This is a genomic window from Streptomyces sp. NBC_00996, from assembly GCF_045162675.1.
In the GTDB taxonomy this organism is placed as follows: domain Bacteria; phylum Actinomycetota; class Actinomycetes; order Streptomycetales; family Streptomycetaceae; genus Streptomyces.
In genome coordinates this window covers 6,641,341-6,756,683 of record NZ_CP108723.1, presented here as the reverse complement: position 1 = coordinate 6,756,683, position 115,343 = coordinate 6,641,341, and the positions used below count along the sequence as shown (strand labels likewise).

General features: G+C 69.3%; 89 protein-coding genes and 1 pseudogene (2 of these 90 only partly in view). 32 read left to right on the top strand and 58 right to left on the bottom strand.

The window, feature by feature from the left end; genetic code table 11:
• From OG390_RS31800 to OG390_RS31765, 8 genes are all read left to right on the top strand, one after another.
• Nucleotides 1–90, top strand: partial view of a hypothetical protein gene (locus OG390_RS31800; RefSeq protein WP_406172835.1) — the 3' end only. Its footprint begins 1,998 nt before the window's first position; only the last 90 of its 2,088 coding nucleotides appear in the window; its start codon lies beyond the left edge, outside the window; its stop codon occupies nucleotides 88–90.
• Nucleotides 87–503, top strand: a complete 417-nt coding sequence (locus OG390_RS31795) for a hypothetical protein (RefSeq protein WP_406172834.1) — start codon at nucleotides 87–89, stop codon at nucleotides 501–503. The genes OG390_RS31800 and OG390_RS31795 overlap by 4 nt, the downstream gene beginning before the upstream one ends.
• A 126-nt stretch (nucleotides 504–629) precedes the next feature.
• Nucleotides 630–1,787, top strand: coding sequence for a Mu transposase C-terminal domain-containing protein (locus tag OG390_RS31790; protein ID WP_406172833.1), 1,158 nt, complete (start codon nucleotides 630–632; stop codon nucleotides 1,785–1,787).
• The gene (locus tag OG390_RS31785; RefSeq protein ID WP_406172832.1) at nucleotides 1,784–2,872 is read left to right on the top strand and encodes an AAA family ATPase; all 1,089 of its coding nucleotides are present in this window, start codon (nucleotides 1,784–1,786) and stop codon (nucleotides 2,870–2,872) included. Before OG390_RS31790 ends, OG390_RS31785 begins: the two co-directional genes overlap by 4 nt.
• Nucleotides 2,869–5,823: a TniQ family protein gene (locus OG390_RS31780; RefSeq protein WP_406172831.1), complete on the top strand. Its 2,955-nt coding sequence runs from the start codon at nucleotides 2,869–2,871 to the stop codon at nucleotides 5,821–5,823. The genes OG390_RS31785 and OG390_RS31780 overlap by 4 nt, the downstream gene beginning before the upstream one ends.
• 17 nt (nucleotides 5,824–5,840) lie before the next feature.
• The gene (locus OG390_RS31775) at nucleotides 5,841–7,397 is read left to right on the top strand and encodes an ATP-dependent nuclease (RefSeq protein WP_406172830.1); all 1,557 of its coding nucleotides are present in this window, start codon (nucleotides 5,841–5,843) and stop codon (nucleotides 7,395–7,397) included.
• A gap of 726 nt (nucleotides 7,398–8,123) precedes the next feature.
• A complete protein-coding gene (locus tag OG390_RS31770) occupies nucleotides 8,124–8,342 on the top strand; it encodes a hypothetical protein (RefSeq protein WP_406172829.1) in 219 nt (72 codons plus the stop codon).
• A 5-nt stretch (nucleotides 8,343–8,347) separates the two neighbouring features.
• Nucleotides 8,348–10,777 carry a tetratricopeptide repeat protein gene (locus tag OG390_RS31765; protein ID WP_406172828.1) on the top strand — a complete coding sequence of 810 codons (2,430 nt, stop codon included), beginning with the start codon at nucleotides 8,348–8,350 and terminating at the stop codon, nucleotides 10,775–10,777.
• Between the two features lie 59 nt (nucleotides 10,778–10,836).
• On the opposite strand, the gene OG390_RS31760 is transcribed toward OG390_RS31765, so the two are convergent.
• On the bottom strand, nucleotides 10,837–12,252 hold the full coding sequence (locus OG390_RS31760; protein WP_406172827.1) for a restriction endonuclease: 1,416 nt from the start codon (nucleotides 12,250–12,252) through the stop codon (nucleotides 10,837–10,839).
• 245 nt (nucleotides 12,253–12,497) lie between these two features.
• Nucleotides 12,498–13,325, bottom strand: a complete 828-nt coding sequence (locus OG390_RS31755; RefSeq protein WP_406172826.1) for a hypothetical protein — start codon at nucleotides 13,323–13,325, stop codon at nucleotides 12,498–12,500.
• Between the two features lie 557 nt (nucleotides 13,326–13,882).
• Between OG390_RS31755 and OG390_RS31750 the strand changes: the two genes are divergently transcribed.
• Nucleotides 13,883–14,899: a tellurite resistance/C4-dicarboxylate transporter family protein gene (locus tag OG390_RS31750; RefSeq protein ID WP_406172825.1), complete on the top strand. Its 1,017-nt coding sequence runs from the start codon at nucleotides 13,883–13,885 to the stop codon at nucleotides 14,897–14,899.
• On the opposite strand, the gene OG390_RS31745 is transcribed toward OG390_RS31750, so the two are convergent.
• A complete protein-coding gene (locus OG390_RS31745) occupies nucleotides 14,877–15,230 on the bottom strand; it encodes a hypothetical protein (RefSeq protein ID WP_399077025.1) in 354 nt (117 codons plus the stop codon). The genes OG390_RS31750 and OG390_RS31745 overlap by 23 nt on opposite strands.
• A gap of 397 nt (nucleotides 15,231–15,627) precedes the next feature.
• Between OG390_RS31745 and OG390_RS31740 the strand changes: the two genes are divergently transcribed.
• Nucleotides 15,628–16,692: an NlpC/P60 family protein gene (locus OG390_RS31740; RefSeq protein WP_406172824.1), complete on the top strand. Its 1,065-nt coding sequence runs from the start codon at nucleotides 15,628–15,630 to the stop codon at nucleotides 16,690–16,692.
• 104 nt (nucleotides 16,693–16,796) lie between these two features.
• On the top strand, nucleotides 16,797–17,036 hold the full coding sequence (locus tag OG390_RS31735) for a hypothetical protein (protein ID WP_406172823.1): 240 nt from the start codon (nucleotides 16,797–16,799) through the stop codon (nucleotides 17,034–17,036).
• On the opposite strand, the gene OG390_RS31730 is transcribed toward OG390_RS31735, so the two are convergent.
• The 5 genes from OG390_RS31730 to OG390_RS31710 form a co-directional block, all read right to left on the bottom strand.
• Nucleotides 17,037–17,825 carry a M48 family metallopeptidase gene (locus tag OG390_RS31730; RefSeq protein ID WP_406172822.1) on the bottom strand — a complete coding sequence of 263 codons (789 nt, stop codon included), beginning with the start codon at nucleotides 17,823–17,825 and terminating at the stop codon, nucleotides 17,037–17,039.
• Between the two features lie 4 nt (nucleotides 17,826–17,829).
• A complete protein-coding gene (locus OG390_RS31725; protein WP_406172821.1) occupies nucleotides 17,830–21,498 on the bottom strand; it encodes a type I restriction endonuclease subunit R in 3,669 nt (1,222 codons plus the stop codon).
• Between the two features lie 145 nt (nucleotides 21,499–21,643).
• Nucleotides 21,644–22,645, bottom strand: coding sequence for a hypothetical protein (locus tag OG390_RS31720; RefSeq protein WP_406172820.1), 1,002 nt, complete (start codon nucleotides 22,643–22,645; stop codon nucleotides 21,644–21,646).
• Between the two features lie 244 nt (nucleotides 22,646–22,889).
• Nucleotides 22,890–23,135, bottom strand: coding sequence for a DUF397 domain-containing protein (locus OG390_RS31715; protein ID WP_406172819.1), 246 nt, complete (start codon nucleotides 23,133–23,135; stop codon nucleotides 22,890–22,892).
• Nucleotides 23,132–23,950, bottom strand: coding sequence for a helix-turn-helix domain-containing protein (locus OG390_RS31710; protein ID WP_406172818.1), 819 nt, complete (start codon nucleotides 23,948–23,950; stop codon nucleotides 23,132–23,134). The genes OG390_RS31715 and OG390_RS31710 overlap by 4 nt, the downstream gene beginning before the upstream one ends.
• Before the next feature lie 134 nt (nucleotides 23,951–24,084).
• On the opposite strand from OG390_RS31710, the gene OG390_RS31705 reads away from it, so the two are divergent.
• Entirely contained in the window at nucleotides 24,085–24,921 is an 837-nt protein-coding gene (locus tag OG390_RS31705; protein ID WP_406172817.1) for an ATP-binding protein, read from the top strand.
• A gap of 48 nt (nucleotides 24,922–24,969) precedes the next feature.
• On the opposite strand, the gene OG390_RS31700 is transcribed toward OG390_RS31705, so the two are convergent.
• The 6 genes from OG390_RS31700 to OG390_RS31675 all read right to left on the bottom strand — a co-directional run bounded on the left by OG390_RS31700 (nucleotide 24,970) and on the right by OG390_RS31675 (nucleotide 33,226).
• A complete protein-coding gene (locus tag OG390_RS31700) occupies nucleotides 24,970–26,169 on the bottom strand; it encodes a restriction endonuclease subunit S (RefSeq protein WP_406172816.1) in 1,200 nt (399 codons plus the stop codon).
• On the bottom strand, nucleotides 26,159–28,909 hold the full coding sequence (locus OG390_RS31695) for an N-6 DNA methylase (RefSeq protein WP_406172815.1): 2,751 nt from the start codon (nucleotides 28,907–28,909) through the stop codon (nucleotides 26,159–26,161). Before OG390_RS31695 ends, OG390_RS31700 begins: the two co-directional genes overlap by 11 nt.
• Before the next feature lie 142 nt (nucleotides 28,910–29,051).
• The gene (locus OG390_RS31690; protein WP_406172814.1) at nucleotides 29,052–29,771 is read right to left on the bottom strand and encodes an RloB family protein; all 720 of its coding nucleotides are present in this window, start codon (nucleotides 29,769–29,771) and stop codon (nucleotides 29,052–29,054) included.
• Nucleotides 29,771–31,024 carry an ATP/GTP-binding protein gene (locus OG390_RS31685; RefSeq protein ID WP_406172813.1) on the bottom strand — a complete coding sequence of 418 codons (1,254 nt, stop codon included), beginning with the start codon at nucleotides 31,022–31,024 and terminating at the stop codon, nucleotides 29,771–29,773. The genes OG390_RS31690 and OG390_RS31685 overlap by 1 nt, the downstream gene beginning before the upstream one ends.
• A gap of 88 nt (nucleotides 31,025–31,112) precedes the next feature.
• Nucleotides 31,113–31,904 (bottom strand): LuxR C-terminal-related transcriptional regulator, encoded by a 792-nt coding sequence (locus tag OG390_RS31680; RefSeq protein WP_406172812.1) that lies wholly within the window; start codon nucleotides 31,902–31,904, stop codon nucleotides 31,113–31,115.
• Nucleotides 31,901–33,226 carry a PspC domain-containing protein gene (locus OG390_RS31675; RefSeq protein ID WP_406172811.1) on the bottom strand — a complete coding sequence of 442 codons (1,326 nt, stop codon included), beginning with the start codon at nucleotides 33,224–33,226 and terminating at the stop codon, nucleotides 31,901–31,903. The genes OG390_RS31680 and OG390_RS31675 overlap by 4 nt, the downstream gene beginning before the upstream one ends.
• 250 nt (nucleotides 33,227–33,476) lie before the next feature.
• Here OG390_RS31675 and OG390_RS31670 point away from each other — a divergent pair, with 250 nt between their 5' ends.
• The gene (locus OG390_RS31670; RefSeq protein ID WP_406172810.1) at nucleotides 33,477–34,898 is read left to right on the top strand and encodes a PspC domain-containing protein; all 1,422 of its coding nucleotides are present in this window, start codon (nucleotides 33,477–33,479) and stop codon (nucleotides 34,896–34,898) included.
• Nucleotides 34,885–35,109, top strand: a complete 225-nt coding sequence (locus OG390_RS31665; RefSeq protein WP_406172809.1) for a hypothetical protein — start codon at nucleotides 34,885–34,887, stop codon at nucleotides 35,107–35,109. Before OG390_RS31670 ends, OG390_RS31665 begins: the two co-directional genes overlap by 14 nt.
• Here OG390_RS31665 and OG390_RS31660 read toward each other — a convergent pair.
• Both OG390_RS31660 and OG390_RS31655 read right to left on the bottom strand, forming a co-directional pair.
• Complete coding sequence (locus OG390_RS31660; protein ID WP_406172808.1) at nucleotides 35,106–35,636, bottom strand: DoxX family protein; 531 nt, start codon at nucleotides 35,634–35,636, stop codon at nucleotides 35,106–35,108. The genes OG390_RS31665 and OG390_RS31660 overlap by 4 nt on opposite strands.
• Before the next feature lie 768 nt (nucleotides 35,637–36,404).
• Nucleotides 36,405–37,730: a hypothetical protein gene (locus OG390_RS31655; protein WP_406172807.1), complete on the bottom strand. Its 1,326-nt coding sequence runs from the start codon at nucleotides 37,728–37,730 to the stop codon at nucleotides 36,405–36,407.
• A 214-nt stretch (nucleotides 37,731–37,944) separates the two neighbouring features.
• Here OG390_RS31655 and OG390_RS31650 point away from each other — a divergent pair, with 214 nt between their 5' ends.
• Nucleotides 37,945–38,826 (top strand): DUF4429 domain-containing protein, encoded by an 882-nt coding sequence (locus tag OG390_RS31650; RefSeq protein ID WP_406172806.1) that lies wholly within the window; start codon nucleotides 37,945–37,947, stop codon nucleotides 38,824–38,826.
• 236 nt (nucleotides 38,827–39,062) lie between these two features.
• Here the strand turns inward: OG390_RS31650 and OG390_RS31645 are convergent, their stop codons facing one another.
• Nucleotides 39,063–39,857, bottom strand: a complete 795-nt coding sequence (locus OG390_RS31645; RefSeq protein WP_399077049.1) for a class II aldolase/adducin family protein — start codon at nucleotides 39,855–39,857, stop codon at nucleotides 39,063–39,065.
• A 164-nt stretch (nucleotides 39,858–40,021) separates the two neighbouring features.
• On the opposite strand from OG390_RS31645, the gene OG390_RS31640 reads away from it, so the two are divergent.
• Complete coding sequence (locus OG390_RS31640; protein ID WP_406172805.1) at nucleotides 40,022–40,576, top strand: hypothetical protein; 555 nt, start codon at nucleotides 40,022–40,024, stop codon at nucleotides 40,574–40,576.
• A gap of 62 nt (nucleotides 40,577–40,638) precedes the next feature.
• Complete coding sequence (locus OG390_RS31635) at nucleotides 40,639–41,112, top strand: pyridoxamine 5'-phosphate oxidase family protein (protein WP_406172804.1); 474 nt, start codon at nucleotides 40,639–40,641, stop codon at nucleotides 41,110–41,112.
• Between the two features lie 9 nt (nucleotides 41,113–41,121).
• Here OG390_RS31635 and guaA read toward each other — a convergent pair whose 3' ends face one another.
• Nucleotides 41,122–42,702 carry a glutamine-hydrolyzing GMP synthase gene (guaA, locus tag OG390_RS31630; protein ID WP_406172803.1) on the bottom strand — a complete coding sequence of 527 codons (1,581 nt, stop codon included), beginning with the start codon at nucleotides 42,700–42,702 and terminating at the stop codon, nucleotides 41,122–41,124.
• A 476-nt stretch (nucleotides 42,703–43,178) separates the two neighbouring features.
• On the opposite strand from guaA, the gene OG390_RS31625 reads away from it, so the two are divergent.
• Nucleotides 43,179–43,463: a chorismate mutase gene (locus OG390_RS31625; RefSeq protein WP_399077056.1), complete on the top strand. Its 285-nt coding sequence runs from the start codon at nucleotides 43,179–43,181 to the stop codon at nucleotides 43,461–43,463.
• Nucleotides 43,464–44,060: 597 nt separating this feature from the next.
• On the opposite strand, the gene OG390_RS31620 is transcribed toward OG390_RS31625, so the two are convergent.
• The gene (locus OG390_RS31620) at nucleotides 44,061–44,666 is read right to left on the bottom strand and encodes an SMI1/KNR4 family protein (protein WP_406172802.1); all 606 of its coding nucleotides are present in this window, start codon (nucleotides 44,664–44,666) and stop codon (nucleotides 44,061–44,063) included.
• Nucleotides 44,667–44,671: 5 nt separating this feature from the next.
• Nucleotides 44,672–55,282, bottom strand: a complete 10,611-nt coding sequence (locus OG390_RS31615) for a LamG-like jellyroll fold domain-containing protein (protein ID WP_406177949.1) — start codon at nucleotides 55,280–55,282, stop codon at nucleotides 44,672–44,674.
• A 343-nt stretch (nucleotides 55,283–55,625) separates the two neighbouring features.
• Here OG390_RS31615 and OG390_RS31610 point away from each other — a divergent pair, with 343 nt between their 5' ends.
• Complete coding sequence (locus OG390_RS31610) at nucleotides 55,626–56,705, top strand: LAETG motif-containing sortase-dependent surface protein (protein ID WP_406172801.1); 1,080 nt, start codon at nucleotides 55,626–55,628, stop codon at nucleotides 56,703–56,705.
• Between the two features lie 105 nt (nucleotides 56,706–56,810).
• Here OG390_RS31610 and OG390_RS31605 read toward each other — a convergent pair whose 3' ends face one another.
• Nucleotides 56,811–58,616, bottom strand: coding sequence for a GMC oxidoreductase (locus OG390_RS31605; protein ID WP_406172800.1), 1,806 nt, complete (start codon nucleotides 58,614–58,616; stop codon nucleotides 56,811–56,813).
• A 36-nt stretch (nucleotides 58,617–58,652) separates the two neighbouring features.
• Nucleotides 58,653–60,344 carry a succinic semialdehyde dehydrogenase gene (locus tag OG390_RS31600; RefSeq protein WP_406172799.1) on the bottom strand — a complete coding sequence of 564 codons (1,692 nt, stop codon included), beginning with the start codon at nucleotides 60,342–60,344 and terminating at the stop codon, nucleotides 58,653–58,655.
• Nucleotides 60,345–60,597: 253 nt separating this feature from the next.
• Here OG390_RS31600 and OG390_RS31595 point away from each other — a divergent pair, with 253 nt between their 5' ends.
• Both OG390_RS31595 and OG390_RS31590 read left to right on the top strand, forming a co-directional pair.
• Nucleotides 60,598–60,750: a Scr1 family TA system antitoxin-like transcriptional regulator gene (locus tag OG390_RS31595; RefSeq protein ID WP_406177947.1), complete on the top strand. Its 153-nt coding sequence runs from the start codon at nucleotides 60,598–60,600 to the stop codon at nucleotides 60,748–60,750.
• Nucleotides 60,751–60,785: 35 nt separating this feature from the next.
• The gene (locus OG390_RS31590) at nucleotides 60,786–61,421 is read left to right on the top strand and encodes a hypothetical protein (protein ID WP_406172798.1); all 636 of its coding nucleotides are present in this window, start codon (nucleotides 60,786–60,788) and stop codon (nucleotides 61,419–61,421) included.
• 53 nt (nucleotides 61,422–61,474) lie between these two features.
• Here OG390_RS31590 and OG390_RS31585 read toward each other — a convergent pair whose 3' ends face one another.
• Nucleotides 61,475–62,434 carry an RHS repeat-associated core domain-containing protein gene (locus OG390_RS31585; protein ID WP_406172797.1) on the bottom strand — a complete coding sequence of 320 codons (960 nt, stop codon included), beginning with the start codon at nucleotides 62,432–62,434 and terminating at the stop codon, nucleotides 61,475–61,477.
• Here OG390_RS31585 and OG390_RS31580 point away from each other — a divergent pair.
• Entirely contained in the window at nucleotides 62,411–62,710 is a 300-nt protein-coding gene (locus OG390_RS31580; protein ID WP_406172796.1) for a hypothetical protein, read from the top strand. The genes OG390_RS31585 and OG390_RS31580 overlap by 24 nt on opposite strands.
• Nucleotides 62,711–62,782: 72 nt before the next feature.
• On the opposite strand, the gene OG390_RS31575 is transcribed toward OG390_RS31580, so the two are convergent.
• The 5 genes from OG390_RS31575 to OG390_RS31555 form a co-directional block, all read right to left on the bottom strand.
• On the bottom strand, nucleotides 62,783–64,501 hold the full coding sequence (locus tag OG390_RS31575) for a serine/threonine-protein kinase (RefSeq protein WP_406172795.1): 1,719 nt from the start codon (nucleotides 64,499–64,501) through the stop codon (nucleotides 62,783–62,785).
• Nucleotides 64,502–64,707: 206 nt separating this feature from the next.
• Complete coding sequence (locus OG390_RS31570) at nucleotides 64,708–66,333, bottom strand: serine/threonine-protein kinase (RefSeq protein WP_406172794.1); 1,626 nt, start codon at nucleotides 66,331–66,333, stop codon at nucleotides 64,708–64,710.
• Nucleotides 66,334–66,401: 68 nt separating this feature from the next.
• Complete coding sequence (locus tag OG390_RS31565; protein ID WP_406177945.1) at nucleotides 66,402–68,051, bottom strand: protein kinase domain-containing protein; 1,650 nt, start codon at nucleotides 68,049–68,051, stop codon at nucleotides 66,402–66,404.
• A 164-nt stretch (nucleotides 68,052–68,215) separates the two neighbouring features.
• Nucleotides 68,216–71,509: a protein kinase gene (locus tag OG390_RS31560; protein WP_406172793.1), complete on the bottom strand. Its 3,294-nt coding sequence runs from the start codon at nucleotides 71,507–71,509 to the stop codon at nucleotides 68,216–68,218.
• Nucleotides 71,510–71,679: 170 nt separating this feature from the next.
• A complete protein-coding gene (locus OG390_RS31555) occupies nucleotides 71,680–73,860 on the bottom strand; it encodes a serine/threonine-protein kinase (RefSeq protein ID WP_406177943.1) in 2,181 nt (726 codons plus the stop codon).
• Nucleotides 73,861–74,044: 184 nt separating this feature from the next.
• Between OG390_RS31555 and OG390_RS31550 the strand changes: the two genes are divergently transcribed.
• A complete protein-coding gene (locus tag OG390_RS31550; protein WP_406172792.1) occupies nucleotides 74,045–75,121 on the top strand; it encodes a serine hydrolase domain-containing protein in 1,077 nt (358 codons plus the stop codon).
• A gap of 72 nt (nucleotides 75,122–75,193) precedes the next feature.
• Here the strand turns inward: OG390_RS31550 and OG390_RS31545 are convergent, their stop codons facing one another.
• Nucleotides 75,194–76,900: a glycerol-3-phosphate dehydrogenase/oxidase gene (locus OG390_RS31545; protein WP_406172791.1), complete on the bottom strand. Its 1,707-nt coding sequence runs from the start codon at nucleotides 76,898–76,900 to the stop codon at nucleotides 75,194–75,196.
• 269 nt (nucleotides 76,901–77,169) lie between these two features.
• On the opposite strand from OG390_RS31545, the gene OG390_RS31540 reads away from it, so the two are divergent.
• Together OG390_RS31540 and OG390_RS31535 are read left to right on the top strand one after the other, a co-directional pair.
• The gene (locus tag OG390_RS31540; protein ID WP_406172790.1) at nucleotides 77,170–78,378 is read left to right on the top strand and encodes a nucleotide sugar dehydrogenase; all 1,209 of its coding nucleotides are present in this window, start codon (nucleotides 77,170–77,172) and stop codon (nucleotides 78,376–78,378) included.
• A gap of 159 nt (nucleotides 78,379–78,537) precedes the next feature.
• On the top strand, nucleotides 78,538–79,122 hold the full coding sequence (locus tag OG390_RS31535) for a hypothetical protein (RefSeq protein ID WP_406172789.1): 585 nt from the start codon (nucleotides 78,538–78,540) through the stop codon (nucleotides 79,120–79,122).
• A 73-nt stretch (nucleotides 79,123–79,195) separates the two neighbouring features.
• On the opposite strand, the gene OG390_RS31530 is transcribed toward OG390_RS31535, so the two are convergent.
• The 4 genes from OG390_RS31530 to OG390_RS31515 form a co-directional block, all read right to left on the bottom strand.
• Nucleotides 79,196–80,320 carry a GuaB3 family IMP dehydrogenase-related protein gene (locus OG390_RS31530; protein ID WP_399077084.1) on the bottom strand — a complete coding sequence of 375 codons (1,125 nt, stop codon included), beginning with the start codon at nucleotides 80,318–80,320 and terminating at the stop codon, nucleotides 79,196–79,198.
• A 126-nt stretch (nucleotides 80,321–80,446) separates the two neighbouring features.
• Entirely contained in the window at nucleotides 80,447–81,955 is a 1,509-nt protein-coding gene (gene guaB, locus OG390_RS31525; protein WP_406172788.1) for an IMP dehydrogenase, read from the bottom strand.
• 346 nt (nucleotides 81,956–82,301) lie between these two features.
• Nucleotides 82,302–82,877, bottom strand: a complete 576-nt coding sequence (locus tag OG390_RS31520; protein WP_060901477.1) for a sigma-70 family RNA polymerase sigma factor — start codon at nucleotides 82,875–82,877, stop codon at nucleotides 82,302–82,304.
• A 268-nt stretch (nucleotides 82,878–83,145) separates the two neighbouring features.
• Nucleotides 83,146–83,757: a response regulator transcription factor gene (locus OG390_RS31515; protein ID WP_003948568.1), complete on the bottom strand. Its 612-nt coding sequence runs from the start codon at nucleotides 83,755–83,757 to the stop codon at nucleotides 83,146–83,148.
• A 389-nt stretch (nucleotides 83,758–84,146) separates the two neighbouring features.
• On the opposite strand from OG390_RS31515, the gene OG390_RS31510 reads away from it, so the two are divergent.
• Nucleotides 84,147–84,476 carry a WhiB family transcriptional regulator gene (locus OG390_RS31510; protein ID WP_189190278.1) on the top strand — a complete coding sequence of 110 codons (330 nt, stop codon included), beginning with the start codon at nucleotides 84,147–84,149 and terminating at the stop codon, nucleotides 84,474–84,476.
• A gap of 139 nt (nucleotides 84,477–84,615) precedes the next feature.
• On the opposite strand, the gene OG390_RS31505 is transcribed toward OG390_RS31510, so the two are convergent.
• A complete protein-coding gene (locus OG390_RS31505; protein WP_406172787.1) occupies nucleotides 84,616–85,512 on the bottom strand; it encodes a LysR family transcriptional regulator in 897 nt (298 codons plus the stop codon).
• A gap of 79 nt (nucleotides 85,513–85,591) precedes the next feature.
• On the opposite strand from OG390_RS31505, the gene OG390_RS31500 reads away from it, so the two are divergent.
• The 3 genes from OG390_RS31500 (at nucleotide 85,592) to OG390_RS31490 (ending at nucleotide 87,976) form a co-directional block, all read left to right on the top strand.
• A complete protein-coding gene (locus tag OG390_RS31500; RefSeq protein ID WP_406172786.1) occupies nucleotides 85,592–86,260 on the top strand; it encodes an MOSC domain-containing protein in 669 nt (222 codons plus the stop codon).
• 103 nt (nucleotides 86,261–86,363) lie between these two features.
• Nucleotides 86,364–87,137: an SDR family NAD(P)-dependent oxidoreductase gene (locus OG390_RS31495; RefSeq protein WP_406172785.1), complete on the top strand. Its 774-nt coding sequence runs from the start codon at nucleotides 86,364–86,366 to the stop codon at nucleotides 87,135–87,137.
• Nucleotides 87,138–87,268: 131 nt separating this feature from the next.
• Nucleotides 87,269–87,976, top strand: coding sequence for an ester cyclase (locus tag OG390_RS31490; RefSeq protein ID WP_406172784.1), 708 nt, complete (start codon nucleotides 87,269–87,271; stop codon nucleotides 87,974–87,976).
• Nucleotides 87,977–88,271: 295 nt separating this feature from the next.
• On the opposite strand, the gene groL is transcribed toward OG390_RS31490, so the two are convergent.
• The 4 genes from groL to OG390_RS31470 all read right to left on the bottom strand — a co-directional run bounded on the left by groL (nucleotide 88,272) and on the right by OG390_RS31470 (nucleotide 92,326).
• A complete protein-coding gene (gene groL / locus OG390_RS31485) occupies nucleotides 88,272–89,900 on the bottom strand; it encodes a chaperonin GroEL (RefSeq protein ID WP_406172783.1) in 1,629 nt (542 codons plus the stop codon).
• Nucleotides 89,901–90,011: 111 nt separating this feature from the next.
• Complete coding sequence (groES, locus tag OG390_RS31480) at nucleotides 90,012–90,320, bottom strand: co-chaperone GroES (protein WP_077796719.1); 309 nt, start codon at nucleotides 90,318–90,320, stop codon at nucleotides 90,012–90,014.
• 225 nt (nucleotides 90,321–90,545) lie between these two features.
• Nucleotides 90,546–91,337: a polysaccharide deacetylase family protein gene (locus OG390_RS31475; RefSeq protein ID WP_406172782.1), complete on the bottom strand. Its 792-nt coding sequence runs from the start codon at nucleotides 91,335–91,337 to the stop codon at nucleotides 90,546–90,548.
• Nucleotides 91,334–92,326 (bottom strand): polysaccharide deacetylase family protein, encoded by a 993-nt coding sequence (locus OG390_RS31470; protein ID WP_406172781.1) that lies wholly within the window; start codon nucleotides 92,324–92,326, stop codon nucleotides 91,334–91,336. The genes OG390_RS31475 and OG390_RS31470 overlap by 4 nt, the downstream gene beginning before the upstream one ends.
• Before the next feature lie 91 nt (nucleotides 92,327–92,417).
• Between OG390_RS31470 and OG390_RS31465 the strand changes: the two genes are divergently transcribed.
• Nucleotides 92,418–93,617, top strand: a complete 1,200-nt coding sequence (locus OG390_RS31465; RefSeq protein WP_406172780.1) for a THUMP-like domain-containing protein — start codon at nucleotides 92,418–92,420, stop codon at nucleotides 93,615–93,617.
• Here OG390_RS31465 and OG390_RS31460 read toward each other — a convergent pair.
• Nucleotides 93,595–93,936, bottom strand: coding sequence for a hypothetical protein (locus tag OG390_RS31460; RefSeq protein ID WP_406172779.1), 342 nt, complete (start codon nucleotides 93,934–93,936; stop codon nucleotides 93,595–93,597). The two genes, OG390_RS31465 and OG390_RS31460, sit on opposite strands and share 23 nt — an antisense overlap.
• A 225-nt stretch (nucleotides 93,937–94,161) precedes the next feature.
• Nucleotides 94,162–94,638: pseudogene (locus tag OG390_RS31455) on the bottom strand (RNA polymerase subunit sigma-24); the annotation flags it as partial.
• Nucleotides 94,639–94,927: 289 nt separating this feature from the next.
• Between OG390_RS31455 and OG390_RS31450 the strand changes: the two are divergent.
• Nucleotides 94,928–96,310, top strand: coding sequence for a hypothetical protein (locus OG390_RS31450; protein WP_406172778.1), 1,383 nt, complete (start codon nucleotides 94,928–94,930; stop codon nucleotides 96,308–96,310).
• Nucleotides 96,311–96,380: 70 nt separating this feature from the next.
• On the opposite strand, the gene OG390_RS31445 is transcribed toward OG390_RS31450, so the two are convergent.
• From OG390_RS31445 to tsaB, 12 genes are all read right to left on the bottom strand, one after another.
• Nucleotides 96,381–97,448 (bottom strand): LCP family protein, encoded by a 1,068-nt coding sequence (locus OG390_RS31445; protein WP_406172777.1) that lies wholly within the window; start codon nucleotides 97,446–97,448, stop codon nucleotides 96,381–96,383.
• An 85-nt stretch (nucleotides 97,449–97,533) separates the two neighbouring features.
• Nucleotides 97,534–98,895: an endo-1,4-beta-xylanase gene (locus tag OG390_RS31440; RefSeq protein ID WP_406172776.1), complete on the bottom strand. Its 1,362-nt coding sequence runs from the start codon at nucleotides 98,893–98,895 to the stop codon at nucleotides 97,534–97,536.
• A gap of 111 nt (nucleotides 98,896–99,006) precedes the next feature.
• Nucleotides 99,007–100,056, bottom strand: a complete 1,050-nt coding sequence (locus OG390_RS31435) for a LacI family DNA-binding transcriptional regulator (RefSeq protein WP_406172775.1) — start codon at nucleotides 100,054–100,056, stop codon at nucleotides 99,007–99,009.
• A 339-nt stretch (nucleotides 100,057–100,395) separates the two neighbouring features.
• Nucleotides 100,396–102,624: a glycoside hydrolase family 3 N-terminal domain-containing protein gene (locus tag OG390_RS31430; RefSeq protein WP_406172774.1), complete on the bottom strand. Its 2,229-nt coding sequence runs from the start codon at nucleotides 102,622–102,624 to the stop codon at nucleotides 100,396–100,398.
• Nucleotides 102,625–102,656: 32 nt separating this feature from the next.
• Complete coding sequence (locus OG390_RS31425) at nucleotides 102,657–103,517, bottom strand: carbohydrate ABC transporter permease (RefSeq protein WP_406172773.1); 861 nt, start codon at nucleotides 103,515–103,517, stop codon at nucleotides 102,657–102,659.
• Nucleotides 103,514–104,491, bottom strand: a complete 978-nt coding sequence (locus OG390_RS31420) for a carbohydrate ABC transporter permease (RefSeq protein ID WP_406172772.1) — start codon at nucleotides 104,489–104,491, stop codon at nucleotides 103,514–103,516. Before OG390_RS31420 ends, OG390_RS31425 begins: the two co-directional genes overlap by 4 nt.
• Before the next feature lie 62 nt (nucleotides 104,492–104,553).
• Nucleotides 104,554–105,861 (bottom strand): extracellular solute-binding protein, encoded by a 1,308-nt coding sequence (locus tag OG390_RS31415; protein WP_406172771.1) that lies wholly within the window; start codon nucleotides 105,859–105,861, stop codon nucleotides 104,554–104,556.
• Between the two features lie 153 nt (nucleotides 105,862–106,014).
• Nucleotides 106,015–107,058 carry a LacI family DNA-binding transcriptional regulator gene (locus OG390_RS31410; protein WP_406172770.1) on the bottom strand — a complete coding sequence of 348 codons (1,044 nt, stop codon included), beginning with the start codon at nucleotides 107,056–107,058 and terminating at the stop codon, nucleotides 106,015–106,017.
• Between the two features lie 94 nt (nucleotides 107,059–107,152).
• On the bottom strand, nucleotides 107,153–107,410 hold the full coding sequence (locus OG390_RS31405) for a hypothetical protein (RefSeq protein ID WP_406172769.1): 258 nt from the start codon (nucleotides 107,408–107,410) through the stop codon (nucleotides 107,153–107,155).
• Nucleotides 107,407–108,516 carry a tRNA (adenosine(37)-N6)-threonylcarbamoyltransferase complex transferase subunit TsaD gene (tsaD, locus tag OG390_RS31400; RefSeq protein ID WP_406172768.1) on the bottom strand — a complete coding sequence of 370 codons (1,110 nt, stop codon included), beginning with the start codon at nucleotides 108,514–108,516 and terminating at the stop codon, nucleotides 107,407–107,409. The genes OG390_RS31405 and tsaD overlap by 4 nt, the downstream gene beginning before the upstream one ends.
• Entirely contained in the window at nucleotides 108,509–109,006 is a 498-nt protein-coding gene (rimI, locus tag OG390_RS31395; RefSeq protein WP_406177941.1) for a ribosomal protein S18-alanine N-acetyltransferase, read from the bottom strand. Before rimI ends, tsaD begins: the two co-directional genes overlap by 8 nt.
• A gap of 17 nt (nucleotides 109,007–109,023) precedes the next feature.
• Entirely contained in the window at nucleotides 109,024–109,671 is a 648-nt protein-coding gene (gene tsaB / locus OG390_RS31390) for a tRNA (adenosine(37)-N6)-threonylcarbamoyltransferase complex dimerization subunit type 1 TsaB (protein ID WP_406172767.1), read from the bottom strand.
• Nucleotides 109,672–109,781: 110 nt separating this feature from the next.
• Between tsaB and OG390_RS31385 the strand changes: the two genes are divergently transcribed.
• Nucleotides 109,782–110,336, top strand: a complete 555-nt coding sequence (locus OG390_RS31385) for a hypothetical protein (RefSeq protein ID WP_406172766.1) — start codon at nucleotides 109,782–109,784, stop codon at nucleotides 110,334–110,336.
• 5 nt (nucleotides 110,337–110,341) lie between these two features.
• Here OG390_RS31385 and OG390_RS31380 read toward each other — a convergent pair whose 3' ends face one another.
• The 6 genes from OG390_RS31380 to OG390_RS31355 all read right to left on the bottom strand — a co-directional run.
• A complete protein-coding gene (locus tag OG390_RS31380; RefSeq protein WP_406172765.1) occupies nucleotides 110,342–110,521 on the bottom strand; it encodes a hypothetical protein in 180 nt (59 codons plus the stop codon).
• 197 nt (nucleotides 110,522–110,718) lie between these two features.
• Nucleotides 110,719–111,252 (bottom strand): tRNA (adenosine(37)-N6)-threonylcarbamoyltransferase complex ATPase subunit type 1 TsaE, encoded by a 534-nt coding sequence (gene tsaE, locus OG390_RS31375; RefSeq protein ID WP_406172764.1) that lies wholly within the window; start codon nucleotides 111,250–111,252, stop codon nucleotides 110,719–110,721.
• Nucleotides 111,218–112,453, bottom strand: coding sequence for an alpha/beta fold hydrolase (locus OG390_RS31370; RefSeq protein WP_406172763.1), 1,236 nt, complete (start codon nucleotides 112,451–112,453; stop codon nucleotides 111,218–111,220). The genes tsaE and OG390_RS31370 overlap by 35 nt, the downstream gene beginning before the upstream one ends.
• Before the next feature lie 57 nt (nucleotides 112,454–112,510).
• Nucleotides 112,511–113,668: an alanine racemase gene (alr, locus tag OG390_RS31365; RefSeq protein WP_406172762.1), complete on the bottom strand. Its 1,158-nt coding sequence runs from the start codon at nucleotides 113,666–113,668 to the stop codon at nucleotides 112,511–112,513.
• 77 nt (nucleotides 113,669–113,745) lie between these two features.
• Complete coding sequence (locus OG390_RS31360) at nucleotides 113,746–114,624, bottom strand: L,D-transpeptidase family protein (protein ID WP_406177939.1); 879 nt, start codon at nucleotides 114,622–114,624, stop codon at nucleotides 113,746–113,748.
• 240 nt (nucleotides 114,625–114,864) lie between these two features.
• Nucleotides 114,865–115,343, bottom strand: the 3' end of a protein-coding gene (locus OG390_RS31355; protein WP_406172761.1) for an NAD(P)H-hydrate dehydratase. The gene runs 952 nt beyond the window's last position; the window shows 479 of its 1,431 coding nt (coding positions 953–1,431); its start codon lies off the right edge, out of view — the gene reads right to left on this strand; it ends in the stop codon at nucleotides 114,865–114,867.

The window sequence follows — 115,343 nt, the reverse complement described above, 5'->3', positions numbered from 1 at the left end:
CCGCCACTCCTGCGGCACCGGATGGAAGCCCGCAGAGCGGAGATCACCGCGTTCCTCCAGCGGAACACCGCCGCTCTGGAGACCCCGTGACCCGGCCCGCAGACATCCCCGCCGAAGCCCGTGTCCGCCGGATCATGGACCAGTACGTGAACGAGTGCCGGGACAACGGCAAACGCCCCAGCGTCCTCGCCTTCGCGGCCCAACTCGGCCTGAGTAACACCACCTTCCGTCGGCACTTCCCCGAGCTGGCCAAGGAAATCTCGGCCCTCCGCAGCAGCCCAACCTCCCCGGCGGGCGACGGTGCACGGCCGAGTCCCTACGATGTCCTCGTCGCCAGGAACGCGAAGCTCCGGCGAGCCAACCGGTCGCTGACCGAGAACCTCCGCTTCGCAGCGGCCCAGATCCAGCGGCTGGCTCTGGACAACGCCCGCCTCCGCGAGGCCCTGGAGTCCACCAGCAACATCACCCGCATCGACCAGCCTGGCAGAGGCCGACGGCACTGACCTTCCTCGCTGACACCGCCGTGGTCCCTCCAGTCTCACAGCGGTCAACGGTCAGTCCACAACTACCGCCACAACGTCGCTCAGGACTTGTTCAGCCGCTGCATTGTCGGTCTGCGTGTGACGGCGGTGTCCACGAAAGCGGTGGATGTCGCCGGGGTGCTGTTCGAGGCGATCGCTCCGCCGGAGGACGACAGCGATGGCCAGGCTGCCGGGCCCTATCACGGAGTGCCGGAGAATGTGGTGTTCAGAGAGGAGGCTCTGGTCCCTGGCCGGGGGCTGTGTCCGCCGGAGACGTTGGTCATCGACCATGGCCGGGCATTCATGTCGGCCCACGTGATCAGTGTCTGCACCAGGCTGGGGATGTCGATCCAGCCGGCCCAGCCGAAGAAGCCCACCGACAAGCCGACGGTCGAGCGCTTCTTCCGCACTCTGCGCGAGGGACTGATCCAGCACCTTCCTGCTTACAAGGGCCCGGACTTGCACAGCCGCGGGGAGAAGGTGGAGGACCAGGCGTTCTTATACATCCACGAGCTGGAGGACGTGATCCGCGAGTGGATCACGGGGGTGTATCACTGTTCCCAGCACGATGGGCTGGTCATCCCTCAGTGGCCGGGCGTGGAGCTTTCGCCCCTGGAAATGCTGCAGGCCGGTCTGGCCCGGGCGGGACGGCTGCGCATTCTGCCGTCGCCCGACCTCGTCTTCGACTTCCTGCAGGTCAAGCCACGGACGATCCAGCACTACGGCGTCGAGGTCGACGGGCTGCGCTACAACGGCCCGGCCCTGGACGGCTACCGCAACGAGAAGAGCCCGTACGGCGGACTGCTGGCCGACCGCTGGCCGATCCGTGTCCACCCCGATGACGTGCGGTTCGTCTACTTCCAGGATCCGGCCGACGACTCCTGGCACCGGCTGGAATGGGAACACGCTCCCGGATTGAATACGGCGTTCTCCGCCGAGGCGGCGGCTCACGCCCGGCGCCTGTCGCTCCGGCGCGGGCGGCATCTCGACGCCTCCGAGGCTCTGGCCGAGCTCCTGGCCCGCTGGGACCAGGGCATGGTCACCGACCGGCGCGAACGTCGCATGGCCTTGCGGTTGTCCGCCGAACGCGCCGCGGTCCCGCTGCCCCGGCTGCCAAAGGAAGAGCCCCACACACCGGTGAGCACGGCCCGCCTGCATCTGGTGCCCGAGCAGTCCGTCACCAGCGACCTGGACGAGGAGGACGAGATCTTCGACGCCCCGGACGGAGACGACTTCTACGCGGACGCCTTCGAGGTACTGGAATGAGCACACCAGGACTGTTCAGCCTGTCCCGCAAGGAGGGCTGGAACCAGTACGTCAACACTCCGCCGCGACAGCGTCCGGAGATGCTCACCCGAGCGCATCTGGACGCGCTGGGCGAGGACGCCCGTGAGGACTACAACGACCAGCGTCACGACTGGCATGCGAACTTCGGCATCATCCAGACCCCTCAGCTGGCCTCCCTCCACGAGGAACTGGACCAGATCGTGGCCAGCAACCGGCAGGACGGCGACCGCATCCGCTCGGCGGCGGTCATCGACGCCCTGCCCGGCCTGGGCAAGACCACCATCGCCAACCTCTACGGCCGCACCTACGACCGCCAACAGCGCCGCCGACTCGGAGCGGTCACAGCCGAGGGCAACGAACGTGTCCCGGTCTTCCGGGTCGGGCTGACCTCGAACACCACCCTGCGCACGCTGAACCGGATGATCTGCGAGTTCTACGGGCACCCTGCCACCGACCGGGGCAGCGCCGCAGCCCTGGCCAGTCATGCCCTGGACTGCGTGCTCAACTGCGACACCCGTCTGGGGATCATCGACGACATCCACTTCATCGACCTCGACCGCAAGGAAGGGCTCGCGGTGAGCAACCATCTGAAGTGGCTCGCCAACGAACTTCCCGTCACCTTTGTCTACGTCGGCGTCGGACTCGCCGAACGCCGCTTCTTCGCCGACGGGCTGACCGGGAAGAACACCGTCCTCGCCCAGACCGCCCGGCGCTGGACCCGGCTCGGCGTCGAACCGTTCCACCTCAACTCCGACGAGGGACGCCGGCACTGGTGGAGCCTGCTCAAGGCATCCGAGCGCCAACTCGTGCTGGCCGAACACCGTCCCGGCATGCTCGTCGACCTGGCCGGATACCTCTTCGAACGCACCAGCGGCCACATTGGGTCGTACTTCACTCTGCTGATGCGCGGTTGCTACCGGGCTATCCGTGGCAAGACCGAGGCCCTGAACCGCGACCTGCTCGACCAAGTCCGTCTCGACGAAGCCTCCGAACTGGCCCGCAAGCAACTCGCGGCCGCTCTCGCCCACGGCACCCTGTCCTCCAAGTCCAAGGCGGCGTCGTGATCCTCGGCAGCAATCGCGTCCTGCCGCTGCGGGTCCCCATCGCCCCTGGCGAGGGGATCGACAGCTGGCTCGAAGCACTCGCCCGCCGCAACGGGCTCTCCCTTCGGGCACTTCTGACCGACTTCGCCCTGCCGACCCCTTCCTTGACCTCCACTCTCTTCACAAGCATCACGTCCTCCCAGCTTCGTGAGCTGGAACGCCGCTGCCAGCTGCCCGATCACCAGCTGGACCGGACCCTGCCGGATCCCGTCCTGCCGCTGCGGACACGGCAGGCCCGCGGCTCGCGCTACTGCCCGGACTGTCTGGCCGAGCGCGAGGGGCGATGGAAACTCGCCTGGTGGCTGCCCTGCGTGTTCGCCTGCACCACCCACCGCGCGCTGCTGCACGACACGTGTCCCGGCTGCGGCTGCCAGCCACGCCGCCTGCTCCCGGGCCGCACCCGCTCCCACCCGGCAGGAATCTGCATCACCCGCCGCGGTGACGACCCGCCCTGCGGCACGGATCTTCGCATCGCGCCAACGAACCGACTCCCCGACACCAGCCCTCTGTTATCCGCTCAGCGCTGGATCGACGAACTCCTTGCCGATCCCGACATCCCTGCTACAGCCGCGAGCCTGAGCGACCTGGTCCACCTGTCGCGCTGGTTCCTACACGCCCTGCCTGAGCACGAGATCACCCATCTGGGGACCGACGCCGCGACAGCATGGGCCGAGCGCCCAACCAAGGCCACGCCCGACAGGCTGGCACCGATGAACGCCCCGCTAACCGCAGTGATCACGCACCATGCCCGTCCACTGCTGGACCCTTGCCACGACATCGCCGTCCACCGCATCCAGCAGCTCCACACGTATCAGGGGGCCGCGACAGCTCCCCACCCCGCCGACATGACCATGGAGAACTGGAAGAAGCTCTCACCCCACATGCGTGGCAGGTTCGTCCACGCGGCTGATGCCCACCTCAGCCAGCTGGACCGAGTGCGCCTGCACTCGGGCAGTCCTGCGGCCCGCATCCCCGTCCCCGGCGATGCCCCGCACACCTCCCGCTCCCAGCACATCCCACAACTGCTCTGGCCCCACTGGACCTTGCGGTTCCTTCCACCCCAGGGACTCCGGGTCGACCTGTTCCGCGGCACCGCCGCCGCCCTGCTCTTCCTCCCCGGCGCCGGCAGCAGGGACAAGAAGGCCCTTCTCAAGCCGCTGCACGGCCACCTGCCCAACTACGTCGCACGCACACTGCAAGTGATCAACCAAAGCGGCTATGAACAGGTCTTTCCCGCCCTCTGCCGCATCGCCGACTACATCGACGAACACGGCAGCGAGATCAACTACCAACGGCGGCGGACCCTCATCCCTGCCGACACGATCAGCAATGCCGCATGGCAGGAACTGTGCTTCCGCACCAACACTCACCCCGGCGAAACGAGTACGCCCGCCGCCCCTGGCCGCTTGCTCCAGGCCAGGAGATATCTCCTACAGCTGCTGACCGGCGCCGATCTCACCGACACCCAGCACACCCTGGCCTGGAAGAGCCCAGACGACCGCAACCGCTACGTCGGCTTCAACCTCTCGCTCTCCCTTCAACAGAGACAAGCCCTGCTCCAACACGCCCAGGGGCTGCTCGAAGATCTCGGGATCGACGAACCCGTGACATGGGAGCCGCCCGAAGACTGCTGCCACGGGCTGGTCCTTCCCGGTCCCCGGCTGGACGACATCGATCTCGACACCCTCAAACGACTGGTGATCACCGAAGGACGCAAGCCATCCGACGCAGCCCGCCAGCTGAACACCACCGTCACACACGTCCGACTCGCTCTCGAACACATCGACCATGGCGAACGGCAATGGGCACGCACTACCCCCACCTCAGCCTGGAAACTGCGAGAGCGCGCCCGCACGGTGCTCACGGCCGCCTTCCTGGAGCGCGAGTACACCAAGAACGGCAAGACACTCACCCGCATCGCCCGGGAAACCGGTATCTCCCGCCACATCGTCGTCGAGCAGGCGAAGGCGATAGGCCTCACCATCTACTACTCGCAACGCCCCGTCCCCATGGACGCGACCTGGCTGCGCGAGCAGTACCTGACACGCATGCGCTCAACAGCCGACATCGCCGCCCAACTCGGGACCGAAGACGAAACAGTCCGCCGACGGTTCCTGCAACTCGGCATCCCCCTACGTCCGCCGGGCGTTCACAGCCACACCGTCATGACCACCAAGGTCGACAAGAGCATCCCGCGCAACATCCGAGCAACCGTCGAGGGCACGCTGCACGGCTGGCTCCGCCTTCACCGCTTCCAGATCTCCATGGCGCTGCCTAATCTCGAAACCACAGCCGACTACCTCGGCACCTGCCGGGGCGCCCTGGTCCACCAATTCCAACGCCTGGAACGCGATCTCGGACACACGCTGTTCCACCGCGCCGCCTTCAAGAAACCCCAACGGCCGACCAGGCACGGCAATGCCCTCCTGCGCTCCCTCGCCACCGATCACATCCAGGCGCTGATGCACTCCGCACTCGGCCCCGACCAGATCACTCCCATGCCGGACCCGACCACGCTGGCCAAAGCCGCAGTCCGCCTCACCATCCGGCAAAGCCCCGGACCGCTCAGACCTTTCGGCGACGGCATCACCGCCGAGCGAATCCGAATCACCGGTTCCACCCTCATACTTCTGCGCGACCTGCTCGACCACCAGAACGACGAGTTCTACGGCGCCCAGATCCATGCGAGAACCGGCATCGACAACGGCACCCTCTATCCCCAGCTCAAGAGGATGGAACGGGCTGGCTGGCTCACCAGCCGGCCCGAAGCCGAAGACTGCTGGCTCGCGCGAGCCCCGGTCGGCTGCGGTCCCGGTCGCCGACGTACCTACTACGCGCTCACACCCGATGGGCTCCGCGCAGCCATGCACGAAGTCCAGCACCACAAATCGCGCCGCCGCACAGCTCGATGAGTCTTTCCTCTTACTCGATGAGTCTTTTTGTCGGATCTGCGACGATGACCAATAACAGTCAAGAGACAGACGGGGCAGTGGTGACTGACTACAGGAGCGAAGTCCGACCGAGTGTGATCACCGACTTGGAGACGAAGGTCGCCAAGGAGAACTACGGCAAGTACCTCAAGCGACTGACCTTGCGGAAGCTTCGGGGCTTCACGGACCGAGAGGTCACTTTCGACTTCCCCGTCACCGCCCTGGTCGGGCCAAACGGCGGAGGCAAGACAACCGTTCTGGGGGCGGCGGCACTGGCCTACAAGAGCGTCTCGCCAGGACGGTTCTTCGCCAAGAGCGGCAAGTACGACTCCAGCATGCAGAATTGGTCAATCGAGTACGAAATCATCGACAAAGAGCACACACCGCGTCTTTCGGTCTCGCGCACAGCCAGCTTCAAGCAACTGAAGTGGAACCGCACCGCTCTTGAACGCGAGGTTCTGGTGTTCGGAGTCGAGCGGACCCTGCCCGCCACAGAGCGCGCCAAGCTCAAGGCCGCCATTGGTGGATCCTTCGCCGCTGTCCGCGAGGTGACCCTTGCCCCCGAGGTCACGCAGCATGCCGCAAAGATCCTGGCCAAGCCCATCGAGGGGTTCCAGCAGCTCTATGTGGACGCCGCGGAAAGAGTGTCACTCTTCTCCGGCCTCACCCCTCGGGGGGACGGGTACTCCGAGTTCCACTTCGGTGCCGGCGAGGCGAGCGTCATCCGAATCGTCGCCGAGGTCGAAGCGGCCTCGCCCGGGGCGATGATCCTCATCGAGGAAATCGAGAACGGCCTGCACCCGGTGGCCACTCAGCGCATGGTCGAGTATTTGATCGGTGTCGCCCATCGCAAGTCCTGCCAGGTCATCTTCACCACGCACTCCAACGACGCGCTCGCTCCGTTGCCTTCCAAGGCCGTCTGGGCGGCTCTGCAAGGCAATGTGATCCAGGGGAAGCTGGACGTCAAAGCCCTGCGGACCATCACCGGACAGATCCAGGCCAAGCTCGCGATCTTCGTCGAAGACGACTTCGCCGAGCTCATGGTTCTCACGGCCCTGCGCAGCCATGGTGGCATCGAACTGGACGAGGTCAAGGTGCATGCGATGGGTGGCCACGACCCTGCAATCAAGGTCAACACCCATCACAACATCGACCCCACCGCGGTCTATCCATCGATCTGCATACTCGACGGCGACCAGGCCGAACGTGTCGATCGGGACAAGGGCATCTTCACGCTTCCTGGATCCAGCTATCCCGAAGCCCATGTGCTGGAACGGGTGTTGGACTGTCTCGACGAGGAAGCAGGTCGGCTCGCCGTGGCCCTCCACCTGGGCCTACATGCGCAGGAACGGGTGAAGAAGGTGGTGACAGAGCGATCGCTGACCAACTGGGACCGGCACACGATCTGGGAGCAGATCGGCGGCGACCTGGACCTCACCTCAGGCCACATCGTCAAGAGCGCGTTCCTGACGACCTGGGCCCAGAAGTTCCCTGAAGAGGTCAAGGCTCTGGTCGAGGCGATCGGCGACAAGCTCCCTCGCCGGGACGGCAACTAGCCGCAATGAGCAGCCAGTGGACGAGAAGAACTCTTGCGTGATCAGAAGCAGTTACCTCACGTGACTGAAAGGCACCAGTCGTGGCGATGGTACGCCTCTGAGTAAGATGTGCTTCCCGATTCGAGTACATCCGGGATCATGAAACATGCTCCCGGATGACTGGCAACTCACCAACGGCATCGTCGACTTCTTTGCCCGAGGGAAGCACGGACCAGATCTACCCCAACCGCGCTCTCCGAAAGCGCCCACGTGCTGCCCAACAACACGAACGCGCCCTCATCGTGATCGGCTGCACCAACTGACGGGACACCATCCCCAGCGACATCAATCCGTGTTCGGCCTGGCTGCGGATTGCCGATCTCGAAGCCCACGCCCGGCCTTCTGCGGACGTTGTCAGGCCGATGACAGAATTGCCGGATCGGCACCCATTGCAACCGCGGCCTCTCGTAGCGTGTCCACTCCTGGTGAAGCAAGAGATACCGAGGGTGGTACAGCATGGATCCGATTTCGGTGGCGTTGCTCGCGGCACTAGCAGGAGGCGCCGGCGGTGAGCTCGGACGGCAAGCTTGGGCGGGGCTGACCACGCTAGTGCGCCGCCCCTTCACGCGTGGCCAGGACGAATCCGCACAGGCTCCCGCCGTCAGCTCCGGGGAGACGGAGCTGGTCAGGCTTCAGGAGGATCCTGGAGATTCAGCGCGTGCTCAGGCACTGAGTACCGCTCTGTCAGTGCGGGCCGCAGTGGACGCGGAGTTCACTGCCGACCTGCGGCAGTGGCATGAGCAGGCGAAGCTCGTACGTACCGGCGACGGTGACGTCCACAACACGATCAGCGGCGGCACCCAGCACGGGCCGGTATTGCAGGGCCGGGACTTCTCCGGCTTGTCCTTCAACACAGCCCCTCCTCCGACCGCCCCCGAAGGCGAGACGCGGTCATCGCAAGGCTGAGCCGCATGGCCGACGAGAGCGGGAACGTGTCCAACACAATCAGCGGCGGCGTGTTCTTCCATCAGGTGATCCAGGGCCGCAACATCACCGTGGCGCTGCCCCCAAAGATCACGCCAGCACTCTCCGGACTTCCCGCTCCCTCCCCCACGTTCACCGGCCGCGACGCACACGTGGAGGAGCTACTCGACGCGCTGGCCCCCCGTGAGGAACAGCAGGCAGTTCTGGTGGCGCCTCAGCTGTCACGGGTAGCGGTGGCGGGGCTGGCCGGTGTCGGCAAGACCGAGCTGGTCGTCCAGGTCGCCGCCCGCGCCCTACGCGAACCGGACTGGTTCCCGGGGGGAGTGCTGTTCGTCGACCTGTTCGGTTACGACCCCGAACGCCGGCTCTCCCCCGAGCAGGCACTGGACGGTTTCCTGCGCGCTCTGGGCATTCCCGGCGAACACATCCCCAGCGGGCTGCAAGACCTGCAGCGGCTATACCGCAGTGCGCTGGCTGCTTTCATCGAACAGGGCCGACGGATCCTAGTCGTCATCGACAACGCCTCCAGTGCCGACCAGGCAGCTCCGTTGCTGCCCACCGACGGCATCACCGCCGTCCTGATCACCTCCCGCCACACCCTCGATATTGACGCCCGTCTCCACGACCTGAACGTCCTGGACACCGACGCGTCCATCGCCTTGCTGCACCAAGCCCTGCTGCAAGCCCGCGGACCCGCCGACATGCGCGTCCACGACACTCCCGAGGCAGCCGCTGTCATTGCCGACCTGTGCGCGGGCCTGCCCCTGGCCTTGCGTATCGCTGCCGCCCTGCTCTCCGACGCTCCCACCCGCCCACTGACCTCGCTTGCCCAAGCGCTACGGGCAGAGCACTCCCGACTTGACCGGCTACGCCGCGAGGACCGTGCGGTGCGTGCCGCCTTCGACCTGTCTCACCAGCACCTCAGCACAGCGTCGGCGCGGCTGTTCAGGCTCTACACCCTCAATGTTGGCCCCGATCTGTCGACAGAAAGCGCCGCTGCTCTCGCCGACGTGGATGCCTTCACCGCCGAGGAGATCCTTCAGGACCTGAATCGCGCCCACCTCATCGAGACATCCGGACCCGCCTGGGGACGCTGGCGCATGCACGACCTGGTCCGTCTCTACGCCACCAGCCATCTGAAGCAAGAGAGGCGCGAAAACCTGATCGCGGCCCGCTCCCGGCTTCTTGAGCGCTACCGGACCCTGGCATCCGCTGCCAGCACGCACCTCGCCTCTGGTTCCGACTGTCCGCCCTCCTTGCTCTTCACCGACCGCGAGAAGGCGCTGGAGTGGCTGGAGCGCGAGCGGGCAAACCTGGTCGCCACCGTCACCACCGCTCACGAGACCGGGGCTGCCGCCACGGCGGCCAGCCTCGCCTTCAGCCTGGCCGGGTTCTTCGAGCAGCACCGCTACTTCGCCGACTGGACCGCCGTCACCGGCACCGCGCTGGCCATCCTCCAGCAAGCCGACGATCACCAGAGCGCAGGCCGGGCCATGGTCAATCTCGGCATCGCCCAGCGGGAGCTACGGCAGTTCGATGCAGCGGTTCTACTTCTACAGACGGCTGCCGATGCCTTCGCCGAGGCCGGCGACGGGCACGGCCGGGCCATGGCGCTGGACGCGCTCGGCGTCGCCCGGCGGGAGACACGGGAGTACGGCGAAAGCATCGACGCCCACACCGCAGCCGCGGCCATCTACAACGAAACCCAGGATCTCCGGGGCCAGGCTCGGGCCCTGACCAATCTCGGCTCGGCCTGGCGGGAAATGCACCAACCTGACAAAGCCATCCCCGTCCTGAGCCAGGCCCTCAGCATCATGCGGGCGACCGGCGACCACCGCGGTGAGGCCATGACCCTGGTCAACCTCGGTGCCGCTCTACGGGAAACCGGGAAGTTCGAGCAAGCCATCACCCTGTACGGGGAAGCCATCCCCCGCCTCCGCGAGATGCACGACCGGCATGGCGAGGCCCTTGCCCTGCACAACCGCGGCGACGCCCTGCAGCACATGGAGAGATTCTCCGAAGCCATCGACGACCACCGCCAGGCAGCAGACTTCTTCCGAAACGCCCAGGATCACCACCACCTGGCCAAGGCACTGGCCAGCCTGGCCGGAGCCCATTCAGGAGATGAGCAGCACACGACCGCCGCAGAGATCTCCGCTGCGGCAGTGGAAATCCAGCGGCAGCTTGTGCATGCCGACCCTGCGGTCAATGCACCGGAACTCGCCCGTACTCTCAGCCTGGCCGCCTGGGTCCGGCGAAACGGGCAACATGACCTCGCCACGGCGCTGGCCATGGCGGAAGAGAGCGTTGCGATTTACTGCGATCTGGGGGCCGAAACCTCACCTATCCTCAGCGCCCACCTCCGCATGGCACGGGAACTCCAGGAAGACATCAGGGCCTTGTGTAACACGCTTTAGTCGTGCGCAGCGATTATCACTCATCGAAACTGCAACACCGATCCACTTACCCTCCGGTCCTACCAGTCAGCTACGGGTTTGAAGGCCGCAGCGTTGGAGGTGTAGGCATACTCCCAAGAGTGCAGAAAGTACGCTCCCTTGAGATCCGTGAGCTGGTGGTGAGACCGTAGGTCGCAGACGAGGAATTCGCCGTCATCGGTCTGCTGAGGCCAGTCCTCTGGTGCCGCCGCACCGTTTCCGGCCCGGTGAGGATTCTTAACCACGATGCCGGTGACCCAATCGGTGGGTAGACGAGCCTGCTCGCCAGGCAGCGGGGGAAACGGGTCGTTCTGGGAAACGATGTAGCCGACGACCTCCAGCGGCACACTCACCTCAAGGCGGCGCCGAGTGACGGACCGACGAGCGAGCGGACGGAAGTAACTGACAGCCGTGGTGTCAAACTCCTCAGCTAGGTGCTGGATCGGGCGAAGGTCCACGGGGATTCCAGGGAGCAGGAAGGACACATCGCAGTGGTGCGTCGTCCGAGAAGCATCACTCGATATGAACACGGTGATCGTGTAGAAGCCTCCACCAGGGCAGGTGTCGAAGTAGGTGGCTTGCTCTGTGTGGTGCACATGCTCCAAGCCCTCGAAGCGTTCCTTCCACGAGCTGAGGGTGTCGACGAACTCTCGTGCGCCGATGCCCTGCCAGGTTGTCCGGATTTGCTGAATGTTCCATCGCGGCTCGGAGCCGCTCCAGCCCATGGAATGGAACTCGTACAAGAGGTCAGCGATTCCCTGCTCGTCCAGCAGTTTGACCGGCAAGTCGAGCGCCACACCGCTTCCGTGCCCGGCGTCCCAGTCCACATCCGGTAGCTCCTGCGCGAAGACGAATCCAGCTTGTCCGCCTCCGGACCTGATGTGCGGGAGCGGCTTGAGATCGATATCGAGTAGTCGGAGTTCGGAGGAGGGTAGGTCTGTGAATGGCCGAGAGCGGCGTGAAAGTGTAGGGCTCGCGGCCAAGTGAACGCGGCCATGGGTGGTGAGTTCTTCCTGCTTGAGCCGCAAAAGGGGAGCCAGCGACGTGGGTGTTTTCAGAGCTTGTGTGAGCTCTTCCTCACCGAGCAGGAGAACGGGGCCCAAGTCCCGCCGCTGGCGCACATCATCCACAACTGTCTCGGTGAAGCCGCTGACGCTGACGATGACACCGATGACGGTGGACGACGCTGCCCGGCCCATCCGGCTCCGGACCGTGTCGAGGACGTTGATGTCAGCGGGGCTCTTCTCCCACTTGGCCTCGATGAGGTACCGCGTATCCCCATAGCGGGCAACCAGGTCCGTCTGTCGCGGACTAGCGATTCCGGCGTTCCGGATGACACGGAAGTGCGCCTGCCGAAACGCCTGCTCAAGCAGATCTTCCAACTTGTAGCCCCGGCGCTGCGCGGGGAGGGACCGGAACCGCTCGAAGTCCGCCAGCAAATGCGATATCCGCGGCATAGCTACCTTCCCCTCAACTCACTTCAGGTTGCTGGAGATACCCAGGCTCGACGCCACTCACCGTAGCGAGATCGGGCCCTGCCAGCGCTCCGATCCGCTGAACACTCACCGCAAGGAGAGACATCCGTGCCTGTCGCACGGACCTCAGACTCCAGCGTCCGACGCGAGCAGCTCGCCCCGATGGAAGCCGTGCAGCCAAGAGCTAACGGCCCCATCATCCTCGCACCGGTGCGACGACGTCCCTGTCAGCCGCGGCGCTCCTCCGCGGCCATCTCGCTGAGCGCGCCCAGCATGCCGTCGATGGCCTGGAGAACCTGCCGCCGCTCTGCCGCGAGCAGCACCGGCTCCGACACGACACCTGCTTGCCACACTCGGTGCATCAACGGCGCACACGCCTCCTCAACGGCCAGCACGACCGCGTGACCGCTGAAGACGTCGTAATGCGGACTGCGCGACCTCATCGACTCGCGCAGCTCCCCCAGCTTCGTCAGCAGCGCCGGCACCCCGCCCTGGTCGAACCGGTCCCATACCACCGAGGCCACCTCCTCGATCGCTACGCAGCAGCCGACCGGGACGGGCTCACGCTCGGCCTCCTCGTACTGCTCGACAAGGTTCAGGTACGTCCGGTCATTCCGCAGGTGCTCAGGCACGTGGTAGCAGACGTCACAGCAGGCTTTCACCCACGGCATTACCCAGCCGTAGTTGCTGTCCCAGTCCCACACCACACGCTTCCGGCCGGGCGAAGGGCAGGTCTGGCACGTGCCCGAGGCTTCCTTGACAGCCACACGGACGACCCGCCACACGTCCAGAGGCGCATCGGCCGGAACGTACTTCCAGCAAAGGTCGCCGAACTTCTCTTCCCAGTGAGGCCTCGGGCAGTCGGCCCAGACCTCGCTGAGCTGGCCCTCGGCCCGCTCGATGATGGGCGCCCACCCCGCACCCCTGGCGCTGAACGGCCGGTGCCGGACCAGTCCAGACGTCTGGGCTCGCAGGGCGATGGTGTACTTCTCGCCGGTGGCCGCCTGCCGCTGACGGGCTTTCTGCGCGGCGGTCGACTGCTTCCTCGGCATCATGCGCTCGTTCCTGGCGGTCCCCCACGCTCCCGCCGGGCTCAGGCATACCGGAGGACGCGGGCCCCGAAGGACCTTGGCCGGTCGATCACCTGCGGCGTGGGCGCCAGTGAACGGCTTGAGGCGTGCGCGACTTGCCCGACGCAGATCGTACAGCCGCGAGCGGGCTGGTCATGTCGGCCGCCGACCGGTGCACTCCGCTTGTGTGCGTCGGGTCGCTGTCGCGCCGCCGCCCTATCGCGACCTGCCACGTGTCGGTCGAGCCTGAGGAATCCGACAGTTCGGTGAGAAGAAGCCGCCGACAAGTCGCCGAGAACCAGCGCCAAAAGCCCAGGTCGGACGACTCCCGACCGACAGGTCAAATGAGAACCTACAGCAGTTCCGCGAGCAACGCATTGTGCGGGGCACGCGCGCGTGGGGTATCTCGTACTCCACGCGCGCGTGCCCGGCGCGCGCGTGCCCCGCGTTGCCGTGCCCCACGCGCGCGTGCCCGACGTTTTCACGCTCCACGCGCGCGTGCCCCGCGGGCAACTCGTCCGAAGATCCCTAGCATCAGGCGCATGCCAGCCATCTCCCAGCTCCGCGCCTGGTGGGCGCATCGGCCGCCCGCCGCCGGTGCCGCCGTCATGGCCACCGGCATCGTCTCGATCGGGCTGCATCTGACCGGCTACGAGTTCCTGTCCCGTATCTCGCTGGTCCTGGCGTGCGCCGCCTGGCTCGCGCTCGCCGCGGACTTCGTCGTACGCCTCCTGTGGGACCGCGCGCGGTGGCTGGAGGAGGCTTGCACGCCTCCCGGGCTCACCGCCGTCGCGGCGACCACCGTGCTGGGGACCCGGCTGTCCGCGCTGGGGTGGCAGCAGCCGGCCGAGGCCCTGCTCGCGCTGTCGGCCGTGCTGTGGCCGGTGCTGCTCCTCGTCGTCCTACGGCACTGGAAGCGCCGTATGCCGGGAGGGGTGTTCCTGGTGTGTGTGGCCACGCAGGGACTCTCGGTGCTGTGCGCCGCGCTCGCCGCGGCCGTCGGCCCGGAGTGGCTCGCGCACACCGGGCTGGTGCTGTTCTGGCTGGGGATCGTGCTCTACGGAGTGGCGTTCACGCACTTCGACGTCCGGGAGGTGGTCCGGGGCGCCGGAGACCAGTGGGTCGCGGGCGGCGCGCTCGCCATCTCGGCACTGGCGGGGGCCAAGCTCATCGCCGCTCACCACGTGAACCCGTACCTGTGGAACGAAGACGACAGCGGCGTCCTGCGCGCCGCGACCGTCGCGCTCCTCGTGCTCGCCTTCGCCTCCTACTGCGTCCTCGCCGTCGCGGAGCTGGGGTGGCCGAAGCTCCGCTACGACGTGCGCCGCTGGGCGACCGTCTTCCCGATGGGGATGACGGCGGTGGCGTCTCTGTCGGCCGCGACCGCCCTCGGCGTCTCCTGGCTCAAGGGGCCCGGGCAGGTGCTGCTGTGGATCTCGGTGGCGGCGTGGCTGGCCGTCGCGGCGGGAGCGGTCCACGTGATGATCACGGCCGGAACACACCGTCCGACCGGGTCGGACAGGCCGACCGGCCCGCTCAGGTCCAGAGCACCGCGATGAAGATGTTCGCGGTGGTCAGCAGGCCGACGAGCCCGAAGAGGCCCTTGTCCACCTTCTCGTCGTCCCGCTTCACATAGACGAGCCCCAGGATCACGATCAGCAGGGCCAGCTTCACGCCGATCTTGATGTTGTTGACCGGATGGTCGTCGGCCTGGTTGAGGCCGACCAGGACGACGCCCGTGACCAGCATGGTCAGCGCGCCGTGCAGCATCGCCGGGACGAAGCGGGCGGTGCCCCGGCCCATCGCCTTCATCTGGGTGAGGAAGCCGCCGAGGAGCGAGGCGATGCCGATGATGTGCAGGCCGACGAAGAGATGGATGAGTACGTCCATGAGGCCGGAGCCTAATCGGACGCCCGAGTCGCTCTTGGCACCGGGCCACCCCTTGTAACCCATAGCACCGGGGCAACCCCGGTTGCCCCGGATTCGCCGCATCGGTCATCGCGCTGCGTGAAGTCGGCGGCGCAGGGCGGGGATCACGGTCACATACGGTCACTGGACGATCCAGTGCCGCCAGTTCCGTACATGGCGTTACCGGCCCCTCACTCCCAGGTTTAGCGTCCTCCACCAGGTGACCGGCTCCCCACCACCGCCCGGGCCAGGGGCGGCCGTCGGCCACCACCGCCGAGAAGGTCCGGCGGCGGCCCGCTCCCCCTGTGTGGGCCGCCGCCGGACGTGTCGCCGCTTGACCGCGCTCCCCTCGCGGTCGTACGGAAGGATGTGGGCCCTCGTGGCAGCGCACCGCAAGCCCAGTCAGCGCTCGCTCGGTGGAAGCACGGCCCGCACAGCCGCCACGATCGCCCTCGCGGGCGCGGCGACGGCGACCGGCTTCGACGGGACCGGGCACGCCGATCCGCAGCTGTCTCCGGCGCAGGTGAAGGCCAAGGTCGACCAGTTGTACGAGGAGGCGGAGGTCGCCACCGAGAAGTACAACGGTGCCAAGGAGAAGGCCGACAAGGCGGAGGAGCGGCTCAATTCGCTGCGCGACGAGGCGGCGCGCAAGGAGGACCGGCTCAACTCGGCGCGGGACGCGCTGGGTTCGACAGCCGCGGCGCAGTATCGCAGCGGCGGCCTCGACCCCGCCCTGCAGCTGGCGCTCTCCGACGATCCCGATCAGTACCTGGACGGGGCCGCGTTCGCCGAGCGGGCGGGCAGCCGGCAGGCGGCGGCCGTGGGCCGCGTGCGCAAGCAGCTGCGGGAGATCGAGCAGTTGCGCGGTGCCGCGCACGTCGAGCTGGCCTCTCTCAAGTCGCGGCAGGCCGAGCTGAAGCAGCACAAGAAGACGATCAACGGGAAACTCGGTGCGGCACGGCGGCTGCTCTCGCAGCTCGCCCCCGATCAGCGCGCGCAGTTCGGCGAGGCCGGCGGCGTCGGCCTGCACGCCTCGCGCTCCGCGGCCCGCGACCTCGGCCCGGTGTCGTCGTCCGGCACCGTCGCCGCCCCCAACTCCCGTGCGGCGGCGGCCGTCTCGTACGCCTATCAGAAGCTCGGCAGTCCCTACGTCTGGGGGGCCACGGGCCCCGACGCCTTCGACTGCTCCGGCCTCGCCCAGGCCGCGTACCGCTCCGCGGGCGTCTCCCTGCCGCGTACGACCTATGCGCAGATCAACGCCGGCCGGCGCGTCGCCCGCTCCGAGCTCCTCCCCGGCGACCTGGTGTTCTTCTACTCGGGCATCAGCCATGTGGGCATCTACGTGGGCAACGGCATGATGATTCACGCACCGAACCCGACGGCTCCGGTGCGGCTGGCTCCGATCGACGAGATGCCGTTCGCCGGGGCCACTCGGGTGGTGTGACCCGGGGACTCTCAGCGCAGGTCTCGTAGCGCGTCGCCGATCGCGGTGACTCCCTCGGCGATGGCCGTGGCGGGGGACGCGGCATAGCCGAGGAGCAGACCCTCGTGGTCCGCCCTCGTACGGTCTACGCGGACCGCTCCCGCCCCGCCCTGGTGAACGGCTTCACCCGCAACACCTTCATCGCCATGATCGAGTCCGTACGCGAAGACGCCCTCTCCGCGGGCCTGATGACCCCGTCGGACTGGGCGCGCGGCATCGCGGACCTGCACCGCACGGCCACCGGCGACGGCGCGTTCCACTACACGTTCTTCAAGGGCCTCGCCGTGAACCCACCGTCCAGATAGTCAGCCCTGTTCAGCGGACTGTCCCAACCACAGCCGTCGGCCCAGGTCATCGAGCTCCTCTTTCCGCGCTTCACACTCGGGGATGGCCCGTTTGAGCAGAGTCCAGTATTCCGGCCCATGTCCGGAAATTCTGATGTGTGCCAGTTCATGAGCGATCACATAGTCAACAAGATGGACAGGCAGCTGGAAGACGGCCCAGTGGAGTGCCATCTTCCCGGCCTCTCCCTCACCCGGCCGGTAGGTTCCCCATCGACTCCCGACATCCCGAACGGTCACAGCAGGTTCGGGGACTTCCATCCGGGCGGCCCATGGCTGGAGGCGGTCCTTGGACCACCGCAGACCGGCCTTCCTGTACCAGGCGATCAGCTCACGCCGTGCCCGGCGCGGCTCCGCAGCGACTGCTTTGTCCATCCGCAGCCGCCCCGCCGCGAGCCGCACCCGGGGCCCGCCCTCATCCACTAGGAGCAGTCGGTATTCGCGCCCCAGATAACGAAAGCTCTCGCCCTCTCTGAACTCACGCACCGGATGCGCAGGACGGTGCTGGTCGCGTAGCCGGAGCTTGGACTCGATCCAGGCCCGGCTGTGCCGAACGAAGGCCTCTGCCCTCGCCGTTTCACAGCTCGCAGGCGCGCGCAAGGTAAGCGTCCCGTCCCGCTCGACCGTGAGACCCAGCCGCTTCCGCCGAGCGCTCACACTGATCAGGAGCTCCCTGCCATCCACCACGAGCACCTGACCGTCGACAAGAGGTGGACGGTCGGTGATGTCGGAGGGCAGGACAGGAGCGGGCACGCCCCTATTGTCCCCGCCCCTGCGCGCGGAACGCGGCGGCATGCTGCTGTGCGTATCCAGCGATCGCGTTGGACAGGTCACGAAGCGGCTGCGGGTCGCGCTCGCGAGGCTTCAGCCCCACGTCTCGCAGCTGGTGCCAGACAGCGATCCGGAGATCGCTCAGGCTGGACTCGTCGGCGGACCAGGACGCCCGGTTTACATGCCCGGAGATGAGCAACGTGAGATCGACGGTCAGCCGACGCAGAAACTCCTGGCCCGGCTGCTCGAAGGCCGGCTGCTCGGCCAGTTGCTCCGACAGTTTGGTGTACAGCCGCTGCTCGACGGGACTCAGATCAGCCACAGCCGGATCGGCCTGCTCCGCCTTCCGGGCCCTGTCGATGAGCGGCCCGACCCGCTGCTTGATCTCCTCCCAGCGGCCGTCGAACTGGTCGAGGATCTCCTGGAGCTCCTGCGACAGCGTTCGGTAGACCGGGCGATCCTCCTGTTCCAGACGCTCCTCCAGGTGGTAACGGAGCGCCTGAACCTGCTCCGCCGCCGATTCCCGCGCCTCAGGAATGCGCCCCACGACCTCGTCGAAGTCCGGCGCGAGAATGGACACGGGCGCGATCACCTGCGTCAACTCGGGCAGGTCGAGGTGATCAGCGATCATCGCCCGCACCTTCCGGCCGTACGCGCGCAGGGCGAACTGACCGCCGGTGTCGTCCCGGTAGTGCCGACGCACCCGCCTCTGCAACACGGCCCACTGCCGTGCGCTCGGGATCTGCTTCAGTGCCGCCTCGTGCGGCAGTACACGCTCCAGAGCACCCAGGAAAGCGCCCATCTTGCTGTCGAAGTCGGCCCGAGCGGACTGGTCGCCCAGCGCCCATAGACCGCTGGTGACGCCCTCGGCCGTGTCGAGACGCGTGATCCCGAGCCCGTCCAGGAACCGCTGCATTTCGGCAGCCGCCGCCTCCAGATCCGGCACCTCGCTGGACAGACGGCGTACGGCACTCAGCGCGGGTCCGTCTCCCTTGTACGCGGGCAGGGTCACCGCGAGGTTGTTCAGCACCCCGTAGTAGTCCACGACCCGGCCCTCCTCCTTGCCGTTGCGCGGACGGTTGACGCGGGCGATGGCCTGCAACAGCTCGGCGTCCTGGATGGGACGGTCCAGATAGAGGGCCTGCTCGATGGGGGCGTCGAACCCGGTGAGCAGCATCGACTTCACGATGAGGAAGGCGATCGGCCGCTGTTCCCGGTCGCTCCACGGATTCACCCCTGTCTCCACCAGGGCGGTCTGCGGGACACTCCACGGGTTCATGGCGACCGCGCCACCCGGCTCGGAGTCGTATTCCAGCGGATGGTCCACCATCCACGGGTTGTCCTTCGGCAGCTCGGGAAAGGGCTCCAGGAACTGCTCGATGTGTTCCTGCTGCCGCTGCGGGTCCGTCCACTCCTGCCACAGACCACTCTTCTGCTCGTTCCCTGCAGAGATCACCGGTACGAACTCGATACGGCGCAGCAGCTCCTGGTAGTGCCAGGCGCGCAACAGCACCAGCTCGTCCCAGGTGTAGTCCTTGAGGTCCTTGTGGCGCAGCGTCGCCGGGTCGAAGGCCCGCACCTTGGCGAGCAGTTCGGCACGGGCGTCGTTCAGCATGTGCCGGTAGAGCACGGCGGCACGACGACTCACGGCGGCCACCTGGGCCTTGAAGCCCCCAGTCAGCGGCCCGGTGACGTAGTGCTCCAGCATGTCGACGGCCTTGCGCCGGATGATGGGCAGGGACTCGGCGACATCGCGGCTGGTGGGCTTCAGTCCCTTGCGGACCTTGTCCTTGTCCTCGTCGCTCAGGGTGGCGATGAGGTCCTCGAACTTGTGGTTGATCCCCCGCTCGTCCTTCACGTTCGCGGGCCCGGCCCGCCCTTCGTAACGGACGGGCACGACCACCTTGTCCCGCTCCGCCTCGTCCATGAGATAGGCGTCGAGGAACTTGTCGTCCGGCTCAAGACCGAAGATCCGCCCGGTGTCGTGCAGCTTGCCCTTCATGATCGGCGTACCTGTGAAGCCGATACGTGCGGCATTCGGCACCGCGTCCCGCAGGCAGGCGTGCAGGACCGAGCTGTGCGAACGGTGCGCCTCGTCGACGAGCACCAGCACGTACGGCGAGGTGCTGCACTCGCTGAACCGTCGCCTGACCTCGTCGATGACGTCCTCGTCCGGCGTCGGATCCGCGGCCTCCTCGGCGGACTCGCCGTCGGCGATCCGCTCTTGCGCCGCCACGAATTCGACACTCGGGTCGCGGTCGTCGTTCGCCGTATCCGCGACGAGCCCGGGAACCCGCCCCAGGTATTTCTGGATCATGGCGAAGATCACCGCGCGCCCGCCGGGCTTGCCCGCCCTCTGCAACATCCCTTCCACGTCCGCCTGGGACTTCGCGATGCGTACGGGGCGACCGCTGACCCGCACTGCCGCCGACAACTGCCGTTCGAGCTGCTTGCGATCGGTCACGACCAGGAGGGTGAACCGATTGAGCTCGGGGTCCCGGCTGCTCTGGAGCCGACGCGCGAGGAAGGCCATGGTCAGACTCTTGCCGGAGCCCTGGGTGTGCCAGATGACACCACCACGCTCGTCGTCCTCCGCCGCCGGGTCGAGGCGGGTACGCCCGGTCCGCAGCTTGGCCACGATCTTCTCGACGGCCCGGTACTGCTGATGCCGGCACACCGCCTTCACGGTCAGCGGCGGCTCTCCCTCTTTGGTCTGCACCGGCATCTCGAAGACGTAGTGCCGCATGACGTTCAGCAGGTTGCGAGGCTTGAGGACGATGGCGGCGAGCTTGTGCTGGTCGGTGAGTTTCTGCCCATCGACGAGCAGCCGCCTGCCGTCGTCCTGTCGGACGGCCTGCAGCGCGCGCACCAGCGCCGCGTCGTCCTCGTAGTCCGGGGTGACGCTGCGCCAGGCGGCGAAGTGCTCCTCGGTCGACGTGATGGTGCCGAGGGCCGCGTCGTCCCCGCTGGCGGCGACGAGCAGCTGTACGGAGGCGAAGAGCTCCGGCACACCGCTCGGCCGGTCGTGCGGCGCCCGGACGTCGTCGTCCAGGGGCTCCCCGCAGTAGGCCCGCAGATCGCGGATCGCCTTCCCTATCGGGTCTTTCACGTCCGGGCTCTTGCACTCGATGGCTACGACGGGGATCCCGTTGACGAACAGGACGAGATCGAGGACGACGTCCTTGCCGTCGGCGGCACGCACTCTGAGCTGGTCGACGACGAGGAACTCGTTCCGCCTGAGGATCTCGGCGTCGTCGAGTGCTTCCAACTCCCAGTCCACGTACGGGACATGCACCGTCTTGCCCTGGTGGTGCACTTCGTGCCCGGTCGCGGGCGTGCCGCTGAGCAGCAGACTCGTCACGTCGCTGTTGACGTCCTTCAGCTTCTTCGTGGCGACGTTGCGTGCGGCTCTGCGCAGCTCGCCGATGGCGCTGTGGACATCCGCGTCACTCATCCAGGGCTCGCCGCTGCGCGACACACGGTTGATCCGCCGGATCGCCGAGCCGAGACGCCGGGTGAGCAGGACGTCCCCGTACGCCCGCTTGTCGTCAGGCCCGGTGAGCTCCGGTCCGTGGACGTGCCGCCACCCCATCGCCTTCAGCTGCTCGACGAACGGGCGTTCCACCTCGTCCAGTTCGACCGTGCCCCGTGCCATGCGTACGCGCCTCTCCCCGTGTGCTGCCTGGCCTCGGCCAACGGTTCCGACCGATGTTCCATTCTGCGGCAGACGAGGCGGAAGTGGTGCGGGGATGTGCGGTTCAAGCCACGGGCGGGCTCAACCACGCGCCGCTACTGCTGGCTCACGCACGCAGCGGCATACGGATCGCTTCGCGCACCTGCGCGGCTCGGACGTGGACAGCCGTGGGAGGCAGTGCCTGCGGCGGCGCTTCGGCCGTGGTGCCGCCACGGCAGGCCCGACAGAGACCGCCGGGCAGGGCCTCTGGGCGGCCGGGAACGCGGCACTCGGTGCACTCCATGATCAGGCGTGCGCGGGGTGCTGGGTGCTCCTCCGGGGCGGGCAGCTCGGGCGGCATTTTGTCGCGGAGGCGCCGGTGCACGAGGGCCCGGGGTGAGTACACCTGCTCGGGGAGCCCTGCAACGAGGGATTGCATCAGGCCGGCCGGTGTCGTACCACGGGCGAGCCATGCGGCGGCGAGGTCTTCGAGAGCGGCGCAGTCGGCGGCGGAGAGCGCCAGGCGGGGTTCGGTGCGGCCGAGTCGGGCGAGGGTTTCGTAGGCGGCCGAGGGACGGGGGTGCTCTGTGGGGGACCGTGGTGGATCGGCTTGATCCGCTTGCTGTTCTTCCTTGGTCTGTACGGCGGTGTCGCCTGCGTCGGTTGCAGGAGCAGCCTGGTCTGCTGCTACGGAGGTCCCGTCCGTAACCTCAGTCGGTACGTCACCGTCGAGGAGCCGGGCCCACCATTCGCTGTCACGTGCGGTGCGGGACCAGTAGGTGCGGAACACCCAACGGGTCACGTTCTCGCCGCCGTCGCCGGTTGCCGTGCTCTCCACACGGCGTCGTACGCGACGGAGGTGGCCGGCCCGGGAGAGCTCGTTGAGGGCGGTGCGGACGGCCTGTTGGCCGTAGAGGGGCAGCGCCTTGGCGAGGGTCTTGGCGTCCATGGCGGCACCGTCGGGGAGCCGGTCGATGAAGGCGGCGATGTAGCGCTCACGGGGCGGAAGGTGATCGAAGCCGCCGGGGCGGGACGGCTGCCGATCTGGGGCGGACCGTTTGCCGTAGCCGGGGTTGGCCATGGGGTGTGCGGGCGCGGGCATGACCGCGTTAAGGTCTTGGGAAGCCATGAGATCGCTGATTCCGATCTTGAGGTCAGACCCCGGTTTGGTGCTGGTAACACCTGCCGGGGTCGTTTGTTTGTTGTCGCGAACGCTAGACGTTCGCAACGCCGCGTGGCAAGCCGGTCACGAAAAGTCATGTTCGGTGGTGCGCGCGGAGGTTGGGAGGGAGGTTGGGTTGAACCAACCACCCAATCCTCACAAACAGAGCTCGGATCTCGGGGCCCGAAGCCCGGGGCTCAAGCGCCGGGGATCAGAGGCTGCGGGCGTGGGCGACGAAGGCGGCCCAGGCGCTGGCGGCCACGGCGAGTTGAGGACTCCGAGCGCCGAGCTTCGAGTCTCGGACGTGGGCGGTGTGGGGGCAGGCGGCGACTTCGAGGCACGCGCCACCCTGAGCGTCGCTGTGGCTGGACTTGCGCCAGGGGTAGGCGACTTCGAGGCACGCGCCACCCTGGTCATCGCTGTAGCTGGATTTGAACCATGCCAGCCTGGCGCTCATAGCTCCTCCGCCACCTTTCTGATGAACCGAACAGACTCTTCGACGTTAAGCGCCTGCATGCGGATCATGCCATGGCGTTGCGTCAGGGCGTTGAGCTTGTCCGCATCGGCATACAGCACCCCCGTCTCTTGCCCCTCAACATAGGCGTAGTGCTCATGCTCCTTGGTCTCCACGAGAATCAGCGACCCACCGAGTGCCACTGGGGGAACTGACGCATACAACAGCACCTGGATCGACACGTTGCGTAGTGCGCCAACGGCCGACAGATGAAGCAGCTGTTGCCGCATGACCTCTCGTCCGCCGACCTCCGTCCGCAGCGCGGCCTCATAAATGACGAAGCCGTACACCGTCTTGGCGCGGCGCTTCAGCGCTTCCTGCCTGGCCAGTCGAGCCCGAACGCGCTCCTCCACCGTCTCGTCGTCCAGCGGTGGGCAGCTCTCGCTGATCAGCGCCCGCGCGTACTCCTTGGTCTGCAACAGACCCGGAATCAGCCCCAGCGAGTAGTCATGCACGGCAATCGCGTCGGCCTCGATCGCCATGTACTCCTGCGACCGCGCAGGAAAGGGCTCAGGCTTCAGGAACTCGTGTCCAGCCGCCAACTTTCCCCGCGCACCGCACAATTGATCGGCGACCTGCAAGAGCCTCAGCGTCGGCCGCCTTCTACCGCACTCCATCGACTTGACGTACTCGTAGTCGTAGCCGGCCTCGTCGGCCAGCCGCTGGCGACTGACCCCTGATTCCTCCCGCCACAGCTTGATCTGACCTCCGCAGTAACGCCAGTTCTGCTGCGCCTGCTGGGACTCCCCCGAAGCCACGGTCCACCCGCCTCCCGTAGACACGCCGTGTACAAGCACGCTGTGTACCCGTTCCGCTACTCCCGAGGCTACGCGCCGATCACCACTCTGATCACTGCAAATGACAGAGACTCCCTCCGAGGATCGAAGCGCGCATGCCAAAGCCCCCCACAGGCCTCGCTCCCCACGAGACCCCTACGGCTGTCCCCCAGGACATCGAGTGGCGTCTGCCCCGCCACGCCCGCAGCGTGAGCAGGGCCCGAACTCTCCTCCGAGAGCAGGCCACTTCATGGAAGCTCCCTACCGAGGTGACGGAGACGGCAGTGCTCCTGCTCAGCGAACTGATGACGAACGCGTACCACCACGCGAAGGTCTCCCCGGGCCGAGAGATCTGGGCCCGCTGCGCGGTGGACGACGACCGCCTCCGCATCTCCGTAGCGGACGCTGACGACACGCTGCCCGAGCCCCGATGCGCAGCCCAGGGCGACGAGTCCGGGCGCGGCCTGTCGCTGGTGACCGCGCTCGCGGACACCTGGGGCGCGGTCCCACGGCCGTACGGCATCGGCAAGACGGTCTGGTTCGAACTCTCACTCGTCGAGCCCTGCTGCAGCGCTGAGGACTACGGTGACGCAACGCGTGGTACGGCGTTGGCCACTCCGAAAGCCGAGGGAGGTGTGATGACTGGCGAGCACATTCCTTGGACACCATCAGGTGCCGAGACCGATGACCCGGAGCGGATCGCCATCCGGGAGGCGCTGGCCTTCGGCAAGGCCCTCTACGACCGCCGGACGGCTCTGGGGCTGACGTCGGCGGATCTAGCCGAGCGGGCCGGAATGACCCAGGACGAAATCGAGTGCATCGAGGAGGGCGGGACCGAGCCCACTGTCAGCTTGTTGCGCACCCTTGCTTCCGCTCTCGACGCCAACGTACGGCTCACACCAGGCCACGACCTCGGCTCGCTGTGGCTGTGGTTCGAGGCTCACGCCGCCTGATCGCAACGTGGGCCTCCGGGCCCGCCGCTCTCCAGCAGCACCGTCGGTCTACGCGACGTCGCGCACCCGGACCTTGCCAGGCAACAGATCATCAGCTAGTCCACGCCTAACATCTCCCAGCTTCTTCAACTCCAACTCTCCAGCCTGAATCTGGGAATCAATGAGATCCAGACCATCGAGAAATTTCCTTTGCGTCGAAATCGGAACAAAGGGAAATGGGCAAGACAGCACGTCACCTTGATTGAGACTTGCTTGCGAAACCGCCGTCTTCGCTCTTCGCAGGAAATGTCGCTTCACTGAAGTTCCCGACATCCAAGCCTCTACGAAGGAAGGAATAGCTCGTTCAGGATCGAGCGCACAGCGCATGATGTTGGACTCGAACACCGTCTCCTCATCAAGCCTCGCCACCACGGTCGCCTTACCTACAAGGTCCACCGTATTTACTCTATTGAGTAGAAGCTCCCCCTCATTCAATCTGTACTTCGCAGCCTCCGCGGACGCCACCTCGACCCTGAGTAGTCCGGAATTTAGAACCGATGGCCCGCCGCCAAAACTATTGATCCGAACGATGGGAGTGCCGACAAGCCCATACGAGCTACCCGGCTTGTAGATCCCATTTTGAGGGCCATCTATCACAATCGACCGGAGAGTGCATTGCTCATACCTGTCCAAGCCTTGAACAAGCCCGGCACGCATGAGCTTGAGCTTCACAATGGAAGCCTCGACAGTTCGCTCCTCATCAGCAAACCCTGCAAGCACCTCGACAATCTTGCGCTGCCTCTCCAGCGATGGCACCGCCACTCTAATGTTTCCAACAATTCTGGCATTCAAATTGGTCTGATTCGACCCTTGCCCAATCTTTCGAATATCCTCATAGCTATTTTCAAGATAGTGGTAGAGATATCGAGAGTCCACATCTTGTGAATTGCATTGGATTACCGCGGTGGCTTGATTTACAGCGGCTGCAGTATTCAGAATCGCCGAACGCCCTCGGGTCGCCCCCTCGCCGTACATGGCCAGAAGAATCGTGCCCGAAGGAAAAATCTTGAGGTTAGCCCCCCTTTTACCCGCTTCTGTAACACGCTCTGCCGTGCCGTCAATCGCCTTGAAGTTGATTTCGCTAGTTCTCACCCAAGGGTAAATTCCATCCACCCAATAATCGTCGCGAATTCTCGAAGGTGTCGCACCGGAAGCGACTGTAGCCACAGAATTGATGGACATCCAACGGGCATCGGCATCACGAGACATACCCGAACTCCCTCAGGTAGCCGTCCAGCATTCCAGCCGCCTTCTCCCGCCGCCCCTCAATATCCCGCAACGAAACCCCATACTTCCCCTCCCACACCCGATACGCCTCTACCATCTCCCGCTGGCGACGCACCACGTGACCGCCCAGCTTCCCCGCGAGGTCGTCCCGCAGGATGCCCAGGACCACGTCCCGTTCTCCCCCGGCCTCGGCCACGGCCCGGCGCACCCTCTTCAGCCTCGGCTCTGGCGCGGCCAACGCGGGCTCGGCCACCTCACCGCCACTCTCCTCAACAGGAAGCGTCAGCAAAGTCTCCTGCTGAGCCTGCGCCGCCGAAGCCGTGGCCTTCCTCTTGGCCGCCTTCTCCGACTGCTCCCGCTTCTTCCTCCGGACCCCCGGCACCGGCCAGAAGTCGTCCTCCAACTCCTCGATGACCTTCTTCGCCGCAGTGCGCCGCTTCTTCAGGTCACGCATCTCCGCGTCGCTGAGGACCGCCTCCGCCAGCGCGGGATCGATCTCCCCGGCCCCGGCTCCCCCGGACTCCTCGCCGTCCTCCGAGGACTCACCGTCTTCACCGGCCTCCGCCGCGGCCCGAGCCGCCGCCAGCGCGGCTTCCGCCTCCAGCCCCGCCTTCACCTTCGCGTCCAGTTCCGCGTGCGTGTGGTCCGCCGAGGCCAGTTCCTCCAGGAAGTCGGGGGCGATCGCTGCGACCACCTTGTGGCCGTACGCCTGCCGGCGTTCCGCCGCCGTACGGTCACGAGCGCCGCCCGTGCGCGGGTCGGGCTCGGGCGCGAGCATCGTTTCGACCGTCTCGACCCATCCGTCGACGACACCGGCGAAGCCGTTCACCGACAGTGCCTTCAGCTCGTTCTTGGCGTCGTGCCACCATCCGGCGACCGCGCCGGCGAGTGCGTACCGGTCCAGCAGGCCTACCCGCAGCAGACGTTGCCGAAAGGAGTCGATCAAGTCGGCGCGCAGGCGAGCCAGTTGCGCCTTGCGCTCATGCTCCGTGCGGTCGTCGCCCTCGATGGGCTCCAGCGCGGCGATCTGCTCGGTCTCCGAGTCCCACCACTCCTCGAAGGCGGCCCACAGCTTCTGCTCACGTCCGCTCGCCAGCTCGGCCAGGCGGGCCGCGTCCGGGCGCTCGCCCTCGGGCAGGAAGTCGACGTACGCGGGGTCGTCCTCGCGGACCGCGAAGAGATCCCGGACCCCGATGCCGTACGCGTCCAGCAGCGGTTTCTTCGCCTCGATCTCCGCGACCGGGACACCGCCCACCAGGTGCGCCCGTACGTCCTGCGGCTCGGGTGGCGGGGTGTTGTCGACGTAGCGGCGGATGTTGAAGTTGTAGTCGTTCTCCTCCAGTTCGGCGCGGTCGACCACCCGCGCGAAGCCCTCCGCGTCCTTGAAGGCGTGGAACGTGGAGACGATCTTCTCGACGTGCTCGGGCAGGAGGACGTTCTGCGCGCGCTCCGCGTGGAACTCCCGGTCCGCGTTGATGAACAGGACCTTGCCGCGCCGGTCCTGCTGCTCCGCCCGGCCCGGTGCGCGCAGCACGATCACGCAGGCCGGGATACCGGTGCCGTAGAAAAGGTTCGGGGCGAGGCCGATGACCGCCTCGATCAGGTCGTGCTTGAGCAGTTCCGCGCGGATCTTGCGTTCCTCGCCGCCGCGGAACAGCACACCGTGCGGCATGACGGTGAACACGGCTCCGGCCCGTTTCTTCACCATGTCCAGCATGTGCTGGAGGAACATCAGGTCGGCTTTGCCGCGCTCGGAGGTCTGGCCGTACGGCATCCGCGTCAGCAGGTCCGGCACCTCGGACTGCTTGTAGTCCATGGAGAACGGCGGGTTGCTGAGGACCAGGTCGAAGTCCCGCTCCGGGTGGAGAGGGGTGGTGAGTGTGTCGCCGGTCCGCAGGGAGAAGTGCTTGGCACTGTGGAAGAGCATGTTCATGGTGGCCATGACCCAGGAGCCGCTGTTCGCGTCCTGCCCGGCGAGCAGCAGGTCGTCGGAGTCCTCGCCGTGCTCGTCGATGTACTCCATGGCGTGGATGAGCATGCCGCCGGAGCCGACGCACGGGTCGTAGATCCGCATGCCGCCGTGCGGCCGGGCCAGCTCGACCATCATGCGGACGACGGAACGCGGGGTGTAGAACTCGCCGCCCTTGCTGCCGGCCGAGTCCGCGAAGTCCTTGATCAGGTACTCGTACGCGGCGCCGATCATGTCGGGGAACTCGAAGTCCTCCCCGCGCAGCCGGATGCTGCCGAAGTGCTCGATCAGGGCCTCAAGACGCCGGTCGGCGAGCCCTGCCGCAGAGCCCTGGCCGCTGCTGCCGCCGCCGATACGGTTGAAGTTGACGTGCCCGAACAGACCGCGGAGTTCGCTGTTGCCCTCCTGGTTCTCCAGGGCGTCCAGGGCGGGCTGGAGGTACTCCATGGCCACGTTGTCCTGGGCACCGGCCAGCAGCTCCCAGCGGGCCTTCTCCGGGACGAAGATGACACCGCGAGGACGGTAGAACTCGAACTGCTCGGCGTCGTCCTCGGCGTCCTCGCGGCTCTCACCGGCCTTCAGCCGCTCCGCGACGATCGCCTCGCGCGCGGCCTCGAACTCGTCGTTGACGCGCTTGAGGAAGAGCAGGACGAAGATGAAGTCGCGGTACTCGGCGGCGTCCATCGTGCCGCGCAGGATGTCCGCCGCCGCGAAGAGATGGCGTTCCAACTGCGCGAGCGTGAGCTTGGCCACGTACGGCACTCCCCTGAGATGACTGGATGTCCGGTTGCGGATGCACCGGGAAGCCTACGGCTTGCCGGGCACACGGAAGCACCGTATCCAGCCAGTCACCGTCCGCTGCAGGAGTGCCGAGCCGGCCTGCGCCCCCAGCAGGTCAGTAGTCGATCACGTCCAGGCCGTCCTCCACGAAACTCCATACGTTGGTGTACGGGTCCCAGTGGTTCTGATCGGGGCCCTTGTGCCCCGCGCTGATCTGCTTGGCGTGCTGCCGGGCCTTCTTGTACTTCCCCTGCAGCTGACCGGGCATGACGCGCTTGGCCTGCTCCGGGGAGACGGACCGGATGGTGGGGCCGTAGGTCTGGGCAAAGCCGTGCTGGTTCTTCAGCTTGCCCGCCGCGCTGTCGCAGACGCCGCCGAGTGTGCTCGTGTAGTTCTGGTAGTGGAGCAGACGCCACAGCTCGAAACAGGGGTGGGAATAGGCGACGTGCAGCTTCGCCTTCCGGGCTCGCGAGAACGCGGTCGGGATGTCCTCGTGCTGGTCCCGGTCGAAGAGGCACCACACCTGAGGCCAGTTCCAGCTCTCGGGATCCAGCTTCGCCTTCTTGGCGGCCCTCTGGACCTCGGTCCACTTCCCGATGGCCTCGTCCACGAGCGGCAGCGGCTTGCGGCGCTTCGTCGGCGCGTTCAGGTTCTCGACACTGCAGATGACCTCACGGCCCTGTTGTGCGCGGGTGCCCTGTGCGGTGACGAACTCGATGAACTCCGGCTCGGTGACCTCGCCCTCGGTGAAGACGTACACCTCACGCGGTCGATCCTGCGGCAGCACTCGCTTGTGCCGGCCTGTGATGTTGTCCCGCCCCTTGTCCCTCGCCATCAGGAACGCTCTGCCTCCCCTGCCAGTGCCGTGAGCACTCTGCGGCCGATCTGTCCTTGGGTCACCTTCGGAACGGCGCCGAAAGCCCCCGCGAGGTAGGAGTCCGTGAGGTCCTCGTCGGGCCCCGGCTCCGCGTCACTCAGCGGGTACAACTCCGTGGCACCGCCCGCGTCCTTCTCCGTGAGCCAGATCTGTCCCGGTTCCAGGGGGCGCCCGCCTCTGGGGGACTTGAGAAGCGACGGGGCATGGGAGGTGAAGACCAGCTGGGCGCCCTTTGTGTTGACCCACGGCGCCTGGAAAAGGCGTACGACCTCTGCGGCGAAACGTGGGTGCAGGCTGGAGTCAAGCTCGTCGATCAGCAGGACGGCGCCCTTGTCCAGCGCCAGCAGTAGCGGTCCGATCAGTGCGAACCACGAACGTGTGCCGAACGATTCTCGCTGCCAGTCCAGTGCCACGGGTTCGTCGGAGTCACCACCGTGCAACAGCCGCACGAGTGGTGACTGCCCCGGGCGCTGTTCCACCTCCGCGCCCCGGATACCGAGATCGGCGACACGAAGGAGTTCCTCGATACGGTCGCGAGCACCCTCGTCGAGCAGTTGCCGGGCGGTGTAGGCCTCGCGCTGCGTGCGCTCGGTCTCCGGCGTGACATCCCACAGGTTCTGGTTGAACCAGTCGTAGATTCTGGTGAGTTGAGGGTGGTTGTCGTTCGCCGCCCGACTCAGCAGGAGGGCGTTCGGGCGCGTGGTCCGGGCGAGCAGCGCGCGGTCGTGGATACGGTCGCCCGGGAACTCGAATACGTTGTCCCGCGTGACGTCGCGGTCCAGCCAGACCTGGCGCCGCCCCTTGGGATAGGCGTGCAGCCACTCGGACTCCACCACTCTCGGCCCGAGCTCGAACCCGTAGGTCCAGCGCACACCATCATCGAGTACGAAATCCGCCTCGTAGAAGGTGCTTTCCGCGGCCGACTTCGGGTCGAGCGCGAACTCCTCACGGGGAATCCCCTGGTACGACGTCCACTCGCCGTAGGACCCGAGGACCGCCGCCTTCATCTTCTTCAGCGCGAAGATCACATTGGACTTGCCCGAAGCGTTCGCGCCGAAGATTCCAAGGAGCGGATAGACCTGTAGCGACTTGCCGTCCGACAAGGTCAGTGTGCGGGCGGCGTCCGACTCCTCGCCCTGGGGCACGACGAAGGACAGCTCCTGCTCGTCGCGCAGCGACCGCACATTCGCCACACGGAATCTCAGAAGCATGCCGTTCTCCTCCCGTCGCGCACAGGGTATCCGCGTGATCGCGCACACGCCTACCGGACGGTCACACCGGTGCGAGCCTCTGCCGACGTCAGACCAGCCGCCGTGCCGTCGCCCACCGCGTCAGCTCGTGGCGGTTCGACAGCTGGAGCTTCCGCAGCACCGCCGAGACATGGGACTCGACCGTCTTGACGGAGATGAACAGTTGCTTGGCGATCTCCTTGTACGCGTAGCCACGGGCGATGAGGCGGAGGACCTCGCGCTCGCGCTGGGTGAGGCGGTCGAGGTCCTCGTCCACGGGCGGGGCGTCGGTCGAGGCGAACGCGTCGAGGACGAATCCGGCCAGGCGGGGCGAGAACACCGCGTCGCCGTCCTGGACACGGAAGATGGAGTCCACGAGGTCCGTGCCGGTGATCGTCTTGGTGACATACCCCCGGGCACCACCACGGATCACCCCGATGACGTCCTCCGCCGCGTCCGACACGGACAGCGCGAGGAAGCGGACCGGCTGCTCGGCGTCACCCATCAACGGGGCACAGCGACGCAGCACTTCGACACCGCCGCCGCCCGGCAGATGGACGTCGAGCAGGACGACCTCGGGCCGGGTGGCCGTGATGACGGTGACCGCCTGGTCGACGTCGGCGGCCTCGCCGACCACCTCGACACCGGTCCGCTCGGTCTGACCGATCTCGGCCTGCACGCCCGTACGGAACATCCGGTGGTCGTCGACGAGCACGACCCGCGCACGACGCCCGGCACCCGCCCCTGTACCGGCACCGGCACCGGCCGACCCGGCCGCGTCCACGGCCTCTTCGGATGCGGCGGCCGAAGGGGTCTTCTCCGCAGAACTGCCGGACTCCACAGGCCCGTTCACGTCGCTCATGACGTCTTCTCCGCCCTCTCCATCTCCAGCTCGACCTCCGTGCCGCCGTCCGGCACCGCGCGCAGTCGCGCCGTACCGCCGTTGCGCTCCATGCGGCCGATGATCGATTCTCTAACGCCCATGCGGTCGGCGGGTATCGCGTCGAGGTCGAAGCCGGGGCCGCGGTCGCGGACGGACACGAAGACCGTCCTGCCCTCGACTTCGGCGTAGACCTGCACCGCGCCGCCCTCGCCACCGTACTTGGCCGCGTTCACCATCGCTTCCCGCGCGGCCTGCATCTGTGCGGTCAGGCCTTCGTCGAGCGGACAGTCACCGACGACCACGACCTCGATCGGGACGCCGTGCTTGTCCTCGACCTCGGCGGCATGGCGCCGGACCGCTTCGGCGAGGGTGTCGGGCTCGTCGGCCTCGTCCTTCCCGGTCCCCTCCGGCTTGTAGAGCCAGGCGCGCAGGTCTCGCTCCTGGGCGCGGGCGAGCCGTCGCACCTCGTTGCCATTGTCCGCGTTGCGCTGGATCAGGGTCAGGGTGTGCAGCACGGAGTCGTGGACATGGGCGGCGACCTCGGCCCGCTCCTGGGCGCGGATGCGCATCAGGCGCTCCTCGGAGAGGTCCTGGGTCATTCGGACGAGATAGGGGCCGGCGAGCAGCGCTATGCCGACGAGGACAGCGAGGGCGGCCTGGAGGACCGAGCCGAGGTGGGCGGCCGAGCCCTGGAGGACGAATATTCCGGAGACTCCGGCCGTGACCAGCAGGACGCCCGCCGCGGAACGCAGCAGCGTGAGCGTACGGCGGCGGCGGCCCACCTCCACCCAGCGGGCCCGCCGCGCGTTGTCCGCCTGGCGCCAGACCAGGGCGACGCCCGCGCCGACGAGGACCGTCGGCCACAGATACGCCTTGGCTCCCCCGCCGAGGTTCACATTGCCGACGAAGACCATGGCCACGACGACCATGAGGAGCAGGGCCACGATCTGGCCCTTGTCCGGCTTGCGGGCCACCAGTCTGCGGCGGCCGTCGGGCGCGGTCTCGGTGCTGAAGGCCGGTGTGCGCCCGGAACCGACGCCGCCGACGCCGAGCGGCACGAAGAACCAGAACGCTGCATACAGCAGCGCCCCCAGCCCGTCCGCCATGAACAGTCCGACGAACACCAGCCGCACCCAGATCACGGGTAGCCCGAGATGCCCGGCGAGCCCTCGCGCCACGCCCCCGAGCCAGCGCCCGTCGCTGCTGCGGTAGAGCTTGCGCGCAGGCCGCGGGTCGTCGAGTGGCAGGGCTGCGGCTTCCGGCATGCCATCGATGTTCACACGCTTGGCAGGCCTGGGCATCAGGGTCGACCCCCGAGACGCCCCTGATCTTCGGAGAACCATCGACCGATGCCCGGAAAACCATCGATCGAGGCTCGGGAAACCGGTGATCGAACCTCGGGGAACGGTGATCGATTCTCGGGAGCCGGTGATCGATCCTCAGGAAGCCTGTGGGTGAAGCCCCACCCCGGCCCCCGTCAGGGCCGATATCAGGGTTCGGCCAGGGTCATCCCGACTGCCGTCGCGCCTCCTCGCCCGTCACCATGGACACATGACAGATCAGCAGCACGCGGCCGCGGAGCCGGACCCCGGCCCCGGCCCGGGCGCCCCACCACCGGGCACCGGGCCGCGGGACGCCGTGCCGCCCGCACCGGGCCCCGCCAAAGGTGCGGAGCCGCGCGCGCACGAGGACCCGGCCGCGCCCGAGGTCCCGCGCAAGTTCCGGCGCGACCACCGCCAGAAGATGCTGGGCGGGGTGTGCGCCGGTCTCGGCCGGCACTGCGAAATGGACCCGGTGATCTTCCGGATCGTGCTCGCGGTGCTCTCCGCGACCGGCGGCATCGGCCTCATCTTCTACGGCTTCGTGTGGCTGTTCGTTCCGTACGACGACGAGGAGGAGAACGAGGTACGCAAGCTGCTCACCGGCCGCGTGGACGGGCAAGCACTGGCGGCCGTGCTCTTCGCGCTGGTCGGCTGCGGGGTGTTCCTCTCCATGCTCAACAACGGCGGGGTGCTGACCTTCGCCGTCGTCCTCTCGCTCCTCCTGGCCGGTGCGGGGTACTGGTCGCAGCAGCGCGGTGCCCCCGACCCCGACCCGCTCGCCGCCCAGGCCGTCGCCGACGCCCCGCCCGAGGCGCAGGCACCGCCCGTGCCCGCCTCCTATCCCTCCTGGTGGCGCGACCCGATCGTCAAGGACGGATCTCACGTCGGCGGCACCGGCTATCTCTGGGGACCGGAGGACGCACGGGACCGGGACGTCGCGGCGGCGGTCGACATCGCCCGCGGCACGACGCGCCAGGACATACGCGACCAGCGCTCGACGCGGCAGCCGAAACCGCGCGGTCCCCGCTGGATCGGCGGCTGGGTCTTCCTGCTCGCGCTCCTCGCGGGAGGCCTCGGCACCGGCCTCACCTGGAACGACCACGCGCTCGGCACCAGCCTGCAGACCGGCCTGGCCTGCGCGCTGATCGTGTTCGGCCTCGGCATAGCCATCAGCGCCTTCCTCGGGCGTACGGGCGCGGGATCGATCTTCTTGGCGGTTCTCACGGCGGCCCTGCTGGCAGCCTCCGCGGCGCTCCCCAAGGACATCAGCACGCACTGGACGCGAAAGGATTGGACACCCACTGCCACTACCCAACTCCAGAAGAACTACGACCTCGGCACCGGCGTCGGCACCTTGGACCTCACTCATCTCGACCTGGCCAAGGGCCAGACGGCGACGACGAGCGCCGAAGTGGGCGTCGGCCGGCTCAAGGTCGTCCTCCCCAAGGACGCGACCGTGAAGCTGAACGTGGACGTGGGCGTCGGAGACATCCAGTTGCCGGGCGACGACAAGAAGGACGTGGACGTGGAGCCGGGCAAGTCCAAGCAGGTGACGCTGTCACCCACGACCGCCGACAAGAACGGCGGCACGCTCGACCTCGACCTGCATGTGGGCGTGGGGCAGGCGGAGGTGACCCGTGCTACGTCATGAGTTCCAGCCGGGAAAGCTGGTCGCGGGGTTCTTCCTCACCGTCGCCGGCGTCGCCTTCGCCGGTGACGCGGGGCGCGCCTGGGAGACCCCTTGGTTCGTCGTGATCCCCGTCGTCACAGGCGGCCTCTGCCTGGCCGGCGCGGTCGCCCTCCTGACCCGCGGCCTGCGCAGACGCCGCGCCGAGCCCAGGCCTCCGGACCTGAGCGCCTAGCGATACCCCCCGGCGCGTTGCCTGCGCCGGGCTCGCAGGGCCGCGTCCACGGAGAAGACCGAAGCACCCGCGAGAACGAGAGGAAGCCAGGCCATCAGGTAGGCGAGATCGTTGCCGTAGTAGTACGGGTCGGACGCCCAGCTCACCGTCAGCCACAGGCTGAGGGAGATGAGGGCTCCGCCCACCGCGGCGAGACGGGCCAACAGCCCGATCAAAGTGCCGATCCCGACGGCCAGTTCGCCGAAGGCGATGGCGTAGCCGAAGCCGACGGGGTTCTTCAGGGACAGGTCGACCAGGGCGGGGACCGCCGAGGAGCCACGCACGGTGCGCATCATGTCCCCGATCGAGCCCGCGCCGGAGTCCTTCATGAAGGCGCTGTTGGTGAGTTTGTCGAGGCCGGCGTAGATGAAGGTGACGCCGAGGAAGACGCGTAGGGGCAACAGGGCGTATCGGGCGGCGGAGTCCCGCCAGTCCCGCCTCTCGTCGAGATAGGGGGCGTGGGTGTCCGTCCGCATACCGTGAGTCATCGCTCTCCGCCGCCTCTCGCCCAGGTGCCGTTGGCCCCTCAAACAGACCATACGTACGACAGCGGGCCCCCGCTCAATCCCCGGGAGCCCGTTTTCTCGCCTTCACCCAGCCGACCGCACCTCCACAGCCACCCGGCACCACGTATTTCGCCCCCTCCGCCCCTACCCGTCCCCTACCTGGGGGCTGCCGCCCCCAGACCGCCACAACGGCCTGAACGGCCTCGTCCTCAAACGCCGGACGGGCTGAAAGATCTCCACTGCCGCCCGAGATGAAGAGCGCACGGGGGATCCCAGTCGGGTGGGTGGGATGCCGCCCGGCTGAGGGCAACAGACCGCACGCCGCACCCGCCGATGCGCACCCGCACACGCACGCGCCCGACGCATCCACCCGCAGTGGGGACGCATGCCCCACCCGCACCCGCCCGGAGTCGCAGACGCACGCCCCACCCGCACCCGCCCGGAGTCGCAGACGCACGCCCCACCCGCACCCGCCCGGAGTCGCAGACGCATGCCTCGACCGGAAAAGGCCGCACTCCCCACGCACCCGCGGCCGCCGACGCGCGGAAGGGGCCGTGCCGGCACATCACATGCCCCGTCGCTTACGTGGTTGCCAACAGGCAGAGCCATGAAAGCCCAAGTGATCTGCCACCGGCGACGGGGCGGATGCACCGGCACGGCCCCGCCCCACCCACCGACGGAACGCGGAACCACCCACCGGCGCAAACCCCACCCCAACCACCAACGCACCGCGCGACAGCGCCCCGCCCCTCAGTCCGTCACATCGATCGCGCACCGGTTCGTCTCGACCCCGGCCGCCGTGACCACCTGCACTTCCACCCGCCCCGGCTCCACATCCACCGGCACAGGCACAGTCAGCACCGCATCCGTGGGGTTGCTGAACCCCCCGGCCACCGGCACCAACGGCACGTGCACATGCACCGGCCCGATCCGGACCACCATCCGCGACAACCGATCGGCCGTCTGCGCTCCGGGTGGCACGAACCCCGCCCCCCGGATCTCGATGTCGTCACCGGTGCGGATCGGCGCGTCCAGGTCGCCCGCCTCGCGGGCGCGGACGACGGAGAGGATCACGGGACGCCCACCGTCGGCGTACTTCCCGGCGAGATACGTGGCGGCCGACACCAGCACCAGCAGCGCCAGCCCCCAGGGCAGATCCGGCAGCTGCGAGGGCCGCCGAGCCAGCCGCACCGCCGCGAAGGCGAGAGCGACCGCGCTGATCACGACGTACTGGATGTCGGCGAAGTGGCCCCGCCCGGAGTCGTCGGTCAGCAGATCGGCGGCGCGCGGCCGGTCCGCACGCACCTTCTGCAGGCGCTGCCCCAGCACCCGCAACCCCACCACCCGTCGCACCAGCACCGCGATCCCGCACACCACCGCGACGACGGTCACCACACCGGCGCCCCGGGCGAGTTCGAGACCGGCGATCAGTTCGTCCCGCGAGCGGTGCGCGGAGGCCACCGCGAGCTGCCCCACCAGCACCAGCACCGCGAACACCACGAAGAGCACCCACCCGGCCGCCACCGCTTGCGAGGTGGAGAGACGATTGTCCTCGCCGATGACGGGGGCGAGGGCACCCCCACGGGCCCGGTGCAACCAGGCCGCACCCGTCAGCAGTCCGGCCAGGACGAGCGCCGCGAACAGCCCGGCCGTCCGCGCGGCCGTCCACCCCGCACCGATCGCGGTGAGCGCCTGCACCAGGAGCAGCGCCACGGCGGCACCCCAGACCGCGTACGCGGTGTACCGCCACAACCGCCCCAGCCACGCCTCGCCCTCGACCCGACCGCGCTCGGCGACGAGGTCGGCGGACTGTGTCAGCTCGTCGGAGACCCACTGCCGGGACGCCGAAGCCGAGTGCGCGACGGCGGCGGGCAGCCCGTGCCCGGACGCCAACTCGTCGCGCTTCGCGAGGAATTCCGCGACAGCGCGCCGATGTCCCGCACGCGCCCCGTGCGGGCAGTCCCCACAGGTGCAGCCACCTTCGTGCGCACCCTGGTCCGCCCCCTGCCCGGAACCACGCGCAGCACCACCCCCGGCACCCCGCCCCGCACCGTGTCTCGCCTCCTGCACCGCCACGCCCGCTGCCGCCTTCCCCGCGCCGAGAACTCCCGTGCGGCCAGACCTTCCTTACGCCTGACTGCCGTACAACTGCCTTGCCGTACAACTGCCTTGCCACTGCCTCGCGATGACAGCGCATTCTGCCGTACGAAACACCGCCCGCATCCGGCAGGTCTGGTCAGCGCGCGTGAAGCACAGGACCCCGTGTTGACCCGGCTGGGAGAATTTCTCCATGGCCGAGATCATCCAGCGCGACGGGACCTGGGCCTTCGACGGCAACACGGTCAGGATCACGCCGGGACTCCACCGCTCCGTACCGCTGTTCCGGCAGACGTACGGAGAGATCGCCGTTCCCCTGGAGGCGGTATCAGGCATCGTCTACGAACCCGAACGCAAACGCGGCCGCCTGCGCCTGAGGCTCCGCGAGGGCGCCGACCCTCTTCTGCAGGCGACCGGGGGGCGGCTGCCCGAGGCGGCCGACCCCTACAAACTCACGGTCGACATCGACCGTTCCGGGGTCGCCGAGTACGTCGCCGAGGAGATCCGCCGCGCACTGCTCCTGGACCAGGTCCCCAAGGAGCCGACGAAGACCTATCTCCTGTCCGGCCCGCCCGTCCCGGTGTCCGTCCGTTCCAGCGACGGCACGGTCTCCTTCGACGGCACGCAGGTGCGGCTCGACTGGGCGGACACCTCCGACCGGGTCAAGCGGGCGACGGGCCCGCGGATCATCGCCGTGGGCGACCTGGTGCAGGTGGAGTGGCTGCCCAACTCCGGTTACGAGGACGGTTTTCTGCGCTTCGTGACGCGCGAGACGGTCTTCTCCAAACTGCCGCCCGAGAAGGACCCGTACGCCCTCGACCTGTGGGGCAGCGCCCGCCGCGACCTCCTCACGGCGCTCGTCGCCACCGCGGTCACCGCCCGCCTGCCGCATCCGTCCACCCGCACCGGCGAGTACGTGGACCACCCCCAGCTCGTCTCCGCCGTACCGCCGCAGTCCGACCTTCACGACGTACTCCTGCGCCGGCTACGGGAGTTGGGTGAGCTGCACCGCGACGGCGTACTGACGGACGAGGAGTTCGCGACCACGAAGGCGGCGGTACTGCGCGGCTTCTAGCCGCGTCGGCCAAGGTTCGCCCCGTCGCGACGCCCGGCACGCTCCCCCACTGCCTCAAGGGCGTGGGAGGTGCCCCCACTCGCCGCACCGGCCGAAAGCCCAAGTACATCCAGTACGAGGACTTCCGGCCGGCACTCCCCCAGCCTTCGGCCGGGGGGGACCCCCAGAGCACGCACCGGACACCGCTCCTTGACGGGCAAACCTTGGCCGACGCGGCACTGGACAGGCCTGGCGTCTCACGACAGCAGATCCGGTTCGCTGCGGCTGATGTCCTGCCACAGCGGCTGGTAGTTGATCCACGCCACGAGGTCGCCGCCGAGCTGTTCACGGGTGGCGACCGCCTGCTTGTGGTCGATGAGGATCGGCCGCCCGGCGGCCTTCGCGGTGAGCTGCACCTGACTCGACCGCTCCATCGACAGGAACCACCAGGCGGCGGCGTCGACCGAGTCGCCGACGGTGAGCAACCCGTGGTTGCGCAGTACGAGCGCCTTGCGGGTGTCGAGCGCGGCGGCGATCCGACGCCCTTCCTCGGCATCCACGGCGACACCCGTGTACGCGTCGTACAGGGCGTGGTCCTGGTAGAAGGCGCAGCTCTCCTGGGTGATCGGGTCGAGCAGGTCGCCGAGCGCGGACAGGGCGCGCCCGTGCACGGAGTGGCAGTGGGCGACGGCGACCACGTCGGGCCGGGCGGCGTGCACCTGGGCGTGCACGGTGAACGCCGCCTGGTTGATGTGGTAGCGGCCCTCGATCACCTGCCCGTCCTGGTTGGCCATGACCAGGTCGCTCACGGTGACGTGCTTGAACGGCATCCCGAAGGGGTTCACCCAGAAGCAGTCGCTGTACTCCGGGTCGCGCGCCGTGATGTGCCCGGAGACCCCGTCCTCGAATCCGAGCCGCCCGAAGATCCGCAGCGCTCCGGCCAGCCGTTCCTTGCGGTGCCGCCGTTCGTCCTCCGGCGACTCGTGCATCGGCGGCATGGCGAACCGCAGCTGGTCGGTGGGCAGGGGCAGCGGCGGGGTGGGCCCGTGCATATGTCCTCCAGCACTGGCGTGTTCGGTACGGAGCGGAAGTTACCCCCGGTCAGCGCAGGAGAACAGAGCAGTTCGGTGAAGAGATGAGCACAACCGTGGCCCGAGGTCACTTGTCTGCCTGGATGTATCGATGCCTGCGACCCGGTGGACCCCAGGAGGCACGTATGAACCGCGCAGAGCGGCGGATCCGCGCCCTGCTCCGACAGCTCGCGGAGCGGGACTTCGTCGTCCTCAGCGATCTCGGCGGCTCCCCACGCCGGCTCGCCGTGCTCACCTACGTCGCCGAGCAGCACGGATTCCGCTACGCGGAGGCGCACCGGGTGGGCCGGGCACTGCAGGTCCACGTCGTACGGGAGGGGCGCGCGAAGGAGCAGGCAGAGGGACGAGTGGAGGAACCGGCGGACACGCGACCGCTGGACTCGACCGCGGTGCCAGGGCTGCGTTCCGGCACCCTGAGACCGCTGCCGGAGGCGGCACAGGCCGTGCGGCAACTGCGGGACCGGATCGAGCTCGATGCCGTGTCCGAGGATCTGAGCGTGCGAGCCCGGTCGGTGATCATGACTGGCTGCGCCCTCTTCCTGGGGCTGTTCCTTCTCGTCTCCGGTTGGCGGGCGGCGCTCGCCGGCTTCGCCGCCTCGGAGGCCGTGTTCATGGGCTTCCTGTATGGGGAGGTCGCCCGCCGCCGGAGACTCGCCCGCCGTGTCCACGCGGCCGTCTGACCCTTTGAGTGGGCCCGGGAAACCGGACAGAAGATGTCGGGTATCCACGCAACACTCGCCGTATGACGTCGAACTGGGCAGCCTTCACCACCGCCGAACCCGACCGCGCCAAGAAGATCGAGGACCGCTTCGGAAGCTTCACCCACCACGTGCTCGCGACCCTCCGCAAGGACGGTTCGCCGCGCACCACCGGCCTCGAAGCCCGTTTTCTGCACGGCGAGCTCTGGCTCGGCATGATGCCGAACTCCCTCAAGGCGCTGGACCTGCGCCGCGACCCGCGCTTCGCGCTCCAGGCGAATCCGGGGCCGGGCACGGAGATGGCGGGCGGCGACGTCCGGATCAGCGGGCGGGCGATCGAGGTCGACGATCCGACGACGAAGGCCGCGTACGGGAAAGAGGTGGAACCGCCGCAGCCGTTCCACCTCTTCCGCACCGAGCTGACGGAGGTCGTACGGACCTACGTCGAGGACGACACGTATCTGGTCGTCGAGATCTGGAAGCCCGGAGAGCCGGTGCGCGCTCTCAGGCGGAAGTGAGCCGGGGCGTCACTCCCACTCGATGGTGCCCGGGGGCTTGGAGGTCACGTCGAGGACGACGCGGTTGACGTCCGCGACCTCGTTCGTGATCCGCGTCGAGATCTTGGCGAGGACGTCGTACGGCAGGCGCGACCAGTCGGCCGTCATGGCGTCCTCACTCGACACCGGGCGGAGCACGATCGGGTGGCCGTACGTCCGGCCGTCGCCCTGGACACCGACGGAGCGGACGTCCGCGAGCAGAACCACCGGGCACTGCCAGATGTCGCGGTCGAGACCGGCGGCGGTCAGCTCCTCGCGGGCGATCGCGTCGGCCTCGCGGAGCAGGTCGAGCCGCTCCTTGGTGACCTCGCCGACGATACGGATGCCGAGACCGGGGCCGGGGAACGGCTGGCGCTGCACGATCTCGTCCGGCAGGCCGAGCTCCTGGCCGACCATCCGGACCTCGTCCTTGAACAGCTTGCGCAGCGGCTCGACGAGCTCGAACTCGAGGTCCTCGGGGAGGCCGCCCACGTTGTGGTGGGACTTGATGTTGGCCGTGCCGGTGCCGCCACCGGACTCGACCACGTCCGGGTAGAGCGTGCCCTGGACGAGGAAGGCGACGTCCTCGCCCTCCGCGGCCTCGGCGATGATCTCCACCTGCGCCTGCTCGAAGACCCGGATGAACTCGCGGCCGATGATCTTCCGCTTCTCCTCGGGGTCGGAGACCCCGGCCAGCGCGGCGAGGAAGCGCTCCTCCGCGTCCACGACCTTCAGCTGTACGCCGGTGGCCGCGACGAAGTCCTTCTCGACCTGCTCGGTCTCGCCCTTGCGCATCAGACCGTGGTCGACGTACACGCAGGTCAGCTGGGAGCCGATGGCCTTCTGTACAAGGGCTGCGGCGACGGCGGAGTCCACGCCGCCGGACAGACCGCAGATGGCGCGCTTGGTGCCGACCTGCTCGCGGATGAGCGCGACCTGCTCGTCGATGACGTTGCCGGTGGTCCAGGAGGGGGTGAGCCCCGCGCCGCGGTACAGGAAGTGCTCCAGCACCTGCTGGCCGTGCGTGGTGTGCATGACCTCCGGGTGGTACTGGACGCCGTACAGCTTCTTCTCGTCGTTCTCGAAAGCCGCGACCGGGACGACGTCCGTGGAGGCCGTGACGGTGAAGCCCTCGGGGGCGGCGGAGCAGGCGTCGCCGTGCGACATCCACACCGACTGCTCGTCCGGGGTGCCCTCGAAGAGCGAGGAGCCGGGCTTCGAGACGTGCAGCGGCGTACGGCCGTACTCGCGGGCGCCGGTGTTGTCGACCGTGCCGCCGAGGGTCGTCGCCATCAGCTGGAAGCCGTAGCACATGCCGAAGACGGGGACACCGGACTCGAAGATCTCGCGGTCCAGGCGCGGGGCGCCCTCCGCGTACACCGACGAGGGGCCGCCGGAGAGGATGATCGCCGCCGGGTTCTTGGCGAGCATCTCCTGGACCGGCATGCTGCTCGGCACGATCTCGCTGTAGACCCGGGCCTCGCGGACGCGACGGGCGATGAGCTGGGCGTACTGCGCACCGAAGTCGACGACCAGGACGGTGTCGGGGGCGGCGGGGGACGCTTCTGGCACGGTTTGCCTTCCGGCGGTGAGCAAGGGGTGTGTGTGCTGCCGATTCTACCGGGGGCTGAGGCGGGGGCGCCTACGGCGGTTTTTCGCCCCTTCCGCCCCTGCCCGACCCGCACCCGGGGCTCCGCCCCGTGTCCCGCCGGCTTGTTCCTCGACTGCGGGCCGGCGGGGCTTGTCGCGCAGTACCCCGCGCCCCATTCAGGGGCGGAGGGGCGAGAGAAACCCCTGGACCCGCACCCGCGGATCTCAGCATTCGAACCCGCTTGGCCCCCGCCCGCCCCCAGGGGCATACTGCTCCCATGCTCACGCACCAGACCTTCGCGTTTACCTATGGCAACCGGCCCACCGGCTGCCATGGTCGTGCTGCTTGAGCAACTGACAAGCGACTTCCCAGGCGCCCCGGGCCGACAAGGCCCGGGGCGCCTGTCGTTTCCGGGCCCTGCCGCTCCGGGGCACCCCTTCCACCGAGGAGCCCCACCATGGCCGACGTACTCGACAAGACCGGCGCCCGCACCGACGAGGCCGCAGACGTGATCACCGGCGCCCGTGAGCGCATCGACGCTCTCGACGACCGGATCATCGGTCTAGTCCAGGAACGCATGGCGGTCTCGGCGGTGATCCAGGAGGCCCGGATCGCCTCCGGCGGCCGCCGGGTGAACCTCTCGCGCGAGATGGAGATCCTCGGCCACTTCAGGGACGCGCTGGGCAAGCCCGGCACCACGCTGGCCATGACCCTGCTGGAGCTGTGCCGGGGTCGCATCTGAATCCCTCGCACGGCACATGAACCCGTACTCGGTGCACGCACGTACGCCTTCCGTCTCACCCGTACGGCGCGTGACCGCCTCGCCGCGGGCTTCGTTGGTCCCGGTGTCCGTGTCAGCCAGGGGCGGGCCCGAAAGAACCACGCGTGGCTTCGCTGGAGCGATGAGGCGTACGGATCGTGCCGTGCGTCGTGGGACCTCGCTCCAGGGATGTGACCGGACGGCAGGGGACAGCAGCCCGGTCACTCAAGAGAACGGTCGGCTCCGGGGACGCCCGGGGCCGACCGGCGGAATCTGTTCAGAGGTGGTCCAGGCGGTTGCGGAGGCCGTTGCCCATCCAGCACGATGCGAGAACAGCCCACGAGAACAGCCCCACGTCCCGACTGCCAATGGTCGACACCATGTGCGCGCCCCTCGCGCGCCGGGGCGCACGACCGGGTGGTCACCCCCGGACCAGCAGCGCAACCCCCCGGCGCCGCTCCCAGGCACCGGCGCTGCCCTGACGTCGGTGCTGACGAAGAAGGGCCCCGCGGATCTGTCCCGCGGGGCCCTTCGCCGTGCGCCCACTCCCTGTCCGGGAGGGATCCATACGTAACCGGATCACATACCGCGGGGTGGACCGTAGCGCGTCGCGGGCCAGTCGTCCGGTGTCATCGGCAGGTCCCGCAGGGCCACGGGACCGGGGTAGAAGGCGGAGCCTCCCGGGCCCGTGACCTCCTCACCGGTGAGCCAGCGGCAGAGCCACTCGGCGAACGAGAACGAGTACTCGAAGAACTCGCCCTCGCCGTTCTCGATGAAGAGCGACCCTTGTCCCAGAGCTCCCCGAGGCGCGAAGAAGATCGCTTCCCCTCGATCGGTGCCGGCGACCGGAATGAGACCGTCCGGAGTGCCGAAGACCAGCTCGGGGACGCCGAGTGAGACACGGGGGTCACCCTCGGGCTCCCCTTCGTCGAACTCAATCTGCGACCAGGCGTCGGACGTACTGCGAATCCACTCGCCGAGATTCCAGCGTTCGGTCGCCGGGTGGTTCAAGTACAGATGACCGTTGATGTGGACGGGGGCGTAGGCGTCGACGATCTCCTTGTAATCCGCCGGGAGGCTTGCCCCGAGCTCGCTCTCCAGCTTGCGCCATGCCTCGGGATCCCGATACCGCCACGACGGCTCACCGAGCATCTCCAGCACGCGCCCGAGATGGTCCTTGTCCATCCCCGTCACCTCCTCGGGCAGTCTGCGCTGCCCCGGGTGGTCCCACCCGTGGGCGACTGAGTGATCACACAGTGCTTCATCCGGCCGTCTTCCACGGTCCCGTAGTTGTACTCGATCTCGGTCGGGATTCCGCTCCCGCTGTTCCCGTAGTGCGGGATGACGGATATCTCCAAGTGCTTGCCCGACTTGATGGCGTTTCTGATCTCCCTTTCGACGCCATGGTTGAGATACGGCGTGTTCGTCTTCTCGTACTCCGCCACGAGGTTCCTCAGATCGATTCCGGATCCTGACGCTGCCGCGGGAATCAGATGACCATTGGCGGCGACGTACCCCTGGCCTTCGATCTCCCGCATACCCGGGGGCTTGGTGGAGCTGTTGGTGTTCGTGCCCGGCGCCTTGCGGCCCTTGTTGTAGTCACTGATATCCAGCAGGCCGTACACGCCGGTGGCCCGGCACTGCTCACTGTTCTCGAACGTGTCGTAGTAGCGCTCACGCGGAAGGTATACGGCATGTCCCGTAGGACTCACGCCGGGACCGTCGTCGCACTGGTCGTCGTCACGCGTACGGCCGTCGTTCTTGCCTCCGGGGTTGTCCGTCGGCACAGGCAGAGTCTCCAAGCTGTCGCCCGGCTCGTACCCGTCGTCGTCGACGAGGTCCAGCATGTTGAGCGCACCGACGACCAGCTTCACCACGTCGCCGGGCTCCCAGCCGCTGTTCTTCGGGTCCCAGTCGGGCTTCGGGGCCGGGCGGGTGGGGGCGGGCTTCGGGTGCTTGCCGTTGTTCGGGTTCTGGTCGATGGGCGGCTTCGGCGGCGCGAGCACGGCCTGCGCGACGGCGCCGGATCCGGCGTGCGCGGCGGCCTGGGAACCGTAGTAGTAGTGCGGGTACGGGTAGTAGTGCGGGTACGGGATCCGGGCGGTGCCGGCGTGGCTGGAGCCGCCCGAGCTGTGCGCGGAGGCACGGAACCGGTCGGCCTGGGCCCGGATCGCATCCGCCGTGCCCGCGTAGGACTGCGACAGTACGTGGCTGGTGGTGTGGCTGTAGTGACCGGTCGTCGTGCCGGAGTCCCCCCACGACCAGTCCCAGTCGGACGAGTGCTGGCCGGCCTGCCAGGCGGCGTACGCACTGGTCAGGGTGATGCCCAGCTCGACCGCGCCGATGCCCTCACCGATGCAGAGGTCCCACAGGCAGTGCCCGCTGGGGTCGGTCCCGTCGAGCGGTCCACCGTTGGCGTAGCCGTACCGGTTGGCCTGGGCCGAGGGGCTCGGGTCGAGCTGGTAGGTGTCGCGGGAGGTGAAGGTGCCGGTGCCCGGCCGGTACCAGCGGGCGGCCATGTTGACGTCGCCGCTCGCCGGGTCGGTCCAGCCGGACTGGTAGCCGACGGCCGCGGTGGTGCCGTTGGTCGCCGTCTGTGTGCCGAAGGGGTCGTAGGCCGTGGAACCGGTCACCTGAGTGGCGTCGGCGTTGAGGCCCGCGACGAGGTCCGTGTGCTGGTCGGTCAGCGCCCACTGTGCGGTACCGCCGGTGGAGATGGACAGCAGGGCGCCGTCCGGGGTGCGGTCGTAGGCGCTGGTGCCGTCCGTGGCGAGGTTGTTGGAGCCTCCGTCGTAGGTGAAGGTCGTCGTGCCTCGGGTCTGGACGCGGTCCAGCGAGTCGTACGTGTAGGCGGCTCCGGCCTCACTGGTCTTGCGTTCGAAGGCGTCGAAGGCCGACGTACGCGGTGTGCCGCTGCCGTCGTCGACGGAGGAGAGGGTGCCGCGTGCCGTGTAGGTGAACTCCGTTGCGCCTTCGGTGAGTTGGCGGTTGCGGGCGTCGAAGGTCGAGGTGACCGCACCGGCCTTGGTGCGGTTGCCGGACGCGTCCCACTCGTAGGCGGTGGTGCTGCCGTCATGGGTCCAGGCGGTCATGCGCCCGGCGTCGTCGTAGGCGTAGCCGTTGTCCCCGGCGCCGGCGGTGCCGGTGGTCTTCTTGGACGTCAGGCGGTCGTCGAGGTCGTAGTCGTACGTCGTGGACGCGACCGTGGTGGTGTCGTCCGGGCTGGTGACCTTGTCGTCGTGCAGGCGGCCCAGATCGTCGTAGCTGTACACGCGCTTGCCCGTGACGGTGTAGTCCGTGGCGCCCGCGGGCTTCGTCGCGTACTGCTCAAGTCCGGGCCGTCCGGCGGCGTCGAAGTCGTACCAGACGTCGTTGCCGGTCAGCTCGTCCCAGGTCCAGTCCAGGCGCCCTTCGCTGTCGTAGCCGTAGTCGGTGTCGCCCGCCGCGGTCTTGCGGTGGGTCATACGGGCGTCGGCGTCGTAGGTGTAGCCGGCGGTGCCACCGGGGCCGTCCGCGGTCAGCAGCTCGCCGCGGTCGTTGTACGTGTACGTGTTCCGGGTCAGCGCGTCCGCCGTGCCCACCGCGGTGAGACGGCCCGCGAGGTCGTACTCCAGGGTGCGGTCCGTGGTGGCCGCCTCCGCGCCGGTGCCCGTCTCGTGGGTGAGGCGGCCCAGTCCGTCGTAGGTGCGCTCGCGCTTCACTCCGCCGGGCAGTAGCTCGGTGACGGCCTGTCCGGCGGTGTCGTAGGCGGTCGTCCAGGTACGGTCGGCCGCGTTCGGATGTGCGGTGGTGGACGGTTCGATCGTCGACTCGGGCAGGCCCCAGCTGTTGAAGGTGTAGACGGTGTCGTTGCCGCGGCCGTCGGTCAGGCGTGTGCGGTTGCCCGCCGCGTCGTAGCCGAACGTGGTCGTGATCGACTCCGTGCCCGAGACCGGTTCGACCTGCTGGGTCATCCGGCCCAGCGCGTCGTAGGCGAACGTGGTGCGCGCCTTGGTCTGCGCGGAGATCGTCGCGGTGCGGTGGCCCTCCGTGTCGAACTCGGCCGCGGCCGTGCGCAGCGCGGTGCTGCCCGTGCCGTAGTCGGTCGTCGCGGTGACATCGCCCAGTGCGTCGTAGGCCGTGGTGCTCCGGCGGTTCGTCGCGTCGGTGGTCTCGGTCCTGCGGCCGAGCCCGTCGTACTTGTAACCGGTGGTGCCCGCGGGGTCCGTCACGGACGTGATCTCACCGGCCGCGTTGTGCGCCACCGCTGTGGTGATCCCGCCGGGAGTCGTCGAGGCGGTCTGGTTGCCCGCGTCGTCCCAGGTGTAGCGACCGGTGAGGTTGGTGAGGCTCGGATAGCGCTCGACCCTGGTCGCGGTGAGCTGCCGCCCGAGTTCGTCGTACGTGCCCTCCGTGCGGGCGCCCGTCGGGTCGGTGGCCGACAGCTGGTGTCCGGTGGGCGTCCAGGTGTACTGGGTCACGCCACCGCCCTCGGCGTCGGTGGACGGGCCCGTCACCAGGCCGGAGTCGGGCTGCGCCTGCAGGGCGTCGGCCGCGTTCGCCACCGGGTCGGTCCTGCTGGTCAACTGGCTGAACTGGTCGTAGCCGTAGCGGGTGACCCGGCCCAGCGGGTCGGTCACCGACTGGGTGAGACCCAGCGCGTTGTAGGTGGTGCGGGTGGTCGCCGTCAGGGCGGTGGTGGAGCCCGGCGGGGTGTAGTCGGGCAGGGTCACCACGGTGGTGCGGCCGAGCCGGTCGACCTCGGCGCGCGTGGTCTTCCCCCGGGCGTCCTTGGTCTCGGTCGCCTCGCCGAAGGTGTTGTAGCCGCTGAGGACGGCCGGCTCGGCGGTGGTTGCGGCCTCGCCGTTCTCCTCCGTCTTGACCTGCGGTGCCGTCTGCTGGACCAGGCGGCCCAGCTCGTCGTACCGGTAGGTCGTGGTGAAGACGGACGCGTCGGCACCCGGCTCGTTGCCGCGCGGGCTGACGGTGGTCAGCACGAGGCCGCGGTCGTCGTAGGTGCTGGTCGTCGTGTGGGTGCTGGTGCCGTCGGTGACGGTCTGCTTGCGCACGTTGCCGGCGGAGTCGTACTCCGACGTCGTCGTCAGCGACTTGTCGCCGGTGATGGACTGCGTCTGTTCCTTGACGCGGTCGTCGCCGTCGTAGGCGAAGGTGCCGACGCGGTCGAGGCCTCCCGGGTCGAGGACGGTGCGCTCGGTGCGGCCCAGGGCGTCCACGGTGTACGTCTGCGTGGTCGCGCCGCCTCCGGTGACCTGCTTGGTCAGGTGCCCGGCCGGGTCGTAGGTGTCGCTCTCCAGGACGATGTCGTGCCTGGTCCCGTCGGCCTGGGTGACCTGCTTGGCGGTCGTGGTCGCCGCCAGGCCGTCGTCGAAGTAGGTGTACGCGGTGGTCGCGCCCATCGCGTCCGTGGTGGAGGCGAGGCGTCCGGACGGGTCGTAGGCGTTGGAGACCACGGTCAGGTCACGCGTGGTGCCCGAGGGGTCGCCCGTCCAGTCGTGGAGGACGGTCGTGGCGTGCCGGCCGCGGGCCGTGTAGGTGTACGTGACGTGCGTGCCCGCCGCGTCGGTCGTGCCGCTGACGCGGCCCAGCTCGTCGTGTTCGAACAGGGTGGCGTTCTGCTCGGCGTCGGTCACGCTGTCGTTCAGACCGTGCGTGTCGTAGTGGTACGCGGTGGTGCGCTCGGAGTCGCCGCCGGTGGTGTCCTTGGCGGTCTCGGACAGCAGGTTGCCGTCCTCGTCGTACCCGCGGGTGATCTCGGCGGTGTGGGTGGTGCCGGTGATCTCGTTGTGCACGCCGGCGCCGGTCTCGGTGACGACGTGGGACGCCTGGTCGTAGGCGTAGTCGGTGGTCACCCCGTTCGGGAAGGTGTCGGAGACCTGGCTCTCGGAGGTCTTCCGGCCCAGACCGTCGTACGTGTACTTGGTGACGAGCCCCGACGGCGACGTGACCTCGGCCAGGTCGCCGCCTGCCCGGTAGCGGTACGAGGTCTTCGCACCGCCCGGCGTGGTCTGCGTGGCCACCAGGCCGGCCGGGGTGGTGCCGCCGTCCACGGCGGCCTCGCTCCCGGAGGTGTACGTGCTGGAGGCCGTGCCGCCGTCCGGGCGGACCGTAGTGGTGAGCAGGCCCTGGGCGTTGTAGGTGTACGAGGTCCGGTAGCGGTCGTCCTTGTAGTCGGTCGAGCGTTGGTCCCGGTAGCTCAACGGTTTGTCGTTGCGCGGGTCGAGCGGGTCGCTCGCGTTGAGGTAGTAGGAGCGGAAGCTCGTCCAGCACGAGTCGGCGTCGCGGCACGTGGTCTGTGACACGACGTTGCCGCGGGCGTCGTGGCCCGTCACGGTGGTGTGGCCGTCCGGGTCGGTGACGGTGTGCAGGTTCCCGCCGTTGTCGTACGCGTAACTGGTCACCGCGCCGGTCTCGTCGGTGTGCGCCACCGTGCGCTGACCGTGCAGCGCGTCGTAACCGGTGCTGCTCGTCCTCTGCTCGGGGTCGGTGACCGTCACGGTGGAGGTCAGCCCGGAGCCGGCGGCCTCGGCCTGCGCGCGGTAGTGGGCGGAGACCTGGTCGGCGGTCAGGGTGCTGCGGTAGAGGGCGACCTCGTCGACGTCACCCTTGAAGGAGTAGGTGTCCGAGGGCAGACCCATCCAGCCCGAGCTGCCGTAGCCGCTACCCACGTAGGCGTACGGGCGGGACTGCTCGGCGATGGTGCCGTCCAGGGAGCCGACCTTGACGCCGTCCAGGTAGAGGGACTGGGTGGTCTCGGCGCCCGACAGCACCACGTGGTGCCACTTGCCGTCCGTGACGGTCCCCGGCGACACGATGGGCGTCGCCCCGGAGACGCCGGACAGGTAGAACTCGCCGCGCAGCTTGCCGGCACCGTCGATGTTCAGCACCGGGCGCCAGGACGTCGGGGTCTGGCCGACGGGCGCGTTCTGGAAGCTCATCAACACGGCCGACGCCGTCGACGTGCGGAACCACATCTCGGCGGAGAGGTCGGTGGTGCCGGAGGGGATGGAGCCGGGTATCTGGATGTTGCCGCCGCTGCCGAGCAGTGCCGCCCGGTTGTCACCGGGGCCGAACACACCGTCGTCGTGAAGCGTGGAGTAGTGGACCTGGCCTCCGTCGACATCGAAGGTCGCGTTCATGTCCGGCCCGCCGACCTCGCTGTGGAGGGTGGTGCCCGTCCCCTCGCCCAGCCTCCAGTACGCGGCGGGCGCGTCCGCGACGGTCACTCCGCCGTACTGGTCGCCGGTGCCCTTGACCAGAGCCGTACGCGCCTGGACGTGACGCGTGGGCGTGTCCGCGTAGCCGGGCATCGAGGACAGCAACGGCACGTAGAGCCAGGTCGTGGTGCCGTCGGAATTGGTGACCTTGGTGAAGTGCACCAGTTCCTTGTCGTAGACGGCGACCTCGTCGATCTGCCCGGTGAAGTTCCGGTAACCGCCTGCCTGACCGTCCCATCCGGTGGAGGCGTAGCCACCGCCGATGAACACGTGCGGGTGGCGCAGCGTCTCCACGCCGCTCCTCGTGCTGCCCTGGTAGCTGCCGTCCACGAACAGGGCCTGGATGCCCTCGTTGCCGGTCAGCAGCACGTGGTGCCACTTGTTGTCGGTGACCGCCTCCTTGGACAGGATGCTGGTCGCGCTCGGCGTGAACTTGCCGCGCACCTTCCCGTCCGCGTCGATCAGCAGCATGGGCCGCCAGCCGGTCGGGGTGTCGCCGAACTCCGCGTTCTGGTTGGTGGCCAGCACTCCCGGCTGCGTGGTCTTGAACCACAGCTCCACGGACATCGACGTTCCGGTGCCCAGTGATTCGACGGGCACCTCGACCGCCCCGTCACCGGTGAAACTCGCGGACGTGTCGTCGCCGTCGGCGAAGATGCCCGCGCTGCCCAACCGGGCGCCGTCGAGGTACTCGCCGGCCAGTCCTTCACCCAGTGGGCTGCTCGCCTGGGCGCCGCTGCGCTCGCCGAGGCGCCAGTACCCGGTGGGGCCGCTGCGTTGGATGGTGTCCGCGTACGAGGAGGAGGCGGTCGAGTAGGAGGGCGCCGACACCTTCCAGGTGCCGCCGTTCTCGTCGGTGTGCTGGGTCAGGCGTCCGGACACCGGATCGTAGGAGGCGGTGGCGTGGACCCGGCCGGAGGGCAGGGTGACCTTGGTCATCTGGCCGATCGATGACCGGGCGGCGTAGTGCTCGGTGACGGTCGCGGCGTCCAACGGGTGGTTGTAGACGGCCACTTCATCCATCTGGCCCTTGAAGCGGTACGTGTCGGAGGGCAGGCCCATCCAGCCGGAACTTCCGTAACCGCCGCCGATGTAGGCGTAGTCGCGGGACTGCTCGGTGATGGCACCGCTCAGCGAGCCGACCTTGGCGCCGTCGAGATAAAGGGTCTGGGCGGTGGCGGCGCTGGACAGCACCGCGTGGTGCCACTGGCCGTCCGTGACGGTCCCCGGCGACACGATGGGCGTCGCCCCGGAGGCGCCGGACAGATAGAACTCGCCGCGCAGCTTGCCGGAGCCGTCGATGTTCAGCACCGGCCGCCACGAGGTGGGCTTGTCGCCCAGCTCCGCGTTCTGGAAACCGACCAGGACTGCGGAGGGCGTGCTCGTCTTGAACCAGAGCTCGATCGCCGGGAAGGCCGCGGCCTTCAGCGTGTCCGCAGGCAGTTCGATCACGGAGTCCGTGCCGTCGAAGCCGACGGAGGTGTCCGTCGTCCCGCCGATCGCGGAGTCGGTGCCGAGCTGGGCGTCCCGATAGCCGGCCTCGTTCAGGCCGGTGCGCGAGACCGCCTCACTGGCCGCCACGGCACCTTCGCTCTCCCCCAGACGCCAGTAGGACGTCGGGGACGCATCCAGCACACCGCTGCTGTAGACCGAACCGTCGCCGTACTCGTACGCCGTGCACTTGGTGGCCGACGACGGCGGGCACACACTGGTCAGCCGGTTGCCGTCGTACGCGTAGTTCCAGGTCAGCCCGGGAGTGTTGGCGTCCACGGCGTTCGTGGTCACCGAGGAGACGTGGCCGCCGGTCCAGCTGAAGGCCAGCGAGCGGCCGGACAGGTCGTCCGTCACCTTCTGGACCGGGCCGCCGTCTGCCGTCTCATGGGTGACGGACTGGGCGCGGCCCGCGACGTCCGTGACACGGGACAGGACACCGCTCGGCAGGAAGCGGTAGGTGGAGCCGGAACGTTCCCGCAGAGTCCAGCCCTGCGTGTCGTGCGTGAGGGTGAGGGAACCACCCGCCGGGCCGGCGTAGCTGCCGTCCGTGTTCTTGCCGAACCGTGCCTGGGAACCGTCGGCGAGGGTCACCAGAGCGGTGGAGGTTTCCGGTTCCTCGTGCACCTGCATGTCCCAGCGCGTGGTCCAGCCGGTGCCGAACGCGCCGTCGACGCGCGGGTCGAGGGAGTTGTAGGTGCGGGTGACCGCCAGCTCCGGTCCGACGGTGGAGACGGCCGCGTCGGTGGCCGCCGTGACGTAGTTGCCCGCCCGGGTGCCGATCTCCTTGCCGCCGTCCGCGCCGCCGAGGTGACTGGTCACGGTGGGCTGCGGTACCTGCGTGGTCAGCAGCGCGGGTCCGGGACGGGCCGAGGTCGCGGCGCCGTCGTAGGCGTACGCGTACCAGGCGTAAGCCTGGCCCCAGGACAGCCAGCCGGTCGGCACCGCCCACTGCTGCTCGCTGCTGCGGGTGCCCTTCTTGCAGTTCTTGCGCAGGTTGCTGCCCTCGACCTCGCAGACCTCGAAGGTGTACTCCAGCGAGGACTTCGGGTAGCTGTCCGCGTCGGCGCCCTTGGCCCACAGGGTGGGGGTGAGCGAGTCGGCCGTCACGCCGCTGCCCGGTGACTCGGCGGTCAGCTGCGGCGGGATGTTCACCGAGGCGATCTTCACGGCGGGGCCGGGCACGCCCGCGGTGGTGAAGCGGCTCACCCCGTAGTCGGTCATCGTCCACTGGACCGTGTACGTGGCGGGGTCGAGAGCCGCGATCTTCGCGTCGAGCGTGACGCTCTCGCCGGGCGAGACGTCCTGCGGCATCTCGGTGTACGCGATCCTGGAGCTGTCGGTGATCTCCTTGCCGGAGGAGTCGTACAGGTTGTACCGGAGCTTGTAGTTGCCGCCTTTGGGCCAGGTCTCCTGACCCTGGTTGGTGACGGTGAGCTTCTCCACTCCCTGCGACGTGGCGGTGACCGGCGTCGTGAAATCACCGAGCTTGTAGGTGGCGCCGTACTTCGTCCAGGTCACGTCCAGGCTCGGCTTGCCGTTCGGGTAGTCGTCGGACCCGAACTGCTTCCACCCCTTGGAGTCGGTGGTGGACGCCTTCACCGCGACGCCGTAGTTCTTCTTGCGGCCGTGCGTCCAGTCGTCCACCAGCTTGCGTCCGGCCGAGCCGAGCTTGATGCCCTCCCACGCCGGTCCGCACGACCAGGTCGTCGTGCCCTCCGGGCGCCAGCCGTGCGCGAAGCTCTTCGAGGCCAGCGACGAACCGGTCGCGGGACCCGGGTACTTGGTGGTCGTGGACTCGGACCAGTTCGAGGTGATCGGGTGCACGGTCACCGGGCGCGCCGTGCACGACTGCGACCAGGTGTTGTACAGGGCGAGACTGGCGTTGACCACCCAGGCGTTCTTGAGGGTGCTCTCCACGCCGGTGAAGCGCAGGAACGCCGCGGCCTTGTGGCTGCCGCCGTCGTACGTGCCCGCCTTCAGCACGGTGTCGGAGGCGAAGTTCTGGTCGTACGGGTACTCGACGTACGTGCCCGACGTGGAGTCGAACGACTTGACCGAGGGGTCGACGCGGACCGGGAAGACCCGCTCCGGGGCGCTGAGCCAGTGCTTGTCGAGCTTGACGACGAGGACCTGGCGGCCGTTGTCCTTGGTCAGGTTGTAGGTGACGCCGGAGGAGACGGCACCCTCGTTGGAGTCCTTCGCGAAGTTCGAGTCCTGCATCCACCCGGCGGGGGTCCAGGCGCGCTCCATGCCTTCGGCGTCGGTGAACACCACGCCGCCGTGGTCGTCGATGCGTGCTGTGAGCCCCTGGAGATCGAGCGGGAAACGCCACTCGGTGGGCGCGTCCGCATTCTTGAGGACCAGGGTCTCCTTGACCGAGTCGCTGCCCGCGAGGAACTCCAGGTCGGAGTGGGGGCGCAGGCCCGCGTAGGTGACCTTGCTGCCGCCGGTCTGCCCCGTGGAGGCACTCGCGCCGTCCACGCCGTAGCCGACCGACAGGCCATCGCCGACCTGCATCCGCACAACCTCGTCAGCGTCGGCCGAGCCGGCGAAGTCGATCCGCGACTCGGTCGAGCGGGTCTCCCAGCCCTCGTCACCGACGCTCATCGTGCTCGGACCGGAGGTGTCCTGACGGACGAGGGTGGTGTCGATGGCCTTCCAGCTGCCGTCCTTGCCACGGAAGTTGATCGGCTCGGTGTAGAAGCGAGTCGTGTAACTACCGTCCGGGTTCTGGAACGTCCGCTGCCGTTCCTTGCGTTGGCCCCTGACCTCCTTGCTGCGCTTGGAGTCGAACCCCTGGACGGCGGGCACGCCGGGCACCTTGGTCTCCTTCACCGGCCCCGGTTTGGGCAACTTCGGCGTGCCGCCCAGCCGGGTCGTCCCCGTCTCGCCCTCGGCGGGCAGTTCGCCGCGTCCGGTGAGGGGGCCGACGTGGCCACCCTTCGCGGACGCGTCCGTGGCGTCCGACGGGGCGGTATGGCGGCGACCGGCCGCCGACCCCCACCGCTGGTCGGGAGCGTCCCCCGCGGAACCATCACCCGCCCACTGGTCAACAGCCAGTGCAGCCTGCTGGGTTCCGGCCAACACGGCCATAACGAAGGCGACGACAACGACAAGCGGACGTGCGGGACGCACGAAATCCCCCCAAATTCAGTGAAACAAGAGGGGGCAAGTTCTAAGCGATCTCGCGAGAAACATACAAGTCATGCACATGACTTCATGGATATGAAGTGACGAGGCACACAAGAAATTTACCATCAAAGCGATGCATTCCAAGCGCACCCCGCTCCGCCCCCCTGGCGTGACCCAACTCACATAAGAATCCCGCGAGCTGAAGGGCAACCCTTCTCACGGGTCACAGGTCTCACGTACGCAACCACCGGCCACACCCGCGCCCCACACGCGGAGGCCTCCCCTACTCGCGTGCTGCAATGTCGTGGCACACCAGACTTTCGAGGTCTTCATGAAGCTTCGCCGTGCCCTGGCCGCTGCGGCCGCGACGGCTGCCATAGCTCCGCTGGCCCTCCTGTCGGCGCCGGCCGCGTTCGCGGACGGCGAGACCCCGACCGTGGCTGAGAGCACTCCGGCCGCCGAGGACAGCACCCCTGCGGCGGACGAGAGCACCCCCGCGGCCGAGGACAGCACCCCTGCCTCCGACGAAAGCACCCCCGCGGCCGAGGACAGCACCCCTGCCTCGGACGAGAGCACCCCCGCCGACGGCGAAGCCTCGCCGAGCGCCTCCAGCTCACCGAGCGACTCCACGCCGCCCTCCCCGAGCCCGAGCGCCGGGAACAGCGACTTCGACCCGTACAACGACTGCAAGTCTCTGCACCAGGACGACCAGCTCACCGCCACGATCTCCGGGCTGCCCGGCAAGATCGTCGCCGGTTCGGGCTGGCACAACTTCAAGTTCGCCGTCGAGAACGACTCCGACAAGGACCTCAAGAACGTGTGGGTCAACGCGCTCACGGAGTACAACGACGACGTCCACGCGGACGACTCGCTGTCTCTGAACCTGGCCACCATCCAGGTGAAGCAGGACGGCAAGTGGAGCAACACGTACCATGAGTCTTTCGGCAGCACGACCCTCACGGGCAGCTTCGCCGCCGTCTTCGACACCCTCCAGGCGCACACGTCGACCGCGCTCGACCTCCGCGTGAGCGTCAAGGCGTCGGCCCCGGCGGGCTCGTCGTTCGCGCTGAGCCAGGCCGTGTACGCGGGCAAGGGCACCTCGTGCTACGGCAACGGTGACTTCTACGACTTCGAGGTGCTCGCAGCCGGCAGCAAGACGCCGGGCGACGTCGGCGACTCCAAGCCGAACGGGAAGAAGCCCTCGAGTGTCAACGAGAACGTGAAGCCGCAGGGCGGGGTCAAGCCGGTCACCGGCAGTCTCGCCGAGACCGGCTCCAGCTCCGCCCTGCCGATGATCGGCCTCGCCGGCGGTCTCGCCGTCGTCGCCGGTGCCGGTGCGGTGTTCGTGGTCCGTCGCCGCAAGTCGGGTGACGCGACCGCGTAAGGCGGCCGGACACAGCACACGTAGGCATCACGCCTCGTACAAGAAGAAGGACCTGCGCTCGGAGGGGGGCGCAGGTCCTTCGTCGTATGGATGACGGGGTACGGGTTACGACTTCGGCGGCACCGTCGGCATCCCCAGGAACGGCAGCTTCAGCGCGCCGAACGCCTCCTCGGGGACGGCGGGGTGCTGCGGCTCCACCGGCTTGAGACGCTCGTACGCCGCCCCGTGCGCCGGACGCGGATCGGCCTCGCCCTTGTTGGGCCAGTACGACATCGCGCGCTCGGCCTGGGCGGTGATGGTGAGCGACGGGTTGACGCCGAGGTTGGCGGAGACGGCGGCGCCGTCGACGACGGAGATGCCCGGGTGACCGTACAGCCGGTGGTACGGGTCGATGACGCCCTCCTCGGCGTCGGCACCGATCGGGCAGCCGCCCAGGAAGTGCGCGGTGAGCGGCGTACCCATCAGCTCGCCCACGTTGCTGCCCGCGAAGCCGTTGATCTCGGCGGCGATCGCGGAGGCGCCTTCCGAAGCCGCCCTGATCTGCTTGGGGTTGGGCGCCCCATGGCCCTGACGGGCGGTCAACAACCCCTTTCCCGTGCCCTTCGGCTTCAGGTAGGTGGTCAGTGAGTTGTCGAGCGACTGCATGACCAACCCGATGATGCTCCTCTCGGACCAGCGGCGGTTGGAGAGTGAGCGGGCCACCAGGATCGGGTGCTTCGCCGCGTTGGCCAGCCAGCCCAGGACCCTCGACGAGCCCTCCGCGTAAGGGACTTGGAGGATGGACAGGCCACCCATCGAGTTCGACCCCTTGCCGTAGCGGACCGGCTCGATGTGGGTGTTCTCGTCGGGGTGGATGGATGACGTGATGGCGACTCCGCGCGTGAAGTCGACCTTCGGCTCACCGGTGGCCTTGCGGTAGCGGCGGTTGTCGGTCTGTGCGCCCACCAGCGCCTCGGAGTTGGTGCGGGTCAGCTCGCCCAGCCTCTGCGAGACGTACGGCAGTTGGCCGCCCGCCTTCATACGGTGCAGCAGGGTCTGTGTGCCGTAGGTGCCGGCCGCGAGGACGACCCGGCGCGCCTTGAAGGTTCGTCCCTGTCCCTTGCGCTTCTCGTCCGTGGGGAGGGTCTGGACGGCGTACCCGCCCTGCGAGTCGTCCGTGACCGACACGACGGTCGTCATCGGGTGCACGACGGCGCCCGCCTTCTCGGCCAGGTACAGATAGTTCTCGTTGAGGGTGTTCTTCGCGCCGTGGCGGCAGCCCGTCATGCACTCGCCGCACTCGGTGCAGGCCTTGCGGGTGGGGCCGGCGCCGCCGAAGTACGGGTCGGCGACCTCCTCACCGGCCTTGGCCTTCACCGCTCCGTCGGCATCCTCCCCGTCGCCGAAGAAGACGCCCACCGGCGCCATGTGGAAGGTGTCGCCGACGCCCATCCGCTCCGCAGCCGCCTTGAGATGCACGTCCGACGGCGTCATGGTCGGGTTGAGCCGCACGCCCAGCATGCGCCGGGCCTGGTCGTAGTACGGCTTCAACTCCCCTTCCCAGTCCGTGATGTCCTTCCACTGCGGGTCCTCGAAGAAGGGCTTCGGCGGTACGTAGAGGGTGTTGGCGTAGTTCAGGGACCCGCCTCCGACGCCCGCTCCCGCAAGCACCATCACGTTGCCCAGCAGATGGATGCGCTGGATGCCGTACATGCCGAGCTTCGGGGCCCAGAGATAGTTCTTGATGTCCCAGGAGTTCTTGGGCAGCGCGTCGCGGGTGAAGCGGCGGCCCGCCTCCAACACCCCCACGCGATAGCCCTTTTCGGTGAGCCGGAGGGCGGTCACCGATCCGCCGAAGCCGGAGCCGACGACGATGACGTCGTAGTCGTAGGCGCCGTCATCCGAGTGGTGGACAGAGTTCTCCTGTGACACGTGCTGCTCTCCTCGTTGAGAACTGTTTGAGGCGCCCTATCGGAGCCGGAATGCCTTCATGACCCGCAGGCTTCGGCTCATGAACTTCGCGTAGCCCTCGTCGTCCATGCCGAGCGACGGCGCCATCGGCAGCAGCCGCTGCTGAGCGACCGTCTGCGCCTCGGTGTACTTGAGGATGCCCTCGGAGCCGTGGCGGCGGCCGAGGCCGGAGTCCTTCATGCCACCCATGGGCGACTGGACACTGCCGTACGCGGGGGCGTAGCCCTCGTTGACGTTGACGGTGCCGGTGCGCAGCCGCGCCGCGACCGCCCGCCCCCTGCGCCCGTCCTTGGTCCAGACGGACGAATTGAGGCCGTACGGCGTGGAGTTGGCGAGCTCGACGACCTCGTCCTCGGTCTTGAAGCGGTAGAGGGAGACGACGGGCCCGAAGGTCTCCTCGGCGCAGACGGCCATGGGAGCTTCCACCCCGTCGAGGATGGTGGGCTCGAAGAAGTAGGGGCCGATGTCGGGCCGGGCCACACCACCCGCGACGAGCTCGGCGCCCTTCGCGACGGCCTCCTCCACATGCCGCGTCACCGTCTCCAGCTGCCGTTCCCCGACCAGCGAGCCCATGTCGGCCCCGTACGCGAGGGACGTGCCGAGCCGCATGGCCTTGGTCCGCGCGGCGAACCGCTCCGCGAACACATCCGCGATGGACTCATGGACGTACAACCGCTCGATGGATATGCAGAGTTGGCCGGCGGAGGAGAAGCAGGCGCGGACGGCGCCCGCGGCGGCCTTGTCGATGTCGGCGTCCTCGAGGACCACCATGGCGTTCTTGCCGCCGAGTTCGAGGGAGACTCCGACGAGGCGGGCGGCCGCGCCCTGGGCCACCTCGCGTCCGGTCCGCGTGGACCCGGTGAACGAGACGTAGTCGGCGTGCTTGACGACCTCGGGTCCGACGACCGGACCGTCCCCGATGACGACCTGGAAGACCTCGGCGGGCAGCCCGGCCTCGATGAGCAGGTCGCGGGCCCACAGGGCGGTCAGGCAGGTCTCGGTGTCGGGCTTCATCACGACGGCGTTGCCCGCGACGAAGGCGGGGAGCGCGTCGCCGACGGACAGCTCCAGCGGGTAGTTCCAGGGCGCGATCTGGCCGACGACGCCCCGCGGGTGGCGCAGCTCGGTGACCTTGGTGAGGGTGGGGACGGCACCGGTGTGCCGCTTGGGACGCAGGTACGACGGCGCCCTGCGCCCGTAGTGCCGGGCGGCCACGACGACGGCCTGCACCTCCTCGTGCGCGTGCAGGCGGGCCTTGCCGGTCTCCAGCTGGATGAGGTCGAGCACCTCGGCCTGGCGGGCGAGCACCAGGTCATGGAAGCGGAGGAGGACGGCGGCGCGCTGCCGCACAGGGGTGGCGCCCCAGGCGACCTGAGCCTTACGCGCCCGCGCGAAGGCCTCCGCTACATCCTCGGGAGTGGACTCGGGCAGGTCCGCCAGCTTCTCGCCGGTGAACGGCGTGTGGTTGGCGGTCCGTCCGGACCCGACGACACCCTTCGTGAGCTGCGCGACCAGCTCGGGCGTGACGACGTCGACGGCGGTGCGGGCCCCTGCGGGCGCGGGGGCGAGGGGGTTGGTGCCGACCGGGGCGGCAGCAGCGGTGGTGTCGTCCGTGCCGGGGGCTTCGGAACCGAGGGTTTCCGTACCGGTGTCTTCCGTGGCCTGCTCCGCGGCCTGCGAGTCCGTCATGAGGCGCAGGGTATGCCTGCCCGGCGCCTTTGGGTACCCGTCGGTAATGGCCTTTCACGGAGTACACACACGGCGCCAGTGATCGCTGGCAATAAAGTGCCTGATCAGGGCGTTGCTGGTCCAGCGATCACGGGTTGGTCACTCTGCCGGATCTCCGACGGAGCCCTCTTGGCCGTCATCGGCCGGGCGTACGGCGAACCCCGACGTGTCCAGCTCGAAGTCGAACGGCGCGGGCAACGAGGCAGCCCTGCGCATGCAGTTCGGCGGCCGCGATGTGACCCGGGCCCAGCTCAACCACCTCGTCGAGACGAGCAAAGAGCCTCACATCACCCTTCGCGTTATCCCTTCGACGGCACCTCGTTCCCCACCGCCGGCCATGGCCTGGACTGCGCTTACGGCCCCGTAACCGACCAGGACAAACTCAGTAGTTGGACGTACTACTTGGCACATCTCTACGCCAAGTACGAACTGCCCCCGATCCTGCTGGTGGTGTGCCAGGACAAGGGCACGGCGTCCTGGGCGGCGAACCCGATCCGCATCGGCCTGCCGGTCCACACCAGCGTGGCGGTGTTCCCGCTGGTCCTGGGCCCCGACAATCTCCCCGCCATCATCGACCCGGACGAGGCGGCCCAGGACCTGCCCCTGTCGGTCTTCTCCGCTCTCACCCACGCCAAGGACCCGGCCCTCCCTGCGATACTGGAAACGCTGGCGACGGCACTGGCCAACGTCGGCGGCGAGACCGCGGCGGACTGGGCGGAATTCACCGAGATCGGCCTGGGCAACACTCAGGCCTGCGCACTCTGGAGGCACCTGATGACCATGCGCGCCAGCCGCTTCCCCGGCAGCGGCACCCTCATCGAGGAAACCCGACTCAAGGGCCTCGCCGAAGGCCGCGCCGAAGGCGAGGCCCGAAGCCGCGCCGAGGACATCCTCCGCATCTTCACCCTCCGCGGCATCGACGTCCCCGAACCCGTCCGCGAGCGCATCACCACCTGCACCGACCTGGACACCCTCGGCACCTGGTTCGACCGGTCCCTGACGGTTTCGGCGGCAGAGGATCTGTTCACAGCAGGATGAATCCTCGCCGCCTTTGCAAGACCTTTAGATGACTGGCGGGCGGTCGCACCCACCTACGACGGGCTCCCCCTCTGCAGCACCTGTTCGCTGACGTTGCCGTCAACTACGGTGACCGTCTCGGTCTTGGTCTTGCCGGTTTCAGGGTCGGTGGCCACGACCTTGTCGCCGATGTCGACGTCCTTGATCTTCTTCGTGGTGCCGTCGGCCATCAGCACCCTGGTGTCGGGTGTAAAGCTGTTGCACTCCTTGGCGACCTTCTCGGCCGCCTCCGCGGCCTTCTTCCCCTTGCGCCAGTCCTTGACCCTGTAGAGCTTCTTGCCCAGCCCGACGATCCGCTTCCCCAGCGCATACGCCTTGTCCACCCGGTACCAGTACTTCGACACCAGCCGGCCAACCGGGCCACCGCTCACAAGTGAGGAGACGATGTTGACCGCGGTCGCTCCGCAGGAGCCGAGACTCCCCGTGGTGAAGCAGTCCAGCGCGTCCTTGATGCCCAGCTCGTCGGCGATGATCTTGCCGAGTTCCTTGGCGATGGCGATCGCGCGCTGCTTGGCCGCGTCCTCCTTCGCGCGGGCTTCGTCCGCCTTCTGCTGGGCGGGCGTGTACGTCGCGCCGTAGTCGGGGGTGTCAGCGACCGCCCCCCGGTGCTTCGACGGCCCCGGTCCGCACTCGTTCCATCCGCCCACGCAGTCCGCGAGCCGCAGACTCGACGCGTCACTGAAACTGACGGGGCTGTTGTTGGCGTAGGCGTAGCCGTTGATCTGCTGCGGGTCTGTGTAGTCGACGATCGGGTCGGCCGAGATGAAGCGGCCGGTGTCCGGGTCGTACTCGCGTGCCCCCAGCGTGGTCAGGCCCGTGGAGGAGTTCGAGGACGCGATGAAGTCGATCACCGATGCCCTCGGGCAGACGGTGACGATCGTCTCGCTCTCGTCGTACGAGGGTGAGGGCGCCCAGGAGACCATGTCCTCGGTCTCCGACGCGATCAAGGGGTGCGCGAGCGGGTTCACTGTCACGCCGAAGGGCGGTGCGAGGGCGGCACCGAGAAGTTCACCAAGGTCGCGGCCGAGAAGGCGTCCGGCACCGGTGACGAGTCCGTGGCCTTCGCGGCGACTGGGGACGCGGACGGTGATGACGTCGTCGTGCACGCCGAGGTCATACGGCACGGCAACACGATCGCCACGTACTACGCCTTCAGCCTGGCGGCCTTCTCCGGCGAGGACGGCGCCGACGCCGGTGACTACGACATACCCGCGGAGATCATCAAGGGGCAGGCCGCCAAGCTCGCCTGAGCCCCAGCCCCTGCCTCGGCGCCCAGCCCAAAACCTGAGGCACCCTCCTGGGCCCCCTCCCCGGAGGTGGCCTCACAGCTTGTCGATGTCCAAGTTCGCGATCGCCGCGTTGGCGACTTCACGGCCCCGGGCCGTGAAGTCGCCCTTGCCCGGGTAGCTGATCGTGAGCTTGTACATGTCCCCCGCCGCGGACTTGTAGTAGAAGATCTTCAGTTCGCGGGGGCGGGGGTTCTGGCTGTCGGTGGTCGTGTAGACGACCGTGTTCTCGGCGGCCTCCTTGCCGTGGTACGTCGCCTCCCTGTCCGGGGTCGTGTTCGGGTTCTCGGGCATGCTCAGCTCGTACGCGCCGCTGTCCTTGAACTCGCCGTCGTCGGCGTACATTTCGGCGCTCGCGGAGCCCTTGATCTCGTGGCTGGTGTCCTCGGACTTCTTTGCGAGGTTCAGGCCGATCCAGATGCTGCCGCTCCAGTCGGTGTACGTCACCCAGTTCTTGTCCTTGCCCGTGGCGTCCTTCTCGGGCCTGCCCACCTGGTAATCCGCCGGCACGGCCAGCGTCGCGCCCAGCGCCTTCTCCTGCCGCTTCTTCCAGCCGTCCGGCAGCGGGCCCGCGAAGGGGTTCGCGATCACCAGGTACGCCGCCACCGCCGCCGCGACGACCGCCGCGCCGAGGCCGAACAGGGTCTTGCGGCCGACCGGCAGCCCCTTGCCGCCCGGTCCCGCGATCTGCACGACCTGCGTCGGCGCCGGTGCCGGCGGCTGCGCGGCCGCCTCCAGGAGACGGCGGACCCGGGTCGCGTCGGGGCGCCGGGACGGGTCCTTGTCGAGCAGGCCGTTGATCACCTCCGCGAGCGAGCCGTTCGCCGACGCGGGTGGCGCGGGCGTGGAGTTGAGGACCGACTGGAGCGTGGCGGGCGTGTTGCTGCGGCGGAACGGGGAGACGCCCTCGCTCGCCGCGTAGAGCACCACGCCGAGCGACCAGAGGTCGGAAGCCGGGCCGGGCCGCTGGCCCAGCACCCGCTCCGGGGCGATGTACTCGGGCGATCCGACGAAGCCGCCGGTGTCCGTCAGATTCGTCTCGCCCTCGATCTGGGCGATGCCGAAGTCGGTGAGGACGACACGGTCGTGGCGCCCGAGCAGGACGTTGTCGGGCTTGACGTCCCGGTGCAGGATTCCTGCCGCATGGGCGGCCTCCAGGGCGCCGAGGACCTCCAGACCGACGCGCGCGGCCTCGCGGACGTCGAGCGTGCCCTCCTGGAGGGCGACGCCCAGCGAGCGGCCCTGCACCAGTTCCATGACGATCCAGGGCTGTCCGTCCACCACCGCGACGTCGTGGACGTTCACGACCGCGGGGTGGTCGAGCCGCGCCGCCGCACGCGCCTCGCGTCGCATCCGCTCGAAGGCGTTGGCGCGTTCACGCTCGGGAAGATGGTCCGGAACGCGCGGCTCCTTGACGGCGACCTCACGGTCCACCGTCTCGTCCTTGGCCCGCCAGACGGTGCCCATGCCACCGTGGCCGAGCTTGGAGAGGAGTCGGTAACGGCCGGCGATCAGTCGTCCGGCTCCCGGGTCCTGTGCCTCTCGCTCGGGCACGACCTGGGTGGGTGCGGCATAGGGATTGCCCGGATACGGGACGCCGGGCTGCTGCGAAGGCACGCCCGACTGTTGTGCCGACCCGCCCGACTGCTGTGCGGGCACCCCCGACTGCTGCGCGGGCACACCCGGCCGCGGCGGTTGCAGACCGAAACTGGTTGGCTCGTCGGACCCGTAAGGGGCTCCCCCGTTGTTGCTCATAGGTCCATCTCTATCGCGGCAAGCGGTTCGGCTTCCAGCCCGATCGCTCTCCGGTCACAGACCCGTGACGCGGGCCGCCTCTTGTACGCCGATTACGTGCGTACGACGGTGCCAGCCCAGGACCGCACGAAGGTGCCAGCCCAGGACCGCACGAAGGTGCCCGCCCACGACCGTACGAGGGCACCCGCTCGTACGTGGGCACCCGCTCACGACGCCACGAACGTGTCCACCGCCACGTCGAAGTACTCCTTCGCCTCCGTCACCTTCCCGACCGGCGCCGAGACCCACACGTCGTACATCCGGCCGCCCTCCTCCCAGCACACGTCGTACGTGTGCCGTGCGCCCTCCGCCTTGCTGAAGCCGTTCCAGGTGAACTCCCAGAGCGCGGCGGGCCGTCCGTTGTGCGTGGTGCTCGTGACGGTGCCGTCGCGGTAGCCCGGGTTCGTGGAGGGTCCCTCGGTGTCCGCCCGGCGCATCACCGCGAGCGGCCCGCCCGTCTCGGGATCGGCGACCTTGATGCCGATGCGGAAGGTCTGCCCCGGTGACATGTAGAAGACGCGCTCGCCCTGCGGATCGCGCGTGAAGTCGTCGGGCACGGCGAGCGAGAAGCCGTTCGGATCCGGTGCGAGGCGGTAGCCCGAAGGCGCCTTGCGACCGGTTGTGGTCGGTGTCTGCTGCCGGGTCACGGTGACGGTGGGCGCGGGGCTCGCGGGAGCCGGCGTCGGCTTCGACGCGCTCGCCGACGTACCCGCCGTGGACCGCGACGTACTCGTTGGGGACGGCGTACCGCCCCCGCCGTCGTTCATCAGCAGCGCCGCCGCCGACACCCCCGCCCCGGCCATCGCCGCGACCAGTGCGGCGGCGACGAGGACGCCTCGCGTGGAGGGCTTCGGCGGGCGCTCCGGCACGGCGGCAGGAGGCGGTGGCGGCGAGGGCACGGGCTTCGGCCTCGGTACGTCGCGCTGCGTGGGCGTGTAGGGGGTTTGCAGCCGTGGCGTACGGCCCGTGTCCCAAAAGGCGCGCAGCATCCGCTCCGCCTCCCCCGCGTCGAGCCGCCGCTCGGGATCGCGTTCCAGCAGCCCCCGTACGACGGGCAGCAGCGGCGCGGCCTGGGCGGGCGGACGGATCTCGTCGACGACGACCGCGTGCAGGATGCCGCCCAACGAATCCCGACGGAACGGCGATTCGCCACTCAGGATGGTGCACAGCAGCGCGCCCAGCGACCACAGGTCGGACTCCGGGCCCGTCCTGACCCCGGACATCCGCTCGGGCGCGGTGTATTCGGGTGAGCCGACGAACGCCCCGCTCTCGGTGAGCGTCGTCGCGCCCGCGACCTGGGCGATGCCGAAGTCGGTGAGGACGACACGGTCGGTGCCCGCCTCCATCAGGACGTTGGCGGGCTTGAGGTCCCTGTGCAGAACGCCCGCGTCGTGCGCGCGGCGCAGCGCGCCCAGCAGGTCGATGCCGATGCGGGCGGCCTCGCGCGCGTCGACAGGTCCCCTGCTGGAGATCCGTTCGGCGAGCGAGCCGCCGTCGATCAACTCCATGACGATGTACGGCCGTTCGTCGTCCACGACCACGTCGTGCACGACGATGATGTGCGGGTGGTGCAGCTGCGCGACGGCGCGGGCCTCGCGCAGGGTGCGGTCGCGCTGCTGCCGGGCCTCGTCCTCCGAGAGCGAGTCGTCGACCGTGAGTTCCTTCACCGCGACCCGGCGGCTCAGCAGTTGGTCGGTGGCGCGCCATACGACGCCCATGCCGCCCCGCCCGATCCTGGCCTCCAGCCGGTAACGGCCTGCGAGCACCCGGACGTTCTCCCCCTCGGTCCCCATGGGCCCCATCATGCCGCACCGGACGCAGACCCTCCGGGCCCCGGCTCCGCGGTGGCTGTTATCCGGCCTTACCCGGCCTTGGGACGCCAGCCGCGCAGGATCGCGTCGAACTGCTGACGTGCGGTGTCCCAGTCCGTCGCGGGCGCCGACATGTAGATCGCGTACTCGACGCCGTCACGGTCGAGATACGTCTGCTCGATCGCCCGGCGCTGCCCCGGGAACGGCGTCTGCTTCGGCAGCGCGGTCCAGGTGAAGTCCCACAGCGAACCGTGGCAGTCCCGGAAGGTGTTGGACTGCAGGCTCACCCGCTTGTAGTCGGCCAGCTTCGTCAACTGCTGCTCGAGGTCAAGCTGGTGCATGTACGGGTTGTCGAAGTCGGGCGAGTCGTCCACCGCGATGCGTACGAAGTGCTTGCCGCCGTCGGGCGTGTAGTCGACCTGGGTGCCGTTGGCCTGCCGCTTCCAGCTCTTACTGGGCAGGGCGAGGCTGAAGCCATCGACGTCGTCGACGCGCACCCAGCTGCTGGGGACGGCCCCTTCTGCCGTCGGCTGCGCGCTCTTCGTGCCGTCCTGTGTGTCCTTCTGGCCGCTCCCGACCGTGCTGCCGGTGGAGGAACCGGCGTCCTTCCGCCAGTCGTCCGCGTACTTCATGGCCGCGGCGCCACCACCGCCGACGAGCGCGGCCATGACCACGACGAGCGCGATCGTGCGGCCGCGGCGACGCTTCCTCGGCATGGGACCGGCGGTGGGCAGGGGCTGATGCATGGTTGCGCCCGGGCCCCTATGGGGCGCCGGCACATATGCGGTCACCCCATGAGCTTGGCCCGGTCCGCCGCGGCCCGGGCCCTGCGTAACGGCCGTGTCCACATGTTGCGTCGGCACATACGCCTGTGCCGCCGTGGGGCGCCGCCCCTCCGCGGCCTCCGCGAGCATCTGCTCCGCCTCGGCCGCGTCGGGCCGTCCGGCGGGATCCTTGCACAGCAGCGCGGTGATGACGGGCTCCAGCGGACCGGCATGCTGCGGCGCCGCCGGCTCCTCGTCGACCACGGCCTGCATGGTGGTCAGGGGCGAGGTGCGCCGGAACGGCGACCGTCCCTCCACCGCCGTGTACAGGGTGGCGCCGAGGGCCCACAGGTCGGACGAGGGCCCCGGATCGTGGCCGCGCACCCGCTCGGGCGCGAGGTAGTCGACCGAGCCGACGATCTCGCCGGTGCGCGTGATGGTCGTATCGCCCTCGACCTGGGCGATCCCGAAGTCGGTGAGCAGCACACGCCGGTCGGCGGAGAGGAGTACGTTCCCGGGCTTCACGTCACGGTGCAGCACACCGGCGGCGTGCGCGGCCCGCAGCGCGCGCAGCACCCACAGGCCGATACGCGCCGCCTCGGCCGGTTCGACGCGCCCCTGCTCCTTGACCTCGTCGGCCAGTGAGTTGCCCTCGACCAGCTCCATGACGATCCACGGCCGGTTGTCGTGCTCCAGGACGTCGTGCACGGTGACGACGGCCGAGTGGTTGATCCGGGCGGCGGCTCGCGCCTCGGCATGGGTGCGGGCGAGCAACCGGGCCAGGTCGCCCTCGGCGACATAGAGCGCGGCGGTCAGTTCTTTGACCGCGACCGCGCGGTGCAGCACCTCGTCATGAGCGCGCCACACCCGGCCCATGCCACCGCTGCCGATGGTGTCGACAAGCCGGTAGCGGCCCGCGAGGAGCAGGCCCTGCATCTGATTCACGTTTCCCCGCAATGGTCTTGACAGGGTCAGACTAAAGAGCGGCCCCCGCGCAGGGAACCGGCGGGGTCGTACGGAGACCGCACTGTGACGGTTCTCCCTTCCGAGTACGGGAGGGAACCATTCGGTGTTCAGGGCCGGATGGCACGGTGAAAGGCTCAGCCGGTGACCTGATACGTCGCCGAAGCCTGCTCGTACAGGCGTGTCACCTCGTCACGTTCGGCTTCCGGGCCGCGCAGTTGCACCACGTGGTAGCGCCCGCCGGCGAGGATCGCGAGGTTGCGCACGTACAGCGAGCGCCCCGCGGAGTCCTGCCAGGTGAACTGCCCCTCGGCCATGGTCCGCCCGCCCACGTCGATCCGCCGCATCCCGCTGGACGTGGCCCAGGTCGAGTCCCGGAAGGGCTGCAACTCCTTCTCGTTCTCCCGCTGATACGTCATCGGATCGCTGCCGTACGTCGCCGCGCTGTCCCGGCCGGGTACGACGATGAGCTCGAAGTCCCCGTGGGAGTACACGACCTGGCCACTGCCGTTCTTCGGCGTACGGTCCCAGCCGTCGGCGACCGCGACGCGGAAGCCCTCGGAATCCTTGCGCAGCTTGAACCCCTGGGCGACATCGGGGTCCCCGGACTGCGACGTCGTCGAACTGGACGATCCGGAGGGGCTCTTGTCCTCCGCCGGAGAGGTCTGGTCGGGCCGCGGTTCACTGCTCGCCTTGCTGTCCCCGCCGGTGTCGGGGGCGGGGCCGACGTCTCCGGCCGCACCGGTCCGATCGCCGTCCGTACCGCTGCCGCGGCCGCTGCTCGACTCGGCCTTCGGCATGAAGACCATGGCGTACGTGATCGCCGCGGCCAGCAGAAGCAGGACCAGCAGGACCAGATTGCGGCCCAGCCGGCGGGGCTTGGCCGGCTTCTCCTGCTTGGCGCGCTTGTGGCGGGCGTGCGGGCTGGTCGCCGGCAGCCCGGCGCGGCGCCTGCGGACGAGCTCGCCCCGGCGCCGTACGATCGGCAGCCGGCTCGGGTCGACGGGGGGCGCCGCCACGACATGGGCCCCGGCCTCGGGCTCCGGCGCGGACCGCACGAGGGAGCGCAGCCAGCCGCGCAGTTCCTCGAATTCGAGTCGCTCGGTGGGGTCCTGGCGCAGCAGCGACTCCACGACCGGCCGGAGCGGCCCGCATTCCTCGGCGAACGCGGGCGGCTCCGCGCACACCAACTGCACCAGCTCGGCGGTGTTCTCCTCCGGGTAGGGAGCATGTCCCTGAACGGCTCGGAAGAGCAGCGCGCCCAGCGCCCACAGGTCGGTCGCGGGCCCGATCGGCGCCGCCAACTGCCAGTTCTCCTGCACCGGGTGGGCCTGCTCCGGCGCCCATCGCTCGGTCACGGGTCCCACCACGGCCATCCGCGCATGTCGGGCCCGCTCCGCGGCGAGGGCGGTGCTGGGCCCCCGGCGCGGCGGAGCCCCGGCGACGAGCTCGTCCCAACGGCCGGCCTGTCCAGGTGCGTTGTCCGGACCGCCGACGGCCGCCGGGGCTCCGGGACCGCCGCGCCCGCCGGCGGGCTGCTGCCCGGACTCGAGCGCCGGGATGCCGTTTCCGCCGGCCGAGGCGCCGTTCACGCCGCCGGGGAGCGCGGCACGCCCTTGCCCATGGTCACTGCCAGGGGCTCCGGTACGCGGCTGGGCGCCATGCCAGCTGGTGTCGCCCCCGACCCCGTACGGGTCGGCTATCTGGCCCGGGGGCGCGGTGTGGGGGCGCTGCTCGACGCCGTGACCCGGCAGCTGGGGCGGGCCGCTGTAGCCGGTGACCTGGGGTACGCCGCCGTGCCCGGAGACCTGGGGCGAACCGTCCTGCCCGGGCAGCAGGGGCGAGCCGTCGTGTCCGGGCGCCCGGCCCGCGGGTGCGGAAGCACCCGGCAGCTGGGGCGGGCCGCTGTAGCCGGTGACCTGGGGTACGCCGCCGTGCCCGGAGACCTGGGGCGAACCGTCCTGCCCGGGCAGCAGGGGCGAGCCACCGTGTCCGGGAGCCCGGCCCGCGGGTGCGGAAGCACCCGGCAGCTGGGGCGGGCCGCTGTAGCCGGTGACCTGGGGTACGCCGCCGTGCCCGGAGACCTGGGGCGAACCGTCCTGCCCGGGCAGCAGGGGCGAGCCACCGTGTCCGGGAGCCCGGCCCGCGGGTGCGGAAGCACCCGGCAGCTGGGGCGGGCCGCTGTAGCCGGTGACCTGGGGTACGCCGCCGTGCCCGGAGACCTGGGGCGAACCGTCCTGCCCGGGCAGCAGGGGCGAGCCGTCGTGTCCGGGCGCCCGGGCCGCGGGTGCCGAAGCGTCGGCGGCGTGTTCAGCCGGTGTCGAGGGCCGGGGCGCGGGCAGCGCGACCTGGTTGCTCCGTTGCTCTTCCTGTACGCGGGCGGCGGCGCGCGCTCCGGCGCGGTACGCGGCGATGGCCCCGGCGCGTGCCGCGCGGATGTCGCCCCCGGCGCCCGCCGTGCCGCCCGACCCATCTGTGCCCCCTGGTTCAAGCGCACGTCGGCCCACGCCCGCCGCGCCTCCGGCGGGCGTCCCCGGATCGGGCGTCCCCCGCTCCGCCCGGGCCTCGATCGCCGCCCGCCGCGCGGCTTCCGGATCGGCGCCCGGCGCCGTGGCCGCCACGGCCACGCCATGCGCACCACCGCCGCCGAACCCCGTCCCACTCGGGCCCCGGGCTCCGGCACCGCTGGGCCCGCCGGGCCCATTACCGCGCGGAACACTCCCGCCCACGCCGGGCGAACCGCCCTGCCCCGCCTGCCCGGTGCCACCACCGGAGCCGGCCCCGACTGCTCCCCCGCGCTCAGTCCCGACGTCCTCCCGGGCCGGTACGGGGTCGTACCCGCACAGCGCCTCCTCCGCGGCCCCGGCCGCCAGGCCGGTGAGCATCACTCGGCCGTCGTCACAGACGAGCACCGTGCGTACGGTGATGTTCCGGTGCACCCACCCGTGCGCGTGCAGCACCCGCAGCGCGGTGAGGACGTCGGAGGCGACCTCGGCGGCCCGATAGGGGCTCAGCGGCTTCTCGGTGAGCAGCGCGGCCAGCGGCCTCGCGGGCACCAACTCGCTCACTATCCACAGCGAACCGCCCTCGGCGAACACGTCGAAGACCTGGTCGAGCCGGGGATGGTCGGGGATCTGCGCGGCGGCCTGGGCGGCCTCGATCGCCCGGCGCACGGCCGGTTCGGTGGGGCGGCGCGTGGTCCGCGCGGACGGCCGCCGGACCCCGCCGTCGCGCGCCACGAACCCCTCGGGCAACCCGTCCGCGTCGAGCACCTCGGCCTCGACGACCTCCGGCAACGGCACCTGCCGTACCAGGACTTCCTGGCCGCTGTAGGTGTCGAAGGCCCGGGTCTCGGCGAGTTCGTACTCGTCGGACGGCGGCAGCGGCAGGCGGTAGCGGTCGGCCAGTACCCGTCCCGCATAGTCGTCCACGATGCCTCCCCCAGCCGACCGGTTGGTCAATTCCGTTCGCCTTGCGTTCCGTTATGGCTTCGTACGGTCCGCAACCACTCACGATACGTGCCGGAGGCAACCCGCAAAGTGGGGATGCGAGATCTCAGGGCCCCCATCCGTGGCGGAACGTCACATCGGCGAGCGGTACGTCACGACTTCGGCTGGAACGTCTTGGTCAGCGTCCTCCACGTGTCCTTGCGCAGCCCGCTGTCCCAGTTGGACGCTTTCGCCGTGTACATCAGCGCGTATCCCTGATGCGAGTTGACGACGAATCCCCGGTCGATCGACCGGTACTTGGTGCCACCGTCCGTGTAGGTGAACTCCCAGTCGGCCGTGTTCCAGTCGCGGTAGTCCACCTTCTCGATGCGCACCCGCGTGTACTGCGAGCGCGTCATGTACCGCTCCTGGTTCTTCCAGTCCGCGACCGGGTCGTCCTTGGGCGTGGTGGTCCAGCCGATCAGGAGCTTCTGCCCGTCGGGGCCGGTGAACCGGGCTCCCCCGGAGTCCGTGGACTGGTACTTCCACCCCTTCGGCAGCCCGATCGAGAACCCCTGACCGCCCTTGTACGTGGACACGTCGGTGGAGTCCGACTCCTTGCCGCCGTTGTCCGCACCGCTCGACGCGCTCGCACTGGCACCCGCGCTCGCCGTGGCGTTCGCGGTCTTCTCCGGGCCGGGACCCGAGGTGGCGCCCGTCTTGTCACCACTGTCCGTGTGGGCGTCGTCGCTGCTGCCCTTGCCGCCGCTTCCGGTGGTTGCCCCGCTGGACGCGGCCGCCTTGGTGCCGCCGCTCTTGTTGTCCTTCGACCCGCCGTCGTCCCCGCCGCCGAGCGTGAGCGCCAGCACGGTGCCGAGCACGGCCAGCGCCACCACCACCGCGATGATCACCAACGTCCGCCGCGGCACCACATCCGTGAGCGGCGCCCGGGGCACCGGCCGCGGCGGCCGCTCCGGAGCCACCGGCCACCCCGATCCCGAGGCCCGCCCTGCCGACCACGCGGCACCTGCGGCACCCTCAGAGCCCGTAACACCCGCCGAACCGGAGTTCACCGACGCACTGTCACGAACCCCCGCGTTTCCGGAGGAAGCCGCACCAGCCCCTGAAGCCTTCCGCAACGAATGCGGCGGCACGGAGGACGACGGCGTCGAAGGCGCCGAGGGAGACACCGACGACGACGTCTTGGCAGCGCCCGCATCCGCGGAACCCGCACCCTCACCGCCCGCCGGGCCGGAGGCCTCCGATCCGGCGGCCTTCGCGCGCGCCGTCGCCGCCGCGGTGGCCGCCGCCGTGGCAGCCCCGGCCGCCGAGGCAGCCTTTCGCACAGAACGCAACGCCCCGCGCAGCCGATCCGCCGCCTCTTCGCCCCGCTTGGCCCCAAAACCGCCGGAACTCCCCCTGCCCGCAACCTCGTCCGGCATCGGCGGCAAGGCCACGACCTTCGTCGCGTCCGCCGGCTCCGGCACCGTCTCCTTGGGCTCGGGCGCGCGCAGCACCTCATTGAGCATCGCCCGCGCGCCCGCGTCGTCGAGCCGCTGCTCGGGGTCCTTGGCGAGCAGCCCGTAAATCACGTTCTCCAGCGGTCCCGCGTTCTTCGGCTGCTCCACGGGCTCGGTCATCACCGCGGTGAGCGTCGCGATCGCGGAACCCTTGTCGTACGGAGGTACGCCCTCCACCGACGCGTACAACAGACCGCCCAGCGACCACAGGTCGGCCGCCGGGCCGGGCTTGTGGCCACGCGCCCGCTCCGGCGAGATGTACGAGGGCGCGCCGACCAGCATGCCGGTCGAGGTGATGGACGGGTCGCCCTCGACCTGCGCGATACCGAAGTCGGTCAGCACGACCCGGCCGTCGTCGGAGATCAGCACGTTCGACGGCTTCACGTCGCGGTGCAGGATGCCCTCGCGATGTGCCGAACGCAGCACGTCGAGAATCGCCAGCCCCACCTCGGCCGCGCGCTTCGGCGTGAGCAGGCCGTCCTCGCGAATGACCTCGGCGAGCGACTTGCCCTCGACGAGCTCCATCACGATCCACGGCCTGTTGTCCTCGTCGACCACGTCGAAGACCGTCACCGCGGCGTTGTTGCGAATCCGCGCGATCGCCTTGGCCTCACGCAGGGTGCGCGTGATCAGCCGCCGCTTCTCGTCCTCGTCGATGCTCGACGGGAACCGCAGCTCCTTGACCGCGACCGTACGGCCCAGGGTCTCGTCCTGGGCCCGCCACACGGTGCCCATGCCGCCGCGGCCGAGAACATCCCCCAACCGGTAGCGCCCGGCGAGGAGACGTTCGCTCTTGTCCTGACGGGATGCTCCCGCCCGCTCCGCCTCCGACATGCGTCCCCTCATGCAACCCGCCCTGACAGAGCCTTCATTGTCCCTCACCCGACAAGCGCTCAGCGCCCAGGGGGCCCCAGAGGCGACAACCAGCCGGCCCGCGAGCCACCCGTCGGACAGGGACTGCCCCTGTGTTCGCACAGCGCCATCCCGCATGATGGGCCGCGACAAGGAAGGACCGCCGATGCCTGCGCCCCGGAAACCTCGGACACTTCTGTCCATTCCCCTCTCCCTGGCGCTGCTCGGCTTGGCTCAGACGGGTTTGCTGGGCCTGACCCCGGCCGCCTCCCAAGGCCCCGCCACCCCGGCCTCGGACGCCGCCCTCGCCCTTCTCGTCACCCGCGGCAAGGCCCCGGCAGCCGCCCTGCTGGCCCGCGAGGAGACGGGCTCGCGCTTCGCCAGTGCCGGTGACGGGATATCCCGCTCCGACCACTTTCGCGCGGGCAGCATCACCAAAACGTTCATCGCGACGGTCGTCCTGCAACTCGCCGCCGAACACCTGCTCTCCCTGTCCGACTCCGTGGACGATCACCTCCCCGGCCTGGTGCGCGGCGCGGGCAACGACGGACGCCGCCTGACCCTGCACGACCTGCTCACCCACACCAGCGGCCTGTACGACTTCACCGCGGACACCAAGGGCACCACCCCCGTCACCCCACTTCAGGCCGTACGCATCGCGCTCACCCACCCCCCGGCCGACCGCGGCCGCTTCGCCTACTCGAACACCAACTACGTACTGCTCGGCATGGTCGTCGAGCAGATCACCGGCCACTCGTACGCCGTCGAGGCCGAGCGCCGCATCATCACTCCGCTCCGTCTGACCGGCACCTCGTTCCCCGGAGCCCGCACCTCGCTGCCCTCGCCGCACGGCCGCGCATACGCCGCCGACGGATCCGACGTCACCGAACTCGACCCGCGCGTGGCCGGCGCGGCGGGTGAGCTCATCAGCACGCTCGCCGACCTGGACCGCTTCTACGCGGCCCTGCTCGGCGGCGATCTGCTGCCCTCGCGCCGGCTGCGCGAGATGCTCGACACCCGTGCCGCACACGGCTCGTACGGCATGGGCCTGTTTCCCGTGAAGCTGCCGTGCGGCACCACGGTGTGGGGGCACAACGGCCGTATCTCCGGCAGCTACGTGCGCACCGCGGCCACCGTCGACGGTCGTCGTGTCCTCACCTTCCGGGTGAACACGGACGGGATGGCAGATCCGGACCTCGAACCCGCGCTGCTCGCTGCCGAGTTCTGCCCCCGCACCTCGTAGAACGGACGGGTTCCGAGCAAAGATCCCAGCTCACGACACCCGTTCGAGTGACATCCGGGTGGGCAGAGCCGGCTACAGCGGCACGATGTCGGGGGCTCCCAGCCGCGCCGCGTCCGCCGTCAGGTCGTCCGGCTGACGCTGGGACTCCCGCTCGGCCTCGACCCGCTTCTCGTAGTGCTCGACCTCGCGCTCGATCTGGTCCTTGTCCCAGCCGAGGACCGGCGCCATGAGCTCGGCGGCCTCGCGGGCGCTGCGCGTGCCGCGGTCGAAGGTCTCGATCGAGATGCGGGTGCGCCGGGTCAGCACGTCGTCCAGGTGCCGGGCGCCCTCGTGCGAGGCGGCGTAGACGATCTCCGCCCTGAGGTAGTCCTCGGCGGCCGGCAGGGGCTCGCCCAGGGACGGGTTGTCGGTGATGAGGTCGAGAACCTCCTCGGCAAGCGATCCGTACCGGTTCAACAGGTGCTCCACGCGGACCACATGGATCCCGGTGCGCTGCGCGATCCGCGCTCGCGCGTTCCACATCGCCCGGTACCCCTCGGCGCCGATCAGCGGAATGTCCTCGGTGACGCACTCGGCGACCCGCTGGTCGAGGCCGTGCACCGCCTCGTCCACCGCGTCCTTGGCCATCACGCGGTACGTCGTGTACTTGCCGCCCGCCACGACCACGAGCCCCGGCACCGGATGGGCCACGGTGTGCTCGCGCGACAGCTTGCTGGTGGCCTCGGACTCTCCGGCCAGCAGCGGGCGCAGCCCCGCGTACACGCCTTGTACGTCGTCGCGGGTGAGCGGCACCGAGAGCACCGAGTTCACATGCTCGAGCAGATAGTCGATGTCCGCGCTGGACGCCGCCGGGTGGGCCTTGTCGAGGTCCCAGTCGGTGTCGGTGGTGCCGATGATCCAGTGGCGCCCCCACGGGATCACGAACAGCACGGACTTCTCGGTACGCAGGATCAGGCCCGTGGAGGAGTTGATCCGGTCCTTCGGCACGACCAGGTGTATGCCCTTGGACGCCCGTACGTGGAACTGCCCCCGTTCCCCCACCATCGCCTGGGTGTCGTCGGTCCACACACCCGTGGCGTTGACGATCTGCTTGGCGCGGATCTCGTACTCCCCGCCGCCCTCGACGTCCTGCACCTTGGCTCCGACAACGCGTTCGCCCTCGCGCAGGAAGCCGGTCACCCGCGCGCGGTTGGCGACCTTCGCGCCGTACGCGGCCGCCGTACGCACCAAAGTGGCCACATAGCGGGCGTCGTCCATTTGCGCGTCGTAGTACTGCAGGGCGCCGACCAGCGCGTCCTTCTTCAAGGCGGGAGCGACGCGCAGGGCGTGACCGCGGGTCAGATGACGGTGTGTGGGCAGTCCGCGTCCGTGGCCGCTCGATATCGACATGGCGTCGTAGAGGGCGACGCCCGTGCCCGCGTACAGCCGCTCCCAGCCCTTGTGCTGGAGCGGGTAGAGGAACGGGACGGGCTTGACGAGGTGCGGCGCGAGCCGTCCGAGAAGCAGCCCACGCTCCTTCAGGGCCTCGCGCACCAGCGCGAAGTCGAGCATCTCCAGATAGCGCAGGCCGCCGTGGATCAGTTTGCTGGACCTGCTCGACGTGCCCGATGCCCAGTCACGCGCCTCGACCAGGCCCGTGGACAGGCCGCGTGTCACGGCGTCGAGCGCCGTACCCGCACCGACCACGCCCGCGCCGACGACCAGCACATCCAGCTCGCGCTCGGCCATTCCCGCCAGTGACTCGGCGCGTTCCGCCGGCCCCAGTGTCGCTGTCCTCACCGCTGCCTCCCGCTGTCTGTCGCGCCGGCCGCACCTGTCCGGCTGGGCCCGGCTCGCATCCCCCTCCTCAAAGTCTGACCGCCTTGCCCGCCTTCGGCCACCGTCCACCCTCAGCCTGTGGACAACTTCGGCGACTCGCAAGGAATCAAGGTCGAACAATCCAGCAAATCGGTCATATTTACTCCTAGTCTGACATTGCGCTCGCCCATCCTGTCCACAGGGCTTGCGCACCTGTCCCGCTTCGGTTACTGGGAAGGACGGCCCACGCCATGCCCGCAGATCTCGCCGTCATCGGACTCGGTCATCTCGGCCTGCCCCTGGCCCAGGCCGCCGTCACCGCCGGCATCCCCACGCTCGGCTACAAAACGGGGCCGGAAGGCGGCTCCCTCACCCCCGCAGAACTGCGCCGGATGCTCTCGGGGGGCTTCCGGCCGACCACCAACCCGGCCGAACTCGGCCGCGTACGCACCGCGGTCATCTGCGCGCCGACCCCCTGGGGCGCTGACGGCGGTCTCGATCTGAGCCAGGTGGAGGCCGCCGCCCACACTCTGGCAGCGCGGCTGCGCCCGCACACCACGGTGATCCTGGAGTCGCCCGTGCACCCCGGCACCACGGAGGAATTCCTCCGCCCGCTCCTCGAAAAGGGCTCCGGGCTGCGCGCGGGGCGCGACTTCCACCTCGCGTACTCACCCAGCCGGGTCGATCCCGGCAACCGCGACTTCGGTCCCGCCAACACTCCCAAGGTCATCGGCGGTCTGACCCCCGCGTGCACCGAGTCGGCCGCCGCCTTCTACGGTCGCCTGACCGACAAGGTGGTACGCGCGCGTGGACCACGCGAAGCGGAAACGGTCCAGCTCCTGGAGACCAACTACCGGCACGTCAACATCGCCCTCGTCAACGAGATGGCCGTGCTCTGCCACGACCTGGGCGTCGACCTGTGGGACGTCATCCGCTGCGCCGAGACCAAGCCGTTCGGCTTCCAGGCGTTCCGGCCGGGGCCCGGCGTCGGCGGCCACGGCATCCCCCAGGACCTGACCGGCCACTCGGGGCGCACTCTGCGGATGGTCGAACTGGCCCAGCAGGTCAACAACCACATGCCCCAGTACGTCATTCAGCGCGCCGCCACGCTCCTCAACGAGCACGGGAAGTCGGCCCGCGCCGCGCGCGTGCTCCTCCTCGGCGTCACCTACAAGCCCGACCTCGCCGACCAGCAGGGCTCCCCCGCCCACGAGATCGCGCTGCGCCTGATGGAACTCGGCGCGTCCGTCAGCTACCACGACCCGCACGTCCCGGCCTGGCGCGTCCTCGGTCACCCCGTCCCGCGCGCGGACTCCCTCTACGAGGCCGCGGCCGACGCCGACCTCACGATCCTGCTCCAGCAGCACCGCACCTACGACCTGCAAGGGCTGTCCGTGAAGGCCCAACTGCTGCTCGACACGCGGGGGGCGACCCCGACCGGGGCGGCGCACCGTCTCTGACCTCCCCGAAATCTCCTCACAGGTTGTCACTCCGGCCTGCTAATGTGCGGCAGCTCTCGCACACAAGTGCGCCCGCGTCCCGGGCGCCTCAGATGTGCGCGTGCATCCGCTTACATCCCTGGCGCACACGCGTGCGCTGACGTCCCTGGGGGGAACCACATGAGTCAGTCGACTCCGCCGCCGTCCGGTCCGCCGGTCGACAACCCGTACGCCGGCCAGCCCGGCCAGCCGCCCGCCCCGCAGCCGGGCGCCGCCAACGCCGGCTTCCCGCAGCAGGGTGCCCCGCAGGGCGCGCCCCAGCCGGGCTTCCCCGTGGCCCCGGTCGCCCCGGCCGCTCCGGTGCGCGACAACCTCGGGCTCGGCCTTGTCGCCGCCATCGTTGCCGCCGTGGTCGCGGCGGGCGTCTACGGCGGCATCATCGGCCTCACCAAGCACGAGATCGGCTGGGCCGCCGTCGGCGTCGGCTTCCTGATCGGCCTCGCCGCGGGCCGCTTCGGCGGCCGCAACCAGATCCTGCCGATCGTCAGCGTCATCCTGTCGGTGGGCTCGGTCTACATCGGCCAGTTGGTCGGTGAGGCCATGATCGGCGCCAAGGAAGTCGGCATCGGCTTCAGCGAGCTGTTCTTCGACCACTTCGACGTGGTCCAGGAGGCCTGGAAGGCCCAGGCCGACCCGCTGACCTTCGTCTTCTTCGCGATCGCGGCGTACGTGGCGTTCCAGAGCACGCGAAAGGCCGGTCAGTAACCGCAAAGCGGTACGCGAAAGGGCCCGTCCACCACTTGGTGGACGGGCCCTTTCTCCGTATTCGGGACGCGGGTCAGCGCTTGTGCTGCGAGTCCGCGACCGTCACCTCGACGCGCTGGAACTCCTTGAGCTCGCTGTAGCCGGTGGTGGCCATGGCGCGGCGGAGAGCGCCGAAGAAGTTCATGGAGCCGTCGGGGGTGTGCGAGGGGCCGGTGAGGACCTCCTCGATGGTGCCGACGGTGCCGAGGTCGACCTTCTTGCCGCGCGGCAGCTCCTCGTTGACCGCCTCCATGCCCCAGTGGTGGCCCTTGCCGGGCCCGTCGGTGGCACGGGCCAGCGGGGAGCCCATCATCACGGAGTCGGCGCCGCAGGCGATCGCCTTGGGGAGGTCGCCGGACCAGCCGACACCGCCGTCGGCGATCACGTGCACATACCGGCCGCCGGACTCGTCCATGTAGTCGCGGCGGGCCGCGGCGACGTCCGCGACGGCGGTGGCCATCGGGACCTGGATGCCCAGTACGTTGCGCGTGGTGTGCGCGGCGCCGCCGCCGAAGCCGACGAGGACACCGGCCGCGCCGGTGCGCATCAGGTGCAGGGCGGCGGTGTACGTGGCGCAGCCGCCGACGATCACCGGGACGTCCAGCTCGTAGATGAACTGCTTCAGGTTCAGCGGCTCGGCGGCGCCGGAGACGTGCTCGGCCGACACCGTCGTACCGCGGATGACGAAGATGTCCACGCCCGCGTCCACGACGGCCTTGGAGAACTGCGCCGTGCGCTGTGGGGACAGGGCCGCGGCGGTGACGACGCCTGAGTCGCGCACCTCCTTGATGCGCTGCCCGATCAGCTCCTCCTTGATGGGAGCCGCGTAGATCTCCTGGAGGCGGCGGGTCGCGGTGTCCGCGTCCAGCTCGGCGATCTCGTCGAGCAGGGGCTGCGGGTCCTCGTACCTCGTCCACAGGCCTTCGAGGTTCAGGACGCCCAGGCCGCCCAGCTCGCCGATGCGGATCGCGGTGGCCGGGGAGACGACCGAGTCCATCGGGGCGGCCAGGAAAGGCAGCTCGAAGCGGTAGGCGTCGATCTGCCAGGCGATCGAGACCTCCTTCGGGTCTCGCGTACGGCGGCTCGGGACGACGGCGATGTCGTCGAAGGCGTACGCCCGGCGGCCGCGCTTGCCGCGCCCGATCTCGATCTCAGTCACGTGTGTGGCCTTTCCCTCTTCGCTTCTGCGCCTCCCAGTATCCCCGACGCCTACGCCAAGGGCGGCCCCGGAACCTCCGGGACCGCCCTGCACGCGCGCGTGGATGCCGTTTACGGCACCGTACGACTACTTGTTACGGCTGTAGTTCGGCGCCTCGACCGTCATCTGGATGTCGTGCGGGTGGCTCTCCTTGAGACCCGCCGAGGTGATCCGGACGAACCGGCCGCGCTCCTGCAGCTCCGGAACGGTACGGCCGCCGACGTAGAACATCGACTGGCGCAGACCGCCGACCAGCTGGTGGACGACCGCGGAGAGCGGACCGCGGTAGGGCACCTGGCCCTCGATGCCCTCGGGCACGAGCTTCTCGTCGGAGGCGACGCCCTCCTGGAAGTAGCGGTCCTTGGAGAAGGAACGCTGCTCGCCACGGGACTGCATGGCGCCCAGGGAGCCCATGCCGCGGTACGACTTGAACTGCTTGCCGTTGATGAACAGCAGCTCGCCCGGAGACTCCTCGCAGCCCGCGAGCAGCGAGCCGAGCATCACCGTGTCGGCGCCCGCGACCAGGGCCTTCGCGATGTCACCGGAGTACTGCAGGCCACCGTCGCCGATGACCGGGACACCGGCCTCCTTGGCGGCGAGCGACGCTTCGTAGATGGCCGTCACCTGCGGTACGCCGATGCCGGCTACCACGCGGGTCGTACAGATGGAGCCGGGACCGACGCCGACCTTGATGCCGTCGACGCCCGCGTCGATGAGCGCCTGCGCTCCGTCACGGGTGGCGATGTTGCCGCCGATGACGTCGACACCGGAGGAGTTCGACTTGATCTTGGCGACCATGTCGCCGACCAGGCGGGAGTGGCCGTGCGCGGTGTCGACGACGATGAAGTCGACGCCCGCCTCGATCAGGGCCTGGGCGCGCTCGAAGGCGTCACCGGCCACCCCGACGGCCGCGCCGACGAGGAGACGGCCCTCGCCGTCCTTGGCGGCGTTCGGGTACTTCTCGGCCTTCACGAAGTCCTTGACCGTGATGAGGCCCTTGAGGACACCGGCGTCGTCGACCAGCGGAAGCTTCTCGATCTTGTGGCGGCGCAGCAGCTCCATCGCGTCGTTGCCCGAGATGCCGACCTTGCCGGTGACCAGGGGCATCGGCGTCATGACCTCGCGCACCTGGCGCGAGCGGTCGGTCTCGAAGGCCATGTCACGGTTGGTGACGATGCCGAGCAGCTTTCCGCCGCCGTCGGTCACCGGCACGCCGGAGATGCGGAACTTGGCGCAGATCGCGTCGGCCTCGGCGAGCGTCGCGTCCGGGTGCACCGTGATCGGGTCGGTGACCATGCCGGACTCGGAGCGCTTCACCAGGTCGACCTGGTTGGCCTGGCCCTCGATGGACAGGTTGCGGTGCAGTACGCCGACGCCGCCCTGGCGGGCCATCGCGATCGCCATGCGCGACTCGGTGACCTTGTCCATGGCGGCGGACAGCAGCGGGATGTTGACCCGTACGTGCTTCGAGATGTACGAGGCGGTGTCGATCTGGTCGGGCGCCATGTCCGACGCGCCCGGCAGCAGCAGCACGTCGTCGTAGGTCAGCCCGAGTGTCGCGAATTTGGCGGGCACTCCGTCGACGTTGGCAGTCATGACACCTTCCCCAAATGGCCTTGATCGGTGCGGATGTCCATGCTAACGGGAAGCATGGCTCTCTCATTCCACGGTTGAGGGTGGGCTTCGGCTTCGTATGTTCGTACGGGGTCGGGGTCATCCCCGTTCAGACCCGTATCCCCGGGGGCGCCCGGCCCCCGCTGGGGCCGCTCCGCGAGGGGTGGTCTTCGTCGGCCGACTCCCCGCCGACGCGTCGGAGGGAACCAGCCGACCCGGCTGAGCCGGGCTTGGCACCGCCCGACCGCGCCGTCTCGCTTCTTCGCCGTCGCGGCGGGAAAAACCCGCCGTCCCGGCGGAAAGAGGGTCGCCGCCCCGGCGCGGTCCGCTACTGCTCCGCCAGCGCCCGCAGCCGGCTCAGCGCCCGGTGCTGCGCCACCCGGACCGCCCCGGGTGACATTCCCAACATCTGCCCGGTCTCCTCGGCCGTGAGGCCCACCGCGATGCGCAGCAGGAGCAGCTCGCGCTGGTTTTCGGGGAGGTTGGCCAGGAGTTTCTTGGCCCACTCGGCGTCGCTGCTGAGCAGGGCGCGCTCCTCGGGACCCAACGAGTCGTCCGGGCGCTCGGGCATCTCGTCCGAGGGGACGGCCGTCGAGCCGGGGTGACGCATCGCGGCGCGCTGCAGGTCGGCGACCTTGTGGGCGGCGATGGCGAAGACGAACGCTTCGAAGGGGCGCCCGGTGTCCTTGTAGCGCGGCAGCGCGAGGAGCACCGCGACGCAGACCTCCTGCGCCAGGTCCTCCACGAAGTGCCGCGCGTCACCCGGAAGTCGGGACAGACGAGTGCGGCAGTAGCGCAGCGCGAGTGGGTGTACATGGGCGAGCAGGTCGTGTGTGGCCTGCTCGTCGCCGTCGACCGCGCGATGGACGAGCGCACCGATCACCGTCGTCTCGTCGTCACGCATCGGTCCATGGTGCCTCGGCGTCGTCCGATCCGTGGCACCGCGTCCATAGTTGTGCACCGAAGCGTTATGAGCAGGTGCGCCGGAACTCATCTCCTGCGCCCTCCCCTTCCGCTCGCCCGACTCGTCCCCGAGGAACTCCACACCTCAAGGATGCGTCATCCGCCGGGAAACGGGGATCGGGCACCGAAGAGGCTCTCTCTGAGGGCCCGGCCCCACCCGCCGGATGGCGGGCAGGGGCTACTTCAGTCATACCCTCAACGCGGCTCACCTAGCGAACCAGGCCCCACCGGAATCCGAGCGCGACAGCATGCGCTCGGTCCGAGGCGCCGAGCTTCTTGAACAGCCGTCGGGCGTGCGTCTTGACGGTGTCCTCGGAGAGGAACAGCTCACGGCCGATCTCCGCGTTCGAGCGGCCGTGGCTCATGCCCTCCAGGACCTGAATCTCACGCGCGGTGAGCGTGGGCGCTGCGCCCATCTCGGCCGAGCGCAGTCTGCGCGGGGCGAGCCGCCAGGTGGGGTCGGCGAGCGCCTGCGTCACGGTCGCCCGCAGCTCCGCGCGGGAGGCGTCCTTGTGCAGATAGCCGCGGGCACCGGCCGCGACGGCGAGCGCCACGCCGTCCAGGTCCTCGGCGACGGTGAGCATGATGATGCGCGCACCGGGGTCGGCGGACAGCAGCCGCCTGACCGTCTCCACGCCGCCCAGTCCGGGCATGCGTACGTCCATCAGAATCAGGTCCGAACGGTCGGCACCCCAGCGGCGGAGGACTTCCTCGCCGTTGGCCGCCGTCGTCACACGCTCGACGCCGGGCACGGTCGCGACCGCGCGGCGGAGCGCCTCTCGGGCAAGCGGGGAGTCGTCGCAGACGAGGACGGATGTCATGGCCGCCCTCCGCAGCTGATGCGCGTCACCTTGAGCCTCCAGGCTGGTACGAATCGTCACCTGTGCGGTCGACACTCGCCGACGGATACTGCCGCCTGCCCGAGCGCTTGTTCCTTCAACCGCCTCGCACTCTCAACGATGGTCACTCGAAAGAGTTACGGGGCAGTCAGCCGTCATCGGCACTGTACGTGAGGGCGCGGACACGGTGCAGACATGCACGACGGACCCTCAATGTTTCATCACAAGCTATGCCCCATTTAGCCTGTTTTCTTCCCCTTTGCTGGTGTCTGCGGCTAGATTCGCAATGAGTCATATTTTCATCTCCTTAGATCGTAGATGTACGGTCGATGGGCACAGAGCAGCCCAGAACGGCAACAAGGGGACACGCAATGGCAGATTTCTCCCGCCTTCCCGGTCCGAACGCGGATCTCTGGGACTGGCAGCTCCTCGCGGCCTGCCGCGGGGTCGACAGCTCGCTCTTCTTCCACCCGGAGGGCGAGCGCGGTGCGGCACGGAGCGCTCGTGAGAACTCGGCCAAGGAGGTCTGCATGAGGTGCCCGGTACGCGCGGAGTGCGCGGCGCACGCGCTGGCGGTGAGAGAGCCGTACGGCGTGTGGGGCGGGCTGACCGAGGACGAGCGCGAAGAGCTCATGGGGCGGGCGCGCAACCGGCTGGTCTCGGCGTCGACCACCGGAAGCGGTCACGCTTCGAACAACTGAAGGAACGTTTCTGCGCTTCGGGCGCACACGGGCACGCACGCGCGTGCCCTTATTTTCGCTACTAACGGGGGCGCTTCCCCGGGCCACAGCCACTTCAGGGGCGCTTCCCGGGCCCCAGGGGACAGCGAGCGGTACCTCGCTATCGCGCCGCGGCCCGCGCCAGCCGGTCCAGTGTCGCCGCGACCGCCGGCACCTGCGCCAGATCCGGCAGGGTGAGCGCGACGATCTCCCGTCGCACCGGTGGCTCCACCGTCACTGTGCGCGCCCCCTTGGGTCGTACGGACTCGATGGCGAGCTCCGGAAGGACGGCCACCCCGAGACCCGCGCCGACGAGGCCGACCACGGCCGGGTAGTCGTCGGTGGCGAAGTCGATGCGGGGCTCGAAACCGGCACTGCGGCAGACCTCGACCAGTTGTCCGCGACAGCGCGGGCAGCCCGCGATCCACGACTCCCCGGCGAACTCACCGATCGCGACCGACTCGGCGCGGGCGAGGCGGTGCCGCTCGGGCACGAGCGCGACGAGCCGGTCCGTCAGCAGCGGCCGTACGACCAGGTCGTCCCACTCCTCGACGCCTACCGCGCCCTCGTACCGGAATGCCAGCGCGATGTCGCAGTCGCCGCCGCGGAGCTTTTCCACGGATTCCGGCGGTTCGGCCTCCTCCAGGGAGACGCGGGTACCGGGGTGGGCGGCCCGCAGCGCGGCGAGGGCCGTCGGGACGAGCGTGGAGCTGCCGCTGGGAAAGGAGACGAGCCGGACCCGGCCGGCGCGCAGGCCCGCGATCGCGGCGACCTCCTCCTCGGCGGCCGTCAGTCCGGAGAGGATGCCCGCCGCATGCCGGACCAGAGCCTGGCCCGCCTGCGTCAGGCGCATCTCGCGGCCGGTGCGGATCAGCAGGGGCGTGCCGACGGACGACTCCAGCGCCTTCATCTGCTGGCTGACAGCGGGCTGGGTGCAGCCCAGCTCGCGCCCGGCCGCCGAGAAGGAGCCGGTGGCGGCGACGGCGCGCAGAACACGGAGATGACGGGCCTCGATCACCCTCCGAGCATAAGCGTTACTTGGGGGCGACGGCGAATATTGCGTAGCCGCTTTGAATGTTGTCGCCTAGCGTGGCGGTATGAAGCTTCTTTCCCTGAACCTGGGCCGTGCGCGGGCCGTCGAGTACACGGACCAGCCGGAGGGCGTGACCGGCATCGACAAACAGCCGGTCGAGGGGCCCGTTCGGGTGACCGCGCCGGGACCGAAGGGGGTCGGCGCTAGCGGTCTCGCCGGGGACGCGGTGTGCGACACGCGTCATCACGGCGGGGACGAGCAGGCCGTGTACGCGGTCGCGCGCGGGGACCTCGACGAGTGGGAGCGCGAACTCGGCCGGACCCTGCCGAACGGCGTGTTCGGCGAGAACCTCACCACGGAGGGGATCGACGTGTCCGGCGCGCGGATCGGCGAGCGCTGGCGGATCGGCTCCGAGGTCGTCCTGGAGGTCACCTGCGGGCGCATCCCCTGCCGCACCTTCCAGGGACACCTCGGCGAGAAGGGCTGGGTCAAGCGATTCACCGAGAAGGGCGCGCCCGGCGCGTATCTGCGGGTGATCGAGCCCGGCGAGATCCGCTCCGGCGACCCGATCGAGATCGTGCACCGGCCGGACCACGATGTCACGGTCGCTCTCCAGTTCCGCGCCATCACGACCGAACGGGCCCTGCTGCCACGGCTGTTGGCGGCGGCCGAGGCACTGCACCCGGAGTCGCTGGAGAAGGCGAGGAAGTACGTGGCGAAGTACGGCGGGTAGGCCCCGGCCGACGGCCGTGCGCGGAACTCGTGGAGCAAGGCTGTGCGTTGGATGGCGGGGGCGCCGGGCGCCGGGCGCCTGGTCAGGTCACTAATCTTGCGCCATGACAACGGCTCTGATTACGGGATCGACCGCGGGCATCGGCGCCGCCTTCGCGCGGCGTCTGGCGGCTGACGGGCACAACCTCGTGCTGGTGGCACGCGATACGAAGCGGCTGGCCGAGCAGGCCACCGAACTGCACGACCGGCACGGCATCGAGGCGGAGGTGCTGATGGCGGACCTGGCGACCGACGACGGCATCGAGGCGGTGGCCACCCGCCTCGGCGACCGCAAGAACCCGGTCGACCTGCTGGTCAACAACGCGGGCTTCGGCAACAAGGGACGCTATCTCGACGTACCGATGGCCGACGAGCTGAAGATGCTCAAGGTGCACTGCGAGGCAGTGCTCCGGCTGACGTCGGCGGCGACCGAGGCGATGCGGGAGCGCGGCCGGGGCGGGGTCGTCAATGTCGCGTCGGTGGCCGCCTTCGTGCCGCGGGGTACGTACGGCGCGTCCAAGGCGTGGGTCGTGCAGTTCACGCAGGGCGCGGCGAGGGATCTGGCGGGCAGCGGCGTACGGCTGATGGCGCTGGCCCCCGGTTTCGTACGCACCGAGTTCCACGAACGGGCCGGGATGGGCACGGACAACATCCCGAACTGGATGTGGCTGGACGCGGACAAGCTGGTCGCGGCGGCGCTCGCGGACCTGGCCCGCGGCAAGTCGCTGTCCATCCCGGATCCGCGCTACAAGGCGCTGATGGGGTTGGTGAAGGTGACGCCGCGGGCGCTGCTCGGCGGGATCTCGTCGAAGACGGGCCGGAAGTACGGACCGCAGTGACAACGGAAGTTGAAGGCGGAAGTACGCCCCCGGTGAGAGCCGGTGTGAAGTACACATGAGGTAGGTGGTGTCGCCCCTCCGGTGGGAAGATGAGGGTGTTCAACCGGACCCAGGGGGCCGGAGGCGGCGCCATGACATTCGTACAGCTCATCGACTGCAAGACCAGCCGGTTCGACGAGATGAACCAGCTGATGGACACATGGGTCGAACAGACCAAGGGCAAGCGGACCGCGACGCACAGCATGATCGCCAAGGACCGGTCCGACGCCACCCACTTCATAGAGATCGTGGAGTTCCCCTCGTACGAAGAGGCGATGCGGAACTCGAACCTTCCCGAGACGGACAGGATCTTCCAGGAGATGGTGGCGCTCTGCGACGAGATGCCGACGTTCACGGACCTGGACGTGGTCCGCGACGAGCAGCTCTACGCGGCCAACATCCGCAGTTTCTTCGAAACGGTGGCCACCAAGGGTGAGCTGCCGCCGCTCAACGCGCTGATGGTGGAGGACTACCACGACCACGATCCCGCCAACGAGCAGGACACCATCGGACTCGACGCGATGCGGCGCGAGATCGGTATGTGGCGCGGCGGGTTCGACTTCGCCTTCACGGTCGACGATCAGATCGCCCAGGGCGATCGCGTCTGCACGCGGTGGACCTGGAACGGCACCCACAATGGCGACTTCATGGGGATACCCGCGACCGGGCAGCAGGTCACCATGACCGGCACGACCGTCTTCCGCTGCGAGGAGGGCGGGAAGATCGTCGAGGGCTGGTGGCAGTACGACCGGCTCGGGCTGATGGCCCAACTCGGCGCGCTCGACGCGCTGGAGGCCTAGTGCGGCCTAGTGCCGCGTCAGCCAGGGTTTGCCCGTTGAGGAGCGGCGTCCGGTGCGTGCTCTGGGGGTCCCCCCGGCCGAAGGCTGGGGGAGTGCCGGCCGGAAGTCCTCGTACTGGACGTACTTGGGCTTTCGGCCGGTGCGGCGAGTGGGGGCACCTCCCACGCCCTTGAGGCAGTGGGGGAACGTGCCGGGCGTCGCGACGGGGCGAACCTTGGCCGACGCGGCACCAGCACTCAAGGGAGAAGCCCCCGTTCCCACACCGGGAACGAGGGCTTCTTCATGAAGCGGTGCCTCAGTGGGAGTGCCCGTGGCCGTGGCCGTGACCGGCGTCGGCCTCCTCCTCGGCCGGCTTCTCGACGACCAGGGTCTCGGTCGTGAGGAGCAGGGAGGCGATGGAGGCGGCGTTCTCCAGGGCGGAGCGGGTGACCTTGACCGGGTCGATGACGCCGGCCTTGACCAGGTCGCCGTACTCGCCGGTGGCGGCGTTGAAGCCCTGGCCCTTGTCGAGCTCGGCGACCTTGGAGGTGATGACGTAACCCTCCAGGCCGGCGTTCTCGGCGATCCAGCGCAGCGGCTCGACGGCGGCACGGCGGACCACCGCGACACCCGTGGCCTCGTCGCCGGTCTTGCCGAGGTTGCCCTCGAGGACCTTCACGGCGTGGACGAGCGCGGAGCCACCACCGGAGACGATGCCCTCCTCGACCGCGGCGCGGGTCGCGGAGATGGCGTCCTCCAGACGGTGCTTCTTCTCCTTCAGCTCCACCTCGGTGGCGGCGCCGACCTTGATCACGCACACGCCGCCGGCCAGCTTCGCAAGGCGCTCCTGGAGCTTCTCGCGGTCCCAGTCGGAGTCGGTGTTCTCGATCTCGGCCTTGATCTGGTTGACGCGGCCGACGACCTCGTCGGAACTGCCGGCACCGTCGACGATGGTGGTGTCGTCCTTGGTGACGGTCACCCGGCGGGCGCTGCCGAGCACGTCCAGGCCGACCTGGTCGAGCTTGAGGCCGACCTCCTCGGCGATGACCTGACCACCGGTGAGGGTGGCGATGTCGCCGAGCATGGCCTTGCGGCGGTCACCGAAGCCGGGAGCCTTCACGGCAACGGCGTTGAAGGTGCCACGGATCTTGTTCACGACCAGGGTCGACAGGGCCTCGCCCTCGACGTCCTCGGCGATGATCAGCAGCGGCTTGGAGGCGTTGGACTGGATGACCTTCTCCAGCAGCGGCAGCAGGTCCTGGATGGAGCTGATCTTGCCCTGGTGGATGAGGATGTACGGGTCCTCGAGGACCGCCTCCATGCGCTCCTGGTCCGTCACGAAGTACGGCGACAGGTAGCCCTTGTCGAAGGCCATGCCCTCGGTGAAGTCCAGCTCCAGACCGAAGGTGTTGGACTCCTCGACGGTGATGACACCGTCCTTGCCGACCTTGTCCATCGCTTCGGCGATGAGCTCGCCGACCTGCGGGTCCTGGGCGGACAGACCGGCGACGGCGGCGATGTCGGACTTCTCGTCGATCGGGCGCGCGGTGGCGAGGAGCTCGTCGGAGACGGCCTTGACCGCCGCGTCGATGCCCTTCTTCAGCAGCGCCGGGGAGGCACCCGCGGCGACGTTCCTCAGGCCCTCGCGCACGAGCGCCTGGGCGAGCACGGTGGCGGTGGTCGTACCGTCACCCGCGATGTCGTTGGTCTTGGTCGCCACCTCCTTCACCAGCTGGGCACCGAGGTTCTCGTACGGGTCCTCGACCTCGACCTCGCGGGCGATGGTGACACCGTCGTTGGTGATGGTGGGAGCGCCGAACTTCTTGTCGATGACGACGTTGCGGCCCTTGGGGCCGATCGTCACCTTCACCGTGTCGGCAAGCTTGTTGACGCCGCGCTCAAGGGCGCGACGGGCGTCCTCGTCGAACTTCAGGATCTTCGCCATGGAGCGATTCAGCCCTCTCGGAAACTTTGGGAGAAACGAACTGCGCCCCCAGCGCCCGGCTTTTGAAGGTCGCGGGGGCCAGGGGCGCAGTTCACTGCAAAACGGGGTGAATTACTTCTCGATGATCGCGAGCACGTCGCGAGCCGAGAGGACGAGGTACTCCTCGCCGTTGTACTTCACCTCGGTGCCGCCGTATTTGCTGTAGAGCACGACGTCGCCGACAGTGACGTCGAGCGGAAGACGGTTACCGTCCTCGAAGCGGCCCGGACCCACGGCGAGGACGACGCCCTCCTGGGGCTTCTCCTTCGCGGTGTCCGGGATGACCAGGCCAGAGGCCGTGGTCTGCTCGGCGTCGAGCGGCTGGACCACAATGCGGTCCTCGAGCGGCTTGATGGCAACCTTGGAGCTGGCGGTCGTCACGATCCGACCTCCCCCTTCGGAGATCTCACGGGGTTAACTGTCTGAGGTGGCGACCAGGTCGATCCGTCGTCGCGGGTGCCGGACCTGCCCGTCGCTACTGGCACTCTCCAGGGGGGAGTGCCAGACCTGAGACTATGACCGCGATTAGCACTCGGTCAAGCGGAGTGCCAGAAGCCTCCGGCGCGCCGCGATGTTTCTGGTCGCACCGGGTGGATGCGGACGCCGTCAGAGGTAGTCCTCGAGACGGGCCACCGTGAATCCCTGCGCCTGGACGCGACGCAGCAACCGGGTCGTCGACTCGCTGAGCGTGACGCCGTCCGTGTCCTGCGGACGGGCGAGGACGATGTCGCCGGGTCGCAGCCGGTCCCCCTCCGCGCACCGCAGCCCTTCCGCCCTCATCGACGCCCGCCACAGTACGACCGCAGCGACCCCGCAGTCCCCCGCCGCGCGCAACGTCGTGCGGTCGTACCTGCCGTACGGGGGCCGCAGCAGCCGGGGCCGGATGCCGAAGCGCTGTTTGAGCTTGACCTGCTGGCCGCAGATCTCGGCGCGCTGACCGACATACGGCAGGCCGCGCAGGGAGGCGTGGTCGAGGGTGTGGTTCTGCACGCTGGCGCCGACCGCGCGCAGCTGGGCGAAGTGCCCGTACCCCGGCCCGACGACGCTGTCCGTGAGGAACATGCTGACCGGCAGCCGCAGTTCACGGACCATGTCGACGAACCGCGGATCGCGCTCGACGCCGTCGTCGTATGTCAGGAAGACCACCTTGTCGCGGGTGGGGACGTGGTCCACGACGGGCGGCAGGCCCGGACCCGCGGTGCGGGCGGTGGTCCGGACGGGCGGTCTCGGCGCCCTGGCGAGCGGGGCGGCGAGCCCCCAGCGGCGGTACGCCGACTCGCGTGGCCGTACCTTCTGCGCCGCTTTCTTGCCCAGCCGCTCGATCGGGTCGACGGACTGCGCGCAGCCGCTCAGGAGAGCGGCGGCGAGCAGCCCGGCGACCAGTCCCCGCACCCTCACAGGTAGTCCTCCAGGCGGGCCACCGCGTATCCCTCGTCCGTCACCTTCCTCATGAAGCGGCGGACCATGTCGGGCATCGTGCCCTTCCAGTCGTTCCGGCCGCGGAAGTGGGTGAGGACGATGTCGCCGGGGTGCAGGTCCTGGTCCCACTCGCGGTACTCCCAGTGGTCGACGAAGACCTCCTCGTCCCAGATGGGCGCGTACTTGATGCCGCAGGACTTGGCGGCGCGCAGGGTGTCCTGGTTGTAGTTGCCGTACGGGGGCCGGAAGACCGTGGGGCGCTTGCCGAACTGCCGCTTCATGATGGCCTGCATGCCGCAGATCTCGTCCTTCTGTTCCGCGTACGAGAGTCCGGGCAGGTAGGGGTGGTGGAGCGTGTGGTTGTTCAGCGTCACGCCCCGGTCGCGCATCTTCCGGAAGTACTGGTAGTCGTCCTTGATCAGGTAGTTGCTGAGGAAGGCGGTGTACGGGATCTTCAGATCGCTCATCATCCGCAGGAACTTCGGGTCCTTCTCCTCGCCGTCGTCGATGGTGAGGAAGACGACCTTGTCCTTGGTGGGGACGGTGGTGAAGACCGGGGGCAGGTCCAGCTCCTCCTGGTCGTCGACCTCGAACCCGTCGCGGGCCCTGATCACCGGCTTCTTGACGGGCGCCGGCGGGGCCGTCAGCGGCGTCCTGGCCAGTCCCCAGCGTTTGGCCGCGGCGGCCCGTTGGGCCTGCGCGACGCGGAGCTTGGCGGCGTACGAGTAGAGGGCACGGGCGGGGGGCGCCTTCATCGCCTGCTGACCGGGGGCCGGCCGCACGCCGTGACCGTCGGAGCAGCCGGAGACGAGGGCGGTGAGGGCGAGCACGGCGACCACACCGCGGGAACCGACTCCACCGCGGGTACAGGCCCCCTTGCCGGATTCGGCACTCCCGCGGGCGCCGAATCCTCCGCGAAGCCCCATCCCATTCGCCGCATTTTTATACTTTTGTCGTACAGGTCGCATGGCGCCGGATCCTCGCAGGTCATGCCCCGCACGGGGCCCCGACACCGCCGCCGGAACGCGCAGCGTCCACCGACTGGCCCACAATGGGCCGGTGAACGACGTCTCCTTCGCCTCCCTGCTCACCCCCGAGGGCCGCGCCCTGCTCGACGAGGTGCGCGGCACCGAACCGGCGCAGGAGCTGGCCGTCGCCACCCGGCTGCGCCGCGAGCACCCGGCCGAGCTGGTCTCGGCGGCCCTCGGGCAGGCGCGGCTTCGGCAGCGGGCGGCGGCGAAGTTCGGGGCCGAGGACGCGGAGCGGATGTTCTTCACCCCGCACGGGGTGGAGCAGTCGACGCGGACCAGCGTGGCGACCTACCGCGCGGAGCGGTTCCGGGCGCTGGGCATTCGTTCCGTCGCCGACCTCTGCTGCGGCATCGGCGGCGACGCGATCGCGCTCGCCCGCGCCGGGATCCGGGTCCTCGCCGTCGACCGCGACCCGCTGACGACGGAGGTCGCCCGCGCGAACGCCGACGCGCTCGGTCTCGCCGGCCTCATCGAGGTGCGCGAGGCGGATGTCACGGAGGTGGACACCGCGCAGTACGACGCGGTCTTCGTGGACCCGGCCCGGCGGGGCGGCCGTGGCCGGATCTTCGACCCGGAGGCTTACTCGCCCCCGCTGTCCTGGGCGGTCGGGACGGCCCTGAAGGCGCCGCTCGCCGCGCTGAAGATCGCCCCCGGCATCCCCCACGAGGCGGTCCCCGCCGAGGCGGAGGCCGAGTGGATCTCGGACGGCGGGGATGTGAAGGAGGCCGTGCTGTGGTTCGGCACGGAACCCGGTCTGGTGCGGGCCACGCTGCTGCCGGGACCCCGCGAGCTGCGCGGCCGCGGTCTCCCGAACCCCCGAGTCCGGCCGCCGGGACGCTACTTGTACGAGCCCGACGGCGCCGTCATCCGCGCCCATCTGGTCGCGGAGGTGGCCGAGGAGCTCGACGGCGGCTTGATCGACGAGACCATCGCGTACGTCACGGCGGACGAGCTGCGCCCGACGCCGTACGCCACCGCATACGAGATCACCGATCAACTCCACTTCAGCGTGAAGAAGTTGAAGGCGCTGCTGCGGGAGCGGGAGGTCGGCGTCCTGACGGTGAAGAAGCGCGGGTCGGCCGTGGAGCCGGAGGAGCTGCGGCGCAAGGCCCTGCCCAAGGCGCACGGTCCCGGATCCGCGACGGTGTTCCTCACACGGGTGGCGGGTGCCCCGACCATGCTGGTGGGGGCACCCGCGACACCGTCTACTGGTGGTGGACCGTCTTGAGGGGTGCCGGGTTCGGCTCGGCGCCGACCGGGCCCGACCTCACGACCGTTGCGGCATGACCGCCGTTCGTGCGGAGCGTGCAGGTGCTCCGCTGCGCACTCGTGGGCTCCAGGCCGTTGCAGTACGGGTGGTACACGAACTGGCTGCTGCTCGCGCTGATCGAGCTGCCCGCCGTGTCCAGCGCGCCCGCCGCGATCGACCCGCTGCCGCCGAAGCCGACCACGAACTGCGTGCTCGCGGACTCCGGCAGCAGACAGCTCTTGGCCTCGCTCGACAGGGTGTCGCGCGAGATCGACAGGACGGGTCCGAAGACGTTCATCGCCGCACCCGCCGCCACGCCAGGTGTTCGTGTAGGCGAGTGCGGCATGCTCAAATTGACCCCCCATGGATCAGAAACGTCGGAATTGCCGCTCACTCGCCGGACCGACGCCTCTCCCCCAGAGACTCACAGCCGCGTCATGGCAGCCGGGTCACTGTAGTTCCTGAAGTAACCCAGGGAAACAGAGTTACGAGAGGGCTCCGTACGGGACCGCCGCGCGGCGAGTCAGCCGCTCTCCCGGGCCCGGGAGAGCAGCAGCGCGCGTTCGCGCTCGTTCCGCGCCAGCGAGGCCGCCCGCTCGAACTCCGCTCGCGCCTCCGCCGTCCTCCCCAGCCGGGCGAGCAGGTCCCCCCGGACGCTGGGCAGCAAGTGGTAGTCGCGGAGCGCGGGTTCGCCGGCGAGGCTGTCGACGATGGTGAGCGCGGGCTCCGGGCCCTGCGCCATCGAGACGGCGACGGCGCGGTTCAGCTCGACCACGGGGGACGGAGAGCGGGCCGCCAGCAGGCCGTACAAGGTGGCGATCCGGCCCCAGTCCGTGTCCTCGTACGCGTACGCCTGCGCGTGGCACGCGGCGATGGCCGCCTGGAGGGCGTACGGGCCGGGGGCGCCCGTGCCGACGGCGTTGGCGCGGCCCAGCGCGGCGAAGCCCCGGCGGATCAGCAGGCGGTTCCAGCGGCGGCGGTTCTGGTCCGATGGGAGGAGCTCAGCGAGGGCTAGCTAGGACGTGCGGCAGCAACTGAGGGCCGTCGTCGACGGGTTGCTCGCCACCCACCGTGGCCGGCGCTTCCTCGCCCACACCCGGAACGAACGGCCGCGGATCGTTCGCCGGGCCTGTCGACCTCCCCCGCGCCGGCACTCTCCTGGGCAGGGACAGGTGGTGGTAACGGTCCTGTGCCGAACCGACGTGATCCACGAAATGGCAACTCGCCCCCGGGAGTTGGGGTGACAGACTCCCCCTTGATCATCATGTCGGCAAGGGAGAGGACCATTCATGCGCAGGCGCGGCAGGGCGACGGGGGTCGCCGTGACGGGGCTGGCTGCCGCGGCGGTGCTCAGCGGCTGCGGCTCGTCGGGCGGGTCCGGCAACGGCGCTGAAGGCACGGGGGGCGCGGGCGGCGGTGGGAAGGCTGCGGCCGTACCCGAGTTGAAGGTTCCTGCCGGATTCGACGCGACCAGGGCCTGGGCCGTCAAGGCGTCAGAGGGGCTGACGTCGCCGGTCGTGACGCCGGGCGGTGACGTCGTGCTGTTCGTGCGACAGGACACCGACGCGAACACCGCCACCGTCGTGGCGCGCGACCTGAAGACCGGCGCGGTGCGCTGGAGCGGCAAGCCGTGGAAACTGCCGAAGCCGAAGGACGGCGGGATCAACTCCGCCGCGCTCTCGGTCACCAGCGAGAAGGGGAAGGCGTACGCGGTCCTCAACGCGTACGGTTCGACCGGCGACGACGGCGTGAACAAGGGCACGGACGTGGCCCGCACGGCCGCGTACGCCGTCGAATCGTCCGGCGACGCGGTGGCACCGGTGGCGAACGCGCAGGTCCTGGGAGCCACGGGCCTGGGGCAGATGCAGGACGACGGAGTCATGGTGCTCTCGACCGCGCGGGACGCCGGCGCCGTCGATGTGGTGTCCGGTGCCGTGACTACGTACCCGGACGCCAAGCTCAAGGCGCCCGCCGAAGCCAAGGGCTGCCGCGACGGCTTCGCGGACTGCGACGTCGACCCCGAGTTCGTGGCCGCCACGCCGCACGGTCCGCTGGTGAACGGCGTCTACACGTACTGGCTGTCCGGTACCGATGGCGGTGGCTGGTACAGCGAGAACGACCGGCCCTCCGGCGCGAGTGAGGCGAGCGGGGACGCCAAGGCGATCGCCAGGCTGCACGCGGGCGGGAAGGCCCTCGCCACCCGGCGTACGGCGACGGGGGAGAGCCTCTGGACCGTCCAGGATGCCGGAACCGGCGCGTTGGAGTCCTCCGTCACCTGCGAGAACCGCTACGACGGCAACGACACGCAGAACAAGAACCCGTACCGGATCTCCACCGGCGGCGACTACCTCATCAACGACGTCGTCGCCTTCGATCTCAAGGCCAAGAAGGGGTACTGCTACGGGGCGAGCTCGGAGCGCAATCGCATCCCGCTGCTCTCCGTAGACAGCACCGGCACGGCGTACGGCTTCGCCACGAAGGCCGACAGTGTCGGCGCGGTCACCGAGACCCCGGCGAGCATCTCGCTCAGCAGCGGCAAGGCCACGCCGCTCGCCAAGGGCACGCTGATCCCGGCGCAGATCGGCGGTGACGTCGCGATGTTCGACGACTCCAGCTACGCGGACGGGCAGCTGCCCAAGGGGTACACCGCGGTGTTCGCACCGCGGAGTTGACCGTCTCGGCGGGCGGCGGCGGGACCCGCCCCGCCGCCGCCCGCCCCCGCACCGCCGATGCCGTCCCGGCTCACTTCAGCGACGCCCACAGCTCGCTCGCCTCCGGCTCGTTCGCCACCACCCGATTGTGGTCCGACGGAGCCGTCACGACGGGCATCATCGCCGTCTTGACGTCCTCGGACGACAGTCCCTTCAGGCTCTGGCCGAGCTTCATCAGCTCACCCAGCGAGTCGAGACCCGTGTCCGTCGTCAGACTGCCCGTGACCGCGTTCGCGACCTTGTAGAGCTTGGTCGGGTCGGTGAGCAGATCGGTCGACGCGATCTGCTGCAACAGGGCCTTCACCAGCTTCTGTTGCAGGCCTATGCGCCCCAGGTCGCTGCCGTCGCCCACACCATGACGAGTGCGGGCCAGCGCCAGCGCCTTCGTGCCGTCGAGGTGGTGTTCGCCGGCCGTGAGGTGCAGGTGGCTCTTGTCGTCGTCGATGTCCTCGTCCGTCGTGACGGTGACGCCGCCGAGCGCGTCGACGAGGTCCGCGAAGCCGGAGAAGTCGATCTCGATGTAGTGGTCCATACGGACGTCGGTCAGGGACTCGACCGTCTTGACCGCGCAGACCGGGCCGCCCACCGAGTACGCGCTGTTGAACATCGCGTGGTACGCCACCGAGGTCGTGCCGCCCGACGACGTCGGACACGAAGGGCGGGTCACCAGGGTGTCCCGGGGAATGCTCACCACGGTCGCCGTCGTACGGCCCTCGTCGATGTGGACGACCATCGCCGTGTCCGAGCGGGCACCGGAACTGCTGCCACCGCCGAGCCTCGCGTTCGCCTTGCCGCTGCGGGAGTCGGATCCGAGGACCAGGATGTTCAGGGCACCGCTCGGCAGCGGTGTGGCAGCGGCGGAGGCGGACACCGACGGGGTCGACACGACCCGCGCCGGGCGGTCGTCGCCCAGCGCGCTGTTGATGTCGACGCTCTTGATGTTGTGGTTCAGCTGCCAGTAGGCCCAGCTCGCCCCCGCGGCGGAGAGTACGAGGACGCCGGCGAGCGCGATGCCGGCGGCCTTCAGCAGGCCTCGACGTCGGCCACCGCGTCTCGCGGCGTCCTCGTTGCCGTCCTCGTGCTCGTCTTCAGAAGTCACGCGGAGGAACGTAAGTCCGAATTATTACGAGCAGGAACCTCTTCTCGGGTTTCCTTCGGAAAATCTCAGACTTCTCAGGCAGACCTCAGCCCAGCGTGACCGTGGGCACCGGATTGCTCCCACTCCACGACGCGTTGAACCCGAACGTCACCGATCCGCCGTCCGCAACCGTTCCGTTGTAGGAGGAGTTGACGCACGTCACCGCGGTTCCGGACTGGCTGCAGGTGGCGTTCCAGGCCTGGGTGATCCGCTGACCCGCGCCGTACGTCCAGCTCACCTTCCAGGAGGAGAGCGCCGCCCCCGAGCAGGCGATCGTCACCTGCCCGGTGAACCCCGTGTTCCATTGACTGCTGATCCCGTACGTCGCCGCGCATCCGCCCGTGGGAGGAGGCGTCGGCGTACCCCCGAGCGAGGTCGCGATCGCGGAGTACGCCGGTTTCGGCGCGTAGTTCTCGTCGTACGGTGTCGCCGCGCCGTAACCCGAGAAGACGTCCGGGATCCAGGAGTCGGAGTCGGTGAAGCCCCAGACTGTGACGCCGTAGCACCTGGACACGGCCACGCACGCGTCGAAGACGGCCTTGTAGTCGGCCGCCTGCTGCGTCAGCTTCGCGCTGTCCGACGGGAGTTGCATACGAATGTCCAGCTCGGTGATCGCGACGTCGACGCCGAGGTCGGCGAAGCGCTGGATGTTCTGCTGGAGTGTGGCCGGGACCTGGCCGAGGATCAGATGGGCCTGGAGGCCGACGCCGTCGATGGGGACACCGCGGTCCTTCAGCGACTTGACCAGGCTGTACAGGGCGGTGCTCTTCGCGTTGACGCCCTCGACGTTGTAGTCGTTGATGTAGAGCTTGGCGCTCGGGTCCGCCGCGTGGGCCCAGGTCAGCGCCTGGGCGATGTAGTCGGCGCCGAGGCCGTTGTACCAGAGGGTGGAGCGGTAGCTGCCGTCCTCGTTGAAGGGCTCGTTCACCACGTCCCAGGCCGCCAGCTTGCCCTTGTAGCGGGTGACCTCGGTGGTGATGTGGTCCTCGAGCAGGCCGCTCAGCTCGGCGGTCGTCCAGGTTCCGTTGGTCAGCCAGCTCGGGTTCTGGCTGTGCCAGACCAGGGTGTGACCGCGCACCTGCTGGTTGTGGGCCTGCGCGAAGGCGACGATCCGGTCGGCCTCGGCCCAGTTGAAGCTGCCCCGGGTGGGCTCGACGGAGCCCCACTTCATGGCGTTGCCCGGGGTCAGCGAGTTGAACTGGGCCCCGGCGATGTCGCCGTACGTGCCGGTGAGCTTGGAGCCGGTCACGGCGGTCCCGATGACCTCGCCCTTGGCGGCGGCGAGGTCGCGAAGGGGGATGTCGGCGGCGTGGGCCGTCGTACCGACCGCGAGCAGGGTGCCCACGGCCGCAGCGCCCGCGAGCAGGGCGGTCAGGCGCGAACGTAACCAGGTTCTGGAGGTTCTCATTGCGGGTGCCTCCGAAAGTTTCGGTCGTACAACCGATTGACTTCGGAGGAGTGTGGAGCGGGATGCCTCACCCGTCAATACGTCAACTTCGCGCCACCGTCGCCCCAGGGCTCACGCGGCAGGGGCCCCCGTACTGCTGCGCACCACCAGAGTCGTCGCCAACTCCAGTCGGGTTGCCGCCGACGCCCCTTGTGCCCGCCCCAGTTCGAGCACCAGCTTCGCCGCAGCCTCCGCCATCTCCGTCAGCGGCTGCCGTACGGTCGTCAGCGGCGGCCCGACCCAGCGCGCCACCGGCAGATCGTCGAACCCGACGACGCTCAGGTCCTCCGGGATACGCAGCCCCAGCTCGCGCGCGGCCTCGTACAGGCCGAGCGCCTGCAGGTCGTTGCCCGCGAACACGGCGGTGGGCCGGCCGGGCAGCCGGAGCAGCTCGAGTCCCGCTCGATACCCACTGTCGTGGTGGAAGTTCCCCGGCCGGATCAGCGCCGGGTCGACCGGCAGTCCCGCCGTCTCCAGCGCGGCGCGATAGCCGTCGACCCTGGCTCGGCTGCACATCATCCGCGAGGGCCCGCTGATCGCACCGATCCGGGTGTGGCCCAGCTCGACGAGATGGCGCGTCGCGGCCAGCCCGCCGTGCCAGTTGGTGGCGCCGATGGACGGCACGTCGTCGCCGGGGTCGCCGGCCGGGTCCATCACCACGAACGGGATGGACCTGCTGGTCAGCAGTGCCCGTCCGGACTCGTCGAGCCCGGACAGCACGAGGATCACGCCGTACGGGCGGCGCGCGGCGACCTGGTCGGCCCAGGTGCGGCCGGGGGTCAGCCGGCCCGCGCTCTCGGAGAGGACCACGCTCAGCCCCTCGTCCCGGGCGACGTTCTCGACGCCCCGGATGACCTCCATCGCCCAGGCGCTCTCCAACTCGTGGAAGACCAGGTCGATGAGGGGCGAACGGGTCGCCTCGGCCCGGCGGCGCCGGTAGCCGTACGCGCGCAGCAGCTCCTCGACACGGGTGCGGGTCGCCGGGGCCACATCGGCGCGGCCGTTGAGGACCTTCGAAACAGTCGGAGCCGATACGCCTGCCTCGCGGGCGATCTCGGCGAGCGTCGCCGTCTGGGTGGACCTCGCCGCCGGCCGGGACTCCACGGGCTTCGCAGGATTCATGAGCGGGATGGTATCCCTGCGCATGGTCATGACGGATTCTCTCCGAGACCGGGATTTCCCGGAACATTCGGAGATCGTCCGGAAACTCGTGCAGAAATATGGGTACGGACCGAGGGCACCTACCCCGGAAAGGCGGGAGGTGCCCCCGCCCCTGGTGGCAGCTAGGCCCGCACTTCGCAGGTCGCCGAGAAGGTTCGCCGTAGCGACCTCCGGGCCTCCGATCTCGACCGATCCGGACCGGCACGGCTCTCGCCACTACGGTTCCGATCGACAAGCAATCGGCTATGACCGCTTGATCTTCACGATCGGGTGACCTGCGAAGTACGAGGCTAGGTCACCTCACTTCACCCGCACCTCGCACCGCATCCGCCGTTCCACGCCGAGCACCCGCTCCTCCCCCGTCAGCGTCACCGGCACCACATGCCGTATGCCGGTCTCGGCGCTGGAGGACGCGAGCCGCAGTTCCAGGGCGCCGGGTTCGACGATCCGGTCGCCGTTCGGCCCGGTGTACCCGGCCAGGTCCGCCGGGAACGTGAAGTGGACCTCCGCCGACGCGCCCGCTTCGAGCGGCACCCGCGTGTACCCGACCAGGCGGACCACTGGTCGCGCCACCTTGCCGACCGGGTCGTGCAGATACAGCTGGACGACCTCCGTTCCGGCCCGCTCCCCGGTGTTGCGGACCGTCACCCGCAGCGCCGTCTCGCCGTCGGTCGGGACGGACTCGGCGTCGACGGACGCCGCCTGCCAGTCGAACGTCGAGTAGGACAGCCCGTGCCCGAAGGGGTACAGCGGTGTCGGGTCGAGGTTGCTCGCCCCGCTGACCTGTCCGAGGGGCGGGGCGAGATAGGTGTACGGCTGCCCGGCGGGCTCGCGCGGCACGCTGACCGGGAGCCGCCCCGACGGGTTGACCCGCCCGGACAGGAGGCCCGCGACCGCGGTGCCGCCGTCCTGGCCGGGGAAGAACGCCTGCACCAGCGCCGCGGCCCGGTCGGCCCAGCGCCCGAGCGCGTACGGCCGCCCGGAGAACACGACCAGCACGACGGGCGTCCCGGCGGCCAGCGCCTTCTCCACCAACTCGCCCTGACCCTCGGGCAGTTCGAGGTCCGCCGCGTCGCAGCCCTCCCCCGAGGTGCCACGCCCGAACAGTCCGGACCGGTCGCCGACCGCGACCACGCACACATCGGCCGCCGCCGGGTCGTCCCCGAACTCGGCGTCCGGCAGCTCCGCGCGCAGCGCGTCGAGCAGCGTCGGTACGGCGACGCCCATCGGGACGTCGGGGTGGTCGAGGAGGACATGGCGGGGGAAGGTGTAGCAGCCGAGCATGGCCGCCGGGTCGTCGGCGAGCGGGCCGAGGACGGCGATGCGCCGCACTTCGGGCGCGAGCGGCAGCAGGCCGTTGTCGTTGGCCAACAGGACGACCGACTCCTGAGCCAACTGCCGTGCCAGGTCCCGCATATGGGGCGGGTCGAAGTCGACCGTGTCCTCGGCGGCGGGGGGCGCCCAGTCGGGGTCGAGCAGCCCCAGTTCGCACTTCTGCGTCAGCACGCGCAGCGCGGCCCGGTCCACCAGCTCCTCGTCGAGCGGCCCCGATCCGTAGCACCGTACGGCGGGCAGCTCCACGTCCACGCCCGCCGCGAGCGCGATTGCCGCCGCCCCCGCCGGGGAGTCGGTGAGCCCTTGCGCCGACTCCAGGAGGGTCACCCCGAAGTAGTCGGCGACGACTGTGCCGGTGAACTGCCATTCCTCGCGCAGAAGTTGGGTGAGCAGTTGGTGGTGCGCGTGTGCGGGCAGCCCGTCGACGTCGTTGTACGCCGCCATCACCGACCGCGCGCCGCCCTCCCGCAGGGCCATTTCGAACGGCGGCAGGATGACATCGGCCAGTTCGCGCGGGCCGATCGACGCGGGCGCGTGGTTGCGGGCGCCGCGCGAGGCCGAGTACCCGGCGAAGTGCTTGAGCGTGGCGACGACGCCCGCCGACTCCAGCCCCTGGACGTAGGCGGTGCCGACGGTCGCCACGAGGTAGGGGTCCTCGCCGATCGCCTCCTCCGTACGGCCCCAGCGTGCGTCCCGTACGACATCGAGGACGGGGGCCAGCCCCTGGTGGATGCCGACGGACCGCATGGTGGCGCCGATCGACGACGCCATCTCCTTGACCAGGGCGGGGTCGAAGCTCGCGCCCCAGGCGAGCGGGGTCGGGAAGATCGTCGCCTGCCAGGCGGTGAGCCCGGTGAGGCACTCCTCGTGCGCGAGGGCCGGCAGTCCGAAGCGGTTCGCGGAGCGGATGCGTTCCTGGAGGGAGGCGAGCCGCGCCGCGCCCTCGGCCGGGTCGACGGGCGCGGTACCGAAGGGGCGGGTCAACTGGCCCAGCCCGTTGGGCAGAAGCTCCGCCAGGTCGATGTCCTCGGACAGGGCGTGCTGAAGCGGCGCCATGTCCCCGCCCGGCGTCTCGTTCGAGCCGGGCCAGACGCTGTAGAGCTGGGCGATCTTCTCCTGGGTGGTCATACGGGTGAGCAGGTCGGCTGCGCGGACGGCGGCGGGCAGAGCGGGGTCCTGCCAGGGGTGGGTCATGTAACTCCTCACAGTTATGGGGTGTTCGGCCGTCAGCCCTTGGTCGCGCCGAGTGTGATGCCGCCGATCAGCTGCCGCTCGGCGACCGCGTAGAAGGCGAGGGCGGGCACCATGGCGAGCACCAGGTAGGCGAAGATGCGGGCCACGTCGGCGGAGTACTGGCCCTGGAACTGCTGGATGCCGACCGGGATGGTCCACCAGGCGGGTTCGCTGAAGACGAGCAGCGGCAGCAGGAACTGGTTCCAGCTGCCCACGATGGCGAGGACGGAGACCGTGCCGAGCGCGGGCCGGGCCAGCGGCAGCAGGATGCGCCAGAAGAACCCGAAGCGGGTGCAGCCGTCGAGGGTGGCCGCCTCCTCCAACTCCGCCGGGATCTCCCGGAAGAAGCCGCGCAGGATGATGATCGTCACCGGCAGTCCGAAGGCCGCCTCGGGCAGGATCACGCCCCACGGGTTGTCCAGCAGTCCGAAGGTGCGCAGCAGAATGAACAGCGGCAGGATCGCGACCGCGAACGGGAACATCAGCCCCATCGTGAACAGGGTGAACATCAACTCACGCCCGCGGAAGGAGAACCGGGCGAGCGCGAACGCCGCCAGGGCCGCCGTCGCCACCGTCAGCAGGGTGGCGCCCACCGCGATCACCGTGCTGCTGCCGATGGCCCGCCAGAAGGAGCCCGAGCCGAGCAGCGAGGTGTAGTTCGAGGTCACCCACGGCGAGGGCAGCCCGAACGGGTTGGAGGAGAGCTGGTCGGTGGACTTGAAGCCGGAGATCAGGGCGTAGAGGAGCGGGGTGACCATGAAGACGCCGACCACCCAGAGCGTCACGTACACGGGCAGGCTGCGCAGCCGCCGGCGCCGCCGTGCGCTCTTTTGCAGCTCCGTCGTGGCGCTCATCGGTTTCCTCGCATGTTGGTGATGGCTCCTTCGGTGTCCCGGCGCAGCACGAAGCGCTGGTAGGCGAGCGCGAAGACCAGGCTGATCAGGAACATCACGACGCTGATGGCGCTGGCGTAGCCCATCTGATAGCGCTTGAAGCCGTACTGGACCATGCTGATCGCCATGGTCTCGGAGGCGTGGTCGGGGCCGCCTGTGGTGATGACCCAGACCAGGTCGAAGAGCTGGATGGAGTAGACGACGGAGAGGAAGGCGCTGATCCGGAGGGTCGGCGCGAGCAGCGGCAGCGTGATGTGCCAGAACCGCTGCCAGGTGCCGGCGCCGTCGATGCGCGCCGCCTCCTGCAGTTCCGCCGGAATGCCCTGAAGGCCCGCCAGGTAGAGCATCATGTGGAAGCCGAAGTACTTCCACGTCATGACGATGAAGAGGGTGGGCATCACGCTGTGCTGACCGGCGAACCAGTCGCCGCCCAGCCCGCCGAGCCCGACCTTGTCGAGGACCTTGTCGGCGAGCCCCTCACCCGGCGCGAAGATCATGCTGAACAGCACGCCGGTGATGACCTCGGACAGGATGTACGGGGCGAAGAACAGCATCCGGTACACGGCCCGGCCGCGCAGCTTCTGGTTGAGCAGCACGGCCATGACGAGGGCGAACGGCAGCTGCACGACGATGGAGAAGCCGATCAGCAGCGCGCCGCGCCCCAAGTCCCCGATGAACACGGGGTCCTTGAAGAGTCGCGTGTAGTTGTCGAGGCCGATGCTGTCCGAGGGCGAGCCGAAACCGCCCCAGTTGAAGAAGCTGACGTAGATCGCGTAGCCCATCGGCACCAGCACGAGCAGGCCGAACAGGATGAGGGCGGGGACCGTGAACACGACGGCCGACAGCCAGTCGTTCAGCCGGCGCAGCGGCGACCTGCGGCGCGCCGGGCCGGGGGCGGCGAGGTCCGGGTCGGTGTACTTGCCGACCTCGGTCACGTACGGCGCCGGCCCCCCTGAAGAGGTCGCGGAGGTCGAAGTCGAGTGGGTCATCGGCGGCGCTAGCTCTTCTCGCTCTTGGCGACCTGGGTGACCGAACGCGTCACCTGCTCGGGCGACTTGGAGCCCGCGATGAGGGCGGCGACGCTGTCGTTGATCTCCTGGCCGACGGCGGGGGCGTACGCCTGGTCGAGGTAGAGCTGGAAGCCGGTGGCCTTGTTCAGCATCCCGGAGACGGCGATGAGGTTGGGGTCGGTGAGCGCGCCGAGCGTGGCCTTGGACACCGGTATCAGGCCGGTCTGCTTGATGAGTTTCTCCGTGAACTCCTTCTCGGCGAAGAACTTCAGGAAGTCCAGCGCCTCCTTCGGCGCGTCCTTGCGCAGCGCGTGACCGCCGCCCCCGCCGAACACCTCGGTGAGCGCGCCCTTTCCGCCCTCGACGGCCGGGAAGGAGAAGAAGCCGAGGTCCTTGCCGATGCCCTTGCCGGAGTCGGCCTCGACGATCGGCGCCCACTGGCCCATCAGCTCCATGGCCGCCTTGCCGTTGCCCATCAGGGCCGCCTCGCCGTTGGGGTCGGAGTAGGCCCCGCCGAGGAATCCCTTCTGGAAGGGCTGCAGTGCGACGAGGTCCTTGAGGTGCTGGCCCGCCTTGACGAAGTCGTCGCCGGTGAAGTCGGCGTCGTCGGAGGCCTTCTGCATCGCTTCGAGACCGGCGACGCGCATCGAGAGGTACGCCCAGTAGTACATGCCGGGCCACTTCTCCTTGCCGGCCAGGGCGATGGGTGTGATGCCCGCCTTCTTGAGGGCCTGGATCGCGTCGAGGTAGCCCGACCAGGTGGTGGGCGGCGTGGTGATGCCGGCCTTCTTGAAGAGCGCCTTGTTGTACCAGAAGCCGACCGCGCCGATGTCGAAGGGGACTGCGTACAACTTGTCGTCGTACTTGTAGGCCGCCATCGAGGCGGGCACGTAGTCGGCGGTCCAGGGGACCTTGCCCGTCAGGTCCTCGACCAGGCCTGCGTCGAGCTGCCGCTTGAGGACGCCGCCGCCCCAGGTGTGGAAGATGTCCGGCAGCTTGCCCGAGGCGATCTGCGCGGTCATCTTCGACTTGTAGGCCTCGTTCTCCATCGTGACGACCTTGATCTTCACGTCCGGGTTCGCGGCCTCGAACTCCTTGGCGCGCTGGGCCCACAGCTTCTTCGCGGGCTGGGTCGTGGTGATGTTCCACCACTCGATGGTGGTCTTGCCCGAGCTGCTCCCGCCGTCGGACGAGCCGCAGGCGCTCAGGGCGGCCGCGCCCAGTCCGGTCGCCGCAGTGGCCGCCAGGAACCTCCGGCGGTTGAGGGGGGTGTAGGTGTTGCCCAACGCTCGCATCGCGCACCTTCCGGAAGAGTGCCGAAAATTATCGGTCGAGTGCGCACGGAAATTACGGGCGTGGGGTGAGTATGTCAACGCTCCTGACAAATATCGGGTGGTTGTTCGGCCGCGGATGGTTCGTGGCAGGTCGCGCGCCGTTCCCCGCGCCCCTTACAGGGCGCCTGTGCTCGCCCGGATCACCAGTTCCGTCGCGAGCTCCACCCTCGGCGACGCCGGCTCCTCGCCCAGCGCGAGCCGCAGCACCGTACGCGTCGCCAGCTTGCCCATGTCCGCGAGCGGCTGACGGACCGTCGTCAGCGGTGGAGCCGACCAGCGGACCTCCGGCAGATCGTCGAAGCCGACGACGCTCATGTCCTCGGGAACCCGCAGGCCACGGCGGCGCAGCGCCTCGATCGCGCCGAGCGCCATCTGGTCGCTGGCCGCGAACAGCGCGGTCGGCGGCTCGTCCAGGTCGAGCAGCGTGTTGCAGCCGTCGAAGCCGGACGCGTGGTAGAAGTCGCCCGGCACGATCAGGGCGTCGTCGACCGCGATGTCCGCGCTCTCCAGGGCCGCCCGGTAGCCGTCGAGGCGGGCCCGCGAGCACAGCAGCCGCGGCGGTCCCGCGACGAAGCCGATCCTGCGGTGACCGAGGCCGAGCAGATGCTCCGTCGCGGCCATGCCGCCCGCCCAGTTGGTGGCGCCGACGGTGGGCGCGTCCAGCGACGGTGACCCCGCCGGGTCGACGACGACGAGCGGCACGCCGAGGCGCCGCAACTCCTCGTGCAGCCGGGGTTCGAGGACAGAGGTCACCAGGATCACCCCGTCCGAGGCGCGGGCCCGGAGATTGGTCATCCACTGCTGGGCCGAGCCCGAAGCGCCGTGGATCGCGGAGACCACCGTGCCCACGCCCGCGGCGTGCGCGACCTCCTCGACCCCCCGGATGATCTCCACGGCCCAGGGACTGTCGAGGTCGTTGAAGACCAGGTCGATGAGGGCGGCCCGGTCGCCCGGCGCGGACGACTTGCGCCGGTAGCCGTGGTGGCGCAACAGGTCCTCGACCCGGGCCCGGGTCTCCGGGGACACGTCGGAGCGGCCGTTGACGACACGCGACACGGTGGGCACCGAGACCCCGGCCTCCCGGGCGATCTCGGTGATCGTCACCTTGTTCTTGATGCTCTCCCGGGCCACTGCGCCCACCTCCGTCGACGTGTTCAAGACTCCCCCACCAGCTCCGGCCTCACCAGCGAAACTTTGCAGGAGTCTTCCGGAAAACAGAGGTCGGCGGGAGGCCCAGCCGGAAACGCGGCCGTCAGGAGACCGCCTCGAACCGCCAACGGTGCACGGCCCTGGTCACCAACTCCCCGTCCGGCTCCGGAAGTTCGGGCAGCTCGGCGTCGTACTCGGCGTCCCACCACGTGATGACGAGGACGCGATCCTGAGCGGCCCGCAGGATCTCCAGCCGAAGCGGCTGCCCCGGCAGCTGCTTCGACCGCTCCCGCACCCAGTCGAGCAGCTCCCCGCCCCGCCCGGCGACCGCCCGCGCCTCCCACATCAGCGCGACGGTCACGAGTACAGGTTCTCCTTGCTGACCTCATGCACATGATCATGCGAGTGATCGTGAGAATGCCCGCGTCCCGGCACATGCGGGTCCGTCACCGGCAGTGACGAGTCCGCCGACAGGTCCCAGTCGGAAGCCGCCCGGTTCCGCGCGACCATCTCCGCGCCCAGCGCGGCCACCATCGCGCCGTTGTCGGTGCACAGCTTCGGCCGCGGCACCCGCAGCCGGATCCCGGCGGCCTCGCAGCGTTCCAGGGCCAGCGCGCGCAGCCGCGAGTTGGCGGCCACGCCGCCGCCGATCATGAGGTGGTCGACGCCCTGGTCCTTGCAGGCCCGTACGGCCTTGCGGGTCAGCACGTCCACCACGGCCTCCTGGAAGGACGCGGCCACATCGCGCACCGGCACCTCCTCTCCCGCCGCCCGCTTGGCCTCGATCCAACGGGCCACGGCGGTCTTCAGACCGGAGAAGGAGAAGTCGTACGCCGGGTCGCGCGGCCCGGTGAGCCCGCGCGGGAACGCGATCGCACGCGGGTCGCCCTCCTTCGCGTACCGGTCGATGACCGGGCCGCCCGGGAAGCCGAGGTTCAGCACCCGCGCGATCTTGTCGAAGGCCTCGCCGGCCGCGTCGTCGATGGTCGCGCCCATCGGCCGTACGTCGGACGTGATGTCCGTGGAGAGGAGGAGCGAGGAGTGCCCGCCCGATACGAGGAGCGCCATCGTCGGCTCCGGCAGCGCCCCGTGCTCCAGCTGGTCCACGCAGATGTGGGAGGCGAGGTGGTTGACGCCGTACAGCGGCTTGCCCAGCGCGTACGCGTACGCCTTCGCGGCCGAGACCCCGACGAGCAGCGCACCGGCGAGCCCGGGCCCGGCGGTGACCGCGATGCCGTCCAGGTCCTTCGCACTCACCCCCGCCTCCTTCAGCGCCCGGTCGATGGTCGGCACCATCGCCTCCAGGTGGGCGCGGGAGGCGACCTCGGGCACGACACCGCCGAAGCGCGCGTGCTCGTCGACACTGGAGGCGATCGCGTCCGCGAGCAGGGTGGTGCCGCGGACGATGCCGACGCCGGTCTCGTCGCAGGAGGTCTCGATGCCGAGGACGAGTGGTTCGTCAGCCATTGGTCTCGTTTCCTTGTACCGATGTGGAGCCCACGGCGGAGCCGCTGTCGGATGCCATGTGCAGGCGCATGACCAGGGCGTCGATGTTCCCCGGCTGGTAGTAGCCGCGTCTGAAGCCGATGGGTTCGAATCCGAAGCGCTCGTACAGCTTCTGTGCGCGGACGTTGTCCACGCGGCATTCGAGCATCACCTCGGCGCACTCGAACGCGGTCGCGGCCCGCAAAAGCTCGGTCAGCAGCCGGGCGCCGAGCCCGGTGCCCCACTGATCACGGGCGACGGCGATCGTCTGTACGTCGCCGAGGTCGCCGGAGGCAGCGAGTCCCGCGTAACCGACGAGCCGATCGCCGTCGGCGGCGACGACATACCGCCGCGTCGCCTCCGCCCCGCGGGAATGGGCCAGCTCGGACCAGAACATCCCGCGCGACCAGGCGTCCTCGGGGAAGAGGTCCTTCTCCAGCTCCAGTACGGGATCGATGTCCCACCAGCGCATCTCGCGCAGCTCGGCCGTCACTTGGGGGTGACCACCTTGTAGTTCTTGGGCACCTGGGCGTCCGGGCGCCTCAGATACAGCGGCCGGGGTGCCTCCAGCTCCTCGCCGGCGGCGAGCTTCTCCGCGGCCAGGGCGGCCAGCGCGGCCGCCGAGACGTGCTCGGGCGCGCGGGCGTCCGGGAACGTGTCGGGGTAGAGCAGCGCGCCCGCGCCGACGGCGGGCAGACCGCCGAGGTCCAGGTCGCCGGGGCGGTCCACGGCGGGGTCCGACACGCGCGTCCGGCGGTCGGCGTAGCGCGCCCAGTAGACCTCCTTGCGCCGGGCGTCCGTCGCCACGACGAAGGGGTCCTCGATGTCGGCCGCGTACGCGAGCCCGTCGAGGGTGCACAGGCCGTGCACGGGCACGCCGAGCGCGAGCCCGAAGGTGTCGGCGGTCATGAGGCCGACGCGCAGCCCCGTGTACGGGCCGGGGCCGACGCCCACGACGATGCCGGTGACGGCGTCCAGGTTGAGGCCTGCCTCGGCGAGCACCCGGTCGACGGCCGGCAGCAGCAGCTCTCCGTGCCGGCGCGCGTCCACCTGGCTCGATGTGGCGATGGCGGACGTGCCGTCGTGCAGGGCGACGGTCACGGCGGGGGTGGCGGTATCCAGAGCGAGCAAGAGCACGCAAACAGCCTACGGCGCCCGAGCCGGACGTACGGCCGCCCAGGTCTCGCGGTCCCCTGCTGCTACCGTCACAGCAAAGACGTACGAAGTACGAGAGGTGGGCACACAAGGTGGCTAGGAGCAGCTCGGGATTCGTGGCCGGGCTCACCGTGGCGGCGGTCGCCGCAGTCAGCTTCCTCGCCTACCAGGCGTCCGCGAACGTGCCGGACACTTTGGGAAAACCGCACACGAGCGCATCGCCCAAGGCCTCCGTCTCGAAGGCCCCCCGCGACAAGAAGAACCCGGCGGCGCTGCCCGCCCGGTCCGGCACCGGTGAGCGGGTCGTCTACTCGACGGACGACGACCGCGTGTGGCTGGTCGGCACGGACAACAAGGTCCAGCACACCTTCAAGGTCACCCCGGGCACGATCGACCCGACCGTCGGCTCCTACGCGGTCACGTCCCGCAACCGCGCGGTCACCGGATCGGACGGGGCGCAGATCGAGCATGTCGTACGGTTCGCCCTGGTCGACGGCGTGGCGGTCGGCTTCAGCGCGGCGGTGAACGGCTCGACGGCCGCGCCGGACAGCTCGAAGAAGCTCGGCGGCATCCGCGAGTCCCGCGCGAACGGCAACGCGATGTGGCAGTTCGCGACGATCGGCGTGAAGGTCGTCGTCATCCAGTAGCGGGCTTACGCCGCCTCCGGGCGTCGTACGCGCCGCGCCTGCACGGGCTCCGTCGCGCGCGGCGCGGGCTCGCGAGGCGGCCTCGACACCGCCTCGGCCGCGGCGCACGACGCCAGCAGATCCCGCATCGACACCCCGGCCACCACGCACGGCTGCGCCGGCTCGTCACGTTCTGAAGCCGACATGGACGCCTCCTGGGGCTTCGGGGGCAAGCGTGGTTAGGTAGACCTAACTACGAACTGATGTCCATGTGACCACGGCCGGGATGCCGAACGCAATATCTTGCCGACGTCTTGTCGGAACGTTCATGAAGAACTGGTCGGAATCTACGAAAGCCCAGGCCGGGAGGCGATGGCCGGGTGACCGGGGCGCGCCGAACCGGTCAGGCCGACAGCACGCTCAGATCGGCCGTCGCCCACCGCTCGCCGAGTCCCGTCAGCGTGACGTGCCGTACCTCGTCCACGGTGTCCCCGACGGCCCGGTGGATGACGACGTGCAGCCGGTCGTCGGTCAGCTCCTCGACCTTGCCCTCGCCCCACTCCACGACGATCACCGAGTCGGAGAGCGAGACGTCGAGGTCGAGGTCCTCCATCTCGTCGAGCCCGCCGCCCAGGCGGTACGCGTCCACGTGGACGAGCGGCGGACCATCGCCGAGGGAGGGGTGCACCCGCGCGATGACGAAGGTCGGAGAGGTGACCGCGCCCCGGACGCCGAGCCCCTCGCCGAGCCCACGCGTCAGCGTGGTCTTGCCCGCGCCGAGCTCCCCGTTCAGCAGCACGAGGTCACCCGCGCGCAACAGCTTGGCGAGTCGGCGGCCCAACTCCTGCATCTGTTCGGGGGAGTTGACGGTGATCTGCACGCTGACGCCGTCCTGCGCGGGCTCAGCCGGGTTGTGCGGTGCTGCTGGTGCTTCCATAGCCACCCACGGTAGCCCCTGCCGGGACGGCACCCGCGCGCATGAGGAGGTCGGCGAGACGGTCTATGACGACCTCGGGGTGCTCCAGCATCACCAGGTGTCCGGCGTCGGGTACGAGCACCAGCTCGGCGTCCGGCAGCAGGTCGGCAATCGCCTCACTGTGCTCGCTCGGGGTCACCAAATCCTTGACCCCGGCGAGGACGAGTACGGGCATCTCGGTGAAGTGCGCGAGCGCGGCGGTCTTGTCGTGCTCGGTGAACGCCGGATAGAACTCGGCGACCACGTCGATCGGCGTGCTCTCGATCATCCGCTCGGCGAACCGCTCGACCGCGGGATCGATGTCCCGGGTGGCGAACGAGTACCTCTTGATGACCCCGGCGAACAGATCGGCCGTGGCCCGCCGTCCCCGCTCCACCAGGGCGGCCTGCTGTCCAAGCGCCTTCAGTACGCCGGGGAGCACGCGTCGTACCGCGTTGACGCCCGCGACGGGCAGACCGAAGTTGACCTCGCCGAGCCGCCCCGACGACGTACCGACGAGGGCGACGGCGACGACCCGGTCGCGGATCAGCTCGGGGAACTGGTCGGCGAGGGCCATGACGGTCATGCCGCCCATCGAGTGCCCGACCAGCACGATCGGCCCGTCGGGCACCGCAGCGTCGATGACGGCCTTCAGGTCACGCCCGAGCTGATTGATGGTGAGCGGCGTCCCGTCCTCCGTCTGGGCGACGCCCCGCCCGGACCGGCCATGACTGCGCTGGTCCCAGTGCACGGTGCGCACCACACCGCGCAGCGCGGCACGCTGGAAGTGCCAGGAGTCCTGGTTGAGGCAATAGCCGTGGCTGAAGACGACGGTGACGGGGACCGGGGCCTTGCGGCCGAAGAGCCGGCGGCGGCGCGGGGCGAGCGGGGCTTCCGGCTCGGCGTCGTCGACCTCGTAGTACAGCTCGGAGCCGTCATCGGCGTACGCCTTGCCGGGGATGCCGCGCAGCGAGCCGTACGGGCCCGCCGAGTCGAGGGCGAGGCGGGCCTTCTGGCGCATGCCGCGACCCACCGTGAGCCGCTCTATGGCGACTCCTGCGGCGGCGCCCGCCGCGACCACGCCTATCGCGGCGCCCACGACACCGGCCTTGCGCCAGTTCCCGGCGGAGGCGGCGGCCGCCGAGGCCGCACTCGCGACGACCTCCGCGCTGCTCTCGCTCACGTCCCGCTCCTCTTCGTTTCTTCGCTCGCCGCCGGGTTCTGCTCTGCCAGGGGGGTGTTACCCGTCTTGTTCCTCGTACACATTCACGTAGACGCGCGGGACGCGGGTTCCGATCCGGGTGACGATTTCGTAGGCGATCGTGCCCGCCGCCCGGGCCCAGTCCTCGGCGGTCGGCTCGCCGCGGTCGCCCGGGCCGAAGAGAACCGCCTCCGCGCCCGGCGCGGGCTCGTCCCCGCCGAGATCGACGACGAACTGGTCCATCGCGACCCGGCCGGCGACCGTCCGCCACTTGCCGCCGACCAGCACCGGGCCGGTGCCGGAGGCGTGGCGCGGGATGCCGTCCGCATAGCCGACGGGCACGAGGCCGAGGGTGGTGTCGCCGGGCGTGGTGTAGTGATGCCCGTAACTGACGCCGTGGCCGCCCGGAACATGCTTCACCAGCGCCAGCGACGCGCTCAGCGTCATCACCGGGCGCAGCCCGAAGTCGGCCGGGGTGCCGAGCTCGGGGCTCGGCGAGATGCCGTAGACCGCGATGCCCGTGCGAACGAGGTCGAAGTGGGTCTCGGGAAGGGTCAGCGTGGCGGGTGAGTTGGCGATGTGCCGGACCTCGGGACGGACGCCCTGCTCCTCGGCGTACGCCACCATCTCGCGGAAACGGGTGAGTTGGGCCTGGATGGAGGGGTGACCGGGCTCGTCGGCGCAGGCGAAGTGCGACCAGAGACCGGTGAGGGTGATGAGCCCCCGGGCCTCGGCGCTCAGCGCCTCCCCGACGAGCTCGGGCCAGTCGGCGGGCTGACAGCCGCTCCGCCCGAGGCCGGTGTCGGCCTTGAGCTGGACGCGGGCGGGCGCGGAGGCGTCCCGGGCCGCCTGCACCACCTCCCGCAGCGCCCACATGCCACTCACCGACACGTCGAGATCGGCCTCGATGGCCTGCTTCCAAGGGCCGCCGGGGGTCCACAGCCAGCACATGATCCGCCCTTCGAGTCCGGCCGCTCGCAGGGCGAGGGCCTCCTCGGGGGTCGCGGTGCCGAGCCAGGTGGCGCCTGCCTCGCGCGCCGCGCGGGCACACGGCACCGCCCCGTGGCCGTACGCGTCGGACTTGACCACGGCCATCACGGCCGCGGACGGCGCGTGGGCGCGCAGGGTCCGCACGTTGGCCCGCAGGGCTGCCAGGTCGATCTCGGCGCGGGCGCGCAAGGGTGCTGTCTCGTTCATCGCGCCCCCAGTCTCTCAGAGGGGGCCGACAGCGCCCCGGGGCCGGTACCGGAAGGAGGCCGTCTGGCCGTCCGGCATCAGGTGCCGGCCCTGCGTCCCCACACGTACACGTGGTCGGCCGTCTTCGTGACGCTCCACAGTTTGCGGGCGTCGGCGAGGCGCAGATTGATGCATCCCCACGAGCCGTTGGGATCGTAGATGCTGCCGTAGATGGCGTGAAAGGCCTGTCCGCCACTGAAGAACTGGCTGTACGGCATGGGGCTGTTGTAGAGCGTCGACCAATGGTTCTTGTGCTTCCAGTAGATCTTGAACCAGCCTGTGCGGGTCCGGTACCCGGCCCGCCCGCTCCGCATCGGCACCGGCCCCCACAACACCTTCTTCCCCTTCTGCACCCAGGTGAGCTGGCGTTTCAGGTCCACACAGGCGACGCGGTACGACCGGACGGGGCACTTTCCGGCCGCGTTCGGGTTCTTCCTCGCCGAGAGCAGCTGCATATGGGCCCAGGTGACGGGTCCCGCGTACCCGGAGTTCGGCTTGATCCCATATTTCGTCTGAAACGACCGAATTGCAGCACAATCGGCGGCGGACTGCTTCCCGTCCACCTTCCGCTTCAGCCAGCGCTCCACCTGCCGCTGATACGGCCCCGTCCGCTTGCTGCACGTCACGGCCTTGCCCGCGGCGGCGTCGCTGAGCGGTACGTACTCGATGAGCACGTCCGTTCCGGCCGGCGCGTTCCGTGGCTCAACAGCGTCCTCCGCGGCCGTGGGGGTGTACACCCTCGGCGCGAGCATCTGGTCCGGCGTGTCGATCTGCCACGGCTGATGGGGGCCGGGGGGCACGCCGGGCACCAGCTCGCTCCCCGGTCCGGGAGCGGGGGGACCGCTCGCCGCCAGGGCACTCTCAACGGGCAACACGGCCAACAGCGCGAGCACCACCGCCGCGCCCCGGCACCTCATATGTCCGATCATCATGCAATCAGCCATACGCAACGGATCGCCGGTTCCGCCTGAGCCGCGCGGACCGGGTCCCCCATTCGGCCAAGGCTTTGTTTCGCCCCCGCCACCCCTGAAGGGGCGCGGAGAACTGCGCGACAAGCCCCCACCGTCCCACGGCCAAAAGACAACCCAGGGGGTCTGCGGGCGCAGCCCCCAGGTACGGGACGGGTAGGGGCGGCGGGGGCGAAACCCTCCCGGCGTTCAATCGCGGACGTCGCGCCACGCGTCCGGGATGGCGGAGGCCACGTCATGGGCTCCGACAGGCGCCCCGTCCGCGGCGAACCGCCCCGCGAGCCCATGGAGGTACGCGGCAACGCTCCCCGCGTCCGACGCGGACAGCCCGGCCGCGAGCAGCGAGCCGGCCAGCCCGGACAGCACGTCCCCGCTCCCCGCGGTGGCCAGCCAGGCCGTCCCCGTGGAGTTCACCCGCACAGCCCCGCCCCCCGCATCGGCCACCAGCGTCGTCGCCCCCTTGAGCAACACCGTCGCCCCGTACAGCCCCGCCAATTCCCGCACGGACGCCAGCCGGGCCCCCTCGACGGCCTGCCGCGAAACCCCGAGCAGCGCGGCGGCCTCCCCGGCATGCGGGGTCATCAACGTGGGCGCACTCCGCGCCCGTACGGCGTCCCGGTCCGCGAGCCGCAACCCGTCCGCGTCCACCAGCACGGGCACCTCCGCCG

Excerpts from the sequence above, each read along its gene's own strand:
- OG390_RS31540 (WP_406172790.1), top strand. The coding sequence starts at position 77,170 with ATGCCCGCAGATCTCGCCGTCATCGGACTCGGTCATCTCGGCCTGCCC.
- OG390_RS31785 (WP_406172832.1), top strand. The coding sequence starts at position 1,784 with ATGAGCACACCAGGACTGTTCAGCCTGTCCCGCAAGGAGGGCTGGAAC.
- OG390_RS31380 (WP_406172765.1), bottom strand. The coding sequence starts at position 110,521 with ATGTCGGCTTCAGAACGTGACGAGCCGGCGCAGCCGTGCGTGGTGGCC.
- alr (WP_406172762.1), bottom strand. The coding sequence starts at position 113,668 with ATGAACGAGACAGCACCCTTGCGCGCCCGCGCCGAGATCGACCTGGCA.
- OG390_RS31440 (WP_406172776.1), bottom strand. The coding sequence starts at position 98,895 with ATGAGAACCTCCAGAACCTGGTTACGTTCGCGCCTGACCGCCCTGCTC.
- OG390_RS31595 (WP_406177947.1), top strand. The coding sequence starts at position 60,598 with ATGCAGTTCGGCGGCCGCGATGTGACCCGGGCCCAGCTCAACCACCTC.
- OG390_RS31550 (WP_406172792.1), top strand. The coding sequence starts at position 74,045 with ATGCCTGCGCCCCGGAAACCTCGGACACTTCTGTCCATTCCCCTCTCC.
- OG390_RS31490 (WP_406172784.1), top strand. The coding sequence starts at position 87,269 with ATGACATTCGTACAGCTCATCGACTGCAAGACCAGCCGGTTCGACGAG.
- OG390_RS31575 (WP_406172795.1), bottom strand. The coding sequence starts at position 64,501 with ATGAGCAACAACGGGGGAGCCCCTTACGGGTCCGACGAGCCAACCAGT.
- OG390_RS31645 (WP_399077049.1), bottom strand. The coding sequence starts at position 39,857 with ATGCACGGGCCCACCCCGCCGCTGCCCCTGCCCACCGACCAGCTGCGG.
- OG390_RS31675 (WP_406172811.1), bottom strand. The coding sequence starts at position 33,226 with ATGCCCAGGCCTGCCAAGCGTGTGAACATCGATGGCATGCCGGAAGCC.
- OG390_RS31565 (WP_406177945.1), bottom strand. The coding sequence starts at position 68,051 with ATGCAGGGCCTGCTCCTCGCGGGCCGCTACCGGCTTGTCGACACCATC.
- OG390_RS31760 (WP_406172827.1), bottom strand. The coding sequence starts at position 12,252 with ATGCCGCGGATATCGCATTTGCTGGCGGACTTCGAGCGGTTCCGGTCC.
- OG390_RS31600 (WP_406172799.1), bottom strand. The coding sequence starts at position 60,344 with ATGACGGACTCGCAGGCCGCGGAGCAGGCCACGGAAGACACCGGTACG.
- OG390_RS31685 (WP_406172813.1), bottom strand. The coding sequence starts at position 31,024 with ATGCTTCTGAGATTCCGTGTGGCGAATGTGCGGTCGCTGCGCGACGAG.
- OG390_RS31700 (WP_406172816.1), bottom strand. The coding sequence starts at position 26,169 with ATGTCTCGTGATGCCGATGCCCGTTGGATGTCCATCAATTCTGTGGCT.
- OG390_RS31755 (WP_406172826.1), bottom strand. The coding sequence starts at position 13,325 with ATGATGCCGAGGAAGCAGTCGACCGCCGCGCAGAAAGCCCGTCAGCGG.
- OG390_RS31360 (WP_406177939.1), bottom strand. The coding sequence starts at position 114,624 with ATGAGGTGCCGGGGCGCGGCGGTGGTGCTCGCGCTGTTGGCCGTGTTG.
- OG390_RS31450 (WP_406172778.1), top strand. The coding sequence starts at position 94,928 with ATGCGCAGGCGCGGCAGGGCGACGGGGGTCGCCGTGACGGGGCTGGCT.
- OG390_RS31715 (WP_406172819.1), bottom strand. The coding sequence starts at position 23,135 with ATGAGCGCCAGGCTGGCATGGTTCAAATCCAGCTACAGCGATGACCAG.
- OG390_RS31690 (WP_406172814.1), bottom strand. The coding sequence starts at position 29,771 with ATGGCGAGGGACAAGGGGCGGGACAACATCACAGGCCGGCACAAGCGA.
- OG390_RS31660 (WP_406172808.1), bottom strand. The coding sequence starts at position 35,636 with ATGACTCACGGTATGCGGACGGACACCCACGCCCCCTATCTCGACGAG.
- OG390_RS31500 (WP_406172786.1), top strand. The coding sequence starts at position 85,592 with ATGAAGCTTCTTTCCCTGAACCTGGGCCGTGCGCGGGCCGTCGAGTAC.
- OG390_RS31495 (WP_406172785.1), top strand. The coding sequence starts at position 86,364 with ATGACAACGGCTCTGATTACGGGATCGACCGCGGGCATCGGCGCCGCC.
- OG390_RS31640 (WP_406172805.1), top strand. The coding sequence starts at position 40,022 with ATGAACCGCGCAGAGCGGCGGATCCGCGCCCTGCTCCGACAGCTCGCG.
- OG390_RS31725 (WP_406172821.1), bottom strand. The coding sequence starts at position 21,498 with ATGGCACGGGGCACGGTCGAACTGGACGAGGTGGAACGCCCGTTCGTC.
- OG390_RS31625 (WP_399077056.1), top strand. The coding sequence starts at position 43,179 with ATGGCCGACGTACTCGACAAGACCGGCGCCCGCACCGACGAGGCCGCA.
- OG390_RS31750 (WP_406172825.1), top strand. The coding sequence starts at position 13,883 with ATGCCAGCCATCTCCCAGCTCCGCGCCTGGTGGGCGCATCGGCCGCCC.
- guaB (WP_406172788.1), bottom strand. The coding sequence starts at position 81,955 with ATGACTGCCAACGTCGACGGAGTGCCCGCCAAATTCGCGACACTCGGG.
- OG390_RS31765 (WP_406172828.1), top strand. The coding sequence starts at position 8,348 with ATGGCCGACGAGAGCGGGAACGTGTCCAACACAATCAGCGGCGGCGTG.
- OG390_RS31520 (WP_060901477.1), bottom strand. The coding sequence starts at position 82,877 with ATGCGTGACGACGAGACGACGGTGATCGGTGCGCTCGTCCATCGCGCG.
- OG390_RS31670 (WP_406172810.1), top strand. The coding sequence starts at position 33,477 with ATGACAGATCAGCAGCACGCGGCCGCGGAGCCGGACCCCGGCCCCGGC.
- OG390_RS31705 (WP_406172817.1), top strand. The coding sequence starts at position 24,085 with ATGCCAAAGCCCCCCACAGGCCTCGCTCCCCACGAGACCCCTACGGCT.
- OG390_RS31745 (WP_399077025.1), bottom strand. The coding sequence starts at position 15,230 with ATGGACGTACTCATCCATCTCTTCGTCGGCCTGCACATCATCGGCATC.
- OG390_RS31510 (WP_189190278.1), top strand. The coding sequence starts at position 84,147 with ATGGCAGATTTCTCCCGCCTTCCCGGTCCGAACGCGGATCTCTGGGAC.
- OG390_RS31775 (WP_406172830.1), top strand. The coding sequence starts at position 5,841 with ATGAGTCTTTTTGTCGGATCTGCGACGATGACCAATAACAGTCAAGAG.
- OG390_RS31570 (WP_406172794.1), bottom strand. The coding sequence starts at position 66,333 with ATGGGGACCGAGGGGGAGAACGTCCGGGTGCTCGCAGGCCGTTACCGG.
- OG390_RS31620 (WP_406172802.1), bottom strand. The coding sequence starts at position 44,666 with ATGGACAAGGACCATCTCGGGCGCGTGCTGGAGATGCTCGGTGAGCCG.
- OG390_RS31635 (WP_406172804.1), top strand. The coding sequence starts at position 40,639 with ATGACGTCGAACTGGGCAGCCTTCACCACCGCCGAACCCGACCGCGCC.
- OG390_RS31650 (WP_406172806.1), top strand. The coding sequence starts at position 37,945 with ATGGCCGAGATCATCCAGCGCGACGGGACCTGGGCCTTCGACGGCAAC.
- rimI (WP_406177941.1), bottom strand. The coding sequence starts at position 109,006 with ATGCGCTGGTGGGACATCGATCCCGTACTGGAGCTGGAGAAGGACCTC.
- OG390_RS31535 (WP_406172789.1), top strand. The coding sequence starts at position 78,538 with ATGAGTCAGTCGACTCCGCCGCCGTCCGGTCCGCCGGTCGACAACCCG.
- groL (WP_406172783.1), bottom strand. The coding sequence starts at position 89,900 with ATGGCGAAGATCCTGAAGTTCGACGAGGACGCCCGTCGCGCCCTTGAG.
- OG390_RS31460 (WP_406172779.1), bottom strand. The coding sequence starts at position 93,936 with ATGAACGTCTTCGGACCCGTCCTGTCGATCTCGCGCGACACCCTGTCG.
- OG390_RS31470 (WP_406172781.1), bottom strand. The coding sequence starts at position 92,326 with ATGCGACCTGTACGACAAAAGTATAAAAATGCGGCGAATGGGATGGGG.
- OG390_RS31430 (WP_406172774.1), bottom strand. The coding sequence starts at position 102,624 with ATGACCCACCCCTGGCAGGACCCCGCTCTGCCCGCCGCCGTCCGCGCA.
- OG390_RS31515 (WP_003948568.1), bottom strand. The coding sequence starts at position 83,757 with ATGACATCCGTCCTCGTCTGCGACGACTCCCCGCTTGCCCGAGAGGCG.
- OG390_RS31615 (WP_406177949.1), bottom strand. The coding sequence starts at position 55,282 with ATGGCCGTGTTGGCCGGAACCCAGCAGGCTGCACTGGCTGTTGACCAG.
- OG390_RS31435 (WP_406172775.1), bottom strand. The coding sequence starts at position 100,056 with ATGAATCCTGCGAAGCCCGTGGAGTCCCGGCCGGCGGCGAGGTCCACC.
- OG390_RS31415 (WP_406172771.1), bottom strand. The coding sequence starts at position 105,861 with ATGCGAGCGTTGGGCAACACCTACACCCCCCTCAACCGCCGGAGGTTC.
- OG390_RS31680 (WP_406172812.1), bottom strand. The coding sequence starts at position 31,904 with ATGAGCGACGTGAACGGGCCTGTGGAGTCCGGCAGTTCTGCGGAGAAG.
- OG390_RS31555 (WP_406177943.1), bottom strand. The coding sequence starts at position 73,860 with ATGTCGGAGGCGGAGCGGGCGGGAGCATCCCGTCAGGACAAGAGCGAA.
- OG390_RS31720 (WP_406172820.1), bottom strand. The coding sequence starts at position 22,645 with ATGGCTTCCCAAGACCTTAACGCGGTCATGCCCGCGCCCGCACACCCC.
- tsaE (WP_406172764.1), bottom strand. The coding sequence starts at position 111,252 with ATGGAAGCACCAGCAGCACCGCACAACCCGGCTGAGCCCGCGCAGGAC.
- tsaD (WP_406172768.1), bottom strand. The coding sequence starts at position 108,516 with ATGGCTGACGAACCACTCGTCCTCGGCATCGAGACCTCCTGCGACGAG.
- OG390_RS31425 (WP_406172773.1), bottom strand. The coding sequence starts at position 103,517 with ATGAGCGCCACGACGGAGCTGCAAAAGAGCGCACGGCGGCGCCGGCGG.